We start from the raw sequence: 115,343 nt of genomic DNA, 5'->3' as shown, positions 1-115,343 counted from the left end.
CCTCGCCGTGATCGCTCTTGCCCGCCACCTGACGTCAAGCCCGACCACCGGCCACCCTCGAACCACAGTCGCCGCCCGGAACACCGGGACCTCCGAGATCATCGCGGCACGGCCCACCTCGTTGGGCGAGAAGCCGCGACCGGGCCCGTCCCTGGTGGGGACGGGCCCGGTCGTGCTCCCCCGAGCAGGATTCGTTGCTGTCAGCCCCCGATCGCGATGGCGAAGATGTGCATGGTCGGCACGTTCGTGGCGGGCCGGGCGCTGATGTTGGGCAGCACGACCGAGGCCACCGCCTTGCTCTGCAACGCGACGCCCACGTAGTAGATGCAGGCGGCGGTGGCTTGGCGCTGGTTGTTGGGCCGGTTCTGGTACGCGGACACGATGGCCGCGGTGCCCCCGGAGTGCGGCCCGCCGTACCAGTCGGGCGTGCTCAACGTGAACGTCTGGCGGGTGCCGTCGGCGTAGACCACAGTCCCGGTCCCCGACACCGCGCCGTAGGTGCCGGTCAGCAGGAAGCCGAGCGTGCTGCCGGTGCCGGTCACGCCGATGGTCTGGCCCGAGGCGATGGCGTTGTCGGCGGCCCCGGAGCTGACGTTGGGCCAGCGGAAGTTGACCCCGTTGCGGCTCACCGTGCCGCCCGGGCTGGCACCGGCCTGCGCCAGCGCCTGCGCGGAGAGCGAGGCCCCGCCGCCGTCGAAGTTCCCGACGTTGGTGTTGCTGTCGCTGGTGATGCCGACGTTGCTGAAGCTCTGCTCCAGCGTCGGCGTGGTGGCACCGGAACTGGTGATCCGGTAGGTGCGTCCGGCCTGCACTGTGACGTCGATCAGGTCGGACTCGATCCGGGTGGTCCGGGCCGCCGTACCGTCGGCGGTGTCGACCACTGTGACGGTGCCGGTCAGGATCCGGGAGCGCAGGCGGACGGTGCCGGCCCGGTCCGGTCGGATGAGGATCTCGGTGGCCAGACCGCTCGCCCAGGTGATGCCGACCGTGTGCCCACCCCGACCGCGCAGGCCGGTCACCCGCCCGCTCGGCCAGGCCGGCGGCAGCGCGGGCAGGACGTGCAGCTCGCCGGTGTGGCTCTGCAACAGCATCTCGGCGATGCCGGCGGTGGCGCCGAAGTTGCCGTCGATCTGGAACGGCGGGTGCAGGTCGAACATGTTGGGCGCGAGCCGCGCGGTGGTGGCGAGGTAGCGGATCAGGTCGTGGGCCCGCTTGCCCTCCTCCATCCGAGCCCAGAAGTTGATTTTCCAGGCCAACGACCAGCCTGTGCCGTCGTCGCCGCGCAGCGCCAGGGTCCGCCGGGCGGCCTCGAACAGCTGCGGGGTGCCGCGCTTGGTGATCTGGTTGCTGGGGGCCAGCCCGTACAGGTGCGAGATGTGCCGGTGGTTGGGTTCGGTCTCCACCCAGTCGTAGAGCCACTCCATGATGTTGCCGCGCGAGCCGATCTTCATGGGTGGGAGCCGGTCCCGGGTGGCGCGAACCTGCGCCCGGAAGGTGCTGTCCACGTTGAGGATCTCGCTGGCCCGGGCGCACGCGTCGAACAGGTCCCGCAGGATCTGGTTGTCCATGGTGGGGCCGGCGCACACGCTGGCGTTCGCGTGGTGGCTCAGCTCCGGCGAGTTCGACGGGTTGGTCACCAGGTAGCCGAGGGTCGGCTCGGTCACCAGGGTGTTGAGGAAGAACTGCGCCGCGCCCTTCATGGCCGGGTAGTTCGTCCGCAGGAACTCGATGTCGCCGTTGAACAGGTAGTGGTCCCAGATCAACGTGGACAGCCAGGCACCGCCGGTCTGCCACATGCCCCAGAACGCGCCGTCCACCACAGCGGTGGCCCGCCACGCGTCGGTGTTGTGGTGGGTGACCCAGCCACTGGCGGCGCCGTACTGCACCTGGGCGGTGCGCGCTCCGGCGACGGCGAGGTCTCTGACCATGTCGAAGACCGGGTTGTGGCACTCGGCCAGGTTGGTGGTGTTGGCCGGCCAGTAGTTCATCGGCAGGTTGGCGTTGATCGTGTATTTCGAGTCCCACGCCGGGGCCAGCGAGTCGTTCCAGATGCCCTGGAGGTTGGCCGGCTGGGTGCCGGGCCGCGACGACGAGATCAGCAGGTAGCGGCCGTACTGGAACAGCAGCGTGGAGAACTGCGGGTCGTTGACGCTGTTGTGCTGGGCGATCCGGACATCCGTCGTCTGGTCGGCCGCGGACGTGCGCCCCAGATCGAGAGTGACCCGGCCGAACAGCGCCTGGTAGTCGGCCACGTGCCGGCTGCGCAGCTGGTCGTAGCTGCTGGCCCGCGCGGCGGTGAGGCGCTGCCGGGCGATGCCCTGGTAGTCGCCGCCGACGTTGCGGTAGTTGACGTAGCTGGAGCCGATGGAGATCAACAGGGTCACGCTGTTGGCGTTGGTCACCCGCAGGGTGCCGCCGGAGCTGGACACGCTGCCGCCGCTGACTGTCGCGTTGGCCAGGGCCAGGAAGCGGACCGCGCCGGTGACGCCCTCCATGTTTCCGGAGACGCCGTCGAGGCCGATCGTGGTGCCGTCCGGGCTGGACACCGTGGTGCGCTGCGGGCTGTCGAAGGTGGCGGTGAAGCTGATCGAGCCGGTCCGATCGGCGGTCAGTCGCATCGCGATGACCTGGTCGGGCGCGCTGGCGAACACCTCCCGCTGGTGACGAACGCCGTTCAGCACGTACGACGTCGTCACGGTGGCGGTGGTGAGGTCGAGCGTCCGGTCGTACTGTGACGCTCCGCTGGCGGAACCGAAGGCGAGCCGCAGGTTGCCGACGGTCTGGTAGGCGAGCTGGCCGCCGGGGTTGCCCATCATGGTCTGGTTGATCAGATCCTGGGCCTGGGTCCACTGGTTCGCGTTGACCAGCCGCCGGATCTCCGCGAGTGCTCCCGCGCCTCTGGGGTTGCTGGGGTCGTGCGGCCCACCGGCCCAGACGGTGTCCTCATTGAGCTGAAGTCGCTCCGTGTCGACGTTGCCGAAGACCATGGCGCCGAGCCGGCCGTTGCCGATCGGCAGCGCCCGCAGCCAGTCGGTCCCGGCCCCCTCGTCGTACCAGAGGGCGAGGTCCCCGGCGGCCAACACCTGCGGCGGCGCGACCGAGTCCGCTCGTGCCACGGCGGTCCAGGGCACCGGCAGGAGAGCACCACCCGCGCCGGCTGCGCCGATCTTGAGGGCCTGCCGTCGGGTCAGGTCTGACATCGATCCTCCAAACGGTGACCAGTCCGGCCACCCCGAAGCGTGACAACTATGGGACTCGACATGGGGATCCGCTTGGTGGGGCCAACCGGGCCCTGCCTGAGCAGGCCGACGCCGGGCCTTGGCGAGCCAGACATCTGATGTGTTTCGGGAAGGTTACTCCGGGGCCACAGAATAGGCAACGGTCGATCGATGTGCGGACGCGGCGCCGCTCTGGCCGGTCAGCAACATGCACGAGCGGATGAGCAGCGGCGTAGCGACAAGGCACAGCACTGCGATCCGCCAGAATCACGCCGACGATCACCCACTCCGATGGGCATACATCAGATGTACGCAGGCGGGCAGCCAAGCCAGCCGCGCACCAGCTCCGAAGTGCGCCCCGAAGCGGCTCAGGACTGCGGCTCCCGTACGCAATCGGGTTGTTCTCTGCCGACGCACGGGTGACCATGGGCGGCATGGCGGGAGCTCGGGGGTGAGATCACCTCTGCAAGGTGGACTGCCGCCGGGCGGCGCGGTGGTGGTCGGAGCCGTCGTGGAGATCGCCTGCGACGAGTCAGGGTTCTCGGGTACGAACCTGCTGCACTCGACCGCCCCGGTGATCACGCACGCGAGCGTCGACCTGGCCGTCGACGAGGCGGTCGCGCTCATCACCGCCCTGCGGTCCGGGTTCCGGTTCGCACCGCAGGAGCTCAAATCCGGCCGGTTTCTGCGCGGCTCGGGTGCGCAGGAGGCACTGGAGTGGTTCCTGGCGGCGCTCGCCGGCCGCGCGCACGTCCACCTCATCGACAAGGAGTTCTTCCTCGTCACCCGGATCGTGGACTTCCTGCTGACCGAGCCGTCGTACGCGGCGGGCACCCGCCTGGCTCGCGAGCACCATCCGGCGGCTCTCGCCCTGCACGAGGCCGGACGTTCGGCGGGAGGCGAATGGGGCGCCTTCCTGTCGGCGTTCGTCGATCTGGTCCGGATGAAGCGGCGACTTCCGGTCGACCAGACCGTGCAGCGGTTCTTCCAGGCCCGCGACGCGCTGCGGCGACACGGCCTCGGCACGGTGGCCGACGCCGTCCTCGACGGGCTCAGCCCGAGTTACGTGCGGGCCGTGGTGGCCAGGCTCGACGTCGACGACCGCACGGTCCCTCCCCCGCTGGAACCGCTGCTGCCGGCGCTGGCGGAGACGGTCCTGTCCTGGAGCGGCGGCCGGCGGCAGGTGCTGGTGACCCACGACGAGCAGAGCGCCCTGACGGCCGACCGGCTGACCCGCCTCCAGCGGGTGTTGGCCGACGGCGACGCGTCGACGGCCGGCGTCAACCGGGCTGGAGCACTGCCGAACGGCGTGTCACCCCTGGCGGGGCTGGTGGTCGTCGACTCCCGTGACGATCCACGCGTGCAGGTAGCGGATCTCCTCGCCGGAGTGGCCCGGCGGATGCCGGGCATCATCGACGACGCGCTCCGTCAGCCACCGGCCGCTCCCCCCGGGTGACGGGCAGCGGCCGGGTCACGACGCGGCACGGGCTCGGAGGGCTTGCGTGGTCGCCGAGTCAGCGGGAAAGAACGCCTCGACGGCCAACCCGGCGACTGTCACATCCCGCGGCGTACCGAAGAGGGTAGTGGTGCTGACGAAGGACAGTTCCTGGTCACAGTGCCGGTAGCGCAGCGGGACGAGAACACGTGAAAGGGCATCGCTGGCCGGTGTCGTGTCGACGTCACCACCGGGATAGCCGCGAAGCTCCTCGTGCAGGTCGTACAGGACCGGGTCGTTGGTTGTCGCCGCCTGCTGGTGCAGCCGTTTCAGCAGGTGGGCGCGCCACTCGGGCAGGTTGACGATGCGCGGCGCCAGACCGTCGGGGTGCAGGCTGAGGCGCAGCACGTTGATCGGTCGGGTGAGCAGGTGGGGCTGCGCATCCATTGTGAACAGGTCGACGGCAGGGTTGGCGTCGACGAGGTGCCAGTGCTGGTCCACGAGCAGCGCGGGGTACGGGCTGTGACCGTCGAGGATCTGCCGTACAGCGGCCCGTACCGGTGCCAGCTCGGGGTCGCTCAGTTCGTGGCGGGGGTACGCGGGCGCGTAGCCGCCGGCCAGCAGCATCGTGTTGCGCTCGGCCAGCGGCATCTCCAGGTGTTCGGCCAACCGCAGGAGGAGCTCGGGGCTCGGCCGGGATCGGCCGGTCTCGACGAAGCTCAGGTGCCGGGTCGACACTCCCGCCTCGATCGACAGGTCGAGCTGGCTCATTCCGCGAGTCTGGCGCCAGTCGCGCAGCAGCTCCCCCACTGGGCGCCCGTGCCGGGTCGAGATCGTCACTCACCGACCCTAATTCCGCACTGACAGCCGGGCCATTACCTGCGAGGTAATCGACAGCCCACCACGACGTTGGAAAGATCGCTTCCGGAACGACCGATCCGGTGCCGTGAAGCGGCGGCACCCACCGCGACCCACGTCAGAAAACCAGACGCGAAGGACGGACAATCATGACCGCGTACGCGCTCGCACACCTCCGCAAGGCACCCGTCCACGCCGAGGTGCTGACGTACCTGGAGCGAATCGACGCCACCCTCGCGCCTTTCGCGGGCCGGTTCATCGTCCACGGCGGTGCCATCGACGTCCTGGAGGGCGACTGGCCCGGCGACGTGATCGTCATTGAGTTTCCCGACCTGCAGCAGGCCCGCTCCTGGTACCAGTCCAGCGATTATCAGGAGATCAAGCCCTTGCGGACGAGGCACCTCACCGGCGAGGTGATTCTCGTCGACGGAGTCGAGTCCGGGCACGACTCGTCGCAGATGGCCGCGGCCATTCGCCGCGCCACCGATCGGTAGCACCTGACCTGCTCCCCGCCAGGGCACGAGCGCCGTCCCGAAGAACCGATGGCTCGCCGCCCGCACGGCACCCTGACACAGTCAGCCGGCCGTAGTCTCATCGGATGCAGGACATCCAGACGCACACCCTGGTCATTCCCGGCGTCGACCTGGTCTACGACGTCCGCGGCCCGCTACCTCCCACTGGCGCCCATCGCGCGCTACTCATGATCGGCCAGCCGATGGCGGCGGAAGGCTTCACCGCGCTCGCCCCGCACTTCACGGACCGCACGGTCCTCACCTACGACCCGCGTGGTCTGGGCCGCAGCGTCCGCAAGGACGGTCGGTCCGACCACACGCCGCAGCAGCAGGCCGCAGACCTGCACGCGCTCATTCAGGCGCTCGAGGTCGGTCCGGTCGACGTCTTCGCCAGCAGCGGTGGCGCGGTGACCGCACTCGAACTGGTCGCCACCCACCCCGACGACGTCGCCACCCTGGTGGCGCACGAACCGCCGATCAACGCCGTGCTCCCCGACGCCACGGCAGCCGAGCGCGCCCGAGCCGGCTTCTATGAGGCGTACCAGGCGAAGGGCTCGGGGGCGGGAATGGCCGCGTTCATCGCCATGACGTCCTGGCAGGGCGAGTTCACCGATGCCTACTTCGCCCAGCCCACCCCCGACCCGGCAATGTTCGGCATGGCCGCCGACGACGACGGCAGCCGCGACGATCCGCTGCTGTCGCAGAACTCGTGGGCGATCACCGACTACCGTCCCGACGCGAGCGTGCTCAACGCCGCGTCCACCCGGATCGTGGTCGCGGTCGGCGAGGAGTCGGCCGGCACGTACACCGCTCGCACCGCCCTGGGCCTCGCGGCGCTGCTCGGCCAGGAGGCCGTGGTGTTCCCGAGCCACCACGGCGGGTTCCTCGGCGGCGAGTTCGGCTACGCGGGCAAGCCCGAGGAGTTCGCCGCGCGACTGCGGGAGGTACTGGACGCGGGCTGACCCCTGCTCAACGGGTTGCGTCGGTGTAGACCTCGACGTCGTAGAGCAACTGCACGTCGCGACGGCCGTTGGTGATGCCGACGAAGACCGGATCACCGGCCGGGGTGCGGCCCTGACGCCACGCCTGCTCCCGGGCGGCCTCCCGCGACTCGTGATGGATCCTGCCCTCCTGGTGCAGTTGCAGCACGCGACGGGCAGTGGTCCGGTCGGTGTCGAGATGGATTCGCAGGAGAGGCATGCCGGGACCTCCTTGCGCCAACCGTCACCCCAACTTCCCTACGGACAATCACCTTACCGTCGTTAAATTGCCTGTCCATCTGTTTAGGATGCCTCCATGACCCCCGTCGAGCCCGGCATGTCCACCTCACCCTCGACGGCGCGACCGGACAATCACGCCGCGCCGCCGGTATGGCTGCGCGCGGCGCCGTCGCGGGCGCGGCGGAAGCCACCTTTGACCCTCGATCGAATCGTGGACGCTGCCGTGATCGTGCTGGACGAGCTCAGCGCCGAGGGCCTGACGATGCGCTGTCTCGCGCAGCGGCTCGACGTCACGGCGACCGCGTTGTACTGGCACGTGAGGACGAAGGACGACGTCCTGGACCTGGCCGTCGACCGGATCTTCGGCGAAGTGCCCGTTCCGGACACGAGCGAGAGCTGGCTGGAGGACATCCGCGTCCTCGCTCGCGCCTGGCGCCGCGCCATGCTGGATCATCCCTGGGCCGCAGGGCTCGTCGGCCGCCCCATGCTCGGTCCGAACGTGCTGGCCCGCACCGAGTTTCTGCAATCGGCGCTGGTACGCGGCGGCTGTAGCGGACTGCACCTCGCGGTGGCGACGCGCCTGCTGGCCAACTACGTCATCGGCGCCTCGCTCACCGAAGCCACCTGGCGACGGACCACGGAGCCGGAAACCAGGGCCGCGGCCCGCGCCCATATCGTGGCGAGCGCCAACGCCTATCCGACCCTCGACGCCTCCGGCCACCTCGACGACACCCGATGGGACGACGACCTGCTGTTCGAGGAGGGCCTCAACGGCATTCTCCGCACGGCGGCCCGAGGCTAGCGAGCGAGCCCCATCGGTACCGGTGCCACCAGGCGTCGCCAATCCCGCACCGTCCGGAACGAGGAAGAGGCTGGGACCTCGTGCAGATGGCCCGACCAGCCGTATCGTGGGACACGGAGGCGACGATCCGCCGTCTTCGATGAAGTTCCTCCCGCAGCGGTCGAGGAGAACGAGATGACTGGTCTGGCGGCCGTCAGCGCAATCGTGGGTGTCCTGCTCGTCGGTCTCGTGGTCCTGGTCCGCAAGCCGACCAACACCCGGTCGGTGCTCAGATGGTCGGCCCTGGCGATCACCGCGCTGGTGGCCGCCGTGCTGGCTCCCTTCACCGTGGACGACTCGGGCACCGCGGCCAGCTATCTGCTCGGCGTTCCCGTTGTCGCGGCACTGCTGCCCGTTCTCGCGCAGCGGATCGGTCGACTGGCAGTCGTCGCCGATGTGGTGGCCGCGCTCGTCCTCACCGGCTGGGGGCTGCTGCTCGGGTTGGGCATCGGTGTCGCGTTCCTACCAGCGGTGATACTCCTGATCGCCAGCGCCGCGGGCACCTGGGCGCCGCGACCGTCCACCATCACGTGACCCGGTCACTGCCGGTTGCACCGCCACACCAGCGGCCGATACGCCTGGTTCTCGTAGACGGCCCCGACCACCGTCAGACCGTCGTCGCTGATTCCCTCTGCCGTGTACGTGCCCGCCTCGGTCACCCGGACCTCGGGTTGGCCCGGCAACCGGCGGGAGGTGCCGTCTGGGGCCACGACCAGCGGCGCACCGTCGACGACCAGCACATCGCCATTGCCGGCGATGCCGCTCGCCCCCGGGAAGGGCAGCAGGCTCACCGCTCCGGTGGCGAGATTCCACCGCACCGGCAGCATCTGCACGGCGCCGCTCCGTCGGCCGCCGGGAACCATGCCGATCGCCCATTCGCCCCGCGCCGAGTCGACCGACGCCCGCGGGTAGCCGTCGGGCACTGCCAGCGCCGCCCCGACGCCCCGCGGCGTCCACCGGTAGGGCCGATCGCCCACGGTGCCGACGATCGTGCCGTCCTCGGTGATCCCGGTCGCGGACGACCCCCGCTGGCCGATCAGCCGGTACTTCTGGGGGTGGTCCGTCGACCACAGCACGGCCTGGTGCGAGTCGTCGGATTTGCGGGCGGTGCCGACGATGTCGCCCCGACCGTTGACGGCGTGCACGAGCACCGCGTCGTAGCCGGGCGGGGTGGCCAGGACACGCAGCTTCCCGTCCCGGTACAGCCAGCCGGTGCCGTCGCCGTTGGTGCCGACCACATAGCCACGGGTGTTGACCGCTGCCGCGTGCCGCGCGGTCGCCGGCAGGACGACCGGCCGGCCGTCGGTCCACAGCACGACCCGTCCGTCCTCCCGCCCAGTGCCGATGTCGCCGACGATGTGCCGTCCGGTGGGATCGACCCCGCTGGCCACCGCGACCGGACCGCCGACCGGCTGCGGCAACCACGACGCCTGGCAGGTGACCGTCGGGCGCGGGGCGGCCGACCCGGTCACCGCCGGTGACACGGCGATCGCCGGCGTGTTGGGAACTGGCGGGCTGGTGGTCCCGCCGACCTGGACGGCACCCACGACACCGACCCCGGCCAGCACCGTCAGCGCGGCGATTCCGCCGACTCGGCGACGCTGGCGGCGCCGCCGACCGTCGCGGACCGCCCGGCTCAGGTCGACCCGCGGCTCCGGTACCGGCACCGAGCGCAGCAGCTCGGCGATCCGCTGATCGTCCACCGTGGTCATCTCGGGCTCCTCACTGACATCTCGGTGACGTCGAGCACCTGGCGGACGGCCGCCAGCGCCCGAGCCGTCTGCGACTTCACGTTGCCTTCGGAGCAGCCCATCGCTGCGGCCGTGTCGCTCAGCGACAGGTCGCACAGGAACCGCAGGACCAGCACGGTGCGCTGGCCACGTGGGAGGCGGGCGAGCGCCGCGAGCAGGCTGTCCCGCTCGGCCAGGTCGTCGTGCGGCGTCACCGGCGAGCGCTCCGGCTCCGGCACCGACCCCAGCAGGCGAACCTTCGCCCAGCTCAACCGCTTCTCATCGACGAGCTTGTGCACCATCATCCGGTGTACGTACGCGTCGACGTTGTCGGCCCGGCTGACCCGGCGCCAGTTCACGTAGAGCGCCGTGACAGTCTGCTGCACCACGTCATCGGCCAGATGGGCGTCGCCGCACATCAGGAACGCGGTCCGATGCAGGCTCGGCAGTCGCGCGGAGACGTACTCCACGAACTCACCCTCGGCATCCACCATCGAGGCTCCCTCCTCCGCAAGCTCGACGGGACCGGACCATCATCAGGTTGCGTCCCGTCGAAGAACGCTCGGAAGCCCTACCGCCCGGCCGCCGCGCGCCACGGTCTCAGCCGACGGCGCTGGCCATCCGGTGTACCGCCTCGATGATGAGCTCCGGCGCGGTGGCCAGGTTCAATCGGACATGCCCCACACCGCCGGTGCCGAACGCCAGTCCGGAGTTCAGCGCCACCCGGCCACGGTCGAGGAACACGCTGGCCGGGTCGTCGCCGAGGCCCAGGGCGCGGCAGTCCAGCCAGGCCAGATAGGTGGCCTGACCGGGCTGGTAGCGGACGGCCGGCAGGTGCTCGGCGAGCAGCGCGGTCAGGAGCCGACGGTTGTCGTCCAGGCCGGTCAACACTGCGTCGAGCCACTCGCCGCCGTCGCGGAAGGCAGCGGTGTGGGCGATCACGCCGAGGTGGCTGGTGCCGACGCTGACCCCGAACGGGACACGGGCGAGGTCCCCGGCCGCGGCCGGGCCGGCGACCAGGAGCCCGCCGCGCAGGCCGGCCAGGTTCCAGCCCTTGGAGGCGGACATCAGCGACAGGCCGTTCTCCGCGCCGGGCACCGAGAGGTACGGCACGAATCGCGCTCCCCCAGCCACCACGGGAGCGTGGATCTCGTCGGCGACCACCCGCACCCCGTGCCGCTGGGCCAGTTCGGCGACGGCGGTCAACTCGGCCGCGCTGTGCATGACGCCGGTCGGGTTGTGCGGGCTGCAGAGCAGGTACGCGGCCGGCCGGCCACCGGCGCGAGCCCGCCGGAACGCGTCCCCCAGCGCGTCGAGGTCGATCCGCAGGTCCTCGCCGAGCGGTGCCTCCACGATCCGGCGCTCCGCGTGCGCCACTGACTCATAGAACGGCGGGTAGACCGGGCAGTTGACGACCACCGCGTCTCCCGGGTCGGTGACCAGTCGCAGCGCCTCGACGACGCCGTGCATGACGTCGGGCACGAGCGCGGTGCGCTCCACGGCCAGCCCGTCCCAGCCCCACCGCCGTGCAGCGAACTCGGCCACCGCCTGTGGGTACGCCGTTCCGGCGGTGTAGCCGGTGTCGCCGCGCGCGACGGCGTCGGTGATCGCCAGTGCGACCGGCTCGGCCAGGGGCACGTCCATCTCCGCCACCCAGAGCGGCAGCACGTCGTCGGGGTACTCCCGCCACTTGAGGCTCGTCCGCTGCCGGAGCTGGTGGATCGTGAGCTGGCGGAGGGGATTGACAGCGGTTCGCGCACCACTGAGCAGGCCACTCATGTCCCCACCCTATTCCCTGCCTCCGGCCGACGCCTCGGGTAACCACTGATGTGTCCACTGTGGTCGTATCGGAAGGATTTCCGGAGACGGTTTTGGCATTGACCAGTGTCTTTGTGTTTGGGATCGTCGTACCGCTCGGAATCAACGGCGAAACATTGCTGCGGGTTGCTGGTTCATAACCTAGGCTCCCGAATATCCACATCGACGGCCCGCCCTCACGCCGTGCCAGCCACCGACCTCGCACGCCGGCCATCGCAACCCTCGACGCCGATTGGAGTATTCGATGACCTGGCGTCCCACCATTGCCGCACTGGCCGGCCTGTGCCTGGCGGTCAGCGCCACCCCGTTGCCCGCCGGTGCTGCCGCCGACGCTGCGCATGTCAGCGCTCACGCCGCGCTCGCCGGTCCGCCCGGCGCACCGCCCGGGGCCTGCCCGACGGGGGCCAGTTACGGTCCACCGCTGCCGGCCAGCACCATGACGGCCCCGCGAATCCAGGGCGGGTTCACGTTCCTCGAAGGGCCGGTCTGGGTCGCCGACGGCGGCTACCTGCTGATGTCGGACATGACCGCCGGCACCGGGCCGTACAACGTCCAGCCGTCGACGATCCGCCGGTTCACCCCGCCAGCCGGCTTCGACACGTTCATCGCCGACGCCGGCAGCAACGGCCTGGCACTCAGCGCCGACGGCCAGCAGCTCGTCGCGGCCACCCACGACCAGCGCAGCGTGTCCGCGTACCGGTTGAGCGACCGGGCCCGCAGCACCGTCGCGCCGAACTACCAGGGCCGGGCGTTCAACTCGCCGAACGACGTCGCGGTCCGTTCCGACGGCGTCGTCTACTTCACCGACCCCAACTTCCAGCGCGGCAACCGCCCGGACCAGATGAGCGGGCGTACCAGCGTCTTCCGCGTCTCCAACGGGCAGGTGTCGCTGGTCGACGACCGGTTGCGCCAACCCAACGGCATCTCGCTCTCGCCGGACGGGACCGCGCTGTACGTGGGCGCCTACTCCGAGAACAAGATCTACAAGTACGCGGTCCAGCCCGATGGCAGCATCGGCGCTCGCAGCGTCTTCGTGAACTACATCGGCGGCCCGGACGGCGGCACGATCGATTGCGCCGGCAACGTGTACTGGACCTCGGGCGGGGATTCCCTGGTCCACGTCTACTCCCCGGCGGGCACCCAGCTCGGCACGATCCGGTCCGGCAATTCCGGCACGACCAATGTGGCGTTCGGGGGCCCCGACCGGCAGACCCTCTTCGTCACGTCGGGCCGGTGGGGCGACTCCGGGCTGTACAGCGTGCGACTCAACGTCCCCGGATATCCGTACTGACCAACGGCGGGATGGCGCGCCGCTTCCGTCGTAGCCCGACGAGGCGGCGCGCTATCCGGTGGTCGCGGCAATGAACACCACCGCCCCGACGACCACCAGGGCAGCGGCCAGGAAGGTCTGCCGGCGGGCCCGGCGCAACGCCTCCCGGACCTGCCAGGCGTGGGCCGTGGCGAGCAGCCAGCGCAGGTACGGGTCGGTCCGGGCGATGTTGCGGCGCGCGGTGGCGAGCCCTGCCCGGAGGGCGTCCCGCTCCTGCGGCGGGGCCGTCGACAGGCGATGGGTGATCTCCGCAGCGATCCGGCGATGACGCAGCAGACCGTCGACGTCACCGGCGTACCCGCCGAAGTGGTACCAGGGCTCGGCCTCCAGCCGCTCGCGCAGGCCGCGCAGCTCCGGCCCGGTGAGCGTCGCCGGCGTGGTCATCGGCGGGACGAGCACCTCGCTGGTCCGCCAGATCGCCCAGGCCACGCCGAGCAGCGTCACCAGCAGACCGCCGCCCGCCCACACCGCATGAGCCCAGTCGGTGACCTTGCCGGCGGCGATCAGCGGGCCGCCGCCGAGCAGCAGCGCGCCCACCGCGCCGGCCGAGGAGATGATCCACCGTGCCGCCGCCCGACTGTCCGCGACCGAGTCCAACGGGGACGGCAGCGCGTCCAACCCCGCGCCGCTCGTCGGCGATTCCCCGGTCATCGGGGGTCGTCGCGGAAGACGACACCCAGCGGGCCGTTGGCGTCGTCGGGCAGATCGGTGTACGGAACCCAGCGCTGGCCGTCGAAGAACTCCAGCTCGCCGCTGTCGTTGATCCGCACGGCGTTGACTTGCGCAAGCTCCTCAGGATCGTCAGCCATGGATACAGTATCGGTCAGTCCGGCAATCCACCCCGGCGTCGGGGCGTCCGCAGGGGGCCTTCGTGATCCGGTTGACAGTCAGCGCGACCGACGTGGTCCTGGCCGTCCGGGACGACCGGCGCCGACACCCGGTGGGCCCAGCCGATCAACGCACCGCCGACCTGCTCTGGCGGCTGCGCGGCGGCCCCTCGGTGGAGCTGTCGTACGAGGTCGGCGTCGCGCTCGGCCGCCGCTTCCTCGACGCACCCGGCGCGGCCCTGCGCGCCGAACTGGCCCGCCCCGGCCGGCACCGGCTCGGCATCGAGGTCGTCGGCCCGGCACTGGCCGACCTGCCCTGGGAGACCCTGGTGCTGCCCGGCGAGGAACTGCCGCTGGCGCTGCACCCCGACGTCGACGTCTGCCGGACCGGCTCCGACACACCGGCGCCCACGGTCCGGGTGGACGGCCCACTGCGGATGCTCGCGGCGATCGCGAGCCCGGACGACTCGACCCAGCCGCTGCTGGACCACGAGCGGGAACTCGGGCGGATCCTCGGCGCGGTGGAACCGGGGCATCGGCACGGGGTACGGGTACGCGTCCTGGAGTGGGGCAGTGCCGCGGCGATCCGGGCCGCCCTCACCGAGGAGCCGTTCCACGTCCTGCACGTCTCCAGTCACGCGCGCCCCGGCGCGCTGCTGCTGGAGACCCCCACCGGCACGGAGGACCGCGTGGACGCCGCGCGGTTCCTGGCCGAGGTGCTGCCGCCCGGCCGGACCGTGCCGTTGATCGTGCTGGCCGGCTGCTCCACCGCGCGTCAGGATCAACGGGAGCTGCCCGGGCTGGCCGGCGCGCTGCTGACCCACGGCGCGCCGGCGGTGTTGGCGATGAACGGGACGGTCAGCGACGGATACACCATCGAGTTCTGCGCTCGGCTCTACGAGCGGTTGGCCGCCCGCAGCGAGCCGGAGTTGTTGGCGGAGGTCTCCGCCGTACGCCGCGAGCTAGCCCCGACCGCCGCCGAGTGGTGGATACCGACGCTGTTCCTGGCCGATCCCGGGCTGCGGCTGGCCGGCGGACGGGGTGGCGCTGCCGTCGCCGCGCCGCCAGGCCAGTCGCTCGTCGGGGACGGCGTGGTGGGCGCACCCACGGACTTCGTGGGCCGCCGGGAGATCCTGCGCCGACTCTCCCGGGGAAGGCTTCGGGTGCTCGTCCACGGCATCGGCGGGATCGGCAAGACCAGTCTCGCCGCGGAACTCGCGCGGCGGTTCCGCGACGCGGGCGGCATCGTCGTGGCGACCCACGGCGACGCCACCGTCGACGGGATCCTCGACGAGCTGCGCCGCCAGGTGGAGAGCCGATGCGCCGGAGCGGCCCCGGACGACCCGCTGCGGCGATGGCTCGTCGCCCTCGCCGAGCCAGGCCAGGACTGGCGGCGACGGTTGGACGCGATCGGCACCGGCGACCCGGCGCTACTGCTCGTCCTCGACAACGCCGAGGACGCCCTGAACGCCGAGCACCGGTTGGCCGACACGGACCTGGCCGCGTTCCTCGCCGCCTGGGCGTCCCGCCACGAACTGGTCGTGACCAGCCGACACCCGTTCCCGGTCGCCGGCCTCGAAACCTGTCACCTCGGTCCGCTCTCCTGGCAGGAGACCCGCAAGCTGCTCTGGCGGCTGCCGGGCGTGGGCCAACTGCCGCCGGCCGAACAACAACGGATGTGGCACCGGCTGGGTGGCCACCCACGCGCGCTGGAATACCTCGACGGCCTGCTGCGCGGCGACAACGCCCGATCCGACGAGGTGGCCGGCCGACTGGTCGCGGCCGGCGGTGGCCGGGACGCCGGACCGGCAGCGGCCGGCACACCGCTGGCCGAGGCCGGCGCGCTGGCCGCCGAGGATGTGCTGCTGCCCCGGCTGCTCGCCCGCCTGGAGGCCGTCCCGGCGGCCCGGCGGTTGCTACTCGGTGCGGCGGTGTACCGCACCCCGGTGGACCGGGCCGGCCTCGCCTGGCAGCTCGCCGACCCGGCGGACGGCGACGACCCACCGCCGGAACCGGCGGGGTTGGACGAGTCGGTCGAGACACTGTCACAGCTGGGGTTGCTCGCCCCGGTGACCGGGGGCCACCTGGTGCACCGGTGGACGGCGGCGAGCCTGCTGCGGATCGCCGGCCGCGACGCGGTGGTCGAAGCGCACCGCCGGGCGGGCCGTTACTGGGGCTGGCGGACCCGGTCCAGCACCGACCAGCACGACTTCATCCGCCGGGCGGTCGAGGCGCGGTACCACCACCTGGCCGCGGGTGACACCGACGAGGTCGTCACCTACTCCGAGCTGGCCTGCCAGGAGTTGCACGCGGCCGGGCACTGGGCCTGGGAGGAGAAGATCTGGCGGGAGCTACTGCCGATGGCGCCCCCGGGCTCGGCGCGCGGGGCGAGCTTCCTGAAGGGACTCGGCGACGTGCACCTCAGCCGGGGCGAGTACCCGCAGGCCACGGCGCGCTACGAGGCGGCGCTGGCCGTCTACCGGGATCTCGGCGACGACAGCGGGGTCGGCAAGCTCCTGCACCAGTTGGGCCTGGTCGCCGACAACCGGGGTGACCGGGCGACCGCGGACCGGCTGTTCCAGGAGGCATTGGCGATCCTGAGCGGGCTCGACGACCGCGGGGCCGTCTCCCGGACCCTGCACCAGCTTGCCGGCATCGCCCGCGACAACGGTGACGCCGAGCTGGCCATGTCGCGTTACCTCCAGGAGCTGGCGATCGCCCGGGAACTCGACGACCTGGAGGGGATCGCGGCGAGCCACCACCAGATCGGTGTACTCGCCTTCGAGGCCCGGGACCTCGTAAAGGCGGAGCAGTGCATCCAGGTGGCGATCACCACCTACGGACGGTTGGGCGTCCGTGTCCAGCAGGGCAGCGGGCTGGTGATGCTCGGGCGGATCGCCCTCGCCCAGTTCGCGTACGAAACCGCCGAGGAGCGGGTCCGCGCCGCCCTGAAAATCTTCGAGGAGGTCGGCAGCAACGGTCACATCGCGGAGTGCTCGCTGCTGCTCGGTCACCTCTCCCGCGACCTCGACGACCTCGACTTCGCCGAGAGCTGCTTCGCCCGCGCCCGGACGATCGTCGCTGCCCTCGGCGAGGATCGGCTACTGCGCCGCTGCGACGAACTGCTCGGCGGCGTCCGCACCGTCCTCGGCCGGGCTGCCGAGGCGGTGCCGCACACCCTGAACGCGATCGGCGGGGACGACGAGCCGCCGCTCCAGGCGGCAGTGGAATGGCTGGCCGTGCAGCGCCTGGAACTGGGCGCGCAAGCCTTCTCCGCCCTGCTGGCCCGGCACCTCGACCCGCGGCAGGCGGCGCAGCGGGCCGAGTGGGTCCAGGCGTACCTGCGGTTCCGGTTCGACGTCTCGCACCCGACGCCGCTCGGCAGTGGGTACGTCCTGCTCGCCATCGCCGCAGCCCAGGCGGGTGAGTTCGGCACCGCCCGGATGTGCCTGCTGCGGGCGTTGCCGATCTGCGCCGCCGCCGGCTACCGGGCGGGAGTCGCCAAGTGCCACGAGGATCTCGGCGGGGCGGCCCTGGAGACCCGCCGGCTGGCCGAGGCCCGTTCCCGGTACGAGCAGGCGCTGGAGGTCTACCGCGTGCTGCGCCACGAAACCAACCAGGCCATCGTCCTGCACCAGCTCGGCCGGGTCTGCGAGGAGCAGGAGAACCTCGCCGGCGCGGATGGGTTCTACCGCCGCTCCATCGCGATCAAGAAGCGGCTCGGGAACCTGTCGGGCGTCTCCAACAGCACCTTCCACCTCGGCCGGGTGGCCGGCCTGCGCGGCGACCAGGCCCTGGCCGAACGGTGCTACCGGACCTGCCTGCGAATCGACCGCGAGCAGGGCAACTGGGAGGAGGTGGCGCTGGACCAGGTGGCGATCGGGCAGCTACGCGTCGAACAGGGCCACCCGGCGCAGGGCATCCCGCTGATCGTCGAGGCCCTGAGCATCGACCGGCAGATCGGGTCGACGAACGCGGCGCTCGACCTCAACGCGCTGCGCGAACTGCGGGCCCGGCTCGGCGACCAGGCGTTCACCGCCATCCTCACCGACGCCTTCGGTCCGGCCGGCGCCGTCGAGGTGCTCAACCTGATCGCGGTGCTACCGACCACGGCCGAGCCGACCTGACCCACCCGGCCACCCGTACACTCGGCTCATGGCGAACCGCCCGTGGCACCACTGTCGGTAGACCGATGAGTGCGTCGACCGCAGACACCGTGATCGTCGATTTCGACGGTGTACTGCTGCGCGGGGACGCTTTCGGGCTGTTCCTGCGACGCACTGCTTTCGCGGGTGCTCGGCTCCCGCTCGCCGCCGCCGCGCTCGTTTTCCTCGCGCCCATCGCCACCGTTCCCGCCTTCCGTCCGTGGGCGGCCCGGTGGGTGAGCCGAATCGGCCTGTTGGGCCGGAACGCGGAGGAGTTGCGGGCGGAGTTGGCACGCTTCGGCGCCGACCTCGGTGCGGAACCAGGCCGGATCATCGCGCCCGGTCTACGGATGATCCGCACCCACCTCGCCGCCGGCGACCGGGTCATCGTGGTGACCGCGTGCGAGCACACCCTGGCGCGCGCGGTGCTCGACGCGATCGGCCTCGCCGGGGTCGAGCTCGTGGCCTCGCGCATTCGCGGGCCGAGGCTGATCGTGCACAACCACGGGGCGACCAAGATGGCGCAGCTCGCCGGCCAGGGGGTGACGCCACCGTGGCGGGTGGCCTACAGCGACTCGCTGTCGGATCTGCCCATCCTCGGCGCCGCCGAGCAGCCCGTGCTGGTCAACGCGAACGCGCGTCAGGTCGCCCGGGCACGCCGGTTACTCGGCGCCCGGCTCACCACCGTCACCTGGTTGGGTGGCCAGGGCCCGGAGGTCCGCCGATGAGAGGCCGCTACGACAACCTGACCCGCACCCGTGCTCTCGACCCGGAACGCGACTACCTGGCCATCTACCAGACCATGCTGCGCTACGAGTTTCCGTGGGACATGAAGCTCGCGCTCAACCTCGCCTTCAACCGCTCGTTCTCCATCCCAGCGATCGCCACCGTGCACACCGCCACGGGCGAGCTGACCGAACGCACCCAGAAGCGGATCGACGACACCGGACTGCTGATGTACGAGATGGTGCTCAACGGCTTCGACCAGCCTCGGGCCCGCGAGGCGTTGCGGCGCGTCAACCAGATCCACCGCCCGTACGACATCAGCAACGACGACTTCCGCTACGTCCTCGGCTGCCTGGTCGTGATCCCCACCCGGTGGTTGCAGGAGTACGGCTGGCGCCCACCCTGCTGCCATGAACGTCACGCCACGTACCTGTTCTACCGGGAGCTCGGCCGACGAATGGGCATCACCGACATCCCCGGGTCCTACGACGAGTTCGAGACCTGGTTCGACGCGTACGACGCAGGTCACCTGCAACCCAACGACGACGCGGCGGCCATCGAACGCGCCACCCGCATGCTGATGCTCACCCGGATCCCCCGGATGCTCGCTCCACTGGGAAACGCGCTGGTCGGCGCCCTGTACGACGCGCCGCTGCGGCGCGCAACGCGGGTCGACACGCCGGCCTGGCCGGTCCGGGCGGGGTTGCACCTGGCCCTGCGGACGCGCTCACGGTTGCAGCGGTGGTTCGGGGCACCACGGACGACCGCTTTGTTCGCCGATGGGATCAAAACCAAGAGCTACCCCGACGGGTACGAGATCAGCCAGCTCGGCCCCCACCAGGACGGCGTGCGGGAGTAGCGCGTCCGGTTGTGCTGGCGTCGCTGGCTCGGACGCGCGCCGGCCCTGCGCTGCCCGTGCGAGATCATCGCGGAGAACCGGCGCGCGAGTGGGGCCGGTCCGCCGACTGTCCGCTGGGGACGGTTGGCGGACCGGCTCTCAGCGCACCTCGGTGGTGGTCCAGCGTGGGGAGGTGGTGGTGACCGGGACGGTGTCACCGACCAGCGTGGTCACCGCCTGGCCGTCCCGCCGCGCGCTGGTGCCGACCCACAGCTCGACGTCGCCGGGCTCCACCACGCGGATGAACGTGCGGTCGGAGAAGGCCAGACGGGTGGTGGGCACCGTCAGCTCGACCGTGACGGACTGGCCCGGTTCCAGATGGACTCGCCGGTAGCCGAGCAGCTGCGCCACCGGCCGGGTCACCGAGGCGACCACGTCGCGACCGTAGAGCTGGACCACGTCGTCGCCGGCGACCGCGCCGGTGTTCGTCACCCGCACGGTCACCCCTACCGCCCCGCTGGTGGGCGTCGTGGCGGGCACGGTGAGTTCGCTGTACGCGAATGTCGTGTAGGACAGGCCGTGGCCGAACGGCGCCACGGGCGTCGCCGGCAGGTTGGTCACCTCGTTGCCCGCACCGAGGGTGGGGTGCAGGTAGGAGTACGGCTGCGCGCCGGCCGACCGGGGCAGGCTGACCGGCAGCCGGCCCGACGGGTTGACCCGCCCGGAGAGCACCCCCGCGATCGCCCCGGCGCCCTCCTCGCCCGGGAAGAACGCCTGCACCACCGCCGCGCAGCGCGAGAGCGCCCAGTCGACCGCGTACGGCCGGCCGGTGACCAGCACGAGGACGACCGGTGTGCCGGTTTCCAACACCGCCTCGACCAGTTCGCGCTGGACGCCGGGCAACTCCAGGTCGTCCCGGTCGCAGCCTTCGCCGACTGTGCCACGTCCGAAGAGGCCGGCGTGGTCGCCGACGACCAGGACGGCCACGTCGGCGCCGGAGGCCGTGGCGACGGCTTCGTCGAAGCCGGATCGGTCGTCGTTGTCCACGTCGCAGCCGCGAGCCCAGGTGACGAGATCGCCGCCGAGCTCGGCCCGCACGGCGTCGAGCACTGTCGGCACCTCGATGCCGGTCTCCACCCCGGGGTGCTGGACGAGGACGTGGTTGAGGAACGAGTAGCACCCGAAGAGCGCGCTCTGCCGATCGGCGTTCGGGCCGATGAGGGCCACCCGTCGCCCGGCGGGCAGCGGCAGCGCGTCCCGGTTGGCGACCAGCACTATCGATTCCTCGGCGAGCCGGCGGGCGATCGACCGGTGCTCGGGTGAGTCGAGGTCGATCGCCTGGGGCGGCTCGTCGGTGAATGTCGCGTCGAGTAGCCCCAGGTCATGCTTTTGGCGCAGCACCCGCAGCACCGCGCGATCGATCAGCGCCTCGTCGAGCTTGCCCGCCCGCACCGATTCCCCCAGGGTCAGATAGGCGTCACCGGTCGGGAGTTCGACGTCGAGACCGGCGGTCAACGCCTGCCCGGCCGCGTCCGCGTGATCGCTCGCCACGTGGTGCAGCAGGTTCAGGAACGCGACCCCGTAATAGTCGGCCACCACAGTGCCGTCGAAGCCCCACTGGTCCCGCAGGATGCCGGTCAGCATCGTCGGGTCGGCGGCGACCGGCACCCCGTCGATCTCGGTGTACGAGTGCATGACGCTGCGGGCGTCCCCGTCGATGATCGCCATCTCGAACGGGAGGAGCAGCACGTCGGCCAGTTCCCGGCGGCCGACGTGCACCGGGGCGAAGTTGCGCCCGGCGCGCGAGGCGGAGTAGCCGGCGAAGTGCTTGAGGGTGGCGTGCACCCCCTGCGACTGCAGACCGCGCACGTACGAGGTGCCGATGGTGCCGACCAGGTACGGGTCTTCGGCGATGCACTCGTCGACCCGACCCCAGCGGGGGTCACGGATCACGTCGAGCACCGGAGAGAGCCCCTGGTGCACGCCCAGGGCCCGCATCGAGGCGCCGATCGCCGCGGCCATCTCGGTGACCAGTTCGGGGTCGAACGCGGCACCCCAGGCCAGCGGGGTGGGGAACGTGGCCGCCTTCCACGCGGACAGCCCGGTGAGGCACTCCTCGTGGACGATCGCCGGGATGCCGAGCCGGGTGCCGGTGACCAGGTCCCGCTGGAACTTCCACAACCAGGACGCGCGTTGCGCCGCGTCCAACGGGCGGGTGCCGTAGGCGCGGGTGAGGTGACCGAGCCCGTGCCGGGAGAAGTCTTCGAGCTTGAAGGCGTCGCCGAACTCCCCCTGCAACGGTGCGACCGCCTCGCCGTCCGACTTCTCCCAGAAGCCGACGAGCTGGGCGATCTTCTCCTCGATCGTCATCCGGCCGAGGAGATCGCGTACGCGGGCCTCGCCGTCATGCCCGTCCGGTCGTCCGTGCACCGGACCGGCCTGAGCCGGCACCGGCCCGCCCACCACCGCGTGGACCTCAGTCATGCTGTGCCTTCCTGTGGTTGTGCAAGTACCGCTGCCGCTCAGCCCTTGACCGCGCCCTGCAGGCCACCGACGATCTGCTTCTCCGCGAGCGTGAAGAAGAGCAGTGCCGGCAGCATCGCCAGCGAGGTGAAGGCGAGTACGCCTGCCGTGTCGGTGGTGTACTGGCTGGAGAAGTTCTGCACGCCCAGCGGCAGGGTGTGCAGGTTGACGTCGCTGAGGACGAGCAGCGGCAGCAGGAACGAGTTCCAGCTGGCCACGAACGCCAGGACGCCAACGGTGACGAGCGCGGGCCGCGACAGCGGCATCGCGACGCGCCAGAGGAAGCCGAGCCGACTGGCACCATCGATGGCGGCGGCGTCCTCCAACTCTCTCGGGATGGCCGAGAGGAAGGGACGCAGGATCACGATCGTCAGTGGCAGTGAGAAGGCGACCTGCGGCAGGATCACCGCGTAGTAGGAGTTGATCAGGTTCAGGTCACGCAGCATGAGGTAGAGCGGCAGGATCGCGGCGCCGGCCGGAAACAGCAGACCGAGGGTGAAGAAGGTGTAGAGCCCTTCCCGCCCGCGGAAGCGGTAGCGGGCGAGCACGAACGCGGCGGCCAGTCCGAGCACGACCACGGCCAGCGTGGTTCCCAGGGCGATGACCGCACTGTTGAACGCCTGTTGCCAGAAGTTGCTCTGGGTCAGCACCCTGGCGTAGTTGTCCCAGACGAACGGGTCGGGCAGGCCGGCCGGGTCCGCGACGATCTGCGGGGTGGTGCGGAAGCCGCCGATGACCACGTAGATGACCGGGGCGATCGACACCGCGGCGATCGCGAGGGCGAGCGCGTAGGTGAGCGGTGTGCCCCAGGAAACCTGACGGCGTCCGGTGGACGGGGGGAGAACCGAGTTCACGGCCATCGTCACTTCGCCCTTCCGGTGATGGCGCCCTCGATGTCGCGGCGAAGCAGGAACCGCTGGAACAGCAGCGCCGCCACGAAGGAGATGACGAACAGGATTACCGCCACAGCGTTGCCGTAGCCCCACAGCCGGGCGAAGAACCCGTTGTCCACCATGTATGTGGCCATGGTGGCCGATGCGCCGAGGGACCGCACCGCGGGCACCGAGGTCACCCAGATCATGTCGAAGATCTGCAGCGAGCCGATCATGGACAGGAACATCCAGATCCGGATCGTCGGGCCGAGCAGCGGGATCGTGACGTGCCGTTGGATCTGCCACCAGCTCGCGCCGTCGATGGCTGCCGCCTCGGTCAGCTCATCGGGCACATTGGACAACCCGGCGAGGAGCAGGATGATGGCGAAGCCGACGTATTTCCAGGTGAGGATGGCCAGCAGGGTCCAGATGACCACGTCCAGGTCCGCCAGCCAGGCCTGCACCAGGCCGCCCATGCCCAGCGACCGCATCAGCGCGTCGACAGTGCCGTCGCCGGTCAGCAGCAGCTTCCACATGATGCCGACGGTGACCTCGGCCAGCACGTACGGCACGAACACCAGCAGGCGGAACACCGCCCGCCCACGGAAGCGACGGTTGAGCAGCAGGGCGACGCCCAGGGCGATCGGGCCCTGGATCAGCAGCGACCCGAACACGATGATCGCGTTGTTGCGCAACGCGTCGAGGAAGATCGGGTCCTGGAAGGCGAGGGTGTAGTTCCGCAGACCGACGAACTCGGTGGGAGGGCCGACCCCGCGCCACCGGAACAGGCTGTAGTAGACCGCGAAGCCCATCGGCACCAGCACGAACATCACGTAGATCAGAACGGCCGGCGTGGTGAGCCCGATGATCTCGTACCACTTGCGGCGGTTGTCGGCTCGGCGGGCGGAGTCGCGCCCGGCCCTGTGGGGGCCCGCCGGCGACGCGGAAGCGCCGCCGGCGGGCATACGGATCTGGTTGGCGGAGGTCACTTGCTTGCGGCCGCCTTCATTGCCGAGACGACCTTCTCAGGCGTCCCGTTGCCGGCGAAGATGGCGACGATCGCGTCGTTCATCGCGTTGCCGACGGTGCTGCCGTAAGCCGTGTCCAGCCAGAGCTGCACGTAGCTCGCCCCGGAGGTGGCCTCCAGGATGGACTTCAACGCGGGGTCCTTCACGGCGTCCGCCGCGCCCTTGGCGACAGGCAGGCCGGTGCCGGTCTCGGCGTAGCCCTTCTGCACCTCGGGGCTCACGATGTACTTGAGGAACTCGACGCACTCCGCCGGAGCGTTCTTGGCGCAGGAGAACCCGTCGCCGCCGCCGAGAGCCGCCTTCGGGTCACCCGGGGAACCGGAGATCGCCGGCACCGGGAACCAGCCGAGGAACGACGCGAGCTTCGCCTTGTCCGTGGTGACGGTGTCCAGCGTGCCGCGGTTCCAGTCACCCATGAGCTCCATCGCGGCCTTGCCGTTGGCGAGCATGCCGTTGGCGCTGGTCGGGTCGTTCTGGCCCGGCGTGGCGATGAAGTTGGGCTGGAACGGCTTGGTGTCGATGAACGCCTTCAGGTCCTGGCCGGCCTTCACGAAGCACGGGTCGTCGAAGTTCTTCTCCGCGGAGGCCTTCTTGAGGGCGTCGACCGAGCAGGCGCGCAGCGCCATGTTGTACCACCAGTGCGCGGCCGGCCACTTGTCACCGGCACCCACGGCGATCGGAATGACGTTGATCGCCTTGAGCTTGGTGACCGCGGTGTTGAGCTCCTCGAAGGTGGTCGGCGGAGCCGCGATGCCCGCCTTGGCGAACATCTCCTTGTTGTACCAGACGCCCTCGATGCCCATCCGGAACGGCAGGCCGTACTGCTTGCCCTTGACCTGCCAGATCTCCGCGGCGCTGCCGATGTCGCCGACCTCGGTCTTGGTCTGGTCGGTGATCTCCTTGAGGTAGTCGGCCTCCACCTGCTCGCTCATCTCGCCGCCGCCCCAGGCCTGGAAGATGTCCGGCGGGTCGCTGCTCAGCAGCGCGGCAGGGAGCCGGGTGCGCTGGAGCTGGTTCGTCTCGATCGCCTCGATCTCGATCTTGACGGTGGGGTGGAGTGCGGAGAAGTCCTTGGCGACCTTCTCCCAGTAGGTCTTGCCGGGCCCGTCCTGTGAGGCGTTGTGCCACCAGCTCAGGGTCACCGGGTCCTTGTACAGCTCGCTCTGAGGGGCTGCCTCTTCGCCGCCGCCGGAACACCCGGCGAGGACGACAACACTTGTCATTAACAGTGCCAGAACGGCACTCGCACGCCGCTTCGTTGCCATCGATGTCTCCTCGACTAGTCAGTCGCGGTACTCGGCCTGCGGCGAAGTTTTACAGTCATGTAACTTGATGTCAATCGGTATCGATAACGTTTTCGAGTCGCTGGCGACGCGCCCGCAGCGGGGCCCTATCATCATCGACGTGGTGTTTCAGCAGCGCGTCAAGATGTCGGATGTGGCACGTACTGCCGGCGTCTCGGTCGCGACCGTGTCGAAGGTCGTCAACGGCCGCTACGGCGTGGCCCAGGCGACCGTGGAGCGCGTCCAGCAGGTCATCCACGAGCTCGGCTACGAGGCGAGCCTGGGGGCGCAGAGCCTGCGCAGCCACCGCACCAACGTGCTCGGCATCCTGGTCGCCGAGTTCGAGCCGTTCTCGACCGAGCTGCTCAAGGGGGCGTCGCAGGAGGTCGCCGGGAGCGGATACCAGCTGCTGGCCTACTCCAGCGGGGACGGCGAGGGCGCCGCCGTGGGGTGGGAGCGGCGCTCACTCGCCCGACTCTCCGGCACACTCATCGACGGGGCTGTGATCGTCACGCCGACCGTGGTCGAGACCGAGCACAGCTTCCACGTCGTGGCCGTCGACCCACACACCGGGCCGTCCGACCTGCCCACCGTCGATTCGGACAACTTCGCCGGCGCCGTGCTGGCGACCAACTACCTGCTGTCCCTCGGCCACACGCGGATCGGGCACATCAGTGGACGCACCGACCTGAAGTCTGCGCAGCTGCGCGAGGCCGGCTTCCGCAGTGCCATGGCCGAGGCCGGCGTGCCGGTGGACGAACGCCTCGTCCGCGTGGGCGGGTTCCGGATCGAGAGCGCCGCCGGCACGGCCGCGGAGCTGCTCGCCCTCACCGACCGGCCGAGCGCGATCTTCGCGGGTAACGACCTCTCCGCGATCTCCACGATGACCGTGGCCCGCGACATGGGCCTGTCGGTGCCCGACGACCTGTCGGTGATCGGGTTCGACAACGTACCGGAGTCGGCGCTTGTCAACCCGCCGCTGACGACCATCATGCAGCCGCTGCAACGGATGGGCGCCGAGGCGTTGCGCCTGCTGGTCGACCTGATCGCCGGCGTCGAACGCGACACCCACATCCGGCTCCCCACCGAGCTGGTCATCCGTTCCTCCTGCCGCCCGCTGCACTGACACCCGGGCCCGGCGGGGGGCCGGCGCGGCGAGCGTTCCCGTCTAGTCCGGGTAGGAGTCGTCGATCACCATCTCTCGGATCTCGATGATGCCCGGCCAGTGCCGGGAGACCGGGTCGGTACCGCGGCGCAGCCAGAGGGTCGTGCCGTCGCCGGCCGTCGCGGTCTCGATGACGTGGTCGGCATCCGCCTCGATGCGGCCGGTCTCGACCGGGCCCAGGCCGAGCCTCTCCGCCTCGGTCCCAAGGTCGGCGCGGGCGAGGAACAACAGGGCCGCGCGGCCCGGGTCGACGCCCACCGCGGCGGGCTCGACGCGGGCCAGCCACGGCTCCAGCGCCTCCACCGTCCCGGCAATCGTGGTCGCCGCGACAGTGACGAAGAGCCGGGCGACGAACTCGGCCTCGGTCGGCCCGATCTCCATGGTCCGGTCGGGGGTTCGGCCGGTGCCGTGGGTCGCACCCTCCCAGCCCAGCTCCTGATTGGCCCGGTTGATCACCAGACGGGTGGCCGGCGGACCGGACGGGGGTTCCAGGGTTTCGGCGTAGCGGACGTTCGACGAGTAGACGAAGTCCCGCTCGCGCCACCCGAAGCGGTGCAGCAGCGGGCGCGCCATGGCGTGCATGGCACGTTCCTCGCTGACGGCGACGAGGCGGCCCGACAGCAGCACGTCCGCGCGTTCGACGTCGACGTCCATCCCGTCGGCGCCGAGCTCGTCGGCGAGCGGAGCGTATCGGCGCAGAGTGGCGGCGGCATTCGCGGTGCCGCGTTCCAGCCTGAGCATCGCCCTCATCGCAAACGGCGGCTTGTTCCTGGCCACAACTGCCCCTCTTCCGGTCCGAGTGGTACGCGACGAGCAGGAACACCCTGAGGCGAGGTTGCTCGCACCGATGATCTTCGCAGGGCCCGGAAACGGTTTACCGTCAGCCGCGCTCCTCGTGCCCGGTCAGATCGGGTAGACGAGACGGGGCCTGCCGGATGGTCGGTGCAGGTTGTGCCACGCGACAGGGTGGCGGAACGTGAATCTCACCTAAGACGACAATTCCTCCCCTAGGTTCGGTGCGCAGGACGCAGCCGAACCGGGGAGAGACGTGGACAGCTATCCGGCGATCGAGGATCACGGGCTCATCGGCGACCTGCAGACCGCCGCGCTGGTGACGTGCGACGGGACAATCGACTGGTTCTGCGCGCCGCGGTTCGACTCGCCGAGCATCTTCGCCGCCCTGCTCGACAAGGAGAAGGGCGGCTACTTCCAGATCGCCCCGCACGACGTGCGGTACGTGACCAAGCAGCTCTACCTCCCCGGCACACCCATCCTGATCACCCGGTTCATCAGCGCCGACGGGGTGGCCGAGGTGACGGACTTCATGCCGGTCACCGGCGAGCGGGCCACCGACGCGCATCGGCTGGTCCGCACCGTCACCATGGTCCGCGGCAGCATGCGCTTCCGGGTGGAGTGCCGGCCGCGGTTCGACTACGCCCGCGAAGAGCATCAGCTTGAGCGCCACCACAACGGTTACGTCTTCCGCAGCCGGTCGGCGACGCTGACGTTCAACCCGGTCGACCCCGTGCGGCGGTTGATCTCCGAACAGGGTGACGTCCACCTTGAAGGCGGCGACCTTGTCGCGTACGGCACGCTGAACGAGGGCGACACCGGCGGGGTGGTCCTCGAGACGGGCGGCGCCGAACCGCGCATCTTCTCGCCGGAAGAGATCCAGGGCATGTTCGAGTGGACCCGGGACTACTGGCGGCGCTGGCTCGAACGTTCCCGCTACACCGGCCGCTGGCGGGAGATGGTCGAGCGCTCGGCCATCACGCTCAAACTCATGACGTACGCGCCGACCGGCGCGATGATCGCCGCACCCACCACCGCGCTGCCCGAGCTGGTCGGCGGAACCCGCAACTGGGACTACCGCTACACCTGGGTACGCGACACGTCGTTCTCGGTGCACGCGCTGCTCGGCCTCGGCTTCACCGAGGAGGTCAGCCAGTACATGAACTGGCTGGACGAGCGGATCCGCGAGGCCGGCGACCACCAGGACCCGCTGAAGATCATGTACCGGGTGGACGGCTCCTCCGACCTGCACGAGGAGGTGCTGGACCATCTGGAGGGCTACCGAGGCTCCCGGCCGGTGCGGATCGGCAACGGCGCCGCCGACCAGCTCCAGCTCGACATCCACGGCGAGGCCCTCTACGCCATGCACCTCGCCGACGAGCAGGGCATCCGCGTCTCGCACCAGGTGTGGAAGAGCACCGTCCGGCTGGTCGACTGGCTCTGCCACAACTGGGACCAACCCGACGCCGGCATCTGGGAAAGTCGCCACCACCCCCGCAACTACACCTTCGGTCGGGTGATGTCCTGGGTCGCGCTGGACCGGGCCATCCGGCTGGCCACCCGCACCGGCCGCCCCGGGGACATGACCTGCTGGACCGAACAGCGCAACCGCATCTACAACCAGGTCATGGAGCGCGGATACGACCGGGCCCGCGGCACCTTCGTGCAGGCGTACGACGAGAAAGTGCTGGACGCCGCGCTGCTCGCCATGCCGTCGGTCGGTTTCGTCACGCCGAGCGACCCACTGTGGCAGTCCACCTTGCAGGCGATCGAGCGTGAGCTGGTCTCCGACAGCCTGGTCCACCGGTACGACCCGGTCCACTCCCCCGACGGCCTCCCGGGCCACGAGGGCACCTTCAACATGTGCACCTTCTGGTACGTCGAAGCGCTGGCCCGCTCGGGCCGCCTCGACGACGCCCGACTCACGTTCGAGAAGATGTTCACCTTCAGCAACCACCTCGGCCTCTACGCCGAGGAGATCGCCTCGACCGGGGAGCAGATCGGCAACTATCCCCAGGCGTTCAGCCACCTCTCATTGATCAACTCAGCGCTGACGCTCAACGACCTGCTCGACACCGAGGCCGACGCCCGCCGCAGGCGGTAGCGCCAGCATGGTGCGACCGGCCGCCGCCCACGCGGAGCCGACTGCGGGAAGGGCTTGACGCGCCCACGTCGCATCGCGCATCGTCGATATGCATCGACCATCTCGAATGTATTGACGCGGGGAGAACCGATGAAGGCATTCGTCACCACCGTCTCGGTCGCGGCCCTGCTGCTCCTGGCCACGGGCAGCGCATCCCACGGCCAGCCGGCGGCGGACCCGCCCTGCACCGGGCAGATCCACCCGAACCCGGGGTTCGAGCGCGGCACCACCGGCTGGACGGCCGGCCCCCGCATCGTCGTGCTCGGCGACGCGACCCGGCCCGCACACACCGGCCGCGCGTACGCCACCTTCGCTGGGCTGGACGTGACACGTAGCGACCTGCTGCGCACCACCGTCACCGTTCCGGCCAACTGCGACCTGACGGTCCGTTTCTGGGTGCGGACCACCACCACGGAGACCAGCCGCGGCGACTACCTGAACGTCGGGCTGGCGGTCACCGGGATTCCCCCGAAGACGAGGTTCTCGCTGGCCTTCGACGGCGGGGCGGAGTGGCGGCAATACGTCATGTCGAGCGGAACCGCCACTACCGAACGCACCGCGACGGTCAGCTTCCTCGCCAGCGAGATGGCCGGCAACGGCGCCACCGCCTTCGACGTCGACGACGTGTCCTTCACGTTGAGCTGACCTGCGCGGGACAGCCCTCGCCGCCGCGGTGATCGTCCTCGCGCCGCGCGACCTCGTCCGTCCAGATGAACCAGGACCGGTCCGTGGGCCACAGATTCGTCGACGAGAACGGGTAGGGGGCTGGACGGCAACGGGCCGACTGCGGTGTGGGAACCAGCGGTGGCTTGGCGGGTAACTCCGATCCGATGCCTGTCCCTCGGTGCGATGCTGCGACCAGAGCGCCCGTCGCCCTGGACTTCCCGGTCGGACAACGAAGCCCAGGGGAATACCAGTGTCGGTGGTGTCCTCGTCGAGGTTTATGCCTCCGATGATCTCCGGCGCGAGGTCGCCAGATTCGAGCCGGTGGTCGCCTCCCGAACAGGACGGTCTGCAAGCCAGGTCCCATAGAACAGATAAAGACCGGACTGTCAATAAGAAAATGGGATTGGTGAGGCCACAAGCGACCCCGAAACTGCAAGGCATTGAGATTCCGATCTCTGCCGGCGGATTTCCTGGCCGGTAAGGGAGACCAACTCTATGCTTGCCGCCGAATGCGCTGCGGCTCATCCGGGCCGAGGGTTACCCCGATACAAGGATTTGCGAATGCACCGGAAGTCTGCCCTGAGCGACGGCACCGCCGGCGTCGACGAAGTAGCACCGGACGGCCAACTGCCGACCTCTACCGCAGAGGGTGCAGCGCGTCGATCCGCGGTCGCCGAGGAACAGGCGTTTCTCGACCTGGCCACGGCCCGGCGCGACAGGCTGGCCGATCACCTACAGGTCGAGCTTTCGTCAGAGCCCCTGGACGCGTTGGAGCGGGCCCGGCAGCGCATGCTCCGCCAGCAGTACGACGAGCTACGGCGAGCAGAGGACGGTCTGGTCTTCGGCCGCCTCGACGGCCTTGACGGCACCGTGCGACACGTGGGCCGTGTCGGTCTCCGCAACGACGGTGAGGGCGCTGAGCCACTGCTGGTGGACTGGCGCGCTCCCGCAGCTCGGCCCTTCTACACCGCGACGGCTGTCGACCCACAGGGTCAGGCGCGGCGCCGGCACATCCGCACGACGGGATCGGCCGTCGTCGGCGTGGACGACGAGCCCCTGGACGGGAGCACCACGGCGGACCTCGTCGGCGAAGGCGCTCTACTGGCCGCCCTCGACCAGCGGCGCACCGGTCGCATGTCCACGGCGATCTCCACCCTGCAACGCGAACAGGACGACATCATCCGGGCTGAGGCGACCGGCCCGCTGATAGTCCAGGGCGGTCCGGGCACGGGCAAGACGGTGGTTGCCCTGCACCGCGTCGCGTACCTGCTGTTCACCCACCGAAAGATGGCCGACCAGGCGGTTCTGGTCCTGGGCCCCTCGCCGCGGTTCCTCCAGTACATCGCCCAGGTGCTGCCCGCGCTCGGTGAGACCGCCGTCGTCTCGGCGACCTGCGACACCCTGCTGGCCGACGTCCACGTGGGCCGCGACGAGAGCCGGCTTCTCGCCGAAATCAAGGGCCGCGCCCTCTGGCAACCCACGCTCGAAAGCTACGTCGCGTCGCTGCTCCCCCGACCGCGCGAGCTGAAGCTGCGCTGGGAGGGCGAGTTCTATGTCATACCAGCCGCAACTGTGGCGCAGGCGCTCGCCTCGGCGGTGCAGGGGCGCCCGTACCACCGCGCCCGCGCGGCGTTCGCCGAGCAACTGCACCGCCTTCTGGCCGATGTCGTCGCCGAGCAGCGCGAGGCGCTGATGGCCGAGATGGAGGAAGGCTTCGAGGACATCCTCGCCCGCGTCGACAAGGGCATGGAGCAGGACCACCACTCCACCCGGACGTCCACCGGCAGCGACATCGACGGGTTGCTCTCCGAGGAGGAAGTCGAACAGCTTCGTTGTCGTATCGCCGAGAACGCCACCATCGCCCGATTCATCGAGGCATGGTGGCCCACCCTCGACCCCGAAACCCTGCTGGCTGATTTCCTGACCGACAGCACCCTGCTGGCCCGGTTCGCCCCTCAACTGTCCCCCGATGAGATCACGGCCGTCGCGGCCGAGCCCACTCCATGGGCATCAAGCGACATCCCTCTGCTCGACGCCCTCGCCGACCTGCTCGGCGAGGTCGACACCCCGCAACCACAGGGCGAGTTCCTCGCCGATCGCGCTCGCCGCCAGCGCGGCTGGGTGTACGGCCACGTCGTCATCGACGAGGCGCAGGAGCTGTCCGAGATGCAGTGGCAGATGGTTCTCCGGCGCTGTCCCAGTCGGTCCATCACCGCCGTCGGCGACATCGACCAGGCCGAGGCAGCGCACCGGCACACCAGTTGGGCACAAGCGGTGCGGGCCGCCTTCGGAGACCGCTGGACCGGCGCGGAACTCACCATCTGCTACCGGACCCCACGCGAGGTCATGGACCTCACCGAACCGGTCTTGAAGAAGGCTGGCAGCCACAACACTCCGCCACGAGCGGTACGTTCCTCCGGCATCGCCCCCTGGGAACTCACGACCACCCCCGCTGAGCTTGCCGGCGCCGCCGTGGAAGCGGTGCGGCAGTTGCAGCAACGGTGGCACGGCGGCACGGTCGGCGTCATCGCCCCCGCGGAGCGCATCGCCACACTCCAAGCCGTACTCAGTGATGTGCCGGTGCTCACCGCAACCCAGTCCAAGGGACTGGAATGGGACGCGACACTCCTCATCGACCCGCAGGGCATCGCCGCCGAACCGCGCGGTTGGAACGGCCTCTACGTCGCGCTCACCCGATGCACCCAGGAACTCGGACAGCTGACACTCACACAGCAGTCAGGTTGCGCGGCTCAGCCGCGTAGCCAGGAGTGATGGCCGCCGGGTCGCGGCGCGGTGGAGGTGGCGGTCGAGGTCGCGGCCCGGCCGGAGTACGGATTGGTCCGTCCCAGGGTCACCGAAATCTCGGTGGGGATGGAAATATCCGGAGGCGTTGACCGCCTGGTCCTGACCACTGACCGTGCGCCGTTCTCAGCACAGCTGCCCCCCTGCACTCTGCCAACATCGGCGAGCGTCAGCATCTGCCCGTACGGGCCGCAAGCCTGGGCAGTTGAGCATCCGCTCGACGCCGCTGTCCGTCAGGTGGAGTAGTCGGAAGGTGGCACTCGGGAGGGACGCGGTTGGACGGGGCATCGGACATCATCAGGCGTTGCGTGGCGATCAGTCGGGCGGCCTTCGGCCGGGGCGACCTCGACACCGCGATCGAGGACCTGCACCGGCTGCCGGCCGACCTGACCATCCGGGGTGTCCTGGCGGCCGACCTGCTCGGTGCTCTGGTCCGCGGCGGTCCGACGGCGGATCTCCACCGGCTGCGGCAACTCGACAGCCTTCTCGAGATCGCCGAGGAGGATCCACCCGATACCCCGGAGTGGCCGATGGTGCGCGTCGCGGCCCGGGTGATGGCCGTGCTACGCGCCGGGATGGAGGGTGAGGATGCGGACCCGCGGGTCACGCTCGCCGAGGCGGAGTCCCTCCTCGCCCTGGCGCCGAGTGTCGGCGACGACCCGACGGTGGCACCACTGTGGGACGTGATGAGGACCATGATCGGTCTCCTGCGGGCGATGGAGGACGGTGACGAGGCCGCGATGGAACGGCTGCCCGACGAGGCCCGTCGGGTCCGCGAGACGTTGGCCGGGAACCCGGCGCTGACGACATTCGGTGACGCCTTCGCCAATCTGACCGACCTGGTGACGGTGCACCACAGTGGTGGCGACTTTCGGCCGGCCTTCGGCCTGCTCCGCGAGACGGTGCAGCGGTTGCCAGCCGAAGATCCGCTGCGGGCCTCGGTGCTGTCGTTGGAGCCGATGCTGATGCCGCTGGCCGCGGTGCTTCGCGAGGACGTCGACGAGACGGGGTCGGCCGTCGTCGCCACGGCCGAACAGCTCGCCGCCATGACCGCCGTGGCGCAACGGCCCGACCTCTCCCCCGGCGACCGTGCGATGCACTACGCCGGGATCGGCGGCACGATGCTCGGCCTCGGCGAGGAGACCGATCCCGTCCGTGTCGAACAGGCCGTCGCGCACTTCCGCACGGCGGTGGACATCGCACCACCCGAGGACCCCCGCCTCACCTCCCATCTCGTCGGCCTGGCGCTCGGGCTGGTGACCCGGGGCGACGTGACCGGCAGGATGTCGGACGCGGTCGAGGCCGACGAGGTGCTGGGGCGTGCGAAGCGGCTGGCCGGCGGGCCGGCGCACCCCCTGTGGTCCGTCATCAACGAACTGCTGGCACAGGTACGGCGGCGGCACGCCGGTGTGGCGGAACCACACGCCGTCGCCCTCGAGGGCCTGCGTGAACACTCCTGGCGAGTGCTGCTCCAGACCGACCTGCGGGCGGCCAACTCGGCCGCCCGCCGGGCCGCACAGGAGGCCGTCGACGTCGCCCGCCAGTGCCTGGTGTTCCACGATCCGGCCAGCGCGATCCGGGCACTCGACGCGGGCCGGGGCCTGGCCCTCTACGCGGCGACCGAGAACCGGCAGATCCCCGGTCGACTCGAGGACGCGGGCCGACCCGACCTCGCGGCGCGCTGGCGTACGACCACGGCGTCCGGCGCGGCGGAGGAGGCCCCGATCGACCTGCGTCGCGAGGTGCTCACCGTGCTCACCGAGCAGAGCAGCACGGGAGCACTGCTCGACGCGCCGACGCTCGGCGAGATCCGGGCCGCGCTGCACACCGTGGACGCGGACATGCTCGTCTACCTGGTGCCGAGCACGGCACCCGTACCCGGCTACGCGGTCATCGCGCCCGCGCAGGGCCCACCCGCCTACCTGCCCCTGCCCAACCTGCATCTCTTCGACGACCTGGACGTGGAGCGCTATCTGACGGCCCTGGTCCGACGCGACGCGGCCATCGCGGACCCGGAGCGGGACCTGACCGCGCTCGACGACCCCGTCGACTTCGCCGGCAGCCTCGACGCCATGTGCGACTGGGCGTGGCGGGCGGCGATCGGCCCACTCGTGCAGCAGTACCTGCCGACCCTCCCCCGCCCGACCACCGGACGACCGCCCCGGATGGTCCTGGTGCCGATGGGCGAACTGGCCCGGATCCCGTGGCAGGCGGCCCGCCGGCCGGACGGCACGTACGCGGTGCGGCTGGTCGCCATCTCGCAGGCCGCCTCGGCCCGGATGCTCTGCCACTCGGCGGCGCTCCCGCCGGTCGCGCCGACGCCTGTCGGCCTGGTCGTCGGGGACCCGGACCCGGGCGGCGAGGCGCCGGACCTGGCTGCGGCCAGGGTGGAGGCATACGCCATCCACCGGTCGTTCTATCCCGGCGGCCGGTACGTGGGCCGGCGGCCCGACGGGTCGCCGAGCCGGTCCGGTCCCGGCAGCGTCGACGAGGTGCGAGCCTGGCTGACCGGTGCGAACCCCGGCGCCGGCGGGATACTACACCTCGCCTGTCACGGCGTCATCAACACCGATCCGGCGGCGGCCACCTCCTACCTGCTACTGGCCGGCGGTGGGCGGCTGACCGCGGAGGAGCTGGTCGAGCTGACCTCGCGCTCCCCGGAGCGCGCCATCGGGCTGATCGTGCTCGCCGCCTGCCGGACGGGTCAGGCGATCAGCGGCTACGACGAGGCGTACAGCCTGGGCACGGCCTTCCTCGCCGGCGGCGTCCGGTCGGTGCTCTCGACCCAGTGGGCCATCCCCGACCGGGCCACCTCGGTGCTGATGTACATGTTCCACCACCACCTGATGACGAAGGGGCTGCCCGCGTGGGAAGCGCTGCGGCAGGCGCAGAGCTGGATGCTCGGCCCGGAGTGGCCCATTCCGGAAGGTATGCCGGAGCCGATGCGCCGACACCTGGACCAGGACGGGCTCTCCCATGTCACGGCCTGGGCCGGGTTTGTCCACTGGGGGCAGTGATGCGACCACGCGAGGACGAGAGGGGCCGATGGTGAACGATGACAAGGAGAGGCGTCTGCGGGATCAGCTGGCCCGGCTGACCGGGCCCGCCCGCGTCCGCCCCCTGATGGAGCTCTCCCAGATCCTGGCCGACCGCTATTGGCGCATCGGCCCTGGCCAGGCGAGCGGGCAGCCGGCGCTCGACGACGCGATCGCCTGCCTGGTGGAGGCGCACGGCATGTTCGGCCCGGGCGACCCGCTGCGCGCGCAGATCGCCGCCCAGTCGGGCTGGCTGCTGAGCGCACGGCACGTTGCCCACGGCGGCCCGAACGAGGACCGGGAGCAGGCGATCGAGCTGCTGGAGGAGGCCGTCGCGGCGGTCGGTCTGCCACCTGTCTTTCCCGTCATCGCCCGCTTCGCCCTCGGTCAACTCTACGTGGCCGGGCTGTCTCGCGGCCTCGCCACCGGGAACCTGGCGGGACGGCTGAGCGGCGCCCCGGCGGACCCCGCCACGCTGGCCGAGGCCGAGCGGGCGGTGGAGTGCTTCCGTGAGGTGGTCAACGCCGACCAGTTGGGTGTCGAGGTGGCCGAGGCCACGAAGGTCATGCTGGAGCTGGCCGAGGCGATGCGGGACTTCTACCGTGCGCCGAAACGCGGCGCCCCGTTCGATCTCGGGCCCATGATGCGGTTGATGACCACAATGCAGGAGATGCAGCAGCGGATGGAGGGCGGCGTCACGGCCGGGCTCCCGATACCCTCCCTGTTCGACCTGTCCACCCAGGCCACGGGTGACCCGCTGGACCGCCCCGTCGCCGTCGTGACCGTGCCGGACGGTGCCGAGCAGGCATCCGTGCCCACGCCCCGGCCGGCGGCGACACCGCCCGACCCGGCGACGCTGCGCCGCGCTCTCCGGGAACGACTCGGCGGCGATGAGCTCAACGCCGCCCTCGCGGCCCTGCTTCGCCCCGGTGCTCCTGCCCCGCGGGTCGGGCTGGTGGACGACCTGGTGGGGCTGGCCAGCTCGGTCGTCCACGCGGCGGGAGTCGCGGCCACCGCGCAGGACCAGATCACCCTGGCGGTGGCGTTGTACCTGCGCGGCAGGGACGACGCCGACGACGGCTGGGGCGACACCGACGACGATGTCCGGTCGGCCGCCGCGCACCTGCTGGCCGCCACGGACGCCCTGCCCACCGACCCGTTCGGCGTCGTTCCGCTCGCCGTGGACCTGGCCGGGCTGCTCGACGAGCGCCACCCCGCCGGACGGCTGGGCGAGACCCTGCGAGCCAGCTTCGCCCCGGTGGCCGCGGCACTGCACGGCGTCCGGGTCGCGGCGCTGGGCTGGCCCAGGGCGGACGGGTTGATGCTGCTGCACACCGAGACCGGCCGGTTCGACCGCGTCCCGCCCGAGCGGGCCCTACCCGACCGGCTTGCTGTCGTCGGCGGCCCGTTGCCGGACGACGACCAGGTGGTGGTCTCCGCGGTCACCTCGGCCCGACAGGCGGCCGAGCTGGCCCGCCGGGTGCCGATGCGGGTCACCGAGGCGCCGGTGCTCGTCAGCGATCCGCGCGGCGACCGCGGCCCGGCCGAGGTGGAACGGCTTCGCCGGCTCTACCCACGGTCGATCGTTCTCGGCCGGGTCGGCTCAGGCGCCGACGGCGCCGGCACCCCGGACGACGTCCTCGCCCACCTCGACGCGTCGATGCTGCACCTCGACTGCGACGTAGACGCCGACGGTGCGCTGGCCCTGGCCGGGCCCGCCGCGTTGACACCCGCCGCGATCACCGGGCGGGCGGGGCGGGCCGGGGCCGAGGGCGGGTTGGCCGTCCTGCCATCCGTCGGCGCGCAATCCGCACCGCTCGCCGACGCGTTGCTCACCGCCGGGTTCACCGCCGTGGTCGACTGGGTCCGGCCGATACCCCGCCCAGTGGCCACGCTGATGCTGACCCTCCTGCACACCGAACTGGTGCGCGGCGGGTTACGCCCCGCCGCGGCCGTCCGGGCGGTGGGCCGACGGCTTCGGGCCCCGGGACGGATCGCGCCCACCCTGCTCCCGGCGACCCTCGCCGGCCGCACCGACCTGGACCTCACCGACCCGGCCTATCGGACCGCCATGGTGCTGCGAGGGCTCTGACCCGACCGTTCAGCTCCGGGGCACCTCCACCTCGAGAGGAACGGTCACCGTCGTCCAGTCGTACGCGCCGTCCTCAGCGGATGCCACCAGGTCGCGATGCTGCACGGCGCGCCCGATCCGGTCGAGGAACCCCCGGACGGCCAACGGCCCACGGTCGACACCGCGCGGCGCGCCGAGCGCCGGCAGCTCGAAGGGCGCCGGGCCGAACTGTTCCTCGGCCACCACCAGCTTGAGCCAGTCCCGCACCCGGGCACCCGGCTCGGGTGCCTCCCCCGACGGTAGGGCTGCCACGACCCGGCGTCCCCGCAGGGCCGCCGCCCGGCCGCCGGGGGCGACGAAGCTACCCGGAAAGAGCTCGGCATGCGCCCGGAAACGCTCGGTCAGGTCCAGCAGAACGCAGAACAGCATCCGGTCACTGCGGTTGTGCAGGCGGACGAAGATGGTCTGCGGCGTCCAGCCGCCCGGCCCCCGCTCGTAGCGGAGCCGCAGCACACCGTCGACGTCGGCGGCGACAGGCGGCCGGTCGAACGGTGCGATGCGCTCGCCCGGTCGTGCCGCGACCACCTCCACCGTCACCGCGCCGGCCAGGCCGGTCACCGGATTGTTCAGCTCCCGGATCTGTCGCCACCTGGCGATGTGCTCCAGGACGTGGACGGTCTGCCGCGCCCCGTCCCGGTGGATGTCGGTCAACTCCCCGGCGAGCGGCGTGCCGCGACGGTCCACCACGATGGCCAGATCGCGCCGCGGAACCCGCACCATCAGCTCCGGCGTGGTGCCCACGTCCGACGGACCGACCGGGCGCAGGTGCGGCGAAGGCCCGCCCCCGGGGCCGGCGGAGCCCAGCGCGGCCAGCACCGTCGCGACGGTGGCCCGGTCCTGGCCCGGCCCGCCCACCATGACGGTGGTGGCCGGCAGCGGCACCCGGCTGAGCACCATCCGGTACTGCCGATCCCGATCGGGCTGCCAGCCGATCGGCTCGACCAGGCTCCGTTCGGCAAGCACCTGGACCGCACGGACCTCCCGCACCGGGAGCTCGCCCACCACGGCCAGCCGGATCTCGTCCGTGGTGGTGGCGACCAGGCCGTGACAACTGCCGGCGTCGACCTCCCAGCCCTGACGGACGTACCGCAGCAGCAGGCCGGAAGCGGGTGGGGCCAACGGGCCGCCGAGGAAGGGCTGGTCGGCGATCCCCTGGTGGGCCGGCGCCAGCTGCGGCACCTGCCGGTAGACGTTCTGCTCCACCTCCGTCTGTGCCGCGGCCAGCAGATCCCGATACGTCGCCGCCGGGCCCAACCGGCCGAGGGCGTTGAGCAGAGCCCAGCTGAACAGGCCTCGCCGCCGGCCGCCCAGCCTCATCTCCTGAGCCAGCTCGTCGGACCGGCAGGCGGCCAGCGCGACGTGCTCCGGAGCGGACGTCTGTCCGGGCACCGCGACCAGCAGTTCCGGAATCAGCAACTCGCGGACCGGCGCGGCAGCCATCGGCACCGCCATCCGGGCGCGGGTGCCCGGCAGCTCGCGGGTGGCACCCGCCGAGTGGCAGCAGTCCAGGACCGCCGCCACGTGCCCGGCCCGCAGGGCGACCTCGTCGAGCAGGATCGACAGCTCCTTGTCCAGCAGGTCGGGCACCTCGCCGTCCCTGCTGTCCGCGCAGACGAGGGTCTGCAGCATGCCCGTTGACTCCTCGAACCACCAGGCCGGGGCGGGCGCCTCGGCCCCGTGACCGCTGAACCAGAACAGGACCGAATCCGCCGGGCCGGCCTGGCCCAGGTGGGACCGGATCGCTTCGATCACCGCCGCCCGGGTCGCCTGGCCGTCATGCAACGACAGTGGTGCGAGGGTCACACCGGGCGCCAGCCGGGTTTCCAGGAAGGCCCTCGCCTCCACCACGTCGGTCAGGCAGCCGTTCAGGTCGGGCACCGTGGGCGCACGGTACGAGTTGATGCCGACCAACAGGGCGTAGAGCGTGCTCACACTGACTCCTCGGGTCCGATGTGCAGCCAGCTGTGCTCGACGAACCCCTTCGCCGGTAACTCCACGATGATCGGGGCGAAGTCCGCCGGCAGCGGTGGCTCGGTGGCGTGCCGGATGACGTCCTGGAACAGCACGTCGGGAACGCCGAGGACGAAGTCGACGGCCGGCCGGGCGGTCAACGCGTCGCGCAGGGGCGAGCTGTCGAGGATCCGGTGCACCGCGATCGCCGCCACCCCGACCCACCCGTTGGACGCGGGCTTCACCAGGCCCCGGTGCAGTGCCACCCGTACCCGCAGCCGCTCCGCCGCCGGCCGGCCGGCGTTGAGCACGCGCAACTGCTGGCCCAGACCAGTGACCAGGCGGGAGATCACCACCGATTCGTCGATCCCGGCCGGCAGCACCGTGAACTGGCCGTCGCCCTGCGGCTGGGGCCGGACGGCCGACTCCGGTACGCCAGCGCCCTGCCGGACCTGGGACAGCAACGCGACCAGGTCGCGCTGCACCTGCTCGGCAGCAGCGGTGCTGCGCCGGCTGTAGCCGGTGACGTCAACGGCCATGCAGAGCCGGACCGCCGCGCCCTCGACCGCCCCGCCGGCCTCGAACGCCTCGTCGAACGTCACCGACTCGCGCAGCCCAGCGCTGTACGGGTCGCGCCCACCCGTCACCCGCACCCGCACGTCGAGTGCCCCGGCGACCCGGCCAACGCCGGGCGGCAACTCCAGCAGAGCGTGCATGCCGTGCACCCGGGGCACCAGCAGGTCACCTCGGGGATCCTCGTACACCCAGCCGAACTCGTGGCGGTGAATGCCGAAGACGTGGGCGCGCGGCGACCCCGCCCGGGTCGCCAGCCGGGCCAGCCAGCCCGGTCGAGCCCGGGCCGCCGTCACCGCGTGCACTGCCGTCGTCGAGGTCGGCTCGGCGAACGCCGCCGGCCAGCTCAGGCCGAGCGTGCCGCCGTCGCCGTCGAGCCGGACCGCGAGGGCCGCCGGGTCGGTCAGGATCACCTCGAACCGGGCGGCCGAGTACCGCTGCCGTCGCGGCAGAGCGTCGAGGTCGAAAGCGAACAGCGCCCCCACGTACCGCCGCCCGGTGGCCTCGGATCGGCGGCGCAGGTGCGCAGGCAGATCCTCGCCGGGCACGGGATACAGCAGCGGCCGTCCACACCGTGCGCGGACAGGCTCGGTCGGTCTCTCCTCCCCCGGGCCACGACCATCGGTCGACACCAGCTCGCCGAGGGCGAGGAGGTCGCTGTCGCCCAACGGAACGGGCGCGCTCGGGCCTGGAGCGGGTGCTGCCGGGCGGTCCTCCTCGGCCGGGCCGCCGATCACCGCGACGGACCGATCAGGCTGCTCTTCGCGGCGGCGGCCGCCGGTGTCGCGGTGCGCCAGGTGAAGTCGACTCCGCCCAGTTCGACGGTCTCCCCCGGGCCGCAGGTGCCGACCTCCCGTTCGGCGACCGAGCCGTCCCGGGAGTAGCCGATCACCAACCGGACCTCGGACGCCCCGACGGAGGGCCGGTGTGCGGTCACCTCGCCATACCCGGGCAGCCCCGTGGAGTCCGCGGTGATGGCGGTCCGGCGGCCGCTGAGTGCCAGGTCACGTTCACCGCCTGAGGCGTCGCGGAGACGCAACGTGCCGGCGAGGGCCGGGTGCCGCCGCCGGCCGCGGCCCCACCAACCGGCGACTGCCATCGCCGTCAGCAGCGCCGCGCCCAGGGACCACCACCCGATGCTGCCGCGTTGGGCGGAGAGGGCGCCGCGGGTGGGGCCGCCGTCCAGCCGCGGGGCGAAGTCCACGCCCAGCTCATCGGTGAGAACCTCCGCCCACGCGGAGCCGACCTCGCCATCGAGCGTCAACGTCGCGTCCGCGGTGACCCGGGCCAGCGGCGCTACCCGCCGGGGGCCAGCGTCCCAGTCGACAGTCACCGGAACGGTCGCGGTGCCGCCGGCCGGCAGTTCCACCGGCCCGCCCGGCACGGACAACCGCACGTCGGGCCGGTCACTGCGAACAAGGAGGTGGTCGACGACCAGCGGGACCTTGGTGGTGGTCGACCGGAGCCGGACCTCCAGCCGGGTCCGGCCGGCCCCCAGGCGGCCCGCGCCGGCCGGCCAGACGACCTGGACCCCGTGGGACACGTCGTCGCCGAGGACGCTACGCGCCTTCGCGGCGCGGGCCGACGCCTTCGGCTGTTCGAGTTGGTCGCCCAGCCGATCGATCGACGTGGGCGCGAGCAGCTTGGCGCCCGGGTAGACCCGGGCGAGCAGCGGCGCGCCCGTCGAACCGGTCAGCGGCACGGCGTACGCGGTGAGGGAGGTCTTCTTCAGCGACCGGCCGGAACGGACGAGCTCGTTCCAGGCGTACCCCTGCTCGAAGGGGTACGCGCTGCCCACGGGTGGGTCGTGCCGCCCGTCGGTGAGGAGGACGACGGTGGCGATCGGCGGCACACCCTCGCGCGCCAGCAGCCGGAGACTGGTCTCGATGGCCGCGCCGATGTCCGTGTACCGCCCGTCCGCGCTCCGGGGCAGCTTCGCCACCAGTTGGTCGGGGGCACGGCCGACCGGCCCGTCGTGGACCACCCGCGCCGAATCGGCGAAGGTGACAAGCGCAACCCGGTCGTCCGGCGCGAGCGCGGCCAGGAAGGATCGCAGCGCCCGTCGCACCTGCTCGTACCGGCCGCCGTCGCGCATCGACCGGGACACGTCGACCATCACCACGTAGTCGGCCGCGACCTTGTTGACGCCGAGCGCCGCGTACACCTCGTCGCTGTTCGCCGGTGCTGCCGCCGCCGGTGCGACGGGCAGGAAGACCATCGCCACCGCCGTCAGTGCCGCCGCGGCGGCTGCCACCGTACGCCGAATCATGCTGATCGCCCTCCGCGTCTGCCGATCGTCGTGTGTCCCTGACGGACGGCGGAGCTGTCCGTCAGGGACAGACGACCAGACGCCCACAGTGGCGGCGGTGGACCAGGGAGGGAGCACGGGTGCACGAGGAAGCGCACGGTCCCGCGGCGGAGGCCAGCGTCGACGCGACCGCGCCGGTGGCCGAGCCGCCGTCGGAGCTGATGGCCGAGCGGCTGGAACCGTCGGCAGCGGATCTCGCGGAGCCGGCGGGCGAGGTCCATGCCGAGCCGGCGGGCGACCCGCCGCACCGGCTGGACAGCCTGACCGAACGACTCGGAGACGAGCTGGCCGGGCTGGCGGATCGGCTCACCGGCGAGCTGGCCGGGCTGCGGGCCGAGGTCGCCCGCACGCAGGACCGGGCCGCGGCCCGCGAGCAGGTCATCGACCGGCTGCACGAGGAGAACCAACGGCTGCGGGCCGGTGAGCGACGGCTTCTGCTCCGCCCGCTCCTGACCGACCTCCAGCGGCTGCGCCACGACCTGCTGCGTACCGCCGCCGGGCTGCCCACGACGTTCGACGCCACGGCCGCCGCGGAAATGCTGCGCAGCTACGCCGCCAACCTCGAACTGACGCTGGAACGGGGCGGCATCAGCGTGCTGGCACCGGCGGTCGGTGCCACCTTCGACACGTCAACGCAGCGGGCCACCGCGACCGAGCCCGCGAGGGACCCCGGTCAGGACGGCACCGTCGCGGCCGTGGTTCTCGACGGTTACCACGACGTCGAGACGGGACGCACGGCCGTGCCCGCCGCGGTCCGCGTGCACCGCTGGATTCCCGACCCGCAGCCCCCGGCGGGCGAGCCCCATCCGGAGCCGGAGAGCGAAAACCAACACGCGCCCACACCGTGACAGCCGATCGATCGGCGGACAGGAGCAGGATGTCGGACGAGAACCTGACTTTCTACGGAATCGACCTGGGTACCACCTACTCGGTCGTGTCGTATGTCGACGAGACCGGACGGCCCGCCGTCGTCCGCAACGTCATCACCAATAACGAGACCACCCCCTCGGTCGTCTACTTCGAGCAGGACACCGGTGAGGTGGTGGTCGGCGAGGCCGCCAAGAACGTGTCCCGGCTCTACCCGTCCCGGGTGGTGGAGCGGGTCAAGCGGAGCATGGGCAAGGAGTCGCAGTGGGAGTTCGACGGGACGACGTACACCCCTGAGTCGATCTCCGCGCTGATTCTCAAGCAGCTGGCGCAGGACGCCGAGTACTACACCAACCGCCCGGTCCGCAAAGTCGTGATCACCGTCCCCGCGTACTTCGGTCTGCTGGAACGCGACGCCACCCGCAACGCCGGCCGGATCGCCGGCCTGGACGTCGTCGAGGTGGTGCCGGAGCCGGTCGCCGCCGCCCTCCAGTACGACCTCGGCAAAGACACGGCCCGGACGGTGCTCGTCTACGACCTCGGTGGCGGCACCTTTGACACCACAGTCATCCGCATCGGCGTGGACGCGGTCGAGGTGCTCTGCACCGACGGCGACCAGCAGCTCGGCGGCACCGACTGGGACGCCCGCCTGGTCCAGTACCTGGTGGACGAGTTCGTCGCCCGTGCGCAGCCGGCCGAGGACCCGACGCTGGACGAGGAGTTCATGCAGGACCTCGCGCTGACCGCCGAGGAGGTCAAGCGACAGCTGTCGACGGTGACGTCGCGCAAGGTGCCGATGCGTTACGCGGGCGCGTCCGCCTCGGTGGAGGTCAGCCGGGAGACGTTCGAGGAGATCACCGGCGATCTGCTCAACCGGACGATCGTGTACACCGAGCGGACACTGCGCACACTCGGCGAGAAGCTCGGTGTCGACGACCCGGCCGCCGCCATCGACGAGGTGCTGCTCGTCGGTGGTTCCAGCAAGATGCCGGCCGTGGCGAGGGAGCTGACCGAGAAGTGGGGTTGGACGCCACGTCTGCACGACCCGGACCTCGCGGTGGCGAAGGGCGCGGCCCGCTACGCGCTCAGCCGCGCCGTCTGGGCGTGGGACGGCGAGGGTGCCGCACCCACCGCCGAGGAGAAGCGTGAGCGGGTCCAGGCGCTGGCGCTGGCGACCGGGGTGGACGAGGAGGCCCTGTCCGCCAGCGCCAACAAGCGGATCGTCACGGTGCTACCGAAGTCGTTCGGGGTCAAGCTCCAGGACACCACGGCGGACGACTGGGCATCCCAGCCAGACAAGTACTACATCGAGCACCTGGTGCACGCGAACGAGTCGCTACCCATCACGCAGCGAGAGCTGAGTGCCCGCACGGTGGTCGAGGGCCAGACCGCGATCGAGATCGAGCTGCACGAGCAGGCCGGCGCCGAGGAGAGCCCCGAACTGTCGGCGAACAAGCCGGTGGACCAGGGCAAGGGTCAGATCAGCGGACTACCCCCGCTGCCCCGGCACTCACCGATCAGCATCACGATGGATGTCAGCGACGGCGGTCAGCTGACGTTGCACGCGGTCGAGCCGAGCAGCGGCGAGAAGCTTCTGATCGAGGTGCAGGTCAGTCTGCTCACCGAGGAGGAAGTGCACGACCTTCGGGACATCGTCGCGGGGATCACGGTGCGGGGCTGACCACGATGGCGTTCGACCAGCGCACATACCTACGCGAGGTGATCGGCCCACTGCGGGACCGTCCGGGCGGCCTGTCGCCCACCGATCTCGCCCGGCACTACGCGGTCAGCACCGAGATGTCCGCGGCCGAGCTGCGGGAGCAGCTGACGGTAATTCGTCGACTGTGGAACCAGCGCTCCAGCGGCGTCGACTCCGCCGCCCGGGTCTGCGCGCAGCTGCACAGCCGGGACGAGCAGCTGCGGGCCGAGCACGGCACGTCCATGTTCGAGCCGTCGTGGTGGCGGGAACGGATCGAGGAACATGGTCGCGGCGCGCGGGCGGAGTCCGAACGGTTCGCCCGGGACCTGGCCCAGTCGTACGGCGCCCTCGGCCGGATCACCCAGGCGCAGCTGAAGGAGATCGCCGGGCACTGGCCGGGCCTGGACGCCGAGCAGATCGACCAGGCGGTTCGGCGCGCCGGCCTGGTCGTGGTCGATCCGGTGGAGCTGCCGACCGAGCCCGATATGGAGCGCACCGCCTACCGTTCCCTACTCCGGCTACAGGACCTGCTCGGCGCGCCCACCGTGGTCCAGGTGGTGCACCCCGACGGTGCGCCGTTCCGGCTGCTCGGCGCGGAGGCGGTGCCGCTCGACGTCGCCACGGTGCGAGCCCGGACGCAGGAGGCGAACCGGCTCGCCGACGCCGCTGCGGTGCGCAACCGCAAGGAGGCCCTCGGCCTCCTGGAGCGGGCCGCCACCGACGGTGTTGACCTGCGCCTGTTGGCGCTGTTCCAGGTGGTCGACCGGCTCCGGTCGGGGCGGGCCAGAGGGCTCGCCGACGGAATGCTGGTGCGCATCGCCACCGACACCGGGCTGGAGCACTCCGACGCCCGTTCGGTGGTGGCCAACCTGCCGCTCGACACCGGCCAGGACGCCGGGCCGGCGGGGCGGATCCGTGACCTGGTCGCCGACGGGCACTTGCTCGCGGCCCGGCAGGCCGTCGCGGTGCTGCCCCTGGACGACCCGCACCGGGATGAGCTGCGCGGCCAGGTCGACACCCTGCTGGGCGAGGTCGAGTCACTGCGGCGTGCCGCCGACGAGGCCACCCGGTCGGAGCGCGAGGAGGAGGCCGCCCGGCTGCTCCGATCGGCGCTACGGATCGCCGCGGACGACGACGACCTCGCCGACCGGCTCGCCGCGCTCGCGCCGCCGCCCCCACGTGGTCTGGCGGCACGGTCGATGGAAACCGGCGTTCGCCTGACCTGGACGGCCCCGCCTGGGCAGATTGCCGAGGTGCGCTACCGGGTCGTCCGGTCCGACCGGCCACCTCGCTCGGCCGCTGACGGCGAGACGGTCAGCGAGAGCACGCTGGCCGAGGCGACGGATCCGGCCGCGCCACCCGCCCGGTCCCTGCACTACGGCGTCTTCGCCAGCGTCGGTGGGGACTGGTCGCGCCCGGCCACCGTGGCGACGCGCATCGTCCCGCCGGTCACGGGCGTGCGGGTGTCCGTCCGCCCCGACGAGTTGTCCTGTTCCTGGCGGGCGCACCCGGCCGCGGAGGGCGTCCGGGTGCGTCGCACCCTCGGGCGGCCGCCAGCCTCCGCGGAGGACGGAGAGCCGGTGCCCGCGAGCCGTGCCGGGCTGTCGGACGACACCGGGGACGGCGTCACCGACCGCTACTACGGCATCGTCCCCGTCTATCGGGACGAGCACGGCGCCGAGGTCGAAGGGCCGTTCGTGGTGGCGCGCGCCGTCCTGCGGGACGCCGCACCGTCGCACGTGGAGCGGTTGCGCGCCCACGTGACGGCGGTCGACGCCCAGACCGCGACGGCCCACTTCGCCTGGCTCACGCCGGCCGGCGGGACAGTGTCGGTCCGCCGGTCCGAGCTGCGCCCCACCTGGGCACCAGGCGCCCGGATCCGACGCGAGGAGATGGAAGGGTACGGCGAGGCGCTGGTCAGCGACCGGATCGTGCAGGAGGCGGAAACCCTGCTCGAGGTGACCGTACCAAGTGGCCGGTTTGTGTACGTCCCGTTCACCGTGGACCGGGCGACGGACACCGCAGTGGTGGGTGAACCCCTCGCGCTCGGGGTGACCGAGCCGGTCCAGCAGCTCATCGCCCGCCGCACGGGTGACGAGGTGACAGTGGCGTGGGTGTGGCCACCCTCGGTCAACCTGGCCGAGGTCACCTTCACCCCGCCGCAGGGCTCGCCGACGGTACGGCGGCTGACCCGGGGCCAGGTCACCGCGTCGGGATGTCGCCTGCGGGTGGGTCCCGCCGGTGGTCGGGTCTCGGTCCGGACGGTGGAGCGCGGCCCCGGCGGCGAGACGTACTCCGCCGTCGAGTCAGTGCCGGTGGACGGGGTGCCCGTCGCGTTCGGCTACCGGATCCGGCGGGACGGCGGCCTGTTCAGCCGCAAGCGACTGTTGAGCGTCGACGTCGACCAGCCGTGCGAGGGAGTGGAACTGCTCCTGGTGGCCGCGTCCGGAGTGGCGATGCCGGCCCGACCGGAGCGGGGCAGGGTCGTGAGCCGGGTGACCGGACTCTCGCTGCACCCGGACGTTGCGTGGCAGCTGCCCTTCACGCTGCCCACCGGGCTGTCCAAGCCGTACTGGCTGCGCTGCTTCGTGATCCGACCGCCCGACGCGCGAGTCACCGATCCCATCGACGAAATGAAGGTGTCCTGAGATGACGACCCTCTCCTGCCCGTACTGCTACGGGAAGATCGACCCTCGCGGGCCGTGGTTCCGGTGCACCGGGCGGCGGTCGCCGGGGAAGGAGCCCTGCAAGCCGCAGTGGGACGAGGCGCGCGAGCAGGAACTCGGCATCAAGGAGCTGGTGCTGCCGTCGTTCGCCGGGCCTCGACGCACCCTGCGCACGGTGGCCGCCGCCCCCTGTCCGCACTGTGGAAGCGAGTCAGCGGTCCGGGTCTGCCCGCACTGCCACAGCCGACTGCCCGCGGCGTTCGGTGAGGGTCGCAGCCCGCTGATCGCCATGGCTGGTGCCCGACACACCGGTAAGAGCGTCTACCTCAAAGTGCTGGCGCACCAGCTACGCCGCGGCATGGGGCAACGGTTCGGTGCCGACGTGCGACTGGCCGGCGATGGTCAGTTTCGGGCCGAGACAGGCGGCGGCACGGACTTCCTCGACCCGGCCGGCGAGCTGTTCCCGGACGGTGGGCTCTACCAGAAGACGATGCAGGCTTCGGGCGGCCGGCGTGAACCAATTGTGTTCGCCTGGCGCCAGACCCGGCGGGTGACGGGCTACCAGACGACTTTCCTGTCGTTCTTCGACACCGCCGGCGAGGACCTGCTCGACCAGGAGACGGTCGACAACCTCGGTTACCTCGGTGCTGCCGACGCGCTCATCCTGATCCTCGATCCGTTCGCGATCCCGCAGGCGCGGGACCGGATCCGGCTCCCCGAATCGGCAATCGACGCGAGCGCCAACACCATCGACGTGGTCAACCGGGTGACCGAGAACCTGCGGATCAGCCACCGCCTGGGTGGCCGCAGGAACATCTCCATCCCGGTGGCGGTGGTCTTCGCGAAGATCGACGCCTTCTTCGACGTGCTGGGCGCGGACCATCCCCTGGTCCGCCGCCCGCAGTCTGGTCCGTACTACGACGAGCAGGCCGGGCGGGAGACCCACGAGCACGTCCGGGCGCTGCTGTACGACTGGGGTGCCGACGATATCGACACCCACCTCATGCACAACTATCGAAACTTCCGCTACTTCGCTGTCTCCTCCCTGGGCACCGAGCCCGACTATGACGCGAACAGGGTCGACCTGCGCGGGGTCCAACCGTTCCGGGTGGATGAGCCGTTGCTGTGGCTGCTCAGCGAGTTCAACGTGGTGCCACGCCGCCAGGCGGCCCGATGAGCGGTCGCTTCGAGACGTTGATCTACACCGACTGCCATCAGGGGCAGGGGTTGAAGGGCAACGCCGGCCTGCAGTTCCAGGCCCGGTCGGCGGATTCCGCCGCAGCGGCGGAGACACTCGTCCGGGACCACCTGCTCTACGAGCCGCCGTCGCGGTGGATGGCCGACCGGCGGCCGGTCGAGCAGTACCCTCCCTCGTTCGCGCACATCAGCTCCAACGGAATCCTGGCCACGGCGACCGGGCTCTACCTCGGCCGGGAGGCCAACGGCACCCGGGAGGGCAACCAGCTGACCCACGCCATCGTCACCACCGATCCGGCCAGTTACGCCGACCTGCGTCCGGCGCAGTTGTTCCAGGCCAGGTTCTGGTCGAGCGCGCCGGCACCGACCACACAGTCGGATCCGGTACGCCTTGGCGACGGAGTGGGGAGCGACCACTCCCCCACGCATGCACAGGCCTTCGTCCTCGACCAGCCACGCGGACGGGAGACGTTGCTGGCGCTGGTCTCGGCGCTCGCCGACGCCGGTCGCCCCGGGCGTTTGCGCGTGCTCTTCGTCGGTGATGACATCGCCTCGATCGTGGGATGGCTCGTCGCGGGCACCCTCCTGCTGCCCCGCGAGCGGGCGTTGGAGTTGGGCTTCAAGATCTTCTCGACCGACCCGGCACGCTCAGCCCTGCCGGTCGTCGCGGTCCGGCCGGAGTTCGCGGGCCCGGCCGGCCGGATCGACAACCCGCTCGGCTACGCAGTGTTCGACCTGCACCGGCACCAGCACACACCGATCGAACCGACAGCGTCGGCCCGCCGGTGGGTCGACCTCTTCCTGACCGAGGACCCGCGGGACGTGGTGGACGCCCTGGGCGTCGCGGCGGCGTCCGGGCTGGCCGGCGACGACAGCCGCGAGGAGTCCGCCGCCGCGCTCGGGCTGGCCGCCATCCTGCACCGCATTCCCGAGCCCCGGCACGCCGAGGCCATCGTGGGCTGGTTGCGCACCGGGCCGGAGGGGCTGCGCCACGCGTACGGCCCCGACGTGGCGGACCTCTTCGCCGAGACGCCCGAGCGCTGGCCGCAGCGGGTGCTGGTGCTGCTCGACGAGGTCGGCTGTGATGGCCTCGTGCCTGGCAGAGCGGCCGATGTCCGACTCGCCCTGATCATCAGCGAGCTGGCGGACGCCCGCGTCCGGGGCGCTGTGACCGACCGTCGGCTGCCCCCGCTGCCGGTTGGTGAGTGGCACCCCGACCACAGCGACCACGCACGGCAGCTCCTCACCGAAGCCCTCACCTCCGGTGTCCCGCCGCGGCGGTTCGAGGCGCTGCTGCGGGTGGCGTCCCGGTTCGAGGTGGACGTGCGGTGGTCCGACATCGCCGGGGCGGCCGAGGAGTTCGTCAGGTACTGGGCGGATCACCCCCGGGATGTGCGGCCCGCCGGGCTCGCCTGCCGCGACCGGCTGGAGGAGCGGCTGATGTCGGTGCTGGAGGATCGCGCTCGGCTCGGTCCGAGGGGCCGGGCGGAGGTCGGCGACGGTTGGTGGCGGTCGCTGCTGCCCCGGCTGGAGACGCTGGACTACCCGTTGGCGGAGGCGGTGCTCGGCGCGGCGGTGCGGCACGGCGACGAGCGGGACGCCGTGATCGAACGGTACCTGACCGCGTACCGGCACGATCCCGATGACTTCTCCTGGGTGGCGGGGGCGCTGTGGAGCCAGTCCCCGCCGACGAGCGCGGAGCTGGAACTGGTGCTCGGCCTCGCTCCGAAGGGCGCCCGCCTGCCCGACCGGGTCTTCTTGAAGGTCACCGACGGGGTGACCCGCGGGGCGGTGGCGGACCTGGATCTCTTCGATCTCTGCCACCGGCTGGTCGCCTCAGGCCTGATGACCCCCACGGCTCGGGTCGCGGCGACGCTGGCAGAGGACGAGGAGCTGACCGGTGCCCTCACCGAACTGCGGCACCGGCCCCACGGAGGTCGCAGTGCGGTGCTGCTGCGCAAGCTGCGCGACTGCCCCGCACGGTTGATGGAGATGCGGCAGGCCGAGGTCGTCACGGCGCTGAGCCGGGTGGTGGCCCTGCTCAGCCTCGACGGTGTCCTCGACCGGCATCCGGCCCTGCTGGGCCCCTTCGTCGACCGGCTCGTCGACGCGTTGACGACGGAGGACGGGGAGGCACCCGCGGTGCTCGCCTACTACCTGACCGCCGGCTCGGGCGCGCCCCCCGCGCAGCAGGTCACGCGCCTCGAACACGCGCTCGGGCGGTGGCTGACCCGGGCCCCGGACGTTCAGCTCGAACGGGCCGGCCAGCACTTCGCCCAGCACAGCAGTGACTGGCGCAAGGGTTGGCAGCGGCTCGCCGACAAATACAGCGGTCGTCGCCGCAGGTACCGTCTCGCCCATCCGTTCCGGGACCGGTGAGCCGTGCGACTCCTCGGGCGTCTTCTGCACTTCACCCTCAGCCTGGGTCTGCTGTTCATCGTCGCCCTGCCGTTGGCCAACCTCGCCGCGCTCGGTGGCCTGGTCGCGGGGGCCGCCGTGGTCCTCGGGGTCGCCGGTGTCGTGCTGGTCGGACGCGCCTCCTGGGTTCGGGTACGCACACCTGACGATGTGCACGGCGGCACGCTGGCGGGCCGGGTGGCGCCGGCATTCGTCCGGCGGGACTGGGCCTGGCCGCAGTACTTCGCCGCTCAGGTGCTGCTCGACGCCCGGGCGCTTGTGGAACGCGTGCGGCTGATCACCCGTGCGGTCTGGGTCCGGCCCTACCGGTGGGCCCGCGCCCACCGACTGAGGTGGTGGTGGCCGTTCTACGTGCCGGTCCTCGCCTCGCAGGCCGGGGTGACGGTGGGCGTGGTGGCCGGCGTGCTGGGCGCCGGGTTGGTAACCGCCGGCGTCTCGGCGGCCGCCTGGCTGGTCGGCGTACCGGTGGTTCTGCTGCTGCGGGGCTTGGACGCGGGCTGGCAGACGGTGTTCGGCGCGCGGGCGAGCTGCCGGCGTTGCCATCAGCTCGCGGCGGTCCCGGCGTACCGCTGCCGTGGACCGCACCCGCCTGGCGACCGGCTGACCGGCGCGGACCTGCACCGGGATCTGCGTCCCGGGCGGCTGGGCGTGCTGTGGCGGCGCTGCGGTTGCGGCGTCCTACTGCCCACCACCGTCCTGCGCGCGGCATTCAGCCACCAACTGGAGGCCTGCTGCCCCAGCTGCACCGAAGCACTGCTGCCGGGCGCCGGAGTGGTCACCGACGTACGGATGCCGGTGTTCGGGGCCGCCTCGGCGGGCAAGACCCAGCTGATCATGTCGGCCCTGGCGGGCCTGGAGCAGTCCGCGAAGCGGGTCGGCGTCGCGGTGGCCCTACCGGACGAGCACAGCCGGCAACAACACGAGGTGTACGCGCGGCTGATGCGCGAGGGGGCATCGCCGGCCAAGACCGAGGCGGCCGGCCCGCCGGTGGCCGTCACCCTCCGGCTGGCCCGAGGGCCACGGGTGGCGCTGGTGCACCTCTTCGACGCGGCCGGCGAGAACCTGGTCGACCGCGAGCAGAATGCCCGGCTCGCGTACCTCGACCACGCGCGTTCCCTGATCTACGTACTCGACCCGTTCTCGGTCCGTCGGGTGCGCGACGAGTTCGCTCATGGGGCGCCGGAGATCTTCGCGGTCGCGAACCCGGCGACCTACGACCCGGAGGACGCCTACAACGCGACAGTGCAGCGGTTGCAGGAGTTCGGCGTCCCCACCGGCCGTCGGCGGCTCGCCTTCGTGGTGTCCAAGGCGGACCTGCTCGAGAAGATGTCCGCTGGTCCCGACGATCCCGCCGCGGTACGAACCTGGTTGCGGGAGAACGGGCTGAACAACCTCGTGTTGGCTGTCGAACGGGACTTCCGGGAGGTGCGCTACTTCCTGGTGTCCGGGCGGGATGCGGGCCCGGACGGCGGGTTCGGGCCGGCGAACTGGATCCTCACCAGAGAGTGGAGCGGTCTTGGCTGAGCAGGGGCAGGGAGGGCTGCCGCCCGGTCACCGGGCGGCAAGGCTGGTGCTCCTCGGCGCGCTGCTGGCCGCGCTGGCCGCCGGTGTCGTATCGCCCGCCGCGGACGGGTACACCAGGGGAGCCTGGGAGCAGGCCGGGCAGGTCGTCGCGTATTTCTTGGCGCCGCTGCGGGACCGGGCCACACCGGCGCCCCCGCCCACGCCGTCGCCCACTCCCGCCAAGCCGAAACCCAAGCCCAAGCCGACCAAGAGCCGGGCCGGCTGAACTCAGCCGGCGCGGATCACGGTGCCGTGCGGCTGCACCGACAGTCGCAGCGCCACCTGCCCGGGACTGGCGAAGACGTGCTCGACCAGGGGCTCTCGCACCAGGCGGTCCAGGACGTCACGGATGCTGCGCACCCCCAGCCGCAGCGCCTCCGGCCGGCGCATCACCTCCTGCACCCGGGCAACGACGCTCTGGTCGTCGAGGGTCAGTCGGACCCCTTGACGGTGAGCGCTGGCGACCAGCTGCGCGAGCAGCTTACCGACGATCTGATCGACAAACTCGGGCCGCAGGATGTCAAACACTGTGATGCCGCCGCCGAGGCGGCCGAGCAGCTCCGGCCGGCCCAGGGTGGTGGTGAAGTGGTCGCGCACGGCGCGTTCGAAATGGGCGCTGACCTTCTCGTAGTCGGGCAGTTCACCGCCGTCGAGCCAACCGTACGTCTCGGCGCCGCCCAGGTTCGAGGTGAAGATGATGATGGTCTCGGAGAAGTACGCCGTGTTGCCGAGCGCGTCGGTGAGCCGACCATCGTCGAGCACCTGGAGGAACTTGTCGAACACCGAAGCGTGCGCCTTCTCGATCTCGTCGAAGAGCAGCACGCTGAACGGGCGCTGGCTCACCCGGTTGGTCAGTTCACCCCCGCGTTCGTGGCCGACATATCCGGGTGGCGCCCCGGTGAGCCGCTCCGCGGAGTGCGCCTCGGCGAAGGTGGACATGTCGAAGCGGGCCAGTGCGGTCTCGTCGTCGAAGACGAACTCGCTGAGCGTCCGGGCCAGCTCCGTCTTGCCCACCCCGGTCGGCCCGACGAAGAAGAATATGCCCTTGGGTCGGGACTCGGCGTTGTGCGGGTCGGCGACGAAGTCGATGCCGACGGTGGCCGAGGTCAGCGCCCGTCGGACCCGATCGACTGCGACGGGCTGGCCGATGACCCGTTCACCGGCCATCGGCCCGAACCGGGCGAGCCGGTCGCGAACCCGGCGCCACGGGTCCTGGCGCGGGCCGAACAGGGTGCGCTTCATCAGCGTCCGAGGTTCGTCGAGCGGGATCTCCTGTAGGTTGCTCATCCGCCACAGCCCGTCCAGCTCGCTGATCGCCATGCCTTCGCTCAGGTTGGCCAGCACCCGCAGGTCTTCCGGGGCCTTTTTGGCGGTGGCCGCCTGGTGGAAGTGGCGGGCCTGCTGGTGCAGGTAGACGTGCCGCTCGTCGAAGGTCGGCAGGGCCGCCTCGACCACCTGGACGTACGGGCGGTCCCGGTAGAGCCAGGCCGGCAGGGCTGCGAGGTCGTCCGCGACCAGCACGAGCAGATTACGCAGCTTGCCGGTCTGGGCCGCCTCGGTCATCGCCTTGGCCATCGTGCCGAGCAGCCGTCGCTCGGCGTCGCCGCCCCGCTCGGGCGGGGAGAGCATCAGGTCGGCCTGGTCGATGAGGAACGCCGACGAGGTGCCGGCCTGCCGGAGCACCCGCCGGATCGCCGCCAGCGAGTCGTACGGGTTGGTCAGAGCCGGCGTGGGCGCGTCCCGCAGCACGGTGGAGAGCCGGCTCCGCACCGTTCCGGCCCGGTCTGCGCCGGCGGGCGGATCGCCTGCGGCGGGCCGGCCGACGTTCGGATCCACCAGCAGTCGGTGGAACTCCCGCTGGTCGTCCGCGTTGCCGAAGCTGAGCCCGTCGACCGGATCGAAGTAGCCGGTCAGCTGGTAGCCGAAGATCGACAGCAGGCCGGAGACGGCGGTGCGCAGCGGGTGGAACGAGCGGTCCCAGCGCACCAGGTCGCGCACATTGCCGTGGATGACGACGTGCCGGCCCCTGGCGATTTCGGCGGTGACCCGTTCCAACCAGGCCGCCGCCGGCGGTGCGGTGGGCCGACCCGGCGACGCGCCGGTCACGATCGGCTCCGGTCGTCGTGCGCCGGCCGGCGCAACGCCTCCACGGCCGGTGGCCGGGGCTGGCCGGGTTTGCCCTCCCAGTGCAGGCCGTCGGTCGCCACCCCCTGGTCGGCGAGCTCGGCGTGGAAGCGTTCGAGCAGTTCCTCGGTCAGGTCACAGCGGGAGATCGCCCCGCCGACCGCGTTCTCCACGACGATGTCGGAGCCAGCGGTGCGGTACTCCAACCGGTTGCCGTCGGCGTCCCCCGCGTAGACGGTCATCTCCACGGGTGAGCCGTCGGCGCGTTCGGCGACGAAGACCACGGCGTCGGCGCGCTCCGCCAGGCTGTCCGGCACGACCCGCAGGCCGGCTGCCGGCAGCGCGGCGCTGGCTGCCTCCACGATCAGGGCCATCCGGTCGAGCTGGTCGAGTCGGTTGTCAGTCGCCGCGGTCACTGCCGCGACCCGGTCGCGCAGGCCGGCGACGCGCCGCTCCCACCGGTCGACGTGGCCGCCGGCCGCCTCCTGGCGCAGACCGGTCAGCTCGGCGCGCAGCGCGGATTCCTCGGCCACCGCGAGGCCCGCCGCCGCCGCGTCGGCCAGCACGTCGACCAGCTGGGCGGAGAGCTCGTCGGTCTCCGTGGCCAGGCGCAGCAGGTGCGCCTGCCGGTCGCGGACCGTCTCCAGGTGTGCGCCGACCGCCTCGCCGAGCCGCTGGTGCAGGTCGGAGAAGCCACGCGCGTCCCCCGCGCGCCGCCTGGTGTCGTCCAGCAGCGCCGCGATGGTCCGGTGTCCCACCGGGTCGAACTGTGCCCCGTCGGTAAGCCCGCGCAGCGGCGCGACGGCCAGTTCCACCGCCCGGCTCTGCTCCTGCCGGGTCAGTTCCCGGGACACCGCGACGGTGAGTTCATCGGCACGTCGTTCGGCACCCCGCAACTCCCGCCCGATTCGGCTCAGCCCGGCCTCGTCGGTGGGGCGGCGCAGGCCGACGACCTGGTCGGTCGCCGCAGTCACCTGGGCATGCTGGGGCAACCCACGCGACATGCCCACCAGCTCGCCCATTCGCGCGGTCAGCGCGTCACGGCGTGCCTCGGCGGCCCGGATACCGGCGGAGAGACGTCGCTGGCGGTGCTCCTCCCGCCGCCGCCGGCGGTCCTCCTCGCGCCGCCGCCGGGCGGCCGCCAACTGTTCACGGCGGGCGACGTCGAACGCGACGGTCGTGTACTTCGGACTGCCGGACATTATCGGCCTCCCTCGTCGGTGGGGTTGGTGGGCGTGAACGGCGCGATCTCGACGCCCTGAGCCCGCATGGCGGTCTCGAACCCGGCACGGAAGTCGGGCACCGGAGGGACCCCGACCCACTGGACGCCGTCCTCCGCCAGCTGCAGCTCGATGCCTGCGGACGTGTCCTGCACCGACGGCGCGTGCCGGTCGGTGAGGAAGTGCAGCCGTTGGTTCGTCGAGCCGCGCCAGAGCAGGTCGGCGTGGCGGGCGGCCACGTACGGGCCGTCCACCAGGATGTCGAGCTGGCCCAGCAGCCGGATCTGATCGGCGTCTTGCTGCCGGCGCAGGTGCTCCACGGTCCATCCGGTGAACGACATCACCGACCAGTCGCGGTCGGCGCGAATCCGCTCGACGAGCGCGCTGAGCCCGGCCGCCTGGGCCATCGGCTCGCCGCCAGAGAGGGTCAGCCCGGTGATGTCGGACGGCAGACCGCCGAGCCAGCCGGCCAGGTCGTCGATGGTGCGGGTGACCCCTCCGACGAAGGGCAGGTCTTCCGGCGCGACGCAGCCAGGACAGCGCAAGGGACATCCCCGTACCCAGATCACCGCGCGCAGACCTGGCCCGAGCACGGCGGTCCGGTCGGCGACCCGGCTGATCTCGATGGTCGTGGTCATCGTCCGCTCCCCGGAAACGGATCGGGTGCGCCAGCTGCCACCATCCGGCACCAGGGGCAGTCGCGGTGCTCGCGCGAAAACACGTGGGTCGGGCTTGTGGAACAGCCGACGAGCTGGTTCCGCAGGTACGCCAGCACGGCGGCCCAGGACTGCGGGCCGGGCCGCGCGGTCGGCGCGTCGTACCCGACGTCGAGGGCCTCGGTGAGCCGGCGAAGCAGCACGGCCGGCAGCGCCTGCGGCGGTACCGCGCTGACCGGTGACCGGACGTCCGCCCCGAGCAGCCGGCAACAGCGGAGCCGGACGTTGTCGACCTCCTCGACCGGACCGGTCGCCCCTGGCCGTACACCTCCGTAGGGATGGAAGCCGAGGCAGGCCAGTTGGGCGGTCAGCACCGCCAGCGCCCAGTTGTCACTTGCCGCCTCCCGCCGCTGGCCCGAACGTCCGAGGTCCTCGGGCGCGGTGTACTCCGGACGCGAGAACGGGCACGGCAGGTCCTTCCCGGTCGTCCGGTCGTGCAACTGCCAACCGTCGACGTCGATGAGGCAGACGCCGCCGCCGGCGGAGACGAATATGTTGGCGGGCGCCAGGTCACCGATCAGGTGCCCACGCGCGTGCACAGACTGGACGAGCCGGGCCAGGTCTTCCGCCAGGGTCAGCCACCAGGCCCAGGTGGCGCCGGGCAGCATCCGGGCCCGGACGGCGGGGTTGAACAGCAGCGGCAGCGGCGCGAACCGGGGCGGCGCGAGCAGCGGTGCGGCGTAGCCGAGAAGCCGCCCGTCGTCACGCCGGTGCACGGCGGCGCTCGGCCAGGCCACCACGGGCCGCCCCGAGCGCACGGTCCAGCCGGTCGGTTCGGCGAGCATGACCCGGGTACGGACGGCCAACTCCTCCGGGTCCGCGCGGTGCAGGACCTTCACCACGGTGTCCGGCCGCAGCCGCAGCCGAAAGACCTGCCCCTGCGACCCCACCGAGCCGACCGGCGTGTCGAGGGTGTCGGCCGTCTGCTGGCCCTGCGGGCCGGTCAGCCACACGTCGAGGCTCATCGGGGCACCGCCAGCAGGAGGGTTCGGTCGTCGTCGGTGAGGCTGCTGACCCGCCGACCGTTGAGCAGCCGGACCAGCGTCGACGGGTCGGTCTCGGCACCATCGACGAGCGTGAACAGCTGCGCGAAGACCGCCGCGCCCGGCTGGCGGGGTCGGCTGCCGTCGTACTCGACGAGGAGGCTGTCGAGACCGTCGGTGCATACGGCGAGCCCGGTGAGATCGGGCAGTCGGGCGACGAGCCGACGCGCCTGCTCTCCGGCACGGGCGTTGGGCAGGAGCGTCGTCGCGCCGGGCTGCCGGTCGGCGCCGCCGGGCGGGGCGAGCAGCAGGTCGAGGTGGCCGCCGGCGGCCCGGACCACCACGAGGCCGTCGCCCACGGCGAGTACGGCGACCCACGGCGGGCGGGCGACCACGACGGTCACGGTGGTGGCCAGGTCGTCCGGCTCGATCCCACCGACGGCTCGGGCCAGCGCTCGCGCCGCACGGCGGAACCGGCGGAACAGCCGCTCTCCCACCAGGTCGAGCCACCCGGACCAGGCGGCGGCGGAGGTCAGTGGCCGGTCGCCGAGGAGCGGGACGAGCAGCTGCACTGCCAGGGTGACGACCAGGGACGCGCCGGTTCCGGCGCAGCGGCGGCTGCCCGCACCGTCGGCCGTGACCAGCAGCAGCGTGCCGTCGACCTCGTGGACCGCGTACGCGTCCTGGCCGCTGATCCCGGCCCGGACGTGCGCTCCACCCGCGGCGCTGCCGCCCAGGACCGACCATCGCGCTGTCACCGGAGGTCGCCTCCGTACACCTGGCTGCGCACCCGCTCGAAGTCGACGTGGTCGGAGGTGGCCACCAGGATCAGGTCGAGCAGCTTCCGCAGGTCGAGGTCGTCCAGCGGGAAGTAGCCGCTCGGGGTGGCGAGGGCCCGCATCACCTCGTCGTCCACCCCGGGCACGCCGAACGCGAACAGCTGCATCCGCCGCGTCGACCGCCACTGCTCCAACCGCCGGGCGAGAGGCCGCCAGTCGTCGGTGGGGTTGCCCTCCTCGTCGGTCGGGGCGCCGTCGCTGACCAGGATCAGCCGAGGCCCACCGGTCTGTTGGGCGTGCACCGCCTGGACGTGCTGGCGGCGCTGCTCGACGAGGGTGAGGGCCAGGTCCACCGCCGCCACCATCGGCGAGGCGCCCCCCGCGACCAGGGTCGGCAGTTCCAGCCGCGATGCCGGTACGAATGCGCCGTCGTCCTCGGCCGACGGGGTCCCGTTGCCGGAGACCACGCCTACCCCGCCCGCGCCGAAAGTGATCACCAGGAACTCGACGTCCCGGAGTGGTCCGCGCCCTTCCGCACGTACGTTGGGCAACCACCGCGCCAGTTCCCGGTTGAGCGCGTCGATCGCGCGTACGCCGTTGCTCTGGGTGGCCGCCATCGACCAGGAGGTGTCGATCAGGAGCGCCACGAAGCGACGCCGGTGGGTGTCGGTGATGAAGGGGATTTCGTCGGGCCCGTCGCTGTCCTCCTCGAACAGCGCAAAGGGGTTCATGGTCCAACCTCCGCCTCCGCCAGCCAGCGCCCGCCCGGGTCTGGCCGCCGACGGACGCGGGCGCCGGCCGCCGGCGGTGGCCCGTCGCCTACCCACCAGGCCGCGACGATGACCCCGTCGGTCTCGACGAGCCCCCGCGGCTGCAACGTCGCATGCACAGTGCCCAGCTCCGGACCGGGTCTCGGCGGAGAACGCCGGACGAGGTGCCAGCCCCAGAACCTGCCGGCGCGAAGCCGAGCGGAAAAACTCGCCACGTTCTGATCTGACGGACCGCCGTCGAAACGACAGCCGCGGCGCACCGGACGCGGCTGCGGGCTTCAGGTGTGCGAACCATCGGCGAAGGTCCACGCGATCCCGTACGCGTAGCCCTGCTGCAACCCGTCGAACGCCGACGTCACCTCGCCGACGGCGTCGGGTCGCAGCCGGTCCGGACCAGGTGTCCGTTCGTCGACCGCGCGGGGCGGGACCCCGTTGAGCCGCCAGGCTGTCGCCGGCCCACCGCCGGTCGGGAACCGCAGCCGGACGGTGCAGTGCGCGCACGGCGCCAGCGGCTGAAAGACGTAGTGCTCCCGCATCGGTTGCCCCTCGGGGAGCCGGTAGTGCAGGCAGAGGTCGTGCCGTTCGCCCGGTTCCAGCGTCCTCGGCAGGGCGAGGGTGAGCCGGAGGTACTGGCCCGAGTTGTGCCGGGTCAGTTCGCGGATCCGTGCGCCGAACAGCACGTCGGCGTGCACGCCGTGCTCCCGGGCATCGTCGTTGGGCTGGCGCGGCAAGCTGAACTGCACGGTCAGCTCGTCGATCGGGCGGATGGCCACGACGCTGCGCGCCTCGTAGAGCTCCGGTGTCAACGTGTCGAGCCGGAGCAGCGCATTCATCGCGCGCAGGTGCCAGCCGGGGCCGGCGTCGGTCGGGTCGGTGGGGATTTCCGGTACGGCGGCGCGGACCAGCCGGGCGACTGCCTCGTCGATCCGGCGACGGGCCGTGCGCTGCTGGACCGACAACTCACGGGCGAGTTGGTCGGTGCGGCGGTCCAGCCGGAGATAGTCGTGAACGGGATCGAGGGCGTACGCGAGAACGACGGCCCGGCGCAGGTCACCGGGCAGGTCGGCGGAGAGGGCGAGCAGGGTGGCGCGCACCTTCGCTCGTACCGCCGATTCCGGCTCGGCCGGCGAGACGCCGCAGAGGTCGGCCAGCCGCGGCCCCAGCCGTCGGTGCAGCGGGCTGCTCTGCAGGCCCGGACCCCGGCGGAGGTCCAGCAATTCCTGTCGGAGCTGGTCGGAGGTACGGGTGTCGTTGCCGGGACGCACGGCCCTCTCCTCTTCTCTGAATGGTCCGTCAGGACCGTGCGGAGGCTACCGGCATTCCAGCGGGCACGTGGTCCTGTAGTGCGCTGAGTATCCCGCCCACGACCATTATCTGGCCAGGGAAAGGGACATCTTCTGGCCAGTGTCGATGCCCCCTGCGCACGAGGATGGACGCGTCACGTCGCCGCCTCAGAGAACAAGGGATCGATCCCCGTCATGCGGGTGAAGACAATGGATGGTCATAGCACATTTCGAACCGGGTGCCGAGCCGCCGTTCGGCCGGGTCGCGAACGGGCGTCGGTCGCCCTGACGGACGTGCCTGGGTCGACAGGAGGGCCGACACGACTCGGCGGATTCGTCAGCGATGTACGACGATCCGCTTCTTCGACGAGTGAGGGCTCGCCTTCCCGGCCCACCCACCACATTGTTGTTGGCAAGCGCCGGAAGCTCTCGGGCGCAATTTGCAGATCGCAGACGACGTGCCGCATTCCGCATTCCGCATTCTGGGAGGGGGCGTGATGACGAAAGTGGATGATCCGACCGTGCGGCGCCCTTCGGATGGGGCCGTCGAGGTTACGAAGCCGTGGCAGGCAACGTGCACGCCACGGGAGCCCTGCGCCCGTATCGCCGTGGACGACCTGCGTGACCTGGCCCGCCGCGGCGAGTTGGCGAACGTGGTCGCGTCCGCGACGCCCGAGGTCCGCGCCCGGCTCAGCGGAGCCGCGTACGCGATCGTCTGGCCGATCGTCTTCGCCCGGGTGACCCGCCCCGTGGAGCGCCGACGGGGGCACTGGCTCTGCGCGAACTCGGTAGAGCAGCTTGCCGACGACTGCCTCGACCGACACCACGACGACGTCGAGGCCGTCGTGTCCGACTTGTTGACCAACGCCAAGGTGCCGATCGTCGACGTCGAGCGGTGGTCCTCGGCCCGACTCACCGCGGCCACTGTGGATGGTCACCGCCGTCGGCGCGGTCAACGGGGCGCGTTGCAACGGCCCCGGGTTCCGGCCTGGCTCGCTGCGGAACTCGGCGGTGACCCCTGGCTGACCGAACTGGCCGTGCAGATCCTCACCTGGGTCGGCGTGCCCACGACCGCCGGGACGCAGCTGTGGCCGCTGGACAGCTGGGCGCTCCGACGGGAGGTCGCCACCGGGGACCTGACCGGCAACCCGATGCTGTCCATGGAGATCGAGCGGGTGCTCGCCGCGATGCGGCGGCGGCCCCGGTGGTACGCGGATTACGTGGAGCGGCCGCTCGGCCGCAAGTACGCCCCCGCGCTCGCCGTCTCCGCCGACGGGGCGGCCGGCCTCCGGCCGTTGGTCGTGATCGGCTCGCACGAGCGCGACGAGGCCCACCTCGCCGATCTTGCCGCCGCCGCGGTGGAGCTGATCAGCCGTCGTCTTCGCGCTGGCGCGGACCCGGCCCACGCGGTGGTGGAGGTGCTCGGTGTCGTCTTCGGTGCTGGCACTGGAAGCGAGCAGATGGACCGTACGCCGGACGGTGTGCCGGCGCCGGAGGAACGGTTGTCAGTCCTGCTCGCCGATGACCGGACCGTTCGGCGGATCGTCGACGAGGTGCTCCGTATCGTCGCCGACGGCAGCGAGTGACAACATTTTCCGTACCCGGTGCGCAGCGGCTTCCGCGAGGGCGGCCGAGTCGGCTCCGGCCGCGACGGCGGCTCGCCACGCCTCGCCGAACTCCCGCTCGAAGAGCCGTCGCAGGCGCTTGCGTTGCTCCGGCGACAGGCCTCCGGGCGGCGGTTCCCCGGCCGCCGGCGGCTCGCTCATGGCTCCACCACCGCCCGAAGGCGCTCGGTCGACGGGTCGCAGGTAGCCATATCCCTCCGATCCGTGCCGCACCGCCCTGCGGGTCATCTGTCAAACATCTGACGGACAGACGGACGGATCGGTGGCCTACCGGGCGCGCGCCCGGTAGGCCACCGATTCAAGACGCGGGGCCGTGGTACGACTGTCATTGATGGGATTCCACGTCAACTCCCCTCGGCAGGTAACGGAACCGGTCCTCTGCGGGTATTGCATCCCGGCCCGGTGAGCGGTATTCCGGGGAAGGACGGGATCTCGTCCGGCCCCACCCCCGAGGAGGCCCGGTCATGGCTGCCGTACCGCTGGACGTCGACGCGGTGTGGGCGGAAGGATCGTTCCTGGACCGGATCGCTCCCGCCGACCGCAGAGACCTGCTGGCCCTCGGCGTGACCCGTACGGTGTCGCCCGGCCGCCGCCTGCTGACCGAAGGAGCTCGGGACACCCACGTCGAGGTGATCCGGCGCGGCTTTGTGAAGATCACGACGAGCGCGGATGGCGCCGACCGGCTGCTGGCGATCCGCCTGCCTGGCGATCTCGTCGGGGAGTTCGCGGCGATCAGCGGTCAGGGTCGCTCCGCGACCGTGACCACCTGCGGGGAGGTGGTCTGCACCGTCATCCGGCAGGTGGATTTCCTCCGCTTCCTCGAACGTCGATCCGCCGTCGCCGCGCAGGTCACCGCGACGGTCGGCCAGCGCCTGCGGTGGGCGAACGATCGCCGGGCCGAGTTCGCCGCCTTTCCGGTGCACGTACGGCTGGCCCGGGTGCTGGCCGAGATCGCGGCGAGCTGCGGGTGGACCAACGACGACGAACTCGTCATCGGGGTCGAGTTGAGCCACGCGGAGCTCGCCACCCTGGTCGGCGCGGCGACGGACACCACCCAGCGGGCGCTGCGCACGTTGCGCGCCAAGCGGCTGACCCGCACCGGGTACCGGCGCATCGCGGTGCTCGACCTGGCCGGTCTCCGCGCCGTCGCCGCTCACGGCGAGCCGCGGTGACGCCGGCCGATCAGCCAGTGCCGGGCGGCCACCGCACGATCTTGGCTGTCCTCACATTCCATCGTTGTTCCGGCTGTGGCCCGGCCCATGCCCCTCGCCACGCGGAGCGTCGAAGCCCTGTGACGTTGGATCACCACCAGAGCCGGCCGGACGTTGCTCAGCTGTAGAAGGCATCCAAGGTGTCAGGCTCGCGGTGCGGGCGTTCGCCTCCGGGGTACGGCACCCCCATCTCTCTGAACCAGACGTGGGCCAGCAGTTCCGTGTGGTGGTAGTACACCGCCGCGGACCGCAGGGACGCGAACGATTCGGGACGGTTGTTCAGGTTCTCCAGCGCATGGTGCAGGTACCGCAGCGCCCGCTCGCCATGCCCCGAATACCGACCGGTGCGACCCGGCGCGGACGGTTCGTTGGCGTTGACGGCGGCCATGATCCGGTCGGCGACGCCCTGGACGTAGTCCTGCACGGTCCGCCGCGTGGTGATCTGCCGGACCGCTTCCGGGTCGGACACGCCTTCCTCGGCGAGCTCGGTGGCGGCGTCATCGACCGGCGACACCGTGCCGTCCCGGCCGATGACGAACAGGTGCACGCCGATCTCCGCGGCTGCCCCGCGCGCGGCGGCCGTGTACCCGGACGTCGAGTAGAACAGGTGGTGTGCTGACTGCGGCCGGGTGCCGCGCAACTGCTGTACCAGTGGCGCGCCGACAGGCTGCGCCTGCATCTTCACCTGTGCCACACCGGTCCCGGCGACCACGTCGAGGCCGCCGTCGCGGCCACCACCGGTCAGCTCTGCGTCGGCGAAGCCGAGCGCCCGCATGTGGGCGGCGGCGATCTCCTCACTGGTACGCCAGTCCGTCGGCAGGGAAGGCGGCGTCGCCGTAGCCTCGCCTGCGGAGGCCGTGGCGTCCAGGTCCGGAAGCGCCGGCACCTCGGCCTGCTCCGGAAGCAGCATGATCTGGGCGGCTGCGCCGTCCTTGATGAGCTGTTCCAGCCGGTCGAGCCGTTCGTCGTCGGAGAAGACCTTGAGACCGACCTGCTGGCCGTCGTCGGCGGTGATGGCCAGGCTCCAGCCGACGTTCGGCCAGGTCGTGGCTCGGGTGGTGCCCGCCATCATCCCCGGAAACGACGGACCGGTGCAGACCGTGACTGCGCCGGTAGCGCGTTCGACGATGATCCACCGGCGCATCGTCCGGGCTGCGACGAACGGCGCCGTACCGTTGCGGGTCAGCTCGGGCAGATCGAGCAGGCGGGCCCCGAACTGGACCGCGGCCTCGATGATGATCTCCACGTGGTCGTCCGGGTCGACCGCGGCGAGCAGTTTCGCCCCGGCGGCCGGGTGCAGCGGCTGGGAACCACGCGCCTGGAGATACGTCCGATACGCCCACGCCGCCCGGGCGTCCTCCCGTAGCGGGTCGGGACCGCAGCTGTCACCTTGGTCCAGTACCGCCGGTGCCGCGACGATGTCCTCCGATGTCTGTTCTGCCTCGCCAGGCTCATCGGCTGGCAAGACAGAGACAGCCGGCGTCGTGGCAATGAGTTCGGTCGGCACGGCGGCTGTGAGCGTGGGCTCCGGCGAGGCCAGGCGGGCCAGCGTAGGCCCGACCGACACCGGCGGATCCGCCAGCACGGGCGCGGTACGCGCCTCGGCCCGCAGCGCGTCATCCGCGTCCGAGGTGCGAGGCGCCTGGCTTTGCGGGGTGCTGCGACCGATGCGCGACCTGGGTGTGGTCTTCGCCAGGATGCCCCAGAGCATCAGGGCGCAGGAGAGCACGATCCACAGAATCTTCACGACATCCTGGGTCGTGCGCCCTGCGAACACGCCGTCGTCCGGTGGCACGATCGTCCCGCAGAGCAACAGCCATCCGGTCAGGAACCGCAGGATGCCAGGGGCGGCGGGCTGAGCTGTGGCCTTGACTACCTGTGTTGGCAGCGTTGACCCGACGTTACCCTCCTCGGGTGCCGGCTCCCTGCTCGGCCGACCGGCTTTGCCCGCGCCGCGCCCCCAGGCGAACAGATAGATTCCGGCCAGCAGCGTGGTGATCTTCATGATGGTCTCGGCCACCGGCCCCTGAAACGGATTTCTCCCGGTGACCACGGGCAGGAGGGGCACAATGATCAGCCCGACGCCGATGACCCGCCGCCAGGTGCCTGGCGGGGTTGGGGTGGCGGGCGCGGAGGTCTTCGTCAGCTTCATGCCCGATGGCTGAACCGTCACGTAGGCGGCGCTGATCCGCTCGGCGATCGCATTCATGGCCCGCATCGAGCCGTCGAGCGAGTAGACGAAAAGCGCCATGTCGTTCTCATCGGCGTACGTGACGGCAGTCGTGGTGTAGCCACTACCGGTGAAAAAGATCAGTTGCTTGTGCGACGCGCCCCCGCGCGCTCCGTAGAGGAGCTGCAAGGCTGGTCTTCCGACAGCGGAGGCGTGGTACTTGACCTGGGCAACCGCACCAGATGCCTGAACGTCGATCCCGCCGTCGGAGCCACCCGGCCTTGCGGCGGCATCCGCGTATCCCCAATAACGCATCCACTCCGCCGCGTTGTGCTCGGCGTCCTGCCAGGTCCGGATCTGGTTCGGTCCAGGCTGCCCAGATCTGACGGTCGGGCCGGTTTGGATGCTCGTCATGGGCGGGAGTATCGCAGTCGACCCTCGCCTCCTTTCAAGATCCCCCGCCACGGTGACGTCCAGGACCAGGCCTGACCCGGCTTCTGACGAGGTCGGCCGAGACGCGCGGAGAGGTGGCGGCGTGGGGGCGAGTCAGGTCCGGCGCGCGGGACTCAGCAAGGCACAGGTGCGCATCGATTTGTCGGCAGTCTCCGGCTCGTCGTCCTGGCCGGCCATGAAATGAACACGAGCGCCCTCGACCACGCGGTCCCATTCCGCTGTCTGACTCACCGAAGCATCATCGCAGTTTCGGACGCTCGGCTTGGGCACGATTCTGCTCGGCACCGACAGCGGTGGAATGAACCGGACCGCCGCTTCGGCAAGCCTGGTTAACCCCGACGGCTCTTGGACATCTGCATGGAGCGTGCGGTGGCGCGGGCGGCGGTGTCGATGAGGTCTGCGACCGGGCCGGGTTGCGAGACTGCCACCGCGTGGGAAGCGGCGATCTCCACTGTCGTGGACCCCGCCCTGTCGGCCAGGAAGCGCTGTAGGTCCGGCGGAATGCCCAGGTCCTGGGTGGTGATCAGGGTCCAGGAGGGGATCGTCTTCCAGGCGGCCTTCGTCACGCCCTCCTCCTGGGCGCTGGCGGACGCGGGCCGCTGCGTTGCCGCCATGATTTCGGCGGTGCCGCGGTCGACGTCGGCGGCGAACACCTCGGGGAACTTGTCCTGCAGGATGTACTGATCCATGGTCGTGCCGCCGTCGTCGGAGGGGATCGGCACCATATTGATGCTGGTGGCGAGCTGACTTCCGGGGTACTTGGTGAGCAACCCGATGACGCTTTCGCCTACGTCCGGGCTCACGCTGGCCACGTACACCAGGGCCTTGACGTTGGAGGCACCAGCCGCGGCCTCGGTCATGACCAGCCCGCCGTAGGAATGGGCGGCCATCACGACCGGTCCGGGCAAGCTGTCCAGGAGAGCCCGCACGTAAGCGGCGTCCTTCTGCACACCGCGCAGCGGGTTGGCGACGGCAATGACCGGGTACCCCTGACGTTTGAGGTTGGCAATCACCCCATTCCAACTCGACGAGCCGGCGAATGCCCCGTGGACCAGCACAACTGTCGGCATCTCCTGCGCGGACATGTCAGGAGCAGGGCTCATCTGGAGTTCCTTTCGAGGGGCTCGCCACCGCTGCCTGCGGTATGCAGGCCGGACCGACGAGGACGGTCGACGGAGCATTTCCCCGGCATCGCGAATCAGCCCGCGCGATCCTGGCTCCGATGGGGTTGCCGCATCCAGAATCCAGCATTGATGAGCCCACTGTCAGCGAGATCGAAGAACGGGGTGCCTCGCCAAACGCTTGGTTGGCATCCGACCCGGACACGAGATGAGCTGCCGTCGCTGTCCCACACTGGGCGCCGCGCCAATACCGCAGGCACAGATCAGACCGAACGTTCTGTCGCTAAGATGGTTGGATGGCGAGCGACGAACCCAATGCCCGACCCTCTGAGGCACGTCTCAAGCTTCTCCGCACGGCGACCAGGATCTTCTACGCGGAGGGCATCCACTCCGTTGGCGTCGACCGGATCATCGCCGAGGCGAAGGTGACCAGGGCTACCTTCTACCGGCACTTCCCCAGCAAGGACGACCTCATCCTGGCCTACCTGCGTGAGGTGCATCAGCTGGAGCGCGGCATGGTCGACGAGGCCCTCGCCGCCAACCTCTCGCCGGTCGAGCCGCTCCTGGCCATCGCCAATTCCATCGCTCAGAACATCCAGTCCCCCGGGTTCCGTGGGTGCGCGTTCCTGAACGCCGCAGCGGAATACCCCGACACGAACCATCCCGTGCACCAAGAACTCATCGCCCACCGGGCATGGTTCCTGGGCACCATCACCACGCTCATGGCACAGGTCCACGAAGGAACGGCGGACCCCGCAGCGCGCCACTTCGTCATGCTTCGGGACGGCGCCATGGCGGCCGGATGCCTCTCCGACCCCACGTTGGTGTCCGAGACCTTCCTGCGCGGTGTCGAAGGACTCCTCAGGATCAACTCGGAGCGCCAGTCGACAGAGTCGGCCCGTTAGCCCCCGCACGACCTGGGGCTGGGCCACCCCCGGTGAGGGGATGACCCAGCTCCTCGATGTTGCTACCACCGGTTGAGCCCGCCCTCGCTCGCAGGCGACGGCGCGGACGACCGCACGGCTCAGATCAGCGGCCGTATGCCTCGAGCAGGCGCAGCCAGACCTCGCTGACGGTCGGGTACGCGGGCACGGCGTGCCACAGCCGATCCAGTGGGACCTCGCCGACGATGGCGATCGTCGCGGCGTGGATCAGTTCCGCGACGTCCGGGCCGACGAGGGTGAGGCCGACGATCACCCGTCGGTCCTCGTCCACGACCATCCGGGCCTGCCCCTGGTAGCCGTCGGCGTGCAGCGCGGCCCCGGCGACGGCGGCCAGGTCGTAGTCGACAACCCGGATCCGCAGCCCGGCGCCCTCGGCGGCGGCTGCGGTCAGCCCCACCGACGCGATCTCCGGGTCGGTGAAGACGACCTGCGGCACGGCGCGCTCGTCGGCGGTGGCGACGTGCCGACCCCACGGGCGGTCGTCTGCCGCTTCGCCAGTGGCCCGCGCCACGATCACGTCGCCCACCGCGCGAGCCTGGTACTTGCCCTGGTGGGTCAGGAGCACACGCCGGTTGACGTCCCCGGCCGCATACAGCCATCCGTCGCCGATCAACGCGCCGGCAGCGTCGACCACCCGCAGGGTGTCGTCGACAGTGAGCCAGGCGCCCGGTTTCAGGCCGATCCGGTCGAGGCCGACGTCGTGCGTGTTCGGCGTACGGCCGATCGCGACGAGGATTTCGTCGGCCTCGACCTGGTCGCCGTCGGTGAGCGTGACGTGCACAGTGCCGTCGCCGTCGCGGCTCACCGACGTGGCCTCGGCACCGAGTTGGACCGACACGCCAGCTTCCCGCAGGGACTGCGTGACCCGCTCGCCGACGAACGGCTCCGCCTGGGTGAGCACTCCGTCGCGCACGAGCACCGTCACCGCTGATCCGAGGCCGGCGTACGCGGTCGCCATCTCCGTGGCCACCACGCCACCACCGATGACGGCGAGCCGGCCGGGAACGTCACTGGCGGCGGCTGCCTCACGGCTGGTCCACGGTGCCGCCTCGCGCAGACCGGCGATGTCCGGTACCAGTGCGCTACTTCCGGTCGCGATGACGACCGCGTGTCGGGCGGTGAGCGAGGTGGTGGCGCCGTCCACCCCGGTCACCTCGACGATCCGGTCGGAGCCGATCCGCCCCTGGCCCCGGTACAGGGCGATCCCCGCGGAGTCCAGCCAGGACACCTGCCCGTCGTCCTTCCAGTGCGAGGCGACGGCGTCCCGGCGGCGTAGCACGGCCGCCGCGTCCAGCTCGCCGGTCACCGCCTCGCGCGCACCGGGCAGCTGACGAGCCGCCCGGAGCGCGGCCTGGCTGCGCAGCAACGCCTTGGTTGGCATGCAGGCCCAGTACGAGCACTCGCCACCCACCAGTTCCCGCTCGACGATCGCGGCGGTCAGGCCGCCCTGCACGACGCGGTCGGCGACGTTCTCCCCCACCGGCCCCGCGCCGATGACGATGACGTCGTACGTGGCGTTCTGCACGTCAGTTCCCCTTTGCGGGGCGACCGAGGCGGATGGCCGCGATGAGGAAGAAGATGGCGCCGGGGATGGCGTAGCCGATGGCGTTGGTCAGCGCCGGGTTGTCGGCGGAGGCGGCCGCGATGAATGATCCACCGGCGATGACGGAGATGCCACCGCTGATGATCATCGGCCATTGGCCGCCCATCTTGCGGCGGGTGACAGCCACGATCAGCTGCACCAGTCCGGCCACGACCGCCCAGGCGCCCCAGACGCGCAGGACCGCAGGGATGCCGGACGCGCCGGCGATGCCCAGGCCCACCGCGGCGAGCAGGCTGATCGCGACGTTCACGTACAGCAGGGTGGGCGATCCGGTGGCCCGCGACGCTCGGACGTCGACGATGGCGGCGGCAACATCGAACAGCGGGTAGAGCACGAGCAGCGCCGCGGTGAGGGGGTTGAGGTGCTTGGCGAGTGGGAGCGTCACGGCGGCCCAGACGATTGCGAAGGCGAAGCGACCGAAGTACAACCGCCGCAGGGCAGCGGCCGTCGTCGAGATGCCGGGAACGGCAACGGTGGTCATGGTCATCCTCTCGGTGATTCCGGAGCGAAGGGGACGTCCGGCGGGGGGTGCGGGCCGCCGCCGGGAGGGGAAGGGCGGTGCTACTCGATGTTTGAGAACAGCCCCGTGATCTCCACCTGAGCGCCCTGGAGCCCGCCGAAGACGGCACCGGCGGCGGGCGTCGCGACTGCGGCAGCGGCGTCCTCGTAGCTGGCGAAGTACAGGTCGAGCGTCCGGTACGCGGGAGTGGGCGTGCCGTCCTCCTTCGGCCACACCTTGGCCGACTCGACCCGCTGAAGCTTCGGGAACGTCTCGGCGGCCCGGCGTACGTCGGCGTAGACCTTCTCGAACTCGTCGGGGTCGGCGGGGTTACCGATGACGATGGTGATCTTGGTGGGCATGGCGCTCTCCTTCAGGCACAGCCGCACTTGACTGACGCCAGGTGGAACGAACGTTCTGTCCCTGAGAACGTACCGGACCGGGTCTTCGTCGTCAAGACCGACCGTTCTATCTTGCCGGAAGCCACGCTGGTGCTCGCCACTACGCGTCAAGCAGCGCGGCGGCGATCTGACCTTGAGGTGTCGGCGTTACGCGGCGAAAGGGGTCATCGCGGCGACCGACCGGTTCATGTCCGCTTCGGTCGTGGCGGCGTCGGTAATGCCGCACCGACCGCGAAGGGGCTGCCGTCACCGAACGCCAGCCGCGCGAAGTTCTCCGCGATACGGCGATGCCCCGCAGGGTCCGGGTGGACCTCGTCGGGCAGTGGCAGTTCGGCGTAGTCCGCCTCGCCGTACAGGTCGCGTCCATCGAGGTAGTGCAGATTCGGGTCGTCGACCGAGCGCTGTTCGACGATGCGGGCGAGTTCGTCACGGATAACGTTGAGCGTCAGCCGCCCCGCGCTGCGCTCGGCCGGATCGCCCGTTGCCCTGAACCGCAAGGTCCCGCCCTCGAAGTCCGGCGCGAGAGGGCCCGGCGTGTCCTCCTGAACCGGGCACAGTATGGAGGACACGACCAGCAGTGGTGCGGTCGGATGCCCCTCGCGGACAGTGTCGAGAAAGCCATGGACCGCGGGAGTGAAGGCGCGTAGACGCATCACGTCACTGTTGACGATGTTGATGCCGATCTTGACGCTGATCAGGTCCGCGGTGATGTCCCGCATGGCGCGGGCGGTGAACGGGTCGAGCAGCGCGCTACCGCCGAACCCGAGGTTGACCAACTCCACGCCGCCCTCAGCCGCGGCCAGGGCCGGCCAGATGGCGCTGGGATGACCAGCGTTCGAGCCGTGGCTGATGGAACTGCCGTGGTGCAACCACGTCGGGCGTCCGGTGGGCGGGGTCTGCTCGACGGGCGCGTCGGTGCGCAGCCCGATCAGCTCGGTGATCTCCGTGTGCGGAAGCCAGATCTCGACGTCCTTCTCACCTGCGGGCAGGCCCGCGAAGCGGGCGGTACCGGCTGGGCCGACGGCGAAAACGGAAGTCTGGGTGAACATGTCGGTGACGGTCCGGACGTTGCCTCCGGGCACCGACGCCTGCGCGGCCAGGCGGCCGTCGATCAGCAGGTCGTAGACGCCTTCCGGCGGAGGCGGAAAGCCTTGGTAGACCCGCCTGGTAGGCAACGTGTCCAGTTCGATCGTGGTGGCCCGGGTACGGAATGCCAACCGCACACCGGAGGGCTGGGCCTCAGCGACGGCCAGTTGATCGTCGGGGATCTGCCGGCGAGCCCGCGCGGTCAGCCGATGCGGCAGCAGACCGCGCGTGGTCGCCTCCACGTCGACGAAGCCGCGCAGCAGGTCCGGAGTGACCGGGGTGGTCCAGTGAAGCTCGGTGGTCATTGCCTCAAGCCTCTCAAGGAATCTCGGTGTTCATCGGTGAACAACTCCGGCCAACTGCACGCTGACGTAGCTACGCAGGACCGCCGCGTCACGCCTCGGAGTCGCGATCTCCGGACGTCTCCCGTCCGATCGGCGAGGTGGAAACCTTCAGCGACTGTCCCCGCCTTCGCAGCGCGCCGGTCAGCGCGACCAGAGCCAGTACTCCGGCCACCACGCTCAGCCCGGCCATCGGCGCCCAACGGGCCAGCAACGGCGTGAACAGCAGCAGGGCGACGAAGCCGATGATCTGGGATCGGGAGGGCTGGCCGAAGATCTCGTACTCCAGCCGCATACGGGCGACGAGGAAGAGCATCGGACCGCCCACCACGAACAGCAGCCAACTGGGCCGCGGCTGCCCGTACGGATGATCGATCACCAGCTCGTAGCCGACCGCCGTGACGAGCACGCTGAGCACGATCAACAGATGCGTCCGCTCCGATACCGCGCCCAGCCGGCCGGGCATACCCGCCCGGTCGAACGCCTCAGTCAGCAGCAGGCCGGCGCGGTAGAAGTAGATCCGCCACAGCAGCGCACTGGTGGCGAACGCGACCGCGAAGGCGGCTGCCCGCTCCGCGGAGTAGTCCGCGCCGCTGAAAACCACGCCGATAACCAGAATCGACTCACCGAGTGCGATGAGGAACATCTGCTGATAACGGTCCGCGAGATGGGTCCCCGCGATCCGCCACCGACCCACCTTCGCGACCCCGAGCCACGGCAGCGGCCAGCCCAAAGTCCAGGCGAGGTAGTCGACAGCGAGGGCGACAACCCACAGCGGCAGGCGGAGGTGATCCGGGCCCAACGCGCCGGCCAGCCACAGCGGGGCGCTCGCCAGAGCCCATACGACAAGCCGGAAGGGCACCAGCCGTCGCGGATGGCCACGCAGCGCGACGGCGACCACCAGCGGCCGCACCACCATCACCATCAGGTACGCGACCGCGAACGGCAGCGCTCGCTCCTCCATGGCGCGGGGCAGCGTCACCGCCATGATCAGGCTGGCGAACATGGTGCCGACCACGACGGCCTGAATGATCGGCTGTTCCGGTTCGTAACGGCTGGTGATCCAGGCGGTGTGCGACCAGATCAGCCAGAGCGCCAGAAAGAGCAGCAGGGTACGCCCGAACCCCCCGGCGAGCGCCCAGCCGGTGTCATCGCTCAACCCCGCGAATCGTTGCGAGACCCGGGTGAGGGCCACAACGAACGCCAGATCGAAGAACAGCTCCAGGAACGTCGCCCGACCCGAACTCACCGGAGGGCGCAGCAGTTCGGCACCCCGCCCCGCCGCCATCGTCCGCCTCCGTCCGCCCCTCGCTACCAACGAGCCGGCCGCCGGCGGAGTTGCGTCAGCGCGCACCCTGCCGCAACCACACCTGGTACGACCGGCCGCGAGAGATCAGCGAGAGGTTGGATATCGATTCGAGCCAATGTATCGTGGGAACGCTCCCAGACCGCGTCCACCACCCACCTGCTCGAGGAGCTGAACATGTCACGACGACGTCGTCGCCCGGCCGCCATGCTGGCCGGGTTGCTCGTTCTGGCCCTGGCTACGTCTCTGTCGCCACTGGCGCCGGTGGCCAGCACCGCCGCGGCCGGCCCATCCAAACTCCGTGCTGCGCCACTCGCTGAGCTGACCGTGGTTTCCGAACAGGTGGCTTTCGGTCTGCAGCGTCCGATCGCGATCACCGGGCTGCCGGACGGCCGGATGCTGATCGCGGAGAAGAACGGCACTGTCCGCGCCTACCACCCCGACACCGGCCTGGCACCCGACCCGGTGATCGACCTGACCGCCCGGATCGACACGTCGGACAACGAGCGCGGCCTTCTCGGCATCACTCCGGCGCCGAACTTCGCGCGGACCGGGATGCTCTACGTGGCCTACACGAGCCTGCCGGCCGGCGCGCTGACCCTGGCGCGAGTGCCCATCAACGCTCCTGATCGGGTGCAGGTGCTGCTCACCCAGGCGCACGCCGAGTACGGCAACCACAACGGCGGACAGGTGGCCTTCGGCCGCGACGGCTACCTCTACTGGTCCCTCGGCGACGGTGGCTACGCGAACGACCCCTACAAGAGCGGCCAGAACCTCGGCACCCTGCTCGGCAAGATTCTGCGGATCGACGTCAACCGCAGCTGCGGGGGAAAGCCCTACTGCGTGCCCTACGACAACCCGTTCGTCCGCACACCGGGCGCGCGCCCGGAAATCTGGGTCTACGGGCTGCGCAACCCGTGGAAGTTCTCCATCGACCCGGCGGACAACTCGCTGTGGATCGGTGACGTCGGCCAGGGTCTGATCGAGGAGATCAACCACGTCCGCCCGTCGCAGCGTGGCGCGAACCTCGGCTGGTCCTGTCGAGAGGGCACGCCGGTCTTCGACGAGACGCAGTGCCGGCCGGGCGTGCGACTCACCGACCCGATCGTCGAGTACGACCACTACATGACGGAGAACTGCTCCATCATCGGCGGCCTGGTGTACCGGGGGTCCGTCACCCCGGAGGCGCGGGGCACCTACATCGCCAGCGACTACTGCTCGACCCGCGCTTTCGCCGTGCGTCCCAAGTCCACGGGTGGCTACGAGTCCGCTGAGATCGGCACCTTCCCCACCCAGCCGACTGCGTTCGGCGCCGATGTGAACGGCGAGCTGTACGTGCTCAGTGACCTCCCGGGATTCCTGAGCAAGGTGCGGTTCGAGCGGGTCCAGCCGGCCCCCACCGGCGGGGCGACGATCCGCTGAAGCTTGGGACATGCCCTTGACACCCGCGCTATCTCAGGGGGCGGCCGCGTTCGGCGGCCGTCCCCTGCTCGCGCCGGGCTGGTACTCCCCGGTTGACAGATCAACCTTGCGGTGGCCGAGTGGCACTGGCGTCGTCCGGTCCGCGCCACGCCTTCTCGACCGACTGCCCGGCGGCGCGCTGCCGCCCGATGACGAGCCGGCTCAGCACCGCCGCCACCGCCCCGGCCACCACCCCGGTGAGGGTTCCGGTGACGAGGCTGGAGAACACCGCCGCCACCCGAAAGATCGCTTCCTGCGCCCGAGGGTCGATGTCCCCGAGCCTCGGCCCGGTCGCACCGAACGCCTCGTCCCACAGAATCTGGTGACCAACCGCGAGAAGAACACCGTAGATCGCCCCGATGACCACCACGGTCAGGAACGGACGCGGCGGACGCCGCCACAGCACGGCGGCGACCCAACAGATCAGCGGTACGACAGCGAGCAGCACCGCGGCTGGCCGCCCTTCCTCCACGACGTGCAGGTCGTGCAGGACCACCCGCGGTGCGGCCAACACGGCGAGCGCGACCAGGGCAGGCCACGAGAACCCGAGCGTGCGACGCACGACGCTCATCGCTCCACCCGTACCGGCGCGGTTTCCCTGGCGAAGCGCAGCAGGGCGGTGAATGCCAGCGCGGATGTCACCGCTCCGCCGGCGAGGCGCACCCAGTGACCGGCGACGAACTCCTCGGCGACCTGGCGTAGGTACTCCGGGGAATGCGTGCCGACCGGGTCGACGAACATGATCTCGTTGCGTGGCCAGAAGAACACCACCGAGAACAGGAACTCGCAGGCGATGAAGACCGCCGCGGCGGCGGCGACGTACCACCGCAGTCGCCGATTGCGCCACGTGAGGGCGGTCGCGGCGAGGCTCATCAACACGACCGAGGCGCCCAGCGGCGGGAAGTAGTCGCTCGGGCCTCCGGCGACCAGGAACTCACGGGCCCGGTCCAGCGAGGCGGGTGCGTCCCCGAAAATGTTCGGGTAGAGCATCACGGTCTCGGCCGCGACCCCGCCAAAGGACATCATCGCTGCCCAGACGAGCACGACAAGCACGATCCACGTCAGCCTGATACGGGACACAGCAGTACTTCTCCTTGGTTTTCGCACCCTCGCGGGCACGATCTGTGATGTCGCCGTCGACGCTAGGTCGCCAATTCGGGGCCGTCTGCCGCGCAGCCGCGTGAGCTGGCATCGCTTCTCGACGTACGTGTGGGGGCCGGGGTGATGCCTGCGGACGGCAGCGGCGCGGGCCCGCGCCGACTTAGGCTCACGGACGTGCAGGCCACCTCACCCACCCGAACCGAGGCGCTGCTCGCTGTGGCCATCCTGGGCCTGGTCGCGGCGGCGATCGCGACCGAGGATGCGCCGACCTCCCAGGCGGCGCTGGCTGGCGGGTTCGGGGTCGGCCTGGCCGGTCTGCTGCTGGTGGCCCGGCGTTGGACCGTTCCCGCGCTGCTGGCGACAGCCGCCGGCATCCTCGGCTACTACGCGCTGGAGTTGCCGCCGGTCGGCGTGGCCGCGCCGGCCGCCGCCATCCTCTACGTGGCCGCCCAGCGGGGCCGGGTGGTCCCGGCCGCCGCCGTCGGCGGGAGCCTGCTGGCCGTTTCGGTGGCCGCCCGGCTCGTCGAGGGAGACGACATCTCTGTCGTGATCGGTGCTGGTCTCGGCTCCGAGGCGGCCCTGATACTCGCCGTCATCGCTCTCGGTGACGCCGTCCGCAACCGGCGTTCGCTACGGGTCACGCTGGCTCGGCAGGCCGCCTCGGCGGCCGAGGAACGCCGCCGGGAGGCAGCCCGGCAGGTCGAGGCCGAGCGGCTGCGCATTGCCCGGGAGGTGCACGACACGCTCGGACACACGATGTCGGTGGTCACCCTGCAGTCGGCTGTGGCGAGGGAGGCACTTGCCGATGCCGAGCCCGAGCGGGCCGAGGCCGCTCTGGCCGCGATCCACTCGGTGAGCGGCAGCGCCATGGCCGAGCTGCGTGCCACGTTGGGCACGCTGCGTCGCGAGCCCGGGCCGCGCGAGCCGGCCCCCGGTTTCACCCAGCTGCGTACGCTCATTGAGGGCGTCCGCCGCGGTGGGCTGCCGGTCGAACTGCGTCTCGACGGGTCGGTCGACGCCCTGCCCACGGTGGTCGGCAGCACTGTGTACCGCATCGTGCAGGAGGCGCTGACCAATGTGCTGCGCCACGCACAGGCCACCCGCGCCACGGTGACGATCCGGGCGACCCCCGCCCGGCTGTCGGTGGAGGTCGTCGACGACGGCCGGGGATCCACCGGCCGCACGGCGGTTGAGACGGGTCAGGGGCTTCGCGGTATGTCGGAGCGGGTTGCCCTGCTCGGCGGGACCCTCGATGCCGGTGAGACCGCTGACGGGGGCTTCCGGGTCTCGGTCCACCTACCGCTGGCCGGAGTCGCCGCATGAGCGACGTACGCGTCGTCCTCGTCGACGACCAGCATCTGGTCCGCACCGGACTCCGCGCGTTGCTGGAACGCGCCTCGGACATCACCGTTGTCGGCGAAGCCGGCGACGGCCGGGCCGGTGTGGCGCTCGCCCGCGAGCAGCGGCCCGACGTCGTCCTGATGGATGTCCGGATGCCCGGCGGCGACGGTATCGAGGCCACCCGCCGCATCCTCGCCGACCCGACCCTGGCCGACGTCCGGGTGGTCATGCTGACCACCTTCGACGACGACGAGTACCTCTTCGAGGCCATCCGCGCCGGCGCCGCCGGTTTCCTCCTCAAGGACACCCCGCCCGACGCCCTGCGGGACGCCGTCCGCGTGGTGGCCGGTGGCGACGCGCTGCTGTCCCCGGCGGTGACCCGGCGGGTGATCGCCGCGGCCGCCCGCTCCCCCGTCGCGGACCCCGCCCGGTTGACCGGGCTCACCGCGCGGGAACGAGACGTCCTGGCACAGGTCGGCACCGGACGGTCGAATGTGGAGATCGGGGCGGCGCTGCATCTCAGTCCGGACACCGCCCGCACGTACGTGAGTCGTCTGCTGCACAAACTGAACGCCCGCGACCGCGCCCAGCTTGTGGTTATCGCGTACGAGAGCGGGCTGGTGCGCCCCGGCGACGGCTGAGCCTTCCCGGCGACGGCGAAGAGCAGGCCACCACCTCGGTGTTGGTCGCGCCCCACCAGCTCGTACGACCAATTCCGTGGGGCCTGCAGCCAGAACTTGATGCCATCACCACTCTCGCTGGCGCACAAGCTGAGGATGTCCCGGGTACCCCCACCGTGACGGCCAGGGCCGTCCCGGGCAGACCGCCGTGATCACTTATGGTAGATCCCTAATCAGACCCACGTACTCCTTGATGATATTGATTACTGATTGAATGTGTATCTAGGATGTCGCCCATGACGCATGGTGATCCGTCCGGCCGGCCCGAAGTTCTCGCCGAACAGAGAGCGCTCTGGCGCAGGCAGGCCAGCGCGATCCCGGGTCTGCTCGGCGGTAAGGCAGTGTGGCTGCCGCTAGTCCTCGAGCTCGTCAAGCAGGTCGGCGAGGGGCGCGCGGTTGGCCTCGACACGAAGCCTGAGTTGTCGTTCGACATCGAGAGCATCGAACGGCGCCAAGGTGGCGCAGCCCCCAGACTGGAGCCTGCGACGTGGCGTGACTACTACGGCTTCCTTCGGGGCCTCCAGCTCGTCGAAAACACCGCCGACCAGCTTTGCCTCACCGCGACCGGGTTGAAGCTCCAGTCCGATCCGACGCCCGCACGTCTGGCCACGATCCTGGCCGATCGCATCAGGCTCTTCGCGGAGGCCCTGTCGCTGATCGCCGTGGAACCCCTCACCATCGACGAGGTCGACGAGCGCATCCGATCGCGTTACAAGCAGTCCTGGAAGAGCAAGGGAAACACTCGCATCCGGATGGACTGGCAGGAGGTCCTCGGCCTGATCGAGGCAGTTGGCAGCCGGCGGTGGGGCATCACAGAGGCTGGGCGGAGCGTGCTTGCGGATCGCGTGCTGGTGGGGCCGGACGCTTTCGATGAAGCACCTGCGAGCGTGATTGAGGTTCCTGAGGCTCCGGCCGAAATTGCTGGTCTTCTGGAAAAGTTCTCGACATCGGCTCGCACGCACGAGTCGCGAAACACCTACAACATCTGGGTTCCGAGCCCACCGTCGAATCCCAACAAGGTTGAGAACCTCAGAACCATCATGAACGCGGCTCTGGGAAGGATCGAGCGCAGAGAGCTCTTCTCGTTCATCAGCGAGACGTTCGACCTGAGGAGCAGCAGCGTGGAGTCGATGCTGCCGTTCCTGCGGGCGTCGGGGCTTCTCGTCGAGGTGGGTCGGGGGGTTTTCAAGGCCACGCCTGCAGCGAGAGCCTGGGTCGAGTCAGGCGAAGACCTCAACTTTGTAAGAATCTTGCATGCGAACATGCGGTTCGTCGGCGAAATGATCCGCACGGTCGAGAACGACGTCACCCGGAACGACATGTATTCCGAAGCTGCCAAGTTCGGCTTGAATATCGACAAGTGCCGGTGGATCGCCAGCTTCCTTCTCAACACCGGACTGATTGAGGAGCCGCGCTACGGGAGTCTCCGGGCCACGCCACGAGGGACTGCGCTGGCGGCCGAGCTGCCTCTGGCCGACATCCCCAGTGCTCCACAGGAGGCTTCAGCTGAGACCCAGGACGCTCGGCTGGCACCGGCAGAGACCCAGCCCCTTCTGGTGAAGCAAAACCTGGTCCACCTCTCGAGGGAACCCCTGGCCGGAGGAGAAGGTAACGGCCGGGGTTTCGAGAAGGCCATCTGTGACGCCTTCCTCGCTATGGGCTTCGAGGCTCGGACGATCGGCGGATCCGGTGACACGGACATCCTTGTCCAGTGGCGCAACGCCGACGGCTCACGGTCGACAGCGATCATCGAAGCGAAGGCGCGGTCGTCCGGCCAGGTCACCCACACCGACGTCAGCGATGTGGCGATCGAGACCCACAAGGGGCGCCATCGTGCCAACGGCATCGCGATCGTCGGACCGGGTTTCACCGGTGACACCATAAAGAACATGGCGTCGCAGAAAAAGTGGGTGCTGCTGGACGCCGACCGGTTGGGAACGCTGACGGAGGCCTCGATCACCTTGGGGCTCCGGCCCTACGAAATAGGACAGTTGTTCCTCGTTCCGAATGGACTCTCAGATGTCGACGACCTGATCGCGGACCGCCGCCGGGAGTTGGACATTGTGTCGTTCCTGCTCACCAAACTCGCCGAGGAGGAGAGCGACGCGGGCGAGCCGATCTCCGCCCGCGACATCTCCCGGGACGGACGCAGAACGGAACTCCGCCCGAGCGTTGAAGAGATCGTCAATGCGATCGACGTCATGTCAGGCTTGCACGTCGGCGCCCTGCAGCTGGTCAACGCGGCCGACGACCCGAAGTTCGCTACGTACGTTCTCGGTGATGCTCTAGCGGGAGCAAGGCGGCTCCGCGCACTGGCCGACGCCATAGACCGCCCACACCGCGAGGCCCGATAGAACCCGGATCATTGTTGACGGGTCGGTCGGCGTCGCAGAGGCGTTGGCTGTTGCCGAGGCACGCGGAATGCTCCCCGCTCCGGGACCGCGCGCCCCGGGGGCAGGCCGACAGGACAGAGCGGGGTCCCACCGCGCCCCGCTCCCCCACCTCCCGTAGCCAAGAAACGGGTACGGGCCTACCGGTCGCGACTCGCCTACCGCAGGCAAGGGATTCGTGCCGGTGGGGCGACATCGACCACGAATCCCCTGATCGTCGTTCAGGTGGAACTGCGACGCACGCCGTTCCCATCGACCGCTACCTCACCGCTGCCGACCACAGCGTCCAACCACACCAGGTCAGCCGACTCGGCGGCCGACACCGATCTGTTCGCGGGGGCCGCAGCAAGGTCTCTGCTGTATGTAGCCTGCGGAAATGACAAGAAGCGAGCGAATCGCGGACCAGTTGGACCGGCACTGGCACAAGAACCTGCGGCCGCGGTTGCACGGTCTCGCTGATGAGGAGTACTTCTGGGAGCCGGTGCGTGGCTGCTGGAGCATCCGCCCACGTGGCACGTCGGCCGCACCGATGTCGGCGGGTTCGGGGGAATGGACGATGGACTCCGCGTCCCCTGCCCCGGCGCCGGCGCCGGCGCCGGTGACCACGATTGCCTGGCGGCTGGCGCACATCATCGTCTCCTGCCTGGGCTATCGGGTCGGATGGCACTTCGGCGGCCAGGACATCGATTCCCAGACATTCGCCTACGCGGGGACCGCCGACGAGGCGCTGAAACAGCTCGATGAGATGTATGGGAGGTGGAACGCGGGGGTCCGCGAACTCTCGGACGCCGACCTGGAGAATCCGCCCACCGTGGGTCCCGAGCGGTTTCCCATGGAGGGCATCGTCCTGCACGTCAACAGGGAGCTGATCCATCACGGCGCCGAGATTTCCCTACTGCGCGACCTCTACCGCTGGCAGGACTCAGCCGGGAGCGCCCGCTTCCACCGGTAGGTGGCTGCACCGCCATCGCCAAAGCGGAGTGCGTCGCTCACCCCTCGATCTGGCGCGGTCCTAGAGCCCGTACCAGCTCATCGATCAATGCTGGATCCTCCTCCAGCATCCGTTTGATGCTGTCGCTCACCTGCTCCGGGCCGAGCGCGCTCTCCATGTTCAGCTCCTCGGCCCCGACGTTGAGCAGTACCCTCGCCTGGACCTCGTTGAACAGTCGACCGTCCTCGGTGAGCAGTTGCGCCATCATGGCCGCGACAAAGCGTTCCCTCGCTTCCGCCTCGCTGGCCCCGGCACTGAAGCTCTCAAGCGCCGCAACCAGTTCTAGCGACGGTTCCGCGCCCACAGTCGCCGTAACCCGGATCGGACCCGACTCCGGCGCCGACTCGGCGGCAATGGCACCGCGAGAGGCTCGTTTCCCTGACACAAAGTTCCACGTCGACCGCATGGCGGGGAGCGCCTGGTTATTCCACGTCGACTTCACTGCTGGGACGGCCTGCTGGGTCAGCGCGGTCTTCGCCGCCGGCAGCGCCTGCTGCACCAACCATCTCTCGACATGCGGCGCGGCCGCCTTGGCAGCCCTCGTGGCGGCTTCCAGGGCCAGCGTCCTGACCAGATCCTTGAACTCCGAGGACGCTCTCCCCGGCCCTGCCGACCCCTTGCTGTCACCGTCCGGGATGAACGTCCCGTGGTCAACGAGCTTCCCGGCGCTGTTGTACAGATTCTGGTGAAGTCCACCCGCTTTGGACGTTCCTGGAATCAGCCCATCGGGATACTCAAAGCTGCCTCTGACGCTAGCCATTGCGCACCATGACCGGCACTGTAGCGAAGTCGTCCCGGCACTGGAATCGTACGAACGCCATTGCTCTTCAACCATTTGGCAGGGCCTTCGCGGGGCCGAGACACGTGGTGGCGGGCCGTGCTCCGCAGCGATAACGCCCTCCGTCTGGTGCAGCTGGGGTCGCTCGGTCGCGGCAGCGACCGGCACGGCAGTGAGCACTCGACGCCCCGGTCGTGGTGGCCCGCCGGCACGGCCGGGTCGCCGGCCTCCGTCAGACCGGCCCGCCGCCGAAGCCGATCTCGTTGCCGTCCGGGTCGCGGAAGGTGGCCTTGCGGACGCCGTTGTCGTAGGTCTCGCGCCCGGCCGGCTCCAGGCCGCGCTCGGCGATCTGGGCGATGCGGGCGTCGAAGTCGCTGACGAAGACGGTGTGCATGGCGTGCCCGGCATGGTCGGGCCGCACCTCGATGAACACGTATCGGTGCTCGGCGAGTTCCCACACCGCCTCGGTGTCGTTGGGCAGGAACGACGGCGGGGCGCCGAGGAGTCGCTCGTACCAGGCCGCCGCGGCGGCGTAGTCGCGAACGGGGATGCCCGCGAACAGATCTACGGTCATGAGGCCATGCTAGGGGCTCGGCCCCGAAGATCAGGACAGGGCGACGATCACCATCATCGCGAGCGCTGACGGCGGGAGCGAGAATCCCGGTGGGGATGACGGCCAGGGGGCGGGGACACCGATGGCTCGCTGCCGATCACCGGTGCCAGGGCCGGCCTTGACCGCCGGCATCGGTGGCGTACTGCTCGCCGCCGGCGCTGTGGGCTTCCTGGTGGCCCGTCGCCGCATGACCCGCTTCGTCGCCTGATCTACTCCCTGCACCAACCGTGCCCCGTCGACCTCAGGTCGGCGGGGCACGGGTTCCCTCTCATGAACTGCCGTGACTCCGCACGGTCGTCGCCCTGGTATGCCGCAGCATCTAGTGACCTCGGTCCGGGTGGAGGAAGCACGACAGCAGTTGCCTGAACTCCTGCGGGTGCTCGATCGCCGGCACGTGCCCGCACCGGCCGAACACGTGCAGACGGACGTCGGCCAGGTGGTCGAGCAGTGGCTGGGCTGTCGTCTCGAGCGGGGTGACCCCGTCCTCGGTGCCGTGGACGAGCAGCACGGGCGCGCGCACCGCTGCCAGTGTTTGCGCCGAGAGGGTGAGCTCGTCGGCCCATCGTGCCCTGGGTGGCGGGAACAACGACGCGAAAGCGGCCTCCCCCGCTCGCATCGCGGTTGCACGGGCCTCGACGGCGGAATCGGTCACGAGCGCTTGGTCGAGGACGAGGCGACTCAGCATGTCTCGTGCCCCGATCGGGCCGGCGGGGGCGGCCCAGACCGCGTCGAGGTCGGCGGACAGCGGCGCCCCGGGGGCGCCCATCGTCGAGACCGCCACGACACGGGTGACCTGCTGGGGGCGCGCGGCCGCCAACGCCAGCGCCACGGCACCGCCCATGGAGTGACCCACCACGGCGTAGTGCTCGATACCGAGAGCATCCATCAGGCCAGCGGCCTGCTCCGTCCACAGCCGGAGCCCACCCCGGGAGCCCGCCGGGATGGGGGTACGGCCGAACCCCGCCTGGTCAGGAGCCACCAGGCGCCAGGACGCGCCCAGCGCCTGCGCCGTCGTCGCCCAGGCGCCGGACCCGGTCGTGCCGGGTCCGGAGCCGTGAAGCATCAGCACCGCAGGCCCCGTGCCGCTCTCCAGGACGTGGACGGGGGAACCGTCGACTGTGACGGTCCGAAGTGCCGTCACCGGGGCAGGCCAAGTGTGCTCATGCCGATGCGGGGTCGACAGACTTCGAGAAGAGTTCCATCATCGCCCTGCCGAATTGCGGCATGTCGGGCCACCCCCGGCAGGAGACGAGGTTGCCGTCCACGACGTCGGGAGCGTCGATGACCGTCGCGCCCGCGTTCTCCATGTCACCGGTGATCGGGGGGAAGCAGGCCGTCTTCCGACCCTTCAGCAGCCCGTACACGGCTGGCACCTGCGCGCCGTGGCACACCAGCGCGATGGGGAGGTTGCGCGCGAAGAAGTGCTCGGTGATACGCCTGACGTCGGCGTCGACCCGGATCCACTCGGGGGCACGTCCCCCGGGGATGATGAGGGCGTCATAGCGCTCGACGTCGACCTCGGCCCAGGGCACGTCGACCGGCAGCTTGCGGCCGTTCTTCTCCACGTAGGCGTCGGAGTTGGGGTCGAACTCGTGGATGACCAGTTGCACGTCGCGCATCGTCCGTGACGAGACGTCGACGTCCCAGCCGCCCTCCTGCACGCGGTAGTAGGGATACATCGTGTCGAGCTCCTCGGCGGCGTCGCCGGTCAGGAGCAGCGCTCTGGGCACCTGCTTCTCCTCGCATCTGGGGGCGGGTGAGGTGGATCCAATCCGATCCGATCAGGATTGAGTCAGCATTCCTGGGCCCAGCGTGCCCGTCAAGCCTCAACCGCCATTCCGTCCGCGCCCTCGATCTCGTCGAACAGTCGTCGGAAACGCTCGCCGGACCGCAGGATGTGCCGACGCATCGCGTAGGCGGCGGCGTCCGGGTCACGCGCGGCGATCGCGGCCACAATGTCCTCATGCTCGGCCATGGCCAGGTGAGTGACCTGGGTGTCGTGGTGAAGCCGGAAGAGGTGCACGTGGCTGTGCAGGCGAGCGAGCGCTTCACGGATGACCTGGTTCTCCGCGCTCAGGGCGACGAGATCGTGGAAAGCGGCGTCACGTAGGCCGAAGGCGCCGTAGGCCATTGGCCCGTTGCCGCCCTCCAGTTCCGCCATCTCCTCCAGCATGCGTCGCAGACCGGCCACCTGCTCCAAGGACGCGCGTTCCGCGGATCTGCGCGCCGCCGCCGGCTCAAGGAGCAGGCGGACCTCGAGCATGTCCTCGAATCGGTGACGGGTGATCTGGGGAGGAATGCGGTAGCCGGCATGCGGCACACGCACGACCAGGCCCTCAGCCTCCATCCGGTTCAGAGCGTCTCGGATCGGCGTCTGCGAGACCCCCAGCTCTCGCGCCAGGACGTCGATCGTGACGCGCGAGCCAGGCTCGATCCGTAGCGACATCAGCTGTCCGAGCAGCGTGTCGTACACCTCGTCGGCAAGCCGGCCGCCAGATCTTGCCGGCGGCATTGCGCCCGTCACGGTCCTGCGGCCCCGCGCGATCATCGCTTCGTCGTCCATCGTGACGTGAGGTCCTTCCTTGCGCCTTCGGGAAGCTGTTGACATCGATCGCAACGCTGCGGGATGCTGACGCCCCCACCGGGATCGTATAGGAAAGGTGGCGGATGGTCGCCATCCTGCACCCATGGCGGAGCCGCCCGCCATCGCTCCAGTTCGATCACCTGAAGCTCCCCTCGGCATGTTCGACGTCCTGCTCGGTTCGTCACCGGGCCGCAGATGGGCCGACGGACTTTTTCAACATGAAGACCCAGTACATCGCGGCGCACTCGTGACGCTGGTCCGCGGGTCGGCCCCCGTGACGGCCCGGCAACACGCCTGAACAACCCAGCAACTGCTCGGCGAAGCACATAGCGAGGTTCTAGAAGTCCCCACCCAGAAAGCAGGCTTGAAAATGCGCTCTCCGAAGCGAATAGGAAGAATGTCCGCTCCCGGCCGAAAGGTACGGCTGGCGACAGCGGCCATGCTGCTGGTGGCCACAACCGTGACGGCTTGCGGCGATGGCAAGGACGACGGCGAGAAGGCGAGCGCCCCCAAGGCGCCGGCGGCCATCCCAGAGCTCACCAAGGACCCGCTGACCCTCAGCTTCATCTGGTTCGACTGGCCGCCTGCAAAGGCACTGGAAGCCTTCGCGAACGCGGAGTACAAGAAGGAACGGCCGAACGCGACCATCAAGGTCAACACCGTGCCGAACGCGAACTGGCACGACGCGATGTTCACCCAGTTCGCGGCGCGTAAGACCGACTTCGACATCGCGATCCTGGACTCGCAACACATCGGCGAGGCCGTGACGAACGGCAACATCCTCGACCTCACCGACTTCGTCAAGGAAAACATCGACGTCGCGGCGTACAACCCGTACCTCCTGGCGGCGTACGGCCAGTTCCCCCAGGCGGAGACCGGCAAGCGCGACGAGAACGCCAGCCTGTACGGCCTGCCACTGCTCGGCGACACCTGGACGATGATCTACCGCAAGGACCTGATCGGCGACAAGCCGCCGCAGACCTGGGACCAGATGATCGCAGCCGCCGAGAAGTGCCAGGCGGACAACCCCGGCGTCAGTGGGCTGGCTTTCCACCAGGCCAACGGCTCCGATGCCGCAGCCGTCACCTACAACACGGTCAACGGCGTCTACGGCGGCAACCTCTGGGATTCCAGGGCGCGCAAGATCGATGGCGTCATCAACGACGCCGCGGGCCAGGAGGCGATGGACGTCCTGGTCAACAAGATGAAGCCGCTGACCGCCAAGGGCTCCGGCAACTGGTTCATCGACGAGGTGAACGCGGCGGTCGCCCAGGGCAAGGCCTGCATCGCGTTCAACTGGATCGCCGCGAGCGGCGGCCTGCTCGATCCGAAGCAGTCGACGCTCGGCACCAGCCGGGAGCAGATTCTCGACAAGCTGGGGTTTGCCACCCTGCCGAGCCAGAAGACGAATCTGGTCCCTCTCGGCGGTATGGGGATGCACGTGTCGGCCTACTCCGCCACGGCAAACCAGACCGAGGCCCTGAACTTCATGAAGTGGTTCGAGCAGGCTGACATCCAGAAGAAGTGGGCCGCGGCCGGTGGCGTGCCATCGCGTACGGACGCCCTGGAGTCGCCCGAGTTCCTCAATGCCGGGCCGTTCAACCAGGTGTACACCGACTCGGTTCCGCGGATGCGGGACATGTGGAACGTGCCCGAGTACGCGCGTCTCGTCGACATTGAGAACACCAACGTGAACGCGGCTCTCAACGGCGCGAAGAAGCCGAAGGATGCGCTCGACGACATCGCCAAGGAGCAGCAGAGCGTGCTCGACTCGAGCAGCCGCAAGGGCGGCGGCGGGCTGTGAGTGACCCCGTCCCTCTGACGACCGATCGCCCCGGGCAGGTGGCGTCTGCGACGCCACCTGCACCGGGTCGGTCCCGCCGGTTGAGCGACCGCTGGCTCGCGGTCACCTTCATCTCCCCCGCGATGCTGCTGTTGCTCGCCATGTCGGTGTTCCCGTTGCTGTGGGCGTTGTACCTGTCTTTCACCGACTACTCGGCCACCCGCGGGGGGCCTGCCAATTTCATCGGGTTCGGGAACTACACCGCCATCCTGACGTCGGCGCAGGTCCACACGAGGGCCTTGACGACGTTGATCTACGTGGTCGGCGCGGTCGGCCTGCAGACCGTGCTCGGATTCGGCATCGCCTACCTGATCTCACGGCGCACGCATGGGCGAGGAGTGCTGACCACTCTGTTCCTGGTTCCGATGATGCTGTCGCCGGTCGTGGTCGGGCTGTTCTGGCGGTTCATGCTCGACGCGCAGTTCGGCGTGGTCAACAGCATGCTCGGCTCGCTCGGCCTGGGGCAGGTGGAGTGGCTCACCCGGCAGCGAACGGCACTGCTCTCCCTGATCGTGGTCGACACCTGGCAATGGACGCCGTTCATCATGCTCATCGCGCTTGCGGGCCTCACCGCGGTTCCCAAGTACCTCTACGAGGCCGCCTCGATCGACAGGGCGTCCGAGTGGTTCCGGTTCCGCACCATCACTCTCCCGCTGGTATGGCCACTGCTTCTCATTGCCGTGATGTTCAGGGCCATCGAGGCGTTCCGACTGTTCGACCTCGTCTACATCCTCACCAACGGAGGCCCGGGTGTCTCCACCGAGACGTTGTCGTTCCACATCTACAAGGTCGCGTTCCTGGGCTTCAACACCGGAACCGCTTCGGCGTACGGGATCCTCATGGTCCTCGTCGTCATCGTCCTCACGCAGTTCTACCTGCGCTACCTGAACAAGCTCAAGGAGGGCTGATGGCCGTCTCCGTCGACGAGGCCGTGTCCACAGGTCCTACCCGGGATCACACTCCCCCCGCGCGCCGCCTTGGCGGCCGAGGCCGCTCCGTGCTGGAGGTCACGCTGCTGACCGTGCTGGCCGTCGTGATGCTCTTCCCGGTGCTGTGGATGATCGAGACGTCCATCAAGGAGAACCGGGACGTCTACGCCATCCCGGCAAAGCTCTTCGACTTCACTGTCACTCTGGAGCATTACAAGGACGTGTTCGTCGCCCCCGATGGCGGTCGCTCGGCCTTGTCGGTCTCGTTCCTCAACTCCGTCGTGGTCGCCGGAGCCTCCACGGTGCTGGCCACCGTGCTGGGGGTGCCGGCGGCCTGGGCCTACTCACGCTTCGCCGTCAAGGCCAAGAAGGACCAACTGTTCTTCATCCTGTCCACGCGCTTCATGCCGCCCGTGGTGGTCGTGATCCCGATCTTCCTCATGTACCGCCAGGTCGGACTCATCGACAACAAGCTCGGCCTGATCCTCATCTACAGCGCGTTCAACGTCCCGTTCACGATCTGGATGATGAAGGGGTTCGTCGACGAGGTGCCCGCGGAGTACGAGGATGCCGCCATGCTCGACGGCTACACCCGTTTGCAGGCGTTCCGGCGATTCACCCTTCCCCTGCTCGTGCCCGGCATCGCCGCGACGGCGGTCTTCGCACTCATCTTCTCGTGGAACGAGTTCGTGTTCGCCACCTTCCTCACCTCCAGCGACAGCGTCCGGACGGCCCCACCCGCCATCGCCGGCCTCATCGGCGGCACCACTACGGACTGGGGTCTCGTGGCCGCCGCCTCCGTGGTGTTCGCCCTACCGGTGCTCGTCTTCGCGTACCTGGTGCGCAAGCACCTCATCGCCGGTGTGACGCTCGGGGCGGTGCGACGCTGATGGCGGGCATCGAGGTGACCGCCCTGCACAAGCGCTACCCGGACGGGACGGTCGCAGTTGAACACGTGGACCTTTCCATCGGCCACGGAGAGCTGTTCGTGATGCTCGGCCCCTCGGGTTGCGGCAAGACGACCACGCTGCGGGCCATAGCCGGCCTGGAGAGGCAGACGACGGGCGACATCCGCATCGGCGACGCGCTGGTCAACGACCTGCCGCCCGCCGAGCGCGACATCGCCATGGTGTTCCAGTTCTACGCCCTCTACCCGCATCTGAAGACCCGCGACAACCTGGCTTTCCCGCTGCGGGCCGAGGGACTGCCCAAGCCGGAGGTGCACGAGCGGGTCAACGAGGCGGCCCGGCTGATGCGGCTTGGTCCGCTCCTGGACCGGCGACCGCGCCAGCTGTCCGGCGGGGAGCAGCAGCGTGTCGCGCTGGCTCGCGCCCTGGTGCGACGGCCGCGCGCATTCCTCATGGACGAACCTCTCACCAATCTGGACGCGGAGCTGAGGGCGGACATGCGCACCGAGATCAAGCACCTGCAGGGGGAGCTGGGGGCGACGATGGTCTACGTCACTCACGACCAGGTCGAGGCGATGTCGCTCGGTCACCGAATCGCCATCCTCAACAAGGGCCGCGTCGAGCAGATCGGCACGCCGCTGGAGGTCTACGACCGCCCGGCGAGTCTCTTCTGCGCCGCGTTCATCGGATCCCCGCCGATGAATCTCATTGAGGTGGAGGTGGTCGACGGGGAGCTACGCGGTCAGGGCGGACTGGTCCTCACCCCACCGCCAGGCCTGCCGCGCGACCGTCGCCTGGTCGCAGGCGTCCGGCCGGAGGCGCTGGAAGTCACCGAACCGGGGGCGGAACGTTCGGTCCCGGCCCGCGTGGTCTCGGCGGAGTGGCTGGGCGACGAGATCATCTACGTGGTCGACCACGGCGGCCAGCGCGACGTACGGGTTCGGATGCCGCCGACTGTCCGTTTCGCCGCTGACGCACCGGTCGGGCTGCGGCACACCGGCGCGACCCCGGCGGTCTACGACGTGAGCACGGAAGAGCTGGTGGCCTGATGGGAACCGTGGCAGTGCAGGGGCTGCGCAAGTCCTTCGGAAAAGTCCAGGCCCTGGACGGGGTGACGCTGGATGTGCCGGACGGCTCGTTCTTCGTCGTGCTCGGGCCCTCCGGGGCAGGCAAGACGACAACCCTGCGAGCGATAGCCGGCCTGGACAAGCTTGACGCCGGGTCGGTGCATCTGGACGGCAGGGACGCGACCGGTGACACCCCGGCGGCCCGCGACCTGGCCATGGTCTTCCAGAGCTACGCCCTCTACCCGCGACACACGGTGTACGAGAACATCGCTTCGCCGCTGCGGGCACGCCGCTGTTCTTCGAGTGAGATCGCCGCCGCCGTCGAGCAGATGTCGAGCCTGCTGCACATCGAACGTCTGCTGCAGCGTCGTCCGGCGCAGTTGTCGGGCGGTGAGATGCAGCGTGTCGCCCTGGCCCGGGCGCTGGTCCGTCGCCCGCGCGCGTTTCTCATGGACGAGCCGCTGACGAATCTCGACCTCAAGCTCCGCGTCGAGATGCGCACCGAGCTCACCCGCATCCACCGGAGCCTCGGAGCGACCTTCGTCTACGTGACAAACGACCAGGTCGAGGCCCTGTCCATGGCCGACCAGGTCGCGGTTCTCAAGGAGGGGAAGGTGCAACAGGTCGGAACGCCGACCGAGGTGTACGAGCGTCCAGCCAACCAGTGGGTCGCAGGATTCGTCGGGAGCCCGCCGATCAGCCTGCTCGCCTGCCACGCCGAGGGAGATCGTCTGGTCGGTGCGGACGGCTGGACGCTGCCGCGGCCCCGCTGGACCACGGCTGAGGACGGTCGTGAGCTGCTGCTGGGCCTGCGGGCGGAGGACCTGTCCGTCGAGCAGCGTGGGAACGCGTCGTTGTCGGGTGAGCTCTACGGGCTTGAGCCGCTCGGTGACCGAACGGTGGTCGACGTCCGGGTGGGGACGGAGATCCTCAAGGTCAAGGCACGACCCACCGTCACCGGTACGCCGGGCGAGCGACTGCTTGTCACTGTCGACCTGGACCGTGCGCACCTGTTCGATGCGGACACCGGGCTGTCGCTGTCCGAGGCTGGGCGGTAACCGCGTCGGCGGCGACGGCAACATGCGCCCGCACCTGGCAATCGAGCCTCGGCGGACCGTCACCCGGTGCGCGCCGCCTGACGACGCTGAGACGGCCGTCGCGCCCGCGAAGGCGATCGGTGGCGTCGCCCGCAGACCGGTCCACTGCCACATTCGACCCGCTCGGCAACCTCGCCCCCCGACGAGGGCGTGTGACCCGTCCGTCTACGCGCACAGCCCGATCGCTGAGGCACGCCGGACATCACCAGGAAGATCACAGGAGGCGACGCGATGAGTGACCCGATGAACGTGCTGGCCCCCGAGCATCGGCGGCTCCGGATCGGCGACGCCTGGCGCGACGCCGCAAGCGGAGCCACCTTTGCCGTCGAGGACCCTGCCACCGGCAAGACCATCGCCGAGGTGGCGGACGCCGGCGTCGTTGACGGGCTCGCCGCCCTGGACGTGGCCAGCAAGGCGATGGCGGAGTGGGCGGCGACCCCGCCCCGCAAACGGTCAGAGTTGTTGACCGCGACGTACCGGGCACTGACCGAGCGATCCGAGGAGGTCGCCCGGCTGATCACGCTCGAGATGGGCAAGCCGCTCGCCGAGGCTCGGGGAGAGGTGGCCTACGGCGCCGAGTTCTTCCGTTGGTTCGCCGAGGAGGCGGTGCGCGTCGAGGGGCGCTACAGCATCGCTCCCGCAGGTGGATATCGCATCCTCACCGTGCCGAAGCCGGTCGGACCGTGCGTCTTCGTGACGCCCTGGAACTTTCCGTTGGCCATGGGTGCCCGCAAGATCGCTCCTGCGCTGGCCGCTGGCTGCACGACGATCACCAAACCAGCAGGCCAGACGCCACTCACCATGCTGTTCCTGGCCCGCATCATGGAGGAGGTCGGCGTTCCCCCGGGCGTCGTCAACGTGGTGACCACCAAGCGTTCCGGCGAGGTGGTCTCGGCACTGCTGGCCGACAGTCGGACCCGCAAGCTTTCGTTCACCGGGTCGACCGAGGTCGGGCGCGCACTGCTACGACAGGCCGCGGACAACGTGCTGCGCACCTCCATGGAACTGGGCGGCAACGCGGCCCTGATCGTGTGTGCCGACGCTGACCTGGACGTCGCGCTCGACGGTGCCATGGTGGCCAAGATGCGCAACATCGGTGAGTCCTGCATCGCGGCCAACCGGATCTACGTCGAGGAACCGGTGCGCGAGGAGTTCGCGGCGCGCTTCGCCGAGCGGATGGGCGCGCTTTCGATGGGCCATGGTCTCGACGACGGCGTGAACGTCGGGGCGTTGATCGACGAGGCCTCGGTCACCGAGATCGACGAGCTCGTCGTCGACGCGGTTGATCGCGGCGCCCGGGTCCTGGTGGGCGGCGAGCGTCCGGATGGGCCGGGCCACTTCTACCCGCCTACGGTCCTCGTCGACGTGCCGGAAGATGCGCGGATGCTGAAGGCGGAGATCTTCGGCCCGGTGGCGCCGATCATCTCGTTCACGTCCGACGACGAGGTCATGGCGAAGGCCAACGACACCGAGCACGGCCTGGCCGGATACGTCTTCACCCGCGACCTCCAGCGGGCGCTCCGGTTCACCGAAGGGCTGGACACGGGGATGCTCGGCATCAACCGTGGTCTGATATCGGACCCGTCAGCTCCGTTCGGAGGCGTGAAGCAGTCCGGGATCGGCAAGGAGGGGTCGCACGAGGGCATCCTCGAGTACCTCGACCTCACCTACGTGGCGATCGACCTCCCGTGACCGCCCTGCTGCTCCGGGCGCCCGGCGCGCGCGCCTGCGCCATCCGGACGGCCAACCTTGCCGACGTCGTCCCGGCCTCGCAGGTGACCTGGACGTCCGCCCAGCACATCGCCGCCGACGTTCCGGAGAGGCACTGACATGCTTGAGACAGTCCGCGGGCCACGCCAGCTGATAGTGGGCGAAGGGGTCGCGCAGAACATCCCACGAGTGGTGGCCGAGAGCGGCTCGCGAGTCCTCATCGTGACCGACCGGGTTCTTCTGGGGCAGCCGGGCGTGGCCGAGATCGTGGCCGCCGTGCGGGCGAAGGTCACTGTCGTCGAGGTGTTCTCCGACGCGACTCCAGACGTGCCACTCTCCGATGTCGACCTGGCCGTCTCGGTCGCCGCCGAGGTGGACGCCGACGTGATCCTCGCCATCGGGGGTGGCACGGTGATCGACCTCGCCAAAATCGTCGGCGTCATCCGGCGCCACGGTGGGACGCCGCGCGACTTCTACGGCGAGTCGAAGGTGCCGGGGCCGACGATTCCTCTCGTCGCGGTCCCGACCACGTCAGGCACCGGCTCCGAGCTCACACCCGTCTCGGTGTTGACCGACCCGGACCGCGAGCTGAAGGTGGGGGTTTCCAGCGTCCACATCGTGCCCGACTTCGCCATCGTCGACCCCGAACTCACCTACACCTGCCCTGCGACCGTCACCGCCCACTCCGGCATCGACGCGTTCTGTCACGCGGTGGAGAGCTACACCGCGCGACCCCGGGCCCACGGACCGCGCGACCCGGTGGAGCAGGTGTTCCTCGGCCGCAACCCGATCACCGACCACTACGCGCTCCGGGCCGCGGAGCGGATCGCCCGTAGTTTGCGTCGTGCTGTCACTGACGGAGGCGACACGGACGCGCGCGCGGACATGTCCTACGGGTCCATGCTCGCCGGGCTCGCCTTTTCCCACGCGGGCAACGGGGCCCCGCACGCTCTCCAGTACCCCATCGGCGCAGCCACGCACACACCGCACGGCCTGGGCGTCGGGCTGCTACTGCCCTACGCGCTGGACGCGGCCAAGGATGCCATCGGCGACCGGTTGGCCATCCTCGCCGGAGTGTGCGGGCTCGACGTGACCGACGCCTCCGATGCCGAGGCCGCAGATACGTTCCTCACCTGGCTCGACGGGCTCCTCGCCGACATCGGCATCCCTCGCACCTTGGCGGACATCGGCGTCGCACGCGCCGACCTCCCGCGCTTCGCCGAGATGGCCAGTGGTGTCACCCGTTTGATCCAGAACCATCCAGGCCCGACCGACACCGCCAGCCTGACCGCGATCCTCGAAGCGGCCTGGACCGGGGACCGGACCCGACACGTCCTGACTCCGACCAGAGATAGCAGCCGGCGGATGGATACTTGAGTTAATGCCGGGGCGACGTCCGGGTACGCCGTAGGGAGCGTCGATCGGCGGACCGGATGAGCCCGGCGAGACTGGGCGTGCGTGCCGCACGGGCCGTTGCTTCAAGAGATCACCTGCGGCACCATGATCGCGATGATTAGGCACCTGGACTGGGTAAACCGCTACGTCGCCGGGCAACAAGATCGGGTATGGCATGAGATGCGGCAGCTTGGCAGCCGCGTCCGTGAGCCAGCCTTCGCCGCTGAGGCGCAGGCGGTGTGCGACGAGATGGCCCGCCGAGCCCGGAGCAACATCGAAACCCTGGTCGCGCGCCTACGCGAGCAGGGCTACCGATTCCACCAGAACGACGACGACCAGACCCCGACAGAGCCATACACGCCACCCGACCCGAAGGCGGAAGAGCTCCTTCACTGGCTGGAACAGCGTCTTGGCCCACTCCCGATGGTGTTGTCGTCGTGGATCCGCATCGTGGGCGACGTGTGGTTGGTTGGGACGCACCCGCAATGGCCCAACTCGGCTGCGGCCGACCCGCTTGTGCTGGAGTTAGCGGGTTCCCGCTACCCGAACAGCGACATCCGCGAGTACTTCGCGGAAGAGATCGAGGCGTGGCAGGAAGACCAGGACGAGCCATTCCTACTGCCCGTCGCGCCCGACCACTTCCACAAGGACAACGTCAGCGGCGGTGGCCCCTACGGCATCATCCTCCCCGACGCATCCGCCGACGCGCACTTCGTGGGCGAGGCCCGCATGCCCTTGGTGGCCTACCTGAACTGGACCTTCCGACACGGCGGCTTTCCCCGACCCACCGCCGACCAAGCACAGTGGCAAGTCATCCGCCAGCTGAGAAAAGACCTCCACCGCCTCTGACGAACGCAGGCGATACCCCTCCCGACTGCAACCCGAACCACGGACGGGCGTGCTGACGCCTCACAAGCGTCGGCACCACTCGTAGCCGTAGACCCACCCAGTCGCCCTACCACGCAGTTGCGAGAATTCGCGTACGAAGCCGGCGAAGTCGACGAACGAGGCTCCGTCGATGACGAGCACGGGAAGGGCATCGCTCTGGTTGCTCACGAGGCAAGCATGAGCGCGACCCAAAATCGCTACGCACAGCAGAGCCAATCCGACTCAATGAGCACCGTCAGTTTGGAAGGTGCCGAGCATCTCTTCATGGGTCATGCGCGCGACCTTATCGCCGGGACGACCTGTAGGACCAAGCACAGGCGCTGCCATCGGCTACTCCGTGCGCTCACGCTCCGCCATCTGTCGCTAGGTTCCAAACCCCTGCCGAACATGAGCCCAGCGGTGTCGTGCACCGGCGAGAGCAGAGCCGAGCTTTGGAGAACCGCCGGTTCTTCACCTCGCGGGCCGGTGCACCTGGGGCGGCGCGACCGCCGTGCACCGGATGTCGACGCCGATGCGTAGCCACTCAGTTAGCGGGCCGGTCCGCCGTATGGGTCGTGGCTGAGCTGCTGGATGCCGCCCTGAGGGGGCCCGCTGTACGGGCCGGGGAACCCGTCGGCCGGCGGCGTCGTGTGCAGCACCGCGGTCGGTGCGTCGCTCATGCCCACTCCGGCCGGAGCTGTCAGCTGAGTCGCCGCGTGCGGAGCCGGCTTGTCCGGCGTGTTCCGGCGGCGGTTCACCAGCAGGGCCAGTGTGCCCAGGCCGGCGGCGACCAGCAGGCCGCCCAGGATGTACGGCAGGGAACCGCTGCCCTCGTTGCTGACCGGTTCGAGGGCGGGGGGTGCCGCCGCGACTACGCTGGTCTCCGGCTCGGGAGCCCCGTCCGCTGCCGCGGTTGCGGTGGGCGAGGGCGGGGTCTTGGTGGGCGCGGCCACGGTGGCCAAGGTCAGCCGCACGCTCGCGATGTCACCGGCGGGGCCCTGTACGGTCGTGCGGGTGGTGCGATAGCCGTCCAGGGCTGCGACGATCGTGATCCGGCCCTCGGCGATCGTCTTACCGGCACCCGACTTGATCGAGAACCGGCCGCTCCGGTCGCTCGTCGTACGGTATTCGTGCCCGGCGCTGTCCCGGATGGTCAGGGCCACGCCGCCGATCCCCTTGCCGCTGGTGTCACGGACCTGGCCGGACACCCCGTCCACCTCGGACGACGGCTTGTCCGCGCCGGGTTGCGGCGCGCCCGCGCCGGGTAGCGATGTGCCCGGGCCGTAAATGTAGACCATCTTGTAGTCGAAGCTGTTCTGCCCGCCGAGCCGTACGGCGACCGAGATGTTGCGACCGGAGATCTCGCCCGCGTTCACCTGGGGCGCGACGACGGTGGCCTGAAAGTCCTGGCTCTGGCCGGATTTGAGGTTCGGCTCCACCCGGCAGCCGGTGGTGCATTGCAGGCCGCCACTGACCACCACGATGGCCGTTTCGGCCCTGCTCCCGTTGTTCGTGACGCGGAACTGAACGCGAACCTTGTCGCCGGGCTTCACGTTCTCCGCCGACACGCTCCGGATGCTGATGGGTGCCGGGGCGCCCGCCACGGGCGCCGCAGACACCGCTAGCGTGCCCCCGGTCAGCGCGATCAATGCGGCGACCCGGGCCCATCGAGCACGTAAGCGCGTCGTCACTTCCTACCACCCTCTCCACGGGCAGGCGACATCGCCCGATGACACCGCAGGACACTATGCCCTGTCGGGATGGGTTGACTCGCGGGCCCCTACCCGGCCTCTCACAGGGGACCTCGCGCCGCGACCAGGAGCCTCGCCCGTGCAGTGCCGGGTAGCGCCGCGCCCGACGGACCGCACGGCACAGCCACTTCTGGCAGGATCCGCCGGATGCGCAAACTGATGGTGCTCCTTCTCCTGATGGCTGTTGCCGGCTGCGGCGACGATGATGCGACCGAGACGGGAGCCACCGAACAGTTCACCCAGGGCGGCGTCAGTATGGAGCCGACGGTCAAGGCCCGCCAGGTCGTCACCGCACGAACAGTGACCGGAATGTACGAGGCACGACGCGGCGATGTCGTCCTGATTCGTTCCCCCGGCGGCCTCTGGGGTGACCGCAAGGTGCCGCTACTCAAACGCGTCGTCGCGGTTGGCGGCGAAACCATCGCCTGCTGCGATACCGCGGGCAAGGTGACGGTCGACGGTAGGCCGCTGGCCGAGCCGTATGTGGCTGAGGACGCGTCACTCAACGAGCCGCCGAACGCAGACTACTGCGGCCCGCGGCGGTTCGCCGCTGTTACCGTGCCGGCCGACTCCGTCTTCCTGATGGGCGATAGCCGCGCCCGGTCGAACGACTCCCGGTGTGCCGGGCCGCTGCCGGTGTCGTCGGTCTTCGCCGTAATGGTCGGCTGACCCGGGGCGCACCTGACACTTGCCGCGGACGTACCGAGGTGGCTGACGCCAAGCGCCCGGACGGCGGCAGAGGGTACGTCGTCCAGTACTGGGGCCTCTCAACCCTCGGCACCACTCGTAGCAATAGGCCCCACCCGGTCGCCCTGCCATCCCGCGCACTGCCGCCTCAGCCGCAGGTTGGGATCTTCTCCGTTACCGGGCTCGTACTGTGGATCGTCAAGCACTTCCCATGCCCGGCTGTCCGTCCGGGCTCCTCCTCCGCTGTACAGGCGCTGGCAGCTCCGGCGGTCGATCGCAGACCGGACGGTCCGACACAGCGACGTTTCCCCGTTCCCTGCCGCGATGTCGACTGCCGTGGGTCGGCACTGTCGTCCAGGAACAGCCTGAGGAGGCTGGTCGATCATGGGGTGGCACCCACACCGGTGGTCCCGCCACGCCCGACCAGCGCCCTACGTCGTCGCCGACCGCCTTGACGACCTATAGGGGCCTCCCCGCCACGCCGTGAGCCTGGATCGCCAACTCGACTGGTCCGGGCCGGCGCGCTACGACCTAGACAACCCAGCGTGCTGGTGACCCCGTCCGTATGACGCCTCCCACAGTTGTGGACTGATCAGTCTCCTACTTCTAAGGTTGTCGCATGGGCAGGCCAAGGACGTTCGACATCGACACGGCGGTGGACCGCGCGATGGAGTTGTTCTGGCGTCAGGGATTCGAGGCGACCTCGACCGAGGATCTCGTGGAGAGTCTCGGAATCGCCCGGGGCAGTCTGTACAAGGCGTTCGGGTCCAAGGAGCAGCTCTATGCGCTGGCGCTCCGCCGTTACTGCCAGCGCCACGCGGCAGGGCTGACCGAGGTGTTGGACCGGGCGGAGCAGGTGCGCCCGGCGATCCGGGCGGTGCTCCTGGAGCTGATGGAGGCCGACCTGGCCGACCCGGAGCGGGGCTGCCTGCTGGTCAACGCGGCCACGGAACGCTCGGCGCATCCGGACACGGTGCTGCAGGTCTCGCGCACGATGGGTCAGGTCGAGTCGGCCCTGGCCGGGGCGTTGGAGCGGGCGCGGGTCCGCGGGGAGATCGCGGCGGACAAGCAACCGCAGGAGCTGGCCCAGTTTCTGACCACGTTTCTGCAGGGCCTGCGGGTGATGGGCAAGGCCCGCGCGGATCGGGCGCTCCTCAACAATGCCGTGGAGGTCGCCCTGGGCGCCCTCGACTGACTTTTTGCTGCCCGAATTAGGAACTGATCAGTCAACAATTGTGGGAGTGAGTGTTAGTGGATCTCGAACTGCAGGGCAAGGTTGCCATCGTCACCGGCGCGAGCAAGGGCATCGGTCTGACCACCGTGGCGGCGTTGCTCGACGAGGGTGCGCACGTGGTGGCGAGCAGCCGTGCGAGCACGCCGGAGCTCGACGCCCTGGCCGCGCGTGGCGCCACCGTGGTACTGGCCGACATCACCGACGCGGCTACCCCGCAGCGGCTCGTCGACACCGCGCTGTCGGCGTACGGGCGTCTGGATGTCCTGGTCAACAACGTTGGCGCCGGCAGTGCCCGGTCAGGATTCCTCCACGTCGACGACGCCGAGTGGGCGCGAGTGTTCGACGTGACGTTCTTCAGCGCCGTGCGCACCAGCAGGGCAGCCCTGCCAGCCCTGCTGGGCAACGGCGGGGCGATCGTCAACATCAGCAGCATCAACGCTCGGCTGCCGTTCCCGATGGTGGTCGACTATTCCGCGGCCAAGGCGGCGATGTCCAACCTGACCAAGACCCTGTCGGAGGAGTTCGCGCCGCGTGGCGTACGGGTCAACGCCGTCTCGCCCGGCCCGGTGCGAACCCCGTTCTGGACCGGGCCGGATGGCTTCGCGCACGCCGTCGCCGCCAGCGCGGGTGTCAGCATCCAGCAGGCGCTTGACGAGGTCGTGCCACAGAGCATGGCGATCAGCACCGGCCGGATCACCGAGGCCCGCGAGGTCGCCGACCTGGTGCTGTTCCTTGCCTCCGCCCGCTCCTCCAACACAACCGGTGCCGAGTTCATCCTCGATGGCGGCCAGGTCAAGACCCTCTGACAACAAATGCTCACCGTGCGCCGGCCGGGTCTCACTGACCCGGCCGGCGCTCCGACGGTCAGTGCTGTGCCAGCCGCCCGGCCGAGAGCGTCAGCCGCTGGATGCTGGGTTGTCCACCGCCACAAGAAAGCCGGGGCAGCTCGATGAGCGAGGCCGCGACTGTGATCTCCAAGAAGGGCTCCGGCGGCGAGAACGTCCAGACGCGCGGGTGCGGCGGATTTCGCTGGCACGTTGCCTCATCGGCGAGCTGGAGGTCCCGGTGAATCTGCGGGCTCTGCACGCCGGGGTGACGGGTCAGCGGATGAGGGCGCGGCTGAGGAGGTGCTGTAGGGCGTCCTGCTCTTCGGGGGCCAGAGGGGCCAGGGGGCTGTCTTCGGAGAGCAACTTGAGGAGGCGTTCGCGCAGTTCGGTGCCCTTGGGGGTCAGGACGAGCTGCTTGGCGCGGCGATCGTCGGGGTGTGGGTGGCGTTCGAGATGGCCCTGCTCTTCGAGGCGATCGGCGATGAAGGTGATGTTGGAGGGCTCGCAGCTCATCCGTTCGGCGAGTTCACGCAGGGTCAGGGGGTGGGTCAGCTCGCGCAGCAGGTTGCCCTGTGAGGTGGTCAGACCGAGGGCGGCTGTCCGGGCCCGAAGGTGGGCATCGATCTGATTGGCCAGGTCTTTGACCAGCCCGCACAGCCGGCGGTCGCTCTGGCCTGGGGACTCGCGCTCGGTGGACACGTCTCAAGCTTACTACAGCTGACATAGTTGCAGCTGAAGTAGTTCTAGCTGTAACTTGTTGCCCGTGCCGCTGCCAGGTGGCACCTCTCCGAGCACGAGGTAGGACCATATGGCCGCAACAACAGATTTCGACCGCATACGACTGACCAGCGCACCGCGCGTCCGTTCGCTCAGCCTGGGCGAACTGAAGATCACCTACGTTCCGGACGGGCTGGCCCTGTGCAAGCCGCGCGGCTGGCTGCCCGCCGCCACCGACGCGGACTGGGCCGCCAACCGCGATCATCTCGACGACGGCGGCTTCCTGCCCGCAGCCATTGGCGGGCTGCTGGTCGAGCGGGGTGACCGGGCGCTGCTCATCGACACCGGGTTCGGACCGGAGTCCCACCCCGACGACCCGGCCAACCCGATCCTGGGGAGCATCCACGGCGGTGAGCTGCTGGACGGCCTGCGGCGGCTGGGCCGCGAGCCGCGCCAGATCGAGGCCGTCGCCATCACCCATCTGCACCTCGACCACCTGGGCTGGGCCTGGAGCGCCGAGCCCGGCACCGATGCGCCGCCATTCGCACACGCCACCCACTTCATCGCGGCACCCGAGTGGGAGCGGCGCGACCTGGCCGCCGAGGGCGGGGCGACCGAGGAACGTGTGGCCGCCTTCGCACCCCGTGTTCGTACCGTCGAGGACGGCGAGGAGATCTTCCCCGGCGTGCGGGCCTCGTTCTCGATCGGACACACCGTCGGCCACGTCACGTACATCATCACCGGCGGCGACCGGCGGCTCATCGCGTTCGGCGACGCAATGCACGCGCCGGTCCAGGTCACCCACCCCGAATGGGGCTGCGGGATCGACCACGACCCCGCCGAAGCCGCCGCGCACCGCCGCCACCTGGTCGAAGAGCTGAGCCGCCCCGACACCATCGGCTACGGCAACCACTTCGCCGACGTGGTCTTCGGACGCGCCGAACGTCGCCCCGACGGCCGGTTCACCTGGGTCCCGGTCGCCTGACCGTCCCGCCGGCCACCATCGCCGCCGGCCGCCATTGGCCCGCCATCACCGCCGCCACGCTCACCCTGACCAGCGGGAGTGATCGGCAACAGTGCCGGCGATGAGCGGCGGAGCCGCTCATCGCCGTGCCCGGCAAGTCGTACGAATCGCTAGAGGAACGGAGAACTGTCATGAAGCACATCAAGCTGGGGAACCTGGACGTCTCCCGCATCGGTCTGGGCCTGGTATCGATGTCCTACGCCTACACGGGAGCCGGCACGGACGACGCAGAGTCGATCCGCACCATCCACCGGGCCCTGGAACTGGGCGTCACTCTCCTCGACACCGCCGAGGTCTACGGCCCGTACATCAACGAGGAACTCCTCGGCAAAGCGCTCGCGGGCCGCCGGGACCAGGCCGTAGTGGCGACAAAGTTCGGCATGATCTCGCATGCGGGCGGCGGGGCAGGGCAACTCGACAGCAGCCCGGCCAACATCCGCACCGCCGTCGAAGGGTCGCTCAAGCGGCTGGGCACCGACTACATCGACCTGTACTACCAGCACCGGGTCGACCCGACCACGCCCATCGAGGACACCATCGGGGCGCTGGCCGAACTGATCGCTGAGGGCAAGATCCGCCACATCGGCCTGTCCGAGGCCGGACCGGAGACGATCCGCCGCGCCCATGCTGTCCATCCCATCGCTGCCGTCCAGTCGGAATACTCCCTGTGGACCCGGCACCCGGAGGCACAGGTGCTGCCCCTGCTGCGCGAGCTGAACATCGGCTTCGTGCCGTACTCGCCCCTGGGACGCGGATTCCTCACCGGCCAGATCCGCTCGACCAGCGGCTTCGACGAGACGGACCTGCGTAAGAACAACCCGCGCTTCACCGGCGAGAACCTCCAGCGCAATCTGCGTCTCGCAGACGAGGTTCAAGCCGTTGCCGCCGAAGCGGGTACCACTCCGGCGCAGATCGCACTGGCCTGGCTGCTGACCCGGGGCGACGACATCGCCCCCATCCCCGGCACCAAGCGCGTGGCACGCGTCGAGGAGAACACCGCCGCTGACGCCGTGGAACTGACCGCCGAACAGATCGAGAAGCTCGACAACCTTCCTCCCGCTGTCGGCGAAACCCACGACGAAGCCGCCATGCGCCTGTTGGAGCGTTGACCCCAGCCCCGGCGGTGAGCGCCCTTGCCGCTTGTGCACGGGCGGCATCGACCCCAGCAGCTCTGACCGAGAACGTCTCTTAGCCGGTTGAGCCCGGCGAACACCCCGTCGAGCGGTTCAGTGCGCAGCGTGCAGATGCGCCCTTGCGCCTGCACGCTGCGCACCACAACCCCGGCGATCTCGGGGGACCCTTCAGATGCTGAGAGACGGTTGGCTTGCTGACCTCACTGGCTGAGCCAGCATTCCGACAGTGGCCGGCCGTGGCTCAGCCGCGCCGGCATGGCACGCCGGCTTGCGTCGGTCAGGGCACCGAAGATGAGTTGGGACGTCCTCCGACGCTCGGCAGCTCCCCAATTGGGCACTTCTTCAGATGGAAGGCGGATTATTTGTCATGTCTAGTGATCTTCGCTGCGCCGTGCTGGACGACTACCAGGACGTGGCACTCGGCCTGGCGGACTGGTCCCGGGTGCGGGCCACCAGCTTCCGGAAGCACTTCACGAACACCGACGATCTGGTGGCGGCCATCCACGACTGCGACATCGTGGTCGCCATGAGGGAGCGCACGCCGTTCCCCGCCGAGGTGTTCGACCGGCTGCCGCACCTGCGGCTGCTCGTCACCACCGGCATAGGCAACGCCGCCATCGACCTGGGGGCGGCGCGCACGCACGGCGTCACGGTGTGCGGCACAGGTGGCGGCTGGACCTCGACGGTCGAGCTGACGTGGGCGTTGATCCTCGGCCTGGCCCGCCACCTGGTGCCCGAGGCGACCGCGCTGCGCGCCGGCGGCCCCTGGCAGCACACCGTCGGCACCGACCTGCACGGACGCACACTCGGGCTGCTCGGCCTGGGCAGGATCGGGTCCCAGGTGGCGGCGGTCGGGCGGGCGTTCGGCATGGACGTGCTGGCCTGGAGCCAGAACCTGACGCGCCAGCGGGCCGAGGAGGGCGGCGCGCGGCTGGCCCCCAGCCTGGATGCCCTGCTCGCCGGGTCCGACGTCGTCTCCGTTCACCTCGTGCTCGGCGACCGGACGCGCGGGCTTGTCGGCGCGCGGGAACTCGCGCTGATGAAGCCCACCGCCTACCTGGTCAACACCTCGCGGGCGGCGATCGTCGACCAGTCCGCCCTGGCATCCACGCTGCGCGAGGGGCGGATCGCGGGAGCCGGGCTCGACGTGTTCGACGAGGAGCCACTACCCGCCGGCCACGAGTTCCGTACGCTGCCGAACGTGCTGGCCACGCCGCACCTCGGCTATGTCAGCGAGCTGAACTACGCGACGTTCTTCCGTGACGCCGTGGACGACATCGGCGCCTTCCTCGACGGCAACCCGATCCGGGTGCTGACCTGACTCACTCGACCCTGGTCCTGGCCCGGAAGGCAGCAGCCTGGATGTGCTGTCCAGGCAGGTTGGTCAACCTGGTGATGGGTGGTAGGCCGCTGGTGTCGGTGTGGGGTCGGTGGCGGTTGTTGGGCTGTGGCCGGTAGGGGCGGGTCTTCTTCGGCGTAGTTCCCAGTCCGGTGCAGGCGTCGCGCCAGGCATGCGACTTGCAGGCCGAGCCGTGCGGGGGTCAGGCTGCGGTCAGAGATCTGTGCCAGCATCCTCCGTAAATCTCGGCACGTTGCGCCGAGATCTCGCCGGTGGTCAAACCCTTGGCATACAGCGACAACACGACCTCGTCGACCCCCGACATGGGCTTCGTCAAGATCAGCACAAGCGCGGACAGCACGGACCGACTCCTGGCGATCCGCCTGCCGTCGATCTCGTGGGAGAGTTCGCAGCAATGCACGGTCGGCGGGAACTCGGTCAGGCACCGGTGTACGCGAAGGCCGCCCAGTGTTCCGAATCCGTGTAGGGACAATCACCCGGTGCACCTGGTGGCTCGATGTCGGGTAGGAGCGCGGTCAAGTCAGCTTGGTTAGCAGTGCGGAGCCACTGTTGGGCGCGGTTCAGCGCAACGGCCGGTTCGTTTTCCTCCCGACACCACAGGTGATAGAACGCCGTCATGAGATAGGTGGTGGCCAGATCGTCGACTGCCCACGCTGTCGCGATCACCCCGGCGAATCCGAGCTGGATCAGGGCCGACGGCAGCCCGACCACCTCGTTCGGTAAGGCGATACCGCTGACATTGGTCTGGCAGGCGGAGAGCACCGCCAGGCGGCGTCGGCCCGTTGCTAGGGCGCGACGCAGTTCCTCCAGCGTGACCTGACGGTCGGCGAAGTACAGCCGGCTGTCCAGGATCGAGCCGGGTTCGGCCGAGCCGTGGCAAGCGAGGTGCCAGACGGTGTGCTCGTTGGCCGCACTGCGGAACTCCTCCCAGGTGCAGGCATGGCTCGGCGACGTGGGCAGCCCCGTCCAGCGGCGCACGATCTCGATGGTCTCCCGGGCGACGTACCGCAAGTGACCACGAGGGTCGACCCGGTGTCCGTCCGGCACATCGATGGCAAGCAGACTCTGCTTTCGTACGGCGAGTTCCCTTGCCGTGTCCCGGCAACGCCGGAGGGCGCGAGCGTTAGGTGCGTACCGAATCGCGGAGAACTGTCCGATGTGGCGCCGCCCGGCGGGTTCCTCACTAGGCGTGCTCGGCTCACCGGCGGCGTGAAGCGGCAGCAGGTTGAGCAGACCGACCGGCACGAGTGTCACGATCCGACCTCGCGCACTGAGAAGGACAACGTCGCGGACACCGTCGTTCCACAACGTATGGAGGGCCTCGGTCATCGGACTGGTTGTCGTCTGCCCGAACGCTGAAAGGTCGCGCGCCCCAGCAGGCTTCCCATTCACGATCGCAAAGCTACGGAGGCCGGTCGCCGCCTCGGTTTCTGGCAGCACCTTGGCGACGAGCCCGGCGACACTCGCCCGATCGAGCTTGGGCAGGTCGACATACTGCGGATCGTGCCGCGCGGCCACCACGAGCGCGTACCCACCCGCCTTTGCCGCACCGAGGTATACCAGGGCGCCGTCGCCGGTCGCGGCGATGATGTCGTCGTAGTTCACCGCGATCGCCAACGGGTCCGCGCCGGTCACCGCGGCGATTCGCCGGGCGACATCACGGAGGTACGCCCAGGACCCCCGAAGTCCGGCGGATGGGTGACGTTCCTGCTCATCGAAATCCTCGATCGCACGTCGGTACTCGTCGGCAAGGTCCGCCCGACCGGCAGCACGCAGCCGATCGAATACCACGGCGTTGTCCCGCCCGATCACCTCGGTCAGGCCGACGGCCCGCCCGGTCTCCAACGCGAGAACCGCCTCCCGGTACCGCCCGGTCCGGGCCAGCCAGTATCCAGCCTCCTCGGCGTACTCCTGGGCGGCGGCGAGCACCCGTTGCTTCGCGCCGGCACCGTACCGCGCGACGGCGTCCTGAGACGCCAGAGCGACCAACTGCTGGTACGCCTCGGCGGCGAACTCCGCGACGCCGGTGCCGACGGCCCACTCCGCCCACGCGACGGCCAGCCGGGCCCTCGCCGCGGTGCTCCACGGCGTGTTCACCGAGTCGCGCCAGGCCCGGTGCCGATGCTCGTTGCCGGTGTTACCGGCGAGGGCGTCCCTGGCGGCAAGCGCTTCCTGGAGCAGGAGTTGGTCGTCCGCGCCGTGGTGGTGTCCGAGGCGGGATCTGCGACGGATGAGCCGTACCGCCTCGTGCACGTCGCCGGGACCATCGGCGAATGACGATCCGGGCCGCAGCCCCCGCCACAACAGCAGCCTGGCCAAACCTGCATCAGCCGGGGTGGTGCGCCTCCACCAGCGAAGACCGGCCTGCCGACCGGCTCGACAGCACTCGATTCCGAGTTCAAGGTTCTTCGGGTCGATCCGTACCAGAAGCAAGCCAAGGGTAGCGAGGATCTGCGGCCGCAGCCGCCGAGCGAGCCTGTCGTCCTCATGAGAGCCGCGTTCGAGTTCAGCGACGGCCGCATCCAGGTCCCCGGTCACGATCTGCCGGCGGCCCTGCAGCAGGCGGATGAGACCAGGATAGGTCCCGGCGTAGTCGAGGCGTTGGACCAGCTCGTCGAGCGGACCAGTGTCGTCGTGGGTCTCCGCGATCGTGATCGCCGCGTCGGCGAGCGCCAATACGCGCTTCGAGTCCAGTTCCGAGACACCGGGAAGATCGTGCGGATCGTCCGTGGCGCAGGGCCCTCGGCCGAGCGCGATCGCCGCCGAGATCGGCGGCAAACCGTCGAAGGCGACCGCGGACGATCGGCGGGTCCGCACGATGGCGGCCCGGGTCCGATGGAGGGCACGGATCTCGGCGATGCGACGGATCCCGCGGTGGTGCTGGTCCAGCAGTACGCTCTCGATGCGGCCCGCGACGTCGCGCATCGCGGCGTGGAGTTCTGCCTCCCGAGGATGGTCAATGGAGGACTGGCGCACCAGCACCGCGATGCACATCGACACGAAGGTGCGCGAGATCGTCCGCCGGGTGTTGTCCTCGTCGACGTCGCTGGTGTTGATGAATGGGTAGCACTCCAGCACGTCGTGTATCGCAGGGTCGAGGTCGTCGAACGCAGCGGCGAGCCGCACCATCTCGGACATGGACTTCGTCGTCATCCAGTAGCCGTCGGTCTCCTGCCACCGTGGTGGCCTCGCCCGGCGGTACGCCCTCCACGCCCGGTCGGCCGCCAGGCGATCGTCGCGGAGCCACGCGTCCTTGTACGCCCAGGAGTGTTGCTCCAGCTCGGCCATCCCCCGCAAGTGATGGTCCGGGCTGTGCAGGTGATTCTGGATCTTGTAGCCCCTGGCGTCGTGCGCCCACGGTTCCTCGAAGGTGGCATCGGTTGGCCTGTGACACTCCCGACACGGGTACGGCCAGGAGTGCGGCGCAGGTTCGTCGCCGGTCCCACAACCGTCGTTGTTGCACTCCCAGCCTTGCACCCGCGCGTCCGGCGGCGCGAGGTATCCGTAGGAGGTTCGCGGCGGCCGTTCACCCATTGCCGATGCCGTCCTCTCGCCGTGTCGCAGGGACCTCTCGGTAGCCTTCCGCCGTTCTCTGACGGACAGCGGTCCGTCAGAGAGCGGCATGGGAATCTTCAGTCGGTCACCTCAGTCCCCGTTTCCCGACGACATGTTCAGGTGGTTGGAGACCTTCGGCCGGTACTCGCTCGACGTGCACGGGAGCGGCATCGACGGTGGCGACATGTGGGACCGCTTCGGGGAGCTGCACCGGCACGCGACCAGGGACCAGGATGGCTTCCTGACCGCGCTGCGAGCTGTCGTGGCAGGAGACCAGGGCGGTTTCGCGACGTTCGGCGCGGCGCGCCTTGCCTGGGAGATGTACGGCGGCGACACGCTGCGCATCCCCGCCGCGTTGCCGCTGATCGACGCGGGCATCGAGTTCAAACGCTCGCGTGGCCTGCCGACCGCCCTGTTGACCGGCTACGAGATGCAACGTGTCAACCAGCTCCGAGAGCAGCGCGACTGATTCCTCCGCCGTGTCACCTGGGCAGGCCGTGTCGATGCCATTCACTGAGAAATGGAGCCATTATGGAAGGCTTTCTTTGCTTCGTTGGGGTCACCGCCCTAGTCAGCTTCGTCGTCTGGCAACTCATCGAGACACGAAAGGCGGTCGCGACAACCACGACCGAGACCGCGTACGACCCGGCGCAGACCGCCCAGATCGTGCGCACCGCGTTCGGCGGCCCCCGCGCGGTGCTGTGGACCACCGCGAGCGGACCGGGCACGATCAACATGCGCCGACGCGGAATCCACGGCGGCATCACCATGTCCATCACCATCGCGCCGCGCCCAGGTGGTGGCTCCCGGGTGGCGATGTGGGCATCGGAGACCGTCATCTTCTTCGGTTTCCTGGTCAACTTCGCCGGTTCGGTCAACGGACGCAAGAAGGCGATCGGACGTCTGCTGGAAGCAGCGCAATGAGCCTCTGCCGGACAGCCTGCGCAAGGCAGCCGGCACACCAGGTGTCGGCCAGGGCGACTGGTGAACCGGGGTGGCCAGGCCACGGTGCCCCCCGTCACGGCACGTCTCCTGGACTGACCTGTTGGGTGGTGCCCAGCGACACCGATGGAACTTCTTGATCATGGTTTGTTGGCCGTGAGGGAAGTTTCAGTGGCAGCACCGAAGAAGTGCCCCGATGAGCTACGTCAGCGCGGTGTGCGCTTGTATCGCGAGTCGGGTGATCCGGAGGTTGGCTGAGTAGCTTGTGTGCATCACGAGGCGCCCAGGAACTGGATCCGGCAGGCCGAGGCTGACGCGGGTGAGCGCACCGACCGGCCGACCAGCGAGATGGCAGAGGAGAACCGCCGGCTGCGCAGGGAGGTCACACTCCAGATCCTCGCTGTGTTCATCTGCCCTGCACCAGCACAACATCCCGCAGTACGACAACACGCCCTGAAGCCACTCGGAGAAGACGCCACCAAGATCCTCACCAACCAGACCATGACCAGACTCGCCGAGCTGTTCACCGACTGGCGATCCGACGGCGATGCACCGCCAAGCGGATAGCTGCGCAGGCCGGCGCTCCCCACGACTGACTGTGCCCTCATGAAAGCAACGCGCCACTCTCCTCTGAGGAATCGGCAGACACCGAGGGCAGCATCACGATGACCTGCCCGATCGTCATATCAGGTAGAGCCCGAGGTCGCCCCTCCGGCACGATGCCCGGATGATGTTGCTGGTCCCTGCGAACCCCCTACGGCCACGCCGGCCCGACGGCCACTTCGCGCCCGAAGCCCGCGGCCCGCGCCGCCGGGATCGACGTCGCGGTGATCGACCACGACGCTGCACCGAGACGCTCCCACGCCGCTCCGGCAGGTCGGCGGCCCATGCGACGATGTCCACGACGCGACTCGATTCCCGAAACCACCGCCGCGATCGCGAGCAGTCCCGCCAGCGGATGGATCCGGCCGCCAGCGTCCCGTCGGTCCGGAACCCGGGCGAGGGCCTGCGGCAACCCTGGCATGTCCTGTTCCGACAGCGGCAAAACTCGCCGCTGCACCGATCGCGACTCCTGCGTGACAAGGCGCCTTTGATAAACAGCGTAAGGCCCGGCTCGGAACGGCATTGATCGATGTCTTGACTCTATGCGCCGCCCTGCTCATGATTTACTGCGGCAGTTCAACAGTGAGGGTCAATGTGATGACGCAGGTAGAGCCACCGGCAGGAGGCCCGACATCAGCCGTCACTCTCAGCGAGCTTGGAAAAAGTGGCCGACTCGCGCGTGCCGGTCGAGGCACGAGGGACTGGCTGACACGTAGGGCCCATCTGCGAGAACTGAGTATCGCGAGCCTCGGTTCGGTGCTCCTCGCTGTCGCGATGATCTGGCTGATTCCGCCGTACGCGGTTCGCGTGATGACTGCTGGCGCCAAGACTGTGCCCATCGCCGACCCGGCCCACACCATAGTCGGTGACGTTGGTGACCCGACGGCCCAAGCATGGCTGGTGGGATGGGGTGGCCACGCTCTCACCCACGGTCTGCGTGGCCTGTGGGATACCAACGCTTTCTATCCCGACACGTACGGCCTAGCCCTGAACGACAGCCTGCTCGGCTATGCCCCGGCAGGGCTGATAGGCAACGGTGTAGTCGGCGCCGTGCTGCGCTACAACATCCTGTTCGTGCTGGCTTTCGCGCTCGCCTTCCTCGGCGGCTACGCGCTCCTGCGCCAGCTTGGCGCGAATAAGGTCGCCGCCGCGGTAGCCGGGGCCGCCCTCGCCTACGCGCCCTGGCGTTACGGCCACGACGGCCATCTGAATATTCTCTCCACCGGTGGTATCACTCTGGCCCTGGCGATGCTGGCGCGCGGCCACGGACTCTCGTTCACCCGCGGCTACCTTGCCGAACGAGTCCGGCCGGGCTGGGCGTTCGCTGGCTGGCTGGTTGCGGCCTGGCAGGTCAGCCTAGGCTTCGGCGTGGGGCTGGGATTCGTATACGTCCTCGCCGCCCTCTGCCTGATCACACTGACAGCCTGGCTGATCCACCGCCCACGCCTTAGCCTCCGGCTGATCGTCGGTGATCTGATCGGCGGGCTGGTGTTCACCGCGGTGACCGGATACTTCGCGTACGCGTACAAACACGTGCGCGAGCTCAACCCACATGTCACCCGGGACTGGGACTACGTCGCGCATTTCTCCCCGACACTGCGCGGGCTTCTCGTGGCGCCGCAGTCCTCGCTGCCCTGGGGCACCCTGCACAACGACGCCCGCATCGCACTCGGTGACGTACCGACTGAGAAAGTGCTGCTATGCGGGTATGCACTGTATCTACTGGCCTTCGCCGGCCTGTTCCTATCCCGCTGGTCACCGGTGCAACGGCTTCTGCTGCTGTTTGGGGCGGTCGTCGGAGTGTTGTTCGCGCTGGGCACGAACGGGCCGATCTACCGCCTGCTCTATCTTTACGTGCCCGGGTTCGATGGATCCCGTACACCAGGCCGCTTGATCTTGTGGCCCACTCTCTGCCTGGCCATCCTCGCGGCTGGCCTGGTTACCCACCTGTACGAGGCGGCTCGCAGGGACGCCAAGCCGGAATGGTCGGTGAGAGCGGGACGCCTTCTGACCGTTCCGCTGCTGGTCCTCGTGCTAGCTGAGGGCCTACCTGACCTGGACCACCCCCAAACCCCAGCCGAACCGGCCGCGATGGCGCTAGCCTCCGCGCACGCTCCCATCATGGTATTGCCGTCCAACGACGGCATCGACCTCCACGTCCTACTTTGGTCGACCGACGGTTTTCCCGCCATGGTCAACGGTGCGGCCAGCTACACCACACCCAACCGTCAGGCGATCCGCGACGTTATGGCGACCTTCCCCAGCGAGCCGGCCTTGGATCGGCTGCACCAGCTCGGCATCCGCAGCGTCGTCCTGCTGCGCAACCGGGTCCAAGGCACCCCATACGAACCACTGCTCAACATCCCCGACGTACCCGGCATCACCCGCCATGACGTCGGGCCAGACGTGGTTTACACCATCGACACCAACACCAAGAACCCCTAACGAAACGACGTCGTACCGCGCGCCATCGCGCAGGCCGTGTGGTCCCTACATGGTCCCCGGGACGCCGACACGCTGGATGACCGCAGCGTACGGTTTAGGAACTGTGGTCACGGTCTCATCCCGCTCGGCAGTGATCTGGCGTGACCTGGACCGCCAGGCTTGCTGCCTCGTCCAGGAGCTGACCGCTGTTGACCCTCGGCTCCCGCTCCATGGGGCACGCAACGGGCACGGGGCAGCGCGGCGGAGGAGGCTCCGGTCATGTGTCGACGTTCATCGGCATGTACGCATCGTGGGTGGCGTAGTGAATGACGGCCGCGCAGGCATCGCCGGCAGTGGGCCTGCGGCCCTTCCTCCATTCCGACCACACGTCGACCGCCTCACGCGCAAGTTCGACCTCAAGGAGATGCGGGAGTTCGGTGGGTGACTCACCGCCTGGCCCCTCGATCGCGGCAACCGCGTCCGACTCAGGTGACCACGGACGAGCCGCGTAGAGGGTCGCGTCGTCCGGCAGCTCGGCCAGGCGCTCAATCAGTTGCAGGAGCGAACCATGCACACCTTCAGTATGGAAGAGCGCGCCCAACCGGTCGTGATGCCCGAAACGCCTGCGGCCGGTGGTTTGCCGGGCTGCGTTTCGTGCCCCCTCGTGCCCCTCGTGACCGCTGGGTGCCACGGTTGCTGGCCACAGATGGCCCGTGCTGACCTTCAGACTCGGTCGTCGTGACCGGCGGCGGGGCGGAGGTGCTCCCACTGTGGGTCGTAGCAAACAAGCCCGTGATCGGCGGCCATCTGTGCCGCTCCGGCCGATACCTCGTCGGACCGGTTGAACGGGATCGTGAGGTAGAGCATCGGGCCTGACGCCTCGTCTATGAGCCCTTCGGACAGGGGATAGAGCTGGGCGTCGTGGCCATAGAGGTCGGGCCACCGAGCTGCCACAGCATCGACGTAGGCGCGGATGCACGGCGTCGGCGGCAGTTCCTCTTCGCTCTCGAAGTACTGCTCGTAGAGGGCTTCGTATGCCTCAGCGGCCGCTTCGTCGTCGGCGGGCAGGTCGCCCTCCCACACCGCCAAGTCGTAACTCATGCGGGGAGTGTGCCACTGCTGGCGGATCTCTGAGGAGGGCCGGGGTTCGGGGGCGGAGCCCCGAGGTCTTCTGATCCTTGCGACTCTCAAGCGTGGCCGACCGGCCCGGCCGATGCCGGCCGGAGGTCGCCAGCAGGCCGGGACCGGGCCAGCGCAGCCCGCTTTGCGGGCCGCCTTGATCCAGAGAACGAGCGATTCGGCAGCCATCCCGGCTGGACACTTCAGACTTGACCGTCGGTCAAGCAGCGCTAGGCACGCTTCAACTTGACTGATCTTGGGCTGATCTTGGTCCCCAGAACGGCGAAAGGGCCGACCCGATTTCCGGATCAGCCCTCTGACCTGCGTCGGGACGGCCGGATTCGAACCGACGACCCCTTGACCCCCAGGCAACCAACGCGGCTTGCTCACCTGGACGGTCAGCCCGTTCGACCTGGGGACCCGTTCCGCTGGCGTCCATGGACGTCCGTCACCGCTCGCTCCCGTCGTCACTCAGATAGTCACTCAGCGGAAGAGGGAGCGACCCTGTCGCCTATGTACTCGACTTCCACACATGCTTCAGGTCCCGGTCGCCTCAACCTGATCACGTCGCGTCCAGCTAGTGCAGAGTCACGTGGCCGCCCGCGTCTTCTACCGTAGAAGGCCGAACAAACCCTGGCGGCGGGGAGACAGCTTGAATGAACCGTTCGCCGAACGAAGTACGAGAGATCATACCCTTCGTGTGCACAAGCTTCCGGACCCCTATCGCCCTACTGAACTGAATGTACTCGGGTCGCTTGACTACCCACTCATATTGCTTTTCATCAACTAGGTGGCTCTGGTAGCTGACGTCAATTAGGCCAAGCCTTTCCCAGTTGTCTATCCAAAGCGGAGCAAGCGGAGCTTCGATCGGTTCGTTGGTAAGAACGTCACGAACGTCAATAAGGTGAGACAGCAGCACTCGGTAGCCGCCGGAATCCGCTCGGTCGTCGAGGCGCGCGGCCGGCACACTCAGTCTCGAAAGCGTGGCGTTAAGGAGTGTCGTTTCCCGCGCGCTTAGTTGCTTAATTACTTCAGCAAAGGCTGGGTGGGCACTCTCAGAACGGCGATCATCCGTAGCGGTTGTTAGCAGGTTCAAGTACAGTTCTCTGAGGTCGGCTTCTTCGAAGCTGTAGCTGAGGCCCTGCATCGCCGGCACCGCTACGCTCGCTGGCGGCGTGACCATGTGCTCATCAGGAATGTGAGCAGTCCTGGCAGCCATCTCATCGGGAAAAACGTCCTCAAAATAGGCTTTGCTTACGCCAATCATGCGCGCAAACGGCTGATAGAGCCGTAGCTTGATCCGCTCCTTCACCGCTATGCGCGCTGCCGCAGTGCGAGCTGCTGCCTGAAATTCAGGGGTCCCTTGGGCGGCTACAAGCAACTCATCCCGCGTCTTTTCATCCTGGGCCAGCGCCCTCTGGCCCAGGACCTCAATCGCCTTACCCACGGCCGCAATCTCTGGTCCAGTCACGCAGGTAATCTTAGAGCGAGACGTGCCATCCCGTCTGCCATCGACCCGCCGTATTGGGAGCGGGCCTCCGCCCGGCCCGCCACGTCAAGCGGACCTTGACGCGCGTTCGGACGCTGGCGGGTCGGGTGGTGGTCTGCTCGGCTTGCCCGGGTCGACGGCAGGCGGGATGGCCTACCGCAACCATCCACGGACCGCGATCCGCCGACGGTGCCCCGCCATCCTGGAGCCGGAGCGCCCCCGCCGGAGGCGCAGTATCCGCAACACCGTGACCGCCGCCAGCTCGCCGACGCGGCCGGCGTGCGCTCCCCTACGCCGCGCGGTCTCGTGACCGCGCGGCCCGGCCGGCTGCCGGCCCACCACCACCCGGTCAACCGCCTGTCGTTCTGCGGCGGCCCCCTGGGCTTCCCGCTTCCGCGCCAGCCGCCGGGCGTGTTGCGTGGCCGGAGTCGGAGCGCCAGCGGAGCGACGGACGCGCGCCCAGGCGGCGGCGCATGCGGCCCGTTCAGGGCCGCCTTGAAGACGTACAGAAACTTTGAACGGGGATTCTGTGAGGGTGCTCCCGCCGGCCGGGCCTGACCCGACTTTGAACTGGCTCCGTGCCCTCATGTGGACCCGTCGACCCGGTCGGCGGGGGCACCTCTCTCGGCACCTGCACGGGCCGGCGTGGTGACCTGATTAGGAGCTCGGGTTCGTCCCTCATCCCCGTTCTGTCCAGCGTTCTCCTCGTGCTCGGTGGTCGAGCCATGCCGTCAATGCAGCAGCAGGTAGGAGGCAGCGTGAGCGAGGACCAGGACGTGACCGTCGGCGTCGACACGCACAAGGACGTGCACGTCGCGGCGGTGTTGGACCAAACCGGTCGAGTGTTGGCCACCTGGAACTTTTCGATGGTGATTGGTGTCCACGTGCCGCTCGCCAAATGGGCTGCTG

General features: G+C 69.9%; 95 protein-coding genes and 1 pseudogene (1 of these 96 running past the window's edge). 50 read left to right on the top strand and 46 right to left on the bottom strand.

What is annotated here, in order from left to right; genetic code table 11:
- On the top strand, positions 1-265 hold the end of the coding sequence (locus tag MED15_RS19315; protein ID WP_244220509.1) for an MFS transporter. Its footprint begins 1,112 nt before the window's first position; the window shows 265 of its 1,377 coding nt (coding positions 1,113-1,377); its start codon lies off the left edge, out of view; its stop codon occupies positions 263-265.
- Here the strand turns inward: MED15_RS19315 and MED15_RS19310 are convergent.
- Positions 201-3,200, bottom strand: a complete 3,000-nt coding sequence (locus tag MED15_RS19310) for a glycoside hydrolase family 95 protein (protein WP_112736499.1) — start codon at positions 3,198-3,200, stop codon at positions 201-203. The two genes, MED15_RS19315 and MED15_RS19310, sit on opposite strands and share 65 nt — an antisense overlap.
- Before the next feature lie 469 nt (positions 3,201-3,669).
- Here MED15_RS19310 and MED15_RS19305 point away from each other — a divergent pair, with 469 nt between their 5' ends.
- Positions 3,670-4,674: a hypothetical protein gene (locus MED15_RS19305; protein ID WP_112697846.1), complete on the top strand. Its 1,005-nt coding sequence runs from the start codon at positions 3,670-3,672 to the stop codon at positions 4,672-4,674.
- A gap of 15 nt (positions 4,675-4,689) precedes the next feature.
- Here the strand turns inward: MED15_RS19305 and MED15_RS19300 are convergent, their stop codons facing one another.
- Complete coding sequence (locus MED15_RS19300) at positions 4,690-5,493, bottom strand: helix-turn-helix domain-containing protein (RefSeq protein WP_112584425.1); 804 nt, start codon at positions 5,491-5,493, stop codon at positions 4,690-4,692.
- Positions 5,494-5,660: 167 nt separating this feature from the next.
- Between MED15_RS19300 and MED15_RS19295 the strand changes: the two genes are divergently transcribed.
- The gene (locus tag MED15_RS19295) at positions 5,661-6,005 is read left to right on the top strand and encodes a DUF1330 domain-containing protein (protein WP_112584424.1); all 345 of its coding nucleotides are present in this window, start codon (positions 5,661-5,663) and stop codon (positions 6,003-6,005) included.
- Positions 6,006-6,109: 104 nt separating this feature from the next.
- Entirely contained in the window at positions 6,110-6,985 is an 876-nt protein-coding gene (locus tag MED15_RS19290; RefSeq protein ID WP_208646695.1) for an alpha/beta fold hydrolase, read from the top strand.
- A gap of 7 nt (positions 6,986-6,992) precedes the next feature.
- On the opposite strand, the gene MED15_RS19285 is transcribed toward MED15_RS19290, so the two are convergent.
- Positions 6,993-7,223 (bottom strand): hypothetical protein, encoded by a 231-nt coding sequence (locus MED15_RS19285; RefSeq protein ID WP_112584423.1) that lies wholly within the window; start codon positions 7,221-7,223, stop codon positions 6,993-6,995.
- A 96-nt stretch (positions 7,224-7,319) separates the two neighbouring features.
- On the opposite strand from MED15_RS19285, the gene MED15_RS19280 reads away from it, so the two are divergent.
- Positions 7,320-8,045, top strand: a complete 726-nt coding sequence (locus MED15_RS19280) for a TetR/AcrR family transcriptional regulator C-terminal domain-containing protein (protein WP_112697850.1) — start codon at positions 7,320-7,322, stop codon at positions 8,043-8,045.
- Positions 8,046-8,219: 174 nt separating this feature from the next.
- Complete coding sequence (locus tag MED15_RS19275) at positions 8,220-8,618, top strand: hypothetical protein (protein WP_112602627.1); 399 nt, start codon at positions 8,220-8,222, stop codon at positions 8,616-8,618.
- A 5-nt stretch (positions 8,619-8,623) separates the two neighbouring features.
- Here the strand turns inward: MED15_RS19275 and MED15_RS19270 are convergent, their stop codons facing one another.
- The 3 genes from MED15_RS19270 to MED15_RS19260 all read right to left on the bottom strand — a co-directional run bounded on the left by MED15_RS19270 (position 8,624) and on the right by MED15_RS19260 (position 11,593).
- A complete protein-coding gene (locus MED15_RS19270; protein ID WP_112697852.1) occupies positions 8,624-9,796 on the bottom strand; it encodes a hypothetical protein in 1,173 nt (390 codons plus the stop codon).
- Positions 9,793-10,308, bottom strand: coding sequence for a SigE family RNA polymerase sigma factor (locus MED15_RS19265; RefSeq protein WP_112736497.1), 516 nt, complete (start codon positions 10,306-10,308; stop codon positions 9,793-9,795). The genes MED15_RS19270 and MED15_RS19265 overlap by 4 nt, the downstream gene beginning before the upstream one ends.
- Before the next feature lie 106 nt (positions 10,309-10,414).
- Positions 10,415-11,593: a MalY/PatB family protein gene (locus MED15_RS19260; RefSeq protein ID WP_112697854.1), complete on the bottom strand. Its 1,179-nt coding sequence runs from the start codon at positions 11,591-11,593 to the stop codon at positions 10,415-10,417.
- A gap of 283 nt (positions 11,594-11,876) precedes the next feature.
- On the opposite strand from MED15_RS19260, the gene MED15_RS19255 reads away from it, so the two are divergent.
- Complete coding sequence (locus MED15_RS19255) at positions 11,877-12,923, top strand: SMP-30/gluconolactonase/LRE family protein (RefSeq protein WP_112602633.1); 1,047 nt, start codon at positions 11,877-11,879, stop codon at positions 12,921-12,923.
- A 51-nt stretch (positions 12,924-12,974) separates the two neighbouring features.
- Here MED15_RS19255 and MED15_RS19250 read toward each other — a convergent pair whose 3' ends face one another.
- Positions 12,975-13,613 (bottom strand): hypothetical protein, encoded by a 639-nt coding sequence (locus MED15_RS19250; protein WP_112584417.1) that lies wholly within the window; start codon positions 13,611-13,613, stop codon positions 12,975-12,977.
- Complete coding sequence (locus tag MED15_RS33540; RefSeq protein WP_167457683.1) at positions 13,610-13,771, bottom strand: hypothetical protein; 162 nt, start codon at positions 13,769-13,771, stop codon at positions 13,610-13,612. The genes MED15_RS19250 and MED15_RS33540 overlap by 4 nt, the downstream gene beginning before the upstream one ends.
- A gap of 62 nt (positions 13,772-13,833) precedes the next feature.
- Here MED15_RS33540 and MED15_RS19245 point away from each other — a divergent pair, with 62 nt between their 5' ends.
- The 3 genes from MED15_RS19245 to MED15_RS19235 all read left to right on the top strand — a co-directional run bounded on the left by MED15_RS19245 (position 13,834) and on the right by MED15_RS19235 (position 19,519).
- Complete coding sequence (locus tag MED15_RS19245) at positions 13,834-17,916, top strand: tetratricopeptide repeat protein (RefSeq protein ID WP_112736495.1); 4,083 nt, start codon at positions 13,834-13,836, stop codon at positions 17,914-17,916.
- Between the two features lie 65 nt (positions 17,917-17,981).
- Complete coding sequence (locus tag MED15_RS19240; protein WP_112602639.1) at positions 17,982-18,662, top strand: haloacid dehalogenase-like hydrolase; 681 nt, start codon at positions 17,982-17,984, stop codon at positions 18,660-18,662.
- Positions 18,659-19,519: an oxygenase MpaB family protein gene (locus MED15_RS19235; RefSeq protein WP_112736493.1), complete on the top strand. Its 861-nt coding sequence runs from the start codon at positions 18,659-18,661 to the stop codon at positions 19,517-19,519. Before MED15_RS19240 ends, MED15_RS19235 begins: the two co-directional genes overlap by 4 nt.
- Before the next feature lie 138 nt (positions 19,520-19,657).
- On the opposite strand, the gene MED15_RS19230 is transcribed toward MED15_RS19235, so the two are convergent.
- From MED15_RS19230 to MED15_RS19215, 4 genes are read right to left on the bottom strand one after another with little or no spacing between them, the layout of a single operon-like run.
- A complete protein-coding gene (locus MED15_RS19230; protein ID WP_112736491.1) occupies positions 19,658-21,982 on the bottom strand; it encodes a beta-xylosidase/alpha-l-arabinosidase in 2,325 nt (774 codons plus the stop codon).
- A gap of 38 nt (positions 21,983-22,020) precedes the next feature.
- Positions 22,021-22,881: a carbohydrate ABC transporter permease gene (locus tag MED15_RS19225; RefSeq protein WP_181518555.1), complete on the bottom strand. Its 861-nt coding sequence runs from the start codon at positions 22,879-22,881 to the stop codon at positions 22,021-22,023.
- Positions 22,882-22,883: 2 nt separating this feature from the next.
- A complete protein-coding gene (locus MED15_RS19220; RefSeq protein ID WP_112584411.1) occupies positions 22,884-23,882 on the bottom strand; it encodes a carbohydrate ABC transporter permease in 999 nt (332 codons plus the stop codon).
- Positions 23,879-25,063, bottom strand: a complete 1,185-nt coding sequence (locus MED15_RS19215) for an extracellular solute-binding protein (protein ID WP_225854944.1) — start codon at positions 25,061-25,063, stop codon at positions 23,879-23,881. Before MED15_RS19215 ends, MED15_RS19220 begins: the two co-directional genes overlap by 4 nt.
- A 262-nt stretch (positions 25,064-25,325) precedes the next feature.
- Between MED15_RS19215 and MED15_RS19210 the strand changes: the two genes are divergently transcribed.
- The gene (locus tag MED15_RS19210) at positions 25,326-26,330 is read left to right on the top strand and encodes a LacI family DNA-binding transcriptional regulator (protein WP_112584529.1); all 1,005 of its coding nucleotides are present in this window, start codon (positions 25,326-25,328) and stop codon (positions 26,328-26,330) included.
- Positions 26,331-26,372: 42 nt separating this feature from the next.
- Here the strand turns inward: MED15_RS19210 and MED15_RS19205 are convergent, their stop codons facing one another.
- Positions 26,373-27,146, bottom strand: a complete 774-nt coding sequence (locus MED15_RS19205) for a hypothetical protein (protein WP_112584409.1) — start codon at positions 27,144-27,146, stop codon at positions 26,373-26,375.
- Positions 27,147-27,417: 271 nt separating this feature from the next.
- On the opposite strand from MED15_RS19205, the gene MED15_RS19200 reads away from it, so the two are divergent.
- The 5 genes from MED15_RS19200 to MED15_RS19175 all read left to right on the top strand — a co-directional run bounded on the left by MED15_RS19200 (position 27,418) and on the right by MED15_RS19175 (position 37,899).
- Entirely contained in the window at positions 27,418-29,265 is a 1,848-nt protein-coding gene (locus MED15_RS19200; protein ID WP_112584408.1) for a glycoside hydrolase family 15 protein, read from the top strand.
- Positions 29,266-29,394: 129 nt separating this feature from the next.
- A complete protein-coding gene (locus MED15_RS19195; protein WP_112584407.1) occupies positions 29,395-29,949 on the top strand; it encodes a hypothetical protein in 555 nt (184 codons plus the stop codon).
- Between the two features lie 582 nt (positions 29,950-30,531).
- Positions 30,532-32,742 (top strand): HelD family protein, encoded by a 2,211-nt coding sequence (locus MED15_RS19190; RefSeq protein ID WP_112736489.1) that lies wholly within the window; start codon positions 30,532-30,534, stop codon positions 32,740-32,742.
- A gap of 338 nt (positions 32,743-33,080) precedes the next feature.
- The gene (locus MED15_RS19180) at positions 33,081-35,789 is read left to right on the top strand and encodes a CHAT domain-containing protein (RefSeq protein WP_112736485.1); all 2,709 of its coding nucleotides are present in this window, start codon (positions 33,081-33,083) and stop codon (positions 35,787-35,789) included.
- A gap of 28 nt (positions 35,790-35,817) precedes the next feature.
- Positions 35,818-37,899 (top strand): hypothetical protein, encoded by a 2,082-nt coding sequence (locus MED15_RS19175; RefSeq protein ID WP_112736483.1) that lies wholly within the window; start codon positions 35,818-35,820, stop codon positions 37,897-37,899.
- Positions 37,900-37,908: 9 nt separating this feature from the next.
- Here the strand turns inward: MED15_RS19175 and MED15_RS19170 are convergent, their stop codons facing one another.
- The 3 genes from MED15_RS19170 to MED15_RS19165 all read right to left on the bottom strand — a co-directional run bounded on the left by MED15_RS19170 (position 37,909) and on the right by MED15_RS19165 (position 42,730).
- Positions 37,909-39,870, bottom strand: coding sequence for a caspase family protein (locus tag MED15_RS19170; RefSeq protein ID WP_146766732.1), 1,962 nt, complete (start codon positions 39,868-39,870; stop codon positions 37,909-37,911).
- Positions 39,867-41,009: a hypothetical protein gene (locus MED15_RS33240; protein WP_146766731.1), complete on the bottom strand. Its 1,143-nt coding sequence runs from the start codon at positions 41,007-41,009 to the stop codon at positions 39,867-39,869. Before MED15_RS33240 ends, MED15_RS19170 begins: the two co-directional genes overlap by 4 nt.
- Positions 41,010-41,194: 185 nt before the next feature.
- Entirely contained in the window at positions 41,195-42,730 is a 1,536-nt protein-coding gene (locus MED15_RS19165) for a vWA domain-containing protein (protein ID WP_112602660.1), read from the bottom strand.
- A gap of 119 nt (positions 42,731-42,849) precedes the next feature.
- Here MED15_RS19165 and grpE point away from each other — a divergent pair, with 119 nt between their 5' ends.
- Genes grpE through MED15_RS19130 form a run of 7 tightly spaced genes read left to right on the top strand, consistent with a single transcriptional unit; the run spans position 42,850 to position 53,405 of the window.
- Entirely contained in the window at positions 42,850-43,617 is a 768-nt protein-coding gene (gene grpE / locus MED15_RS19160; RefSeq protein ID WP_112736479.1) for a nucleotide exchange factor GrpE, read from the top strand.
- A gap of 29 nt (positions 43,618-43,646) precedes the next feature.
- Positions 43,647-45,317, top strand: a complete 1,671-nt coding sequence (locus MED15_RS19155) for an Hsp70 family protein (RefSeq protein WP_112602664.1) — start codon at positions 43,647-43,649, stop codon at positions 45,315-45,317.
- A gap of 5 nt (positions 45,318-45,322) precedes the next feature.
- On the top strand, positions 45,323-47,983 hold the full coding sequence (locus tag MED15_RS19150; RefSeq protein ID WP_112736477.1) for a SaeA-related protein: 2,661 nt from the start codon (positions 45,323-45,325) through the stop codon (positions 47,981-47,983).
- A gap of 1 nt (position 47,984) precedes the next feature.
- The gene (locus MED15_RS19145; protein ID WP_112602668.1) at positions 47,985-49,178 is read left to right on the top strand and encodes a zinc ribbon domain-containing protein; all 1,194 of its coding nucleotides are present in this window, start codon (positions 47,985-47,987) and stop codon (positions 49,176-49,178) included.
- A complete protein-coding gene (locus MED15_RS19140; protein ID WP_112736475.1) occupies positions 49,175-51,577 on the top strand; it encodes a GTPase-associated protein 1-related protein in 2,403 nt (800 codons plus the stop codon). Before MED15_RS19145 ends, MED15_RS19140 begins: the two co-directional genes overlap by 4 nt.
- 3 nt (positions 51,578-51,580) lie before the next feature.
- A complete protein-coding gene (locus tag MED15_RS19135) occupies positions 51,581-53,140 on the top strand; it encodes a TRAFAC clade GTPase domain-containing protein (RefSeq protein WP_112602672.1) in 1,560 nt (519 codons plus the stop codon).
- Positions 53,133-53,405, top strand: a complete 273-nt coding sequence (locus MED15_RS19130; protein ID WP_146763050.1) for a hypothetical protein — start codon at positions 53,133-53,135, stop codon at positions 53,403-53,405. Before MED15_RS19135 ends, MED15_RS19130 begins: the two co-directional genes overlap by 8 nt.
- A 2-nt stretch (positions 53,406-53,407) precedes the next feature.
- On the opposite strand, the gene MED15_RS34815 is transcribed toward MED15_RS19130, so the two are convergent.
- The 7 genes from MED15_RS34815 to MED15_RS19100 all read right to left on the bottom strand — a co-directional run bounded on the left by MED15_RS34815 (position 53,408) and on the right by MED15_RS19100 (position 61,036).
- Entirely contained in the window at positions 53,408-55,285 is a 1,878-nt protein-coding gene (locus MED15_RS34815) for an AAA family ATPase (RefSeq protein WP_112736473.1), read from the bottom strand.
- Entirely contained in the window at positions 55,282-56,505 is a 1,224-nt protein-coding gene (locus MED15_RS19120; protein ID WP_112736471.1) for a hypothetical protein, read from the bottom strand. Before MED15_RS19120 ends, MED15_RS34815 begins: the two co-directional genes overlap by 4 nt.
- Positions 56,505-57,161: a 4Fe-4S single cluster domain-containing protein gene (locus MED15_RS19115; protein WP_112697885.1), complete on the bottom strand. Its 657-nt coding sequence runs from the start codon at positions 57,159-57,161 to the stop codon at positions 56,505-56,507. The genes MED15_RS19120 and MED15_RS19115 overlap by 1 nt, the downstream gene beginning before the upstream one ends.
- Positions 57,158-58,204, bottom strand: a complete 1,047-nt coding sequence (locus MED15_RS19110; RefSeq protein ID WP_112736469.1) for a hypothetical protein — start codon at positions 58,202-58,204, stop codon at positions 57,158-57,160. Before MED15_RS19110 ends, MED15_RS19115 begins: the two co-directional genes overlap by 4 nt.
- Complete coding sequence (locus tag MED15_RS33530) at positions 58,201-58,980, bottom strand: protein phosphatase 2C domain-containing protein (RefSeq protein WP_167457682.1); 780 nt, start codon at positions 58,978-58,980, stop codon at positions 58,201-58,203. Before MED15_RS33530 ends, MED15_RS19110 begins: the two co-directional genes overlap by 4 nt.
- Positions 58,977-59,732 (bottom strand): vWA domain-containing protein, encoded by a 756-nt coding sequence (locus MED15_RS33525; RefSeq protein WP_167457681.1) that lies wholly within the window; start codon positions 59,730-59,732, stop codon positions 58,977-58,979. The genes MED15_RS33530 and MED15_RS33525 overlap by 4 nt, the downstream gene beginning before the upstream one ends.
- Before the next feature lie 317 nt (positions 59,733-60,049).
- On the bottom strand, positions 60,050-61,036 hold the full coding sequence (locus tag MED15_RS19100) for a hypothetical protein (protein ID WP_112736467.1): 987 nt from the start codon (positions 61,034-61,036) through the stop codon (positions 60,050-60,052).
- 626 nt (positions 61,037-61,662) lie between these two features.
- Here MED15_RS19100 and MED15_RS19095 point away from each other — a divergent pair.
- Together MED15_RS19095 and MED15_RS19090 are read left to right on the top strand one after the other, a co-directional pair.
- Positions 61,663-62,640 (top strand): hypothetical protein, encoded by a 978-nt coding sequence (locus MED15_RS19095; protein ID WP_181541836.1) that lies wholly within the window; start codon positions 61,663-61,665, stop codon positions 62,638-62,640.
- Positions 62,641-63,143: 503 nt separating this feature from the next.
- Positions 63,144-63,851 carry a Crp/Fnr family transcriptional regulator gene (locus MED15_RS19090; RefSeq protein ID WP_112736465.1) on the top strand — a complete coding sequence of 236 codons (708 nt, stop codon included), beginning with the start codon at positions 63,144-63,146 and terminating at the stop codon, positions 63,849-63,851.
- A gap of 157 nt (positions 63,852-64,008) precedes the next feature.
- On the opposite strand, the gene MED15_RS33520 is transcribed toward MED15_RS19090, so the two are convergent.
- Together MED15_RS33520 and MED15_RS19080 are read right to left on the bottom strand one after the other, a co-directional pair.
- Complete coding sequence (locus MED15_RS33520) at positions 64,009-66,525, bottom strand: restriction endonuclease (RefSeq protein ID WP_167457680.1); 2,517 nt, start codon at positions 66,523-66,525, stop codon at positions 64,009-64,011.
- A 317-nt stretch (positions 66,526-66,842) separates the two neighbouring features.
- The gene (locus tag MED15_RS19080; protein WP_112736463.1) at positions 66,843-67,598 is read right to left on the bottom strand and encodes an alpha/beta fold hydrolase; all 756 of its coding nucleotides are present in this window, start codon (positions 67,596-67,598) and stop codon (positions 66,843-66,845) included.
- Between the two features lie 332 nt (positions 67,599-67,930).
- Between MED15_RS19080 and MED15_RS19075 the strand changes: the two genes are divergently transcribed.
- Positions 67,931-68,539 (top strand): TetR/AcrR family transcriptional regulator, encoded by a 609-nt coding sequence (locus MED15_RS19075; protein ID WP_112726180.1) that lies wholly within the window; start codon positions 67,931-67,933, stop codon positions 68,537-68,539.
- 124 nt (positions 68,540-68,663) lie between these two features.
- Here MED15_RS19075 and MED15_RS19070 read toward each other — a convergent pair whose 3' ends face one another.
- From MED15_RS19070 to MED15_RS19050, 5 genes are all read right to left on the bottom strand, one after another.
- The gene (locus tag MED15_RS19070) at positions 68,664-70,103 is read right to left on the bottom strand and encodes a dihydrolipoyl dehydrogenase family protein (RefSeq protein WP_112736461.1); all 1,440 of its coding nucleotides are present in this window, start codon (positions 70,101-70,103) and stop codon (positions 68,664-68,666) included.
- 1 nt (position 70,104) lies between these two features.
- Positions 70,105-70,662, bottom strand: a complete 558-nt coding sequence (locus MED15_RS19065; protein ID WP_112602803.1) for a hypothetical protein — start codon at positions 70,660-70,662, stop codon at positions 70,105-70,107.
- Between the two features lie 80 nt (positions 70,663-70,742).
- Positions 70,743-71,042: a hypothetical protein gene (locus MED15_RS19060; protein WP_208646694.1), complete on the bottom strand. Its 300-nt coding sequence runs from the start codon at positions 71,040-71,042 to the stop codon at positions 70,743-70,745.
- Between the two features lie 224 nt (positions 71,043-71,266).
- Complete coding sequence (locus MED15_RS19055) at positions 71,267-72,472, bottom strand: GDSL-type esterase/lipase family protein (protein WP_112736459.1); 1,206 nt, start codon at positions 72,470-72,472, stop codon at positions 71,267-71,269.
- A gap of 88 nt (positions 72,473-72,560) precedes the next feature.
- The gene (locus tag MED15_RS19050) at positions 72,561-73,796 is read right to left on the bottom strand and encodes a low temperature requirement protein A (RefSeq protein ID WP_112736457.1); all 1,236 of its coding nucleotides are present in this window, start codon (positions 73,794-73,796) and stop codon (positions 72,561-72,563) included.
- Between the two features lie 195 nt (positions 73,797-73,991).
- On the opposite strand from MED15_RS19050, the gene MED15_RS19045 reads away from it, so the two are divergent.
- Positions 73,992-75,236: a PQQ-dependent sugar dehydrogenase gene (locus MED15_RS19045; protein WP_112726176.1), complete on the top strand. Its 1,245-nt coding sequence runs from the start codon at positions 73,992-73,994 to the stop codon at positions 75,234-75,236.
- A 100-nt stretch (positions 75,237-75,336) separates the two neighbouring features.
- Here the strand turns inward: MED15_RS19045 and MED15_RS19040 are convergent, their stop codons facing one another.
- Both MED15_RS19040 and MED15_RS19035 read right to left on the bottom strand, forming a co-directional pair.
- Entirely contained in the window at positions 75,337-75,846 is a 510-nt protein-coding gene (locus MED15_RS19040) for a hypothetical protein (RefSeq protein WP_244220508.1), read from the bottom strand.
- Positions 75,843-76,355 carry a DUF1772 domain-containing protein gene (locus MED15_RS19035; protein ID WP_244219223.1) on the bottom strand — a complete coding sequence of 171 codons (513 nt, stop codon included), beginning with the start codon at positions 76,353-76,355 and terminating at the stop codon, positions 75,843-75,845. Before MED15_RS19035 ends, MED15_RS19040 begins: the two co-directional genes overlap by 4 nt.
- Positions 76,356-76,550: 195 nt before the next feature.
- Here MED15_RS19035 and MED15_RS19030 point away from each other — a divergent pair, with 195 nt between their 5' ends.
- From MED15_RS19030 to MED15_RS19015, 4 genes are all read left to right on the top strand, one after another.
- Positions 76,551-77,699 (top strand): sensor histidine kinase, encoded by a 1,149-nt coding sequence (locus MED15_RS19030; protein ID WP_112736455.1) that lies wholly within the window; start codon positions 76,551-76,553, stop codon positions 77,697-77,699.
- Positions 77,696-78,358, top strand: a complete 663-nt coding sequence (locus MED15_RS19025) for a response regulator transcription factor (protein WP_112736453.1) — start codon at positions 77,696-77,698, stop codon at positions 78,356-78,358. The genes MED15_RS19030 and MED15_RS19025 overlap by 4 nt, the downstream gene beginning before the upstream one ends.
- 275 nt (positions 78,359-78,633) lie before the next feature.
- Positions 78,634-80,751, top strand: a complete 2,118-nt coding sequence (locus tag MED15_RS19020) for a double winged helix-containing putative transcriptional regulator (protein ID WP_167457679.1) — start codon at positions 78,634-78,636, stop codon at positions 80,749-80,751.
- Between the two features lie 412 nt (positions 80,752-81,163).
- Entirely contained in the window at positions 81,164-81,739 is a 576-nt protein-coding gene (locus MED15_RS19015) for a DinB family protein (RefSeq protein ID WP_112736449.1), read from the top strand.
- Between the two features lie 37 nt (positions 81,740-81,776).
- Here MED15_RS19015 and MED15_RS19010 read toward each other — a convergent pair whose 3' ends face one another.
- The 5 genes from MED15_RS19010 to MED15_RS18985 all read right to left on the bottom strand — a co-directional run bounded on the left by MED15_RS19010 (position 81,777) and on the right by MED15_RS18985 (position 85,732).
- Positions 81,777-82,538, bottom strand: a complete 762-nt coding sequence (locus tag MED15_RS19010; RefSeq protein WP_112584384.1) for a hypothetical protein — start codon at positions 82,536-82,538, stop codon at positions 81,777-81,779.
- Between the two features lie 250 nt (positions 82,539-82,788).
- Positions 82,789-83,130, bottom strand: a complete 342-nt coding sequence (locus MED15_RS19005; protein ID WP_112584383.1) for a VOC family protein — start codon at positions 83,128-83,130, stop codon at positions 82,789-82,791.
- A gap of 358 nt (positions 83,131-83,488) precedes the next feature.
- Positions 83,489-84,310: an alpha/beta fold hydrolase gene (locus MED15_RS18995; RefSeq protein ID WP_112584382.1), complete on the bottom strand. Its 822-nt coding sequence runs from the start codon at positions 84,308-84,310 to the stop codon at positions 83,489-83,491.
- Positions 84,311-84,329: 19 nt separating this feature from the next.
- Entirely contained in the window at positions 84,330-84,899 is a 570-nt protein-coding gene (locus MED15_RS18990) for a DJ-1/PfpI family protein (protein ID WP_091407098.1), read from the bottom strand.
- An 89-nt stretch (positions 84,900-84,988) separates the two neighbouring features.
- On the bottom strand, positions 84,989-85,732 hold the full coding sequence (locus MED15_RS18985) for a GntR family transcriptional regulator (protein ID WP_112602713.1): 744 nt from the start codon (positions 85,730-85,732) through the stop codon (positions 84,989-84,991).
- Between the two features lie 460 nt (positions 85,733-86,192).
- Here MED15_RS18985 and MED15_RS18980 point away from each other — a divergent pair, with 460 nt between their 5' ends.
- From MED15_RS18980 to MED15_RS18945, 9 genes are all read left to right on the top strand, one after another.
- Positions 86,193-87,557, top strand: a complete 1,365-nt coding sequence (locus tag MED15_RS18980; RefSeq protein ID WP_244220507.1) for an extracellular solute-binding protein — start codon at positions 86,193-86,195, stop codon at positions 87,555-87,557.
- A gap of 80 nt (positions 87,558-87,637) precedes the next feature.
- A complete protein-coding gene (locus tag MED15_RS18975; RefSeq protein ID WP_225854939.1) occupies positions 87,638-88,504 on the top strand; it encodes a carbohydrate ABC transporter permease in 867 nt (288 codons plus the stop codon).
- 89 nt (positions 88,505-88,593) lie between these two features.
- Positions 88,594-89,415, top strand: a complete 822-nt coding sequence (locus MED15_RS18970; protein ID WP_244220506.1) for a carbohydrate ABC transporter permease — start codon at positions 88,594-88,596, stop codon at positions 89,413-89,415.
- On the top strand, positions 89,415-90,482 hold the full coding sequence (locus MED15_RS18965; protein WP_112726170.1) for an ABC transporter ATP-binding protein: 1,068 nt from the start codon (positions 89,415-89,417) through the stop codon (positions 90,480-90,482). The genes MED15_RS18970 and MED15_RS18965 overlap by 1 nt, the downstream gene beginning before the upstream one ends.
- Entirely contained in the window at positions 90,482-91,558 is a 1,077-nt protein-coding gene (locus tag MED15_RS18960; RefSeq protein WP_112726169.1) for an ABC transporter ATP-binding protein, read from the top strand. Before MED15_RS18965 ends, MED15_RS18960 begins: the two co-directional genes overlap by 1 nt.
- Positions 91,559-91,828: 270 nt before the next feature.
- Positions 91,829-93,289: an NAD-dependent succinate-semialdehyde dehydrogenase gene (locus MED15_RS18955; protein ID WP_112732198.1), complete on the top strand. Its 1,461-nt coding sequence runs from the start codon at positions 91,829-91,831 to the stop codon at positions 93,287-93,289.
- Complete coding sequence (locus MED15_RS33515; protein ID WP_167457678.1) at positions 93,286-93,426, top strand: hypothetical protein; 141 nt, start codon at positions 93,286-93,288, stop codon at positions 93,424-93,426. The genes MED15_RS18955 and MED15_RS33515 overlap by 4 nt, the downstream gene beginning before the upstream one ends.
- Position 93,427: 1 nt before the next feature.
- Positions 93,428-94,684 carry an iron-containing alcohol dehydrogenase gene (locus MED15_RS18950; protein WP_112736441.1) on the top strand — a complete coding sequence of 419 codons (1,257 nt, stop codon included), beginning with the start codon at positions 93,428-93,430 and terminating at the stop codon, positions 94,682-94,684.
- 81 nt (positions 94,685-94,765) lie between these two features.
- A complete protein-coding gene (locus tag MED15_RS18945; protein WP_112584374.1) occupies positions 94,766-95,551 on the top strand; it encodes a hypothetical protein in 786 nt (261 codons plus the stop codon).
- 60 nt (positions 95,552-95,611) lie between these two features.
- Here MED15_RS18945 and MED15_RS33510 read toward each other — a convergent pair whose 3' ends face one another.
- Positions 95,612-95,758, bottom strand: a complete 147-nt coding sequence (locus tag MED15_RS33510; RefSeq protein ID WP_167457677.1) for a hypothetical protein — start codon at positions 95,756-95,758, stop codon at positions 95,612-95,614.
- A 359-nt stretch (positions 95,759-96,117) separates the two neighbouring features.
- Entirely contained in the window at positions 96,118-97,137 is a 1,020-nt protein-coding gene (locus tag MED15_RS18940) for a carboxypeptidase-like regulatory domain-containing protein (protein WP_244220505.1), read from the bottom strand.
- A gap of 330 nt (positions 97,138-97,467) precedes the next feature.
- Here MED15_RS18940 and lepB point away from each other — a divergent pair, with 330 nt between their 5' ends.
- The 3 genes from lepB (at position 97,468) to MED15_RS18925 (ending at position 100,047) form a co-directional block, all read left to right on the top strand.
- Complete coding sequence (gene lepB / locus MED15_RS18935; protein ID WP_112602733.1) at positions 97,468-97,989, top strand: signal peptidase I; 522 nt, start codon at positions 97,468-97,470, stop codon at positions 97,987-97,989.
- A gap of 637 nt (positions 97,990-98,626) precedes the next feature.
- Positions 98,627-99,202 (top strand): TetR/AcrR family transcriptional regulator, encoded by a 576-nt coding sequence (locus MED15_RS34560; protein WP_112736438.1) that lies wholly within the window; start codon positions 98,627-98,629, stop codon positions 99,200-99,202.
- A 56-nt stretch (positions 99,203-99,258) separates the two neighbouring features.
- Entirely contained in the window at positions 99,259-100,047 is a 789-nt protein-coding gene (locus MED15_RS18925) for an SDR family NAD(P)-dependent oxidoreductase (protein WP_112736436.1), read from the top strand.
- Positions 100,048-100,341: 294 nt separating this feature from the next.
- Here the strand turns inward: MED15_RS18925 and MED15_RS18915 are convergent, their stop codons facing one another.
- A complete protein-coding gene (locus tag MED15_RS18915; RefSeq protein ID WP_112584368.1) occupies positions 100,342-100,767 on the bottom strand; it encodes a MarR family winged helix-turn-helix transcriptional regulator in 426 nt (141 codons plus the stop codon).
- A 109-nt stretch (positions 100,768-100,876) separates the two neighbouring features.
- Between MED15_RS18915 and MED15_RS18910 the strand changes: the two genes are divergently transcribed.
- From MED15_RS18910 to MED15_RS18900, 3 genes are all read left to right on the top strand, one after another.
- A complete protein-coding gene (locus MED15_RS18910) occupies positions 100,877-101,770 on the top strand; it encodes an MBL fold metallo-hydrolase (protein WP_112736432.1) in 894 nt (297 codons plus the stop codon).
- Between the two features lie 170 nt (positions 101,771-101,940).
- A complete protein-coding gene (locus MED15_RS18905) occupies positions 101,941-102,918 on the top strand; it encodes an aldo/keto reductase (RefSeq protein WP_112736430.1) in 978 nt (325 codons plus the stop codon).
- Between the two features lie 391 nt (positions 102,919-103,309).
- On the top strand, positions 103,310-104,263 hold the full coding sequence (locus MED15_RS18900) for a D-2-hydroxyacid dehydrogenase family protein (protein ID WP_112736428.1): 954 nt from the start codon (positions 103,310-103,312) through the stop codon (positions 104,261-104,263).
- Between the two features lies 1 nt (position 104,264).
- Here the strand turns inward: MED15_RS18900 and MED15_RS34260 are convergent.
- The 3 genes and pseudogenes from MED15_RS34260 to MED15_RS18890 form a co-directional block, all read right to left on the bottom strand.
- Positions 104,265-104,477 (bottom strand): annotated as a pseudogene (locus tag MED15_RS34260) (hypothetical protein); the annotation flags it as partial.
- 6 nt (positions 104,478-104,483) lie between these two features.
- On the bottom strand, positions 104,484-104,642 hold the full coding sequence (locus tag MED15_RS33505; RefSeq protein WP_167457675.1) for a hypothetical protein: 159 nt from the start codon (positions 104,640-104,642) through the stop codon (positions 104,484-104,486).
- 77 nt (positions 104,643-104,719) lie between these two features.
- Positions 104,720-107,431 (bottom strand): CHAT domain-containing protein, encoded by a 2,712-nt coding sequence (locus MED15_RS18890; RefSeq protein ID WP_167457676.1) that lies wholly within the window; start codon positions 107,429-107,431, stop codon positions 104,720-104,722.
- A gap of 538 nt (positions 107,432-107,969) precedes the next feature.
- Between MED15_RS18890 and MED15_RS18885 the strand changes: the two genes are divergently transcribed.
- The 4 genes from MED15_RS18885 to MED15_RS18870 all read left to right on the top strand — a co-directional run bounded on the left by MED15_RS18885 (position 107,970) and on the right by MED15_RS18870 (position 111,847).
- Positions 107,970-108,326: a hypothetical protein gene (locus MED15_RS18885; RefSeq protein WP_112584363.1), complete on the top strand. Its 357-nt coding sequence runs from the start codon at positions 107,970-107,972 to the stop codon at positions 108,324-108,326.
- A 62-nt stretch (positions 108,327-108,388) separates the two neighbouring features.
- Positions 108,389-108,781: a hypothetical protein gene (locus tag MED15_RS18880; protein WP_112584362.1), complete on the top strand. Its 393-nt coding sequence runs from the start codon at positions 108,389-108,391 to the stop codon at positions 108,779-108,781.
- A gap of 285 nt (positions 108,782-109,066) precedes the next feature.
- Entirely contained in the window at positions 109,067-109,366 is a 300-nt protein-coding gene (locus tag MED15_RS18875) for a helix-turn-helix domain-containing protein (protein ID WP_112736424.1), read from the top strand.
- 792 nt (positions 109,367-110,158) lie between these two features.
- Entirely contained in the window at positions 110,159-111,847 is a 1,689-nt protein-coding gene (locus MED15_RS18870; RefSeq protein ID WP_244220504.1) for a hypothetical protein, read from the top strand.
- Between the two features lie 256 nt (positions 111,848-112,103).
- Here MED15_RS18870 and MED15_RS18865 read toward each other — a convergent pair whose 3' ends face one another.
- From MED15_RS18865 to MED15_RS18855, 3 genes are all read right to left on the bottom strand, one after another.
- Complete coding sequence (locus tag MED15_RS18865) at positions 112,104-112,427, bottom strand: hypothetical protein (RefSeq protein ID WP_146766728.1); 324 nt, start codon at positions 112,425-112,427, stop codon at positions 112,104-112,106.
- 122 nt (positions 112,428-112,549) lie between these two features.
- Positions 112,550-112,927, bottom strand: coding sequence for a hypothetical protein (locus tag MED15_RS34255; protein ID WP_112736420.1), 378 nt, complete (start codon positions 112,925-112,927; stop codon positions 112,550-112,552).
- Between the two features lie 595 nt (positions 112,928-113,522).
- Positions 113,523-114,416: a DUF4393 domain-containing protein gene (locus tag MED15_RS18855; RefSeq protein ID WP_146766727.1), complete on the bottom strand. Its 894-nt coding sequence runs from the start codon at positions 114,414-114,416 to the stop codon at positions 113,523-113,525.
- Between the last annotated feature and the right edge of the window lie 927 nt (positions 114,417-115,343).

Origin of the sequence: Micromonospora noduli, assembly GCF_003264475.1 — a bacterium.
GTDB classification, from domain to species: Bacteria; Actinomycetota; Actinomycetes; order Mycobacteriales; family Micromonosporaceae; genus Micromonospora; species Micromonospora noduli.
This window is presented reverse-complemented; position numbering and strand designations above follow the sequence as displayed.

Bases quoted from the DNA above. Each gene is read 5' to 3' on its own strand.
- MED15_RS19310 (WP_112736499.1), bottom strand. From the start codon at position 3,200: ATGTCAGACCTGACCCGACGGCAGGCCCTCAAGATCGGCGCAGCCGGC.
- MED15_RS19295 (WP_112584424.1), top strand. From the start codon at position 5,661: ATGACCGCGTACGCGCTCGCACACCTCCGCAAGGCACCCGTCCACGCC.
- MED15_RS19290 (WP_208646695.1), top strand. From the start codon at position 6,110: ATGCAGGACATCCAGACGCACACCCTGGTCATTCCCGGCGTCGACCTG.
- MED15_RS19285 (WP_112584423.1), bottom strand. From the start codon at position 7,223: ATGCCTCTCCTGCGAATCCATCTCGACACCGACCGGACCACTGCCCGT.
- MED15_RS19280 (WP_112697850.1), top strand. From the start codon at position 7,320: ATGACCCCCGTCGAGCCCGGCATGTCCACCTCACCCTCGACGGCGCGA.
- MED15_RS19275 (WP_112602627.1), top strand. From the start codon at position 8,220: ATGACTGGTCTGGCGGCCGTCAGCGCAATCGTGGGTGTCCTGCTCGTC.
- MED15_RS19270 (WP_112697852.1), bottom strand. From the start codon at position 9,796: ATGACCACGGTGGACGATCAGCGGATCGCCGAGCTGCTGCGCTCGGTG.
- MED15_RS19265 (WP_112736497.1), bottom strand. From the start codon at position 10,308: ATGGTGGATGCCGAGGGTGAGTTCGTGGAGTACGTCTCCGCGCGACTG.
- MED15_RS19260 (WP_112697854.1), bottom strand. From the start codon at position 11,593: ATGAGTGGCCTGCTCAGTGGTGCGCGAACCGCTGTCAATCCCCTCCGC.
- MED15_RS19255 (WP_112602633.1), top strand. From the start codon at position 11,877: ATGACCTGGCGTCCCACCATTGCCGCACTGGCCGGCCTGTGCCTGGCG.
- MED15_RS19250 (WP_112584417.1), bottom strand. From the start codon at position 13,613: ATGACCGGGGAATCGCCGACGAGCGGCGCGGGGTTGGACGCGCTGCCG.
- MED15_RS33540 (WP_167457683.1), bottom strand. From the start codon at position 13,771: ATGGCTGACGATCCTGAGGAGCTTGCGCAAGTCAACGCCGTGCGGATC.
- MED15_RS19240 (WP_112602639.1), top strand. From the start codon at position 17,982: ATGAGTGCGTCGACCGCAGACACCGTGATCGTCGATTTCGACGGTGTA.
- MED15_RS19235 (WP_112736493.1), top strand. From the start codon at position 18,659: ATGAGAGGCCGCTACGACAACCTGACCCGCACCCGTGCTCTCGACCCG.
- MED15_RS19230 (WP_112736491.1), bottom strand. From the start codon at position 21,982: ATGACTGAGGTCCACGCGGTGGTGGGCGGGCCGGTGCCGGCTCAGGCC.
- MED15_RS19225 (WP_181518555.1), bottom strand. From the start codon at position 22,881: ATGGCCGTGAACTCGGTTCTCCCCCCGTCCACCGGACGCCGTCAGGTT.
- MED15_RS19195 (WP_112584407.1), top strand. From the start codon at position 29,395: ATGAAGGCATTCGTCACCACCGTCTCGGTCGCGGCCCTGCTGCTCCTG.
- MED15_RS19190 (WP_112736489.1), top strand. From the start codon at position 30,532: ATGCACCGGAAGTCTGCCCTGAGCGACGGCACCGCCGGCGTCGACGAA.
- MED15_RS19175 (WP_112736483.1), top strand. From the start codon at position 35,818: ATGGTGAACGATGACAAGGAGAGGCGTCTGCGGGATCAGCTGGCCCGG.
- MED15_RS19165 (WP_112602660.1), bottom strand. From the start codon at position 42,730: ATGATTCGGCGTACGGTGGCAGCCGCCGCGGCGGCACTGACGGCGGTG.
- MED15_RS19155 (WP_112602664.1), top strand. From the start codon at position 43,647: ATGTCGGACGAGAACCTGACTTTCTACGGAATCGACCTGGGTACCACC.
- MED15_RS19150 (WP_112736477.1), top strand. From the start codon at position 45,323: ATGGCGTTCGACCAGCGCACATACCTACGCGAGGTGATCGGCCCACTG.
- MED15_RS19145 (WP_112602668.1), top strand. From the start codon at position 47,985: ATGACGACCCTCTCCTGCCCGTACTGCTACGGGAAGATCGACCCTCGC.
- MED15_RS19140 (WP_112736475.1), top strand. From the start codon at position 49,175: ATGAGCGGTCGCTTCGAGACGTTGATCTACACCGACTGCCATCAGGGG.
- MED15_RS19120 (WP_112736471.1), bottom strand. From the start codon at position 56,505: ATGTCCGGCAGTCCGAAGTACACGACCGTCGCGTTCGACGTCGCCCGC.
- MED15_RS19115 (WP_112697885.1), bottom strand. From the start codon at position 57,161: ATGACCACGACCATCGAGATCAGCCGGGTCGCCGACCGGACCGCCGTG.
- MED15_RS19110 (WP_112736469.1), bottom strand. From the start codon at position 58,204: ATGAGCCTCGACGTGTGGCTGACCGGCCCGCAGGGCCAGCAGACGGCC.
- MED15_RS33525 (WP_167457681.1), bottom strand. From the start codon at position 59,732: ATGAACCCCTTTGCGCTGTTCGAGGAGGACAGCGACGGGCCCGACGAA.
- MED15_RS19090 (WP_112736465.1), top strand. From the start codon at position 63,144: ATGGCTGCCGTACCGCTGGACGTCGACGCGGTGTGGGCGGAAGGATCG.
- MED15_RS19080 (WP_112736463.1), bottom strand. From the start codon at position 67,598: ATGTCCGCGCAGGAGATGCCGACAGTTGTGCTGGTCCACGGGGCATTC.
- MED15_RS19075 (WP_112726180.1), top strand. From the start codon at position 67,931: ATGGCGAGCGACGAACCCAATGCCCGACCCTCTGAGGCACGTCTCAAG.
- MED15_RS19065 (WP_112602803.1), bottom strand. From the start codon at position 70,662: ATGACCACCGTTGCCGTTCCCGGCATCTCGACGACGGCCGCTGCCCTG.
- MED15_RS19060 (WP_208646694.1), bottom strand. From the start codon at position 71,042: ATGCCCACCAAGATCACCATCGTCATCGGTAACCCCGCCGACCCCGAC.
- MED15_RS19055 (WP_112736459.1), bottom strand. From the start codon at position 72,472: ATGACCACCGAGCTTCACTGGACCACCCCGGTCACTCCGGACCTGCTG.
- MED15_RS19050 (WP_112736457.1), bottom strand. From the start codon at position 73,796: ATGGCGGCGGGGCGGGGTGCCGAACTGCTGCGCCCTCCGGTGAGTTCG.
- MED15_RS19045 (WP_112726176.1), top strand. From the start codon at position 73,992: ATGTCACGACGACGTCGTCGCCCGGCCGCCATGCTGGCCGGGTTGCTC.
- MED15_RS19040 (WP_244220508.1), bottom strand. From the start codon at position 75,846: ATGAGCGTCGTGCGTCGCACGCTCGGGTTCTCGTGGCCTGCCCTGGTC.
- MED15_RS19025 (WP_112736453.1), top strand. From the start codon at position 77,696: ATGAGCGACGTACGCGTCGTCCTCGTCGACGACCAGCATCTGGTCCGC.
- MED15_RS19020 (WP_167457679.1), top strand. From the start codon at position 78,634: ATGACGCATGGTGATCCGTCCGGCCGGCCCGAAGTTCTCGCCGAACAG.
- MED15_RS19015 (WP_112736449.1), top strand. From the start codon at position 81,164: ATGACAAGAAGCGAGCGAATCGCGGACCAGTTGGACCGGCACTGGCAC.
- MED15_RS19010 (WP_112584384.1), bottom strand. From the start codon at position 82,538: ATGGCTAGCGTCAGAGGCAGCTTTGAGTATCCCGATGGGCTGATTCCA.
- MED15_RS19005 (WP_112584383.1), bottom strand. From the start codon at position 83,130: ATGACCGTAGATCTGTTCGCGGGCATCCCCGTTCGCGACTACGCCGCC.
- MED15_RS18985 (WP_112602713.1), bottom strand. From the start codon at position 85,732: ATGGACGACGAAGCGATGATCGCGCGGGGCCGCAGGACCGTGACGGGC.
- MED15_RS18980 (WP_244220507.1), top strand. From the start codon at position 86,193: ATGCTGCTGGTGGCCACAACCGTGACGGCTTGCGGCGATGGCAAGGAC.
- MED15_RS18965 (WP_112726170.1), top strand. From the start codon at position 89,415: ATGGCGGGCATCGAGGTGACCGCCCTGCACAAGCGCTACCCGGACGGG.
- MED15_RS18960 (WP_112726169.1), top strand. From the start codon at position 90,482: ATGGGAACCGTGGCAGTGCAGGGGCTGCGCAAGTCCTTCGGAAAAGTC.
- MED15_RS18955 (WP_112732198.1), top strand. From the start codon at position 91,829: ATGAGTGACCCGATGAACGTGCTGGCCCCCGAGCATCGGCGGCTCCGG.
- MED15_RS18950 (WP_112736441.1), top strand. From the start codon at position 93,428: ATGCTTGAGACAGTCCGCGGGCCACGCCAGCTGATAGTGGGCGAAGGG.
- lepB (WP_112602733.1), top strand. From the start codon at position 97,468: ATGCGCAAACTGATGGTGCTCCTTCTCCTGATGGCTGTTGCCGGCTGC.
- MED15_RS34560 (WP_112736438.1), top strand. From the start codon at position 98,627: ATGGGCAGGCCAAGGACGTTCGACATCGACACGGCGGTGGACCGCGCG.
- MED15_RS18910 (WP_112736432.1), top strand. From the start codon at position 100,877: ATGGCCGCAACAACAGATTTCGACCGCATACGACTGACCAGCGCACCG.
- MED15_RS18905 (WP_112736430.1), top strand. From the start codon at position 101,941: ATGAAGCACATCAAGCTGGGGAACCTGGACGTCTCCCGCATCGGTCTG.
- MED15_RS18900 (WP_112736428.1), top strand. From the start codon at position 103,310: ATGTCTAGTGATCTTCGCTGCGCCGTGCTGGACGACTACCAGGACGTG.
- MED15_RS18890 (WP_167457676.1), bottom strand. From the start codon at position 107,431: ATGGTGCGGCTCGCCGCTGCGTTCGACGACCTCGACCCTGCGATACAC.
- MED15_RS18885 (WP_112584363.1), top strand. From the start codon at position 107,970: ATGTTCAGGTGGTTGGAGACCTTCGGCCGGTACTCGCTCGACGTGCAC.
- MED15_RS18880 (WP_112584362.1), top strand. From the start codon at position 108,389: ATGGAAGGCTTTCTTTGCTTCGTTGGGGTCACCGCCCTAGTCAGCTTC.
- MED15_RS34255 (WP_112736420.1), bottom strand. From the start codon at position 112,927: ATGAGTTACGACTTGGCGGTGTGGGAGGGCGACCTGCCCGCCGACGAC.